The 97,941-nt window shown below is 72.7% G+C and carries 80 protein-coding genes; 41 read left to right on the top strand and 39 right to left on the bottom strand.

Features of this window, described 5'->3' with window-relative positions; genetic code table 11:
* The first annotated feature begins 149 nt into the window (after positions 1 to 149).
* Genes ACFWPI_RS21865 through ACFWPI_RS21850 form a run of 4 tightly spaced genes read left to right on the top strand, consistent with a single transcriptional unit; the run spans position 150 to position 4,977 of the window.
* On the top strand, positions 150 to 1,379 hold the full coding sequence (locus ACFWPI_RS21865; protein WP_380380641.1) for a phenylacetate--CoA ligase family protein: 1,230 nt from the start codon (positions 150 to 152) through the stop codon (positions 1,377 to 1,379).
* Complete coding sequence (locus tag ACFWPI_RS21860) at positions 1,376 to 2,710, top strand: MFS transporter (protein WP_380380643.1); 1,335 nt, start codon at positions 1,376 to 1,378, stop codon at positions 2,708 to 2,710. The genes ACFWPI_RS21865 and ACFWPI_RS21860 overlap by 4 nt, the downstream gene beginning before the upstream one ends.
* Positions 2,707 to 3,699, top strand: a complete 993-nt coding sequence (locus tag ACFWPI_RS21855; protein WP_380380645.1) for an SDR family NAD(P)-dependent oxidoreductase — start codon at positions 2,707 to 2,709, stop codon at positions 3,697 to 3,699. Before ACFWPI_RS21860 ends, ACFWPI_RS21855 begins: the two co-directional genes overlap by 4 nt.
* Before the next feature lie 18 nt (positions 3,700 to 3,717).
* Positions 3,718 to 4,977: a phenylacetate--CoA ligase family protein gene (locus ACFWPI_RS21850; protein ID WP_380380647.1), complete on the top strand. Its 1,260-nt coding sequence runs from the start codon at positions 3,718 to 3,720 to the stop codon at positions 4,975 to 4,977.
* A gap of 66 nt (positions 4,978 to 5,043) precedes the next feature.
* Here ACFWPI_RS21850 and paaI read toward each other — a convergent pair whose 3' ends face one another.
* Positions 5,044 to 5,454, bottom strand: a complete 411-nt coding sequence (gene paaI / locus ACFWPI_RS21845; RefSeq protein WP_380380649.1) for a hydroxyphenylacetyl-CoA thioesterase PaaI — start codon at positions 5,452 to 5,454, stop codon at positions 5,044 to 5,046.
* Positions 5,455 to 5,611: 157 nt separating this feature from the next.
* On the opposite strand from paaI, the gene ACFWPI_RS21840 reads away from it, so the two are divergent.
* Together ACFWPI_RS21840 and ACFWPI_RS21835 are read left to right on the top strand one after the other, a co-directional pair.
* Positions 5,612 to 6,883, top strand: a complete 1,272-nt coding sequence (locus ACFWPI_RS21840) for a hypothetical protein (RefSeq protein WP_380380651.1) — start codon at positions 5,612 to 5,614, stop codon at positions 6,881 to 6,883.
* A 93-nt stretch (positions 6,884 to 6,976) separates the two neighbouring features.
* Positions 6,977 to 7,423, top strand: a complete 447-nt coding sequence (locus tag ACFWPI_RS21835; protein WP_380380653.1) for a transposase — start codon at positions 6,977 to 6,979, stop codon at positions 7,421 to 7,423.
* Between the two features lie 4 nt (positions 7,424 to 7,427).
* On the opposite strand, the gene ACFWPI_RS21830 is transcribed toward ACFWPI_RS21835, so the two are convergent.
* The 5 genes from ACFWPI_RS21830 to ctaD all read right to left on the bottom strand — a co-directional run bounded on the left by ACFWPI_RS21830 (position 7,428) and on the right by ctaD (position 11,771).
* Positions 7,428 to 7,880: a GNAT family N-acetyltransferase gene (locus tag ACFWPI_RS21830; RefSeq protein ID WP_208869037.1), complete on the bottom strand. Its 453-nt coding sequence runs from the start codon at positions 7,878 to 7,880 to the stop codon at positions 7,428 to 7,430.
* Between the two features lie 224 nt (positions 7,881 to 8,104).
* The gene (locus ACFWPI_RS21825; RefSeq protein WP_363373388.1) at positions 8,105 to 8,485 is read right to left on the bottom strand and encodes a pyridoxamine 5'-phosphate oxidase family protein; all 381 of its coding nucleotides are present in this window, start codon (positions 8,483 to 8,485) and stop codon (positions 8,105 to 8,107) included.
* 79 nt (positions 8,486 to 8,564) lie between these two features.
* Positions 8,565 to 9,284, bottom strand: a complete 720-nt coding sequence (locus tag ACFWPI_RS21820) for a response regulator transcription factor (protein WP_063346183.1) — start codon at positions 9,282 to 9,284, stop codon at positions 8,565 to 8,567.
* Positions 9,285 to 9,480: 196 nt separating this feature from the next.
* Positions 9,481 to 10,008 (bottom strand): hypothetical protein, encoded by a 528-nt coding sequence (locus ACFWPI_RS21815; protein WP_063346184.1) that lies wholly within the window; start codon positions 10,006 to 10,008, stop codon positions 9,481 to 9,483.
* A 116-nt stretch (positions 10,009 to 10,124) separates the two neighbouring features.
* A complete protein-coding gene (gene ctaD, locus ACFWPI_RS21810; protein ID WP_380345321.1) occupies positions 10,125 to 11,771 on the bottom strand; it encodes a cytochrome c oxidase subunit I in 1,647 nt (548 codons plus the stop codon).
* Positions 11,772 to 12,464: 693 nt separating this feature from the next.
* On the opposite strand from ctaD, the gene ACFWPI_RS21805 reads away from it, so the two are divergent.
* Entirely contained in the window at positions 12,465 to 14,291 is a 1,827-nt protein-coding gene (locus tag ACFWPI_RS21805; RefSeq protein WP_380372095.1) for a BTAD domain-containing putative transcriptional regulator, read from the top strand.
* Here ACFWPI_RS21805 and lanKC read toward each other — a convergent pair.
* The 3 genes from lanKC to ACFWPI_RS21790 form a co-directional block, all read right to left on the bottom strand.
* Positions 14,284 to 16,899 carry a class III lanthionine synthetase LanKC gene (gene lanKC / locus ACFWPI_RS21800; protein WP_380372092.1) on the bottom strand — a complete coding sequence of 872 codons (2,616 nt, stop codon included), beginning with the start codon at positions 16,897 to 16,899 and terminating at the stop codon, positions 14,284 to 14,286. The genes ACFWPI_RS21805 and lanKC overlap by 8 nt on opposite strands.
* 70 nt (positions 16,900 to 16,969) lie before the next feature.
* Entirely contained in the window at positions 16,970 to 18,232 is a 1,263-nt protein-coding gene (locus ACFWPI_RS21795) for an MFS transporter (protein ID WP_380372089.1), read from the bottom strand.
* 141 nt (positions 18,233 to 18,373) lie between these two features.
* Positions 18,374 to 18,547, bottom strand: coding sequence for a hypothetical protein (locus ACFWPI_RS21790; RefSeq protein WP_159398320.1), 174 nt, complete (start codon positions 18,545 to 18,547; stop codon positions 18,374 to 18,376).
* Between the two features lie 430 nt (positions 18,548 to 18,977).
* Here ACFWPI_RS21790 and ACFWPI_RS21785 point away from each other — a divergent pair, with 430 nt between their 5' ends.
* Genes ACFWPI_RS21785 through ACFWPI_RS21775 form a run of 3 tightly spaced genes read left to right on the top strand, consistent with a single transcriptional unit; the run spans position 18,978 to position 23,555 of the window.
* Positions 18,978 to 22,088: an adenylate/guanylate cyclase domain-containing protein gene (locus ACFWPI_RS21785; protein ID WP_380372085.1), complete on the top strand. Its 3,111-nt coding sequence runs from the start codon at positions 18,978 to 18,980 to the stop codon at positions 22,086 to 22,088.
* Positions 22,085 to 23,014, top strand: a complete 930-nt coding sequence (locus ACFWPI_RS21780) for a S8 family serine peptidase (protein ID WP_380372082.1) — start codon at positions 22,085 to 22,087, stop codon at positions 23,012 to 23,014. Before ACFWPI_RS21785 ends, ACFWPI_RS21780 begins: the two co-directional genes overlap by 4 nt.
* On the top strand, positions 22,998 to 23,555 hold the full coding sequence (locus ACFWPI_RS21775; protein WP_063346190.1) for a GAF domain-containing protein: 558 nt from the start codon (positions 22,998 to 23,000) through the stop codon (positions 23,553 to 23,555). Before ACFWPI_RS21780 ends, ACFWPI_RS21775 begins: the two co-directional genes overlap by 17 nt.
* On the opposite strand, the gene ACFWPI_RS21770 is transcribed toward ACFWPI_RS21775, so the two are convergent.
* From ACFWPI_RS21770 to ACFWPI_RS21750, 5 genes are all read right to left on the bottom strand, one after another.
* A complete protein-coding gene (locus ACFWPI_RS21770) occupies positions 23,546 to 24,439 on the bottom strand; it encodes a virginiamycin B lyase (protein ID WP_380372079.1) in 894 nt (297 codons plus the stop codon). The two genes, ACFWPI_RS21775 and ACFWPI_RS21770, sit on opposite strands and share 10 nt — an antisense overlap.
* Positions 24,440 to 24,517: 78 nt before the next feature.
* A complete protein-coding gene (locus ACFWPI_RS21765; RefSeq protein ID WP_380372077.1) occupies positions 24,518 to 25,624 on the bottom strand; it encodes an AI-2E family transporter in 1,107 nt (368 codons plus the stop codon).
* A gap of 328 nt (positions 25,625 to 25,952) precedes the next feature.
* Positions 25,953 to 26,714, bottom strand: a complete 762-nt coding sequence (locus ACFWPI_RS21760; RefSeq protein ID WP_380372074.1) for a glycerophosphodiester phosphodiesterase — start codon at positions 26,712 to 26,714, stop codon at positions 25,953 to 25,955.
* A 69-nt stretch (positions 26,715 to 26,783) separates the two neighbouring features.
* Positions 26,784 to 27,200 (bottom strand): molybdopterin-binding protein, encoded by a 417-nt coding sequence (locus ACFWPI_RS21755; protein WP_208869038.1) that lies wholly within the window; start codon positions 27,198 to 27,200, stop codon positions 26,784 to 26,786.
* Between the two features lie 140 nt (positions 27,201 to 27,340).
* Entirely contained in the window at positions 27,341 to 28,534 is a 1,194-nt protein-coding gene (locus ACFWPI_RS21750; protein WP_380372071.1) for an ROK family transcriptional regulator, read from the bottom strand.
* Between the two features lie 230 nt (positions 28,535 to 28,764).
* Here ACFWPI_RS21750 and ACFWPI_RS21745 point away from each other — a divergent pair, with 230 nt between their 5' ends.
* The 11 genes from ACFWPI_RS21745 (at position 28,765) to ACFWPI_RS21695 (ending at position 44,020) form a co-directional block, all read left to right on the top strand.
* Positions 28,765 to 30,012, top strand: a complete 1,248-nt coding sequence (locus tag ACFWPI_RS21745) for an MFS transporter (protein WP_063346193.1) — start codon at positions 28,765 to 28,767, stop codon at positions 30,010 to 30,012.
* Between the two features lie 91 nt (positions 30,013 to 30,103).
* Positions 30,104 to 30,901: a dienelactone hydrolase family protein gene (locus ACFWPI_RS21740; protein WP_380372067.1), complete on the top strand. Its 798-nt coding sequence runs from the start codon at positions 30,104 to 30,106 to the stop codon at positions 30,899 to 30,901.
* Positions 30,901 to 31,497, top strand: a complete 597-nt coding sequence (locus ACFWPI_RS21735; protein WP_380372064.1) for an RICIN domain-containing protein — start codon at positions 30,901 to 30,903, stop codon at positions 31,495 to 31,497. Before ACFWPI_RS21740 ends, ACFWPI_RS21735 begins: the two co-directional genes overlap by 1 nt.
* A 213-nt stretch (positions 31,498 to 31,710) precedes the next feature.
* Positions 31,711 to 32,439: a TVP38/TMEM64 family protein gene (locus ACFWPI_RS21730; RefSeq protein ID WP_380372061.1), complete on the top strand. Its 729-nt coding sequence runs from the start codon at positions 31,711 to 31,713 to the stop codon at positions 32,437 to 32,439.
* Between the two features lie 113 nt (positions 32,440 to 32,552).
* Complete coding sequence (locus ACFWPI_RS21725; RefSeq protein ID WP_363373428.1) at positions 32,553 to 33,068, top strand: DinB family protein; 516 nt, start codon at positions 32,553 to 32,555, stop codon at positions 33,066 to 33,068.
* A 270-nt stretch (positions 33,069 to 33,338) separates the two neighbouring features.
* The gene (locus ACFWPI_RS21720; protein ID WP_063346197.1) at positions 33,339 to 33,731 is read left to right on the top strand and encodes a cell division protein SepF; all 393 of its coding nucleotides are present in this window, start codon (positions 33,339 to 33,341) and stop codon (positions 33,729 to 33,731) included.
* Between the two features lie 206 nt (positions 33,732 to 33,937).
* Entirely contained in the window at positions 33,938 to 34,543 is a 606-nt protein-coding gene (locus ACFWPI_RS21715) for a TetR/AcrR family transcriptional regulator (RefSeq protein ID WP_380372057.1), read from the top strand.
* Positions 34,540 to 36,138, top strand: a complete 1,599-nt coding sequence (locus ACFWPI_RS21710; RefSeq protein WP_380372055.1) for an MFS transporter — start codon at positions 34,540 to 34,542, stop codon at positions 36,136 to 36,138. Before ACFWPI_RS21715 ends, ACFWPI_RS21710 begins: the two co-directional genes overlap by 4 nt.
* Before the next feature lie 146 nt (positions 36,139 to 36,284).
* Positions 36,285 to 37,010 (top strand): FadR/GntR family transcriptional regulator, encoded by a 726-nt coding sequence (locus ACFWPI_RS21705; protein ID WP_063346199.1) that lies wholly within the window; start codon positions 36,285 to 36,287, stop codon positions 37,008 to 37,010.
* A gap of 50 nt (positions 37,011 to 37,060) precedes the next feature.
* The gene (gene car / locus ACFWPI_RS21700) at positions 37,061 to 40,600 is read left to right on the top strand and encodes a carboxylic acid reductase (RefSeq protein ID WP_380372052.1); all 3,540 of its coding nucleotides are present in this window, start codon (positions 37,061 to 37,063) and stop codon (positions 40,598 to 40,600) included.
* Positions 40,601 to 42,775: 2,175 nt separating this feature from the next.
* Entirely contained in the window at positions 42,776 to 44,020 is a 1,245-nt protein-coding gene (locus tag ACFWPI_RS21695) for a CynX/NimT family MFS transporter (protein ID WP_380372049.1), read from the top strand.
* 80 nt (positions 44,021 to 44,100) lie between these two features.
* Here ACFWPI_RS21695 and ACFWPI_RS21690 read toward each other — a convergent pair whose 3' ends face one another.
* Positions 44,101 to 44,661 (bottom strand): TetR/AcrR family transcriptional regulator, encoded by a 561-nt coding sequence (locus ACFWPI_RS21690; protein WP_063346201.1) that lies wholly within the window; start codon positions 44,659 to 44,661, stop codon positions 44,101 to 44,103.
* Positions 44,662 to 44,745: 84 nt separating this feature from the next.
* Here ACFWPI_RS21690 and ACFWPI_RS21685 point away from each other — a divergent pair, with 84 nt between their 5' ends.
* Positions 44,746 to 45,594: a patatin-like phospholipase family protein gene (locus ACFWPI_RS21685; RefSeq protein WP_380372046.1), complete on the top strand. Its 849-nt coding sequence runs from the start codon at positions 44,746 to 44,748 to the stop codon at positions 45,592 to 45,594.
* Between the two features lie 90 nt (positions 45,595 to 45,684).
* Complete coding sequence (locus tag ACFWPI_RS21680) at positions 45,685 to 45,897, top strand: DUF397 domain-containing protein (protein WP_380372043.1); 213 nt, start codon at positions 45,685 to 45,687, stop codon at positions 45,895 to 45,897.
* 574 nt (positions 45,898 to 46,471) lie between these two features.
* Here ACFWPI_RS21680 and ACFWPI_RS21675 read toward each other — a convergent pair.
* Together ACFWPI_RS21675 and ACFWPI_RS21670 are read right to left on the bottom strand one after the other, a co-directional pair.
* The gene (locus ACFWPI_RS21675) at positions 46,472 to 46,699 is read right to left on the bottom strand and encodes a hypothetical protein (protein ID WP_380372041.1); all 228 of its coding nucleotides are present in this window, start codon (positions 46,697 to 46,699) and stop codon (positions 46,472 to 46,474) included.
* 94 nt (positions 46,700 to 46,793) lie between these two features.
* A complete protein-coding gene (locus ACFWPI_RS21670; protein ID WP_380372038.1) occupies positions 46,794 to 47,822 on the bottom strand; it encodes a hypothetical protein in 1,029 nt (342 codons plus the stop codon).
* A 306-nt stretch (positions 47,823 to 48,128) separates the two neighbouring features.
* Between ACFWPI_RS21670 and ACFWPI_RS21665 the strand changes: the two genes are divergently transcribed.
* Complete coding sequence (locus ACFWPI_RS21665; protein ID WP_380372036.1) at positions 48,129 to 48,590, top strand: hypothetical protein; 462 nt, start codon at positions 48,129 to 48,131, stop codon at positions 48,588 to 48,590.
* A 266-nt stretch (positions 48,591 to 48,856) separates the two neighbouring features.
* Positions 48,857 to 49,072 (top strand): DUF397 domain-containing protein, encoded by a 216-nt coding sequence (locus tag ACFWPI_RS21660; protein ID WP_380372034.1) that lies wholly within the window; start codon positions 48,857 to 48,859, stop codon positions 49,070 to 49,072.
* Positions 49,073 to 49,197: 125 nt separating this feature from the next.
* Here ACFWPI_RS21660 and ACFWPI_RS21655 read toward each other — a convergent pair whose 3' ends face one another.
* On the bottom strand, positions 49,198 to 50,019 hold the full coding sequence (locus tag ACFWPI_RS21655; RefSeq protein WP_380372031.1) for a methyltransferase domain-containing protein: 822 nt from the start codon (positions 50,017 to 50,019) through the stop codon (positions 49,198 to 49,200).
* A gap of 453 nt (positions 50,020 to 50,472) precedes the next feature.
* Here ACFWPI_RS21655 and ACFWPI_RS21650 point away from each other — a divergent pair, with 453 nt between their 5' ends.
* Complete coding sequence (locus tag ACFWPI_RS21650; RefSeq protein ID WP_380372028.1) at positions 50,473 to 50,688, top strand: DUF397 domain-containing protein; 216 nt, start codon at positions 50,473 to 50,475, stop codon at positions 50,686 to 50,688.
* 149 nt (positions 50,689 to 50,837) lie between these two features.
* On the opposite strand, the gene ACFWPI_RS21645 is transcribed toward ACFWPI_RS21650, so the two are convergent.
* Both ACFWPI_RS21645 and ACFWPI_RS21640 read right to left on the bottom strand, forming a co-directional pair.
* Entirely contained in the window at positions 50,838 to 51,197 is a 360-nt protein-coding gene (locus ACFWPI_RS21645) for a hypothetical protein (RefSeq protein WP_380372026.1), read from the bottom strand.
* A gap of 36 nt (positions 51,198 to 51,233) precedes the next feature.
* Positions 51,234 to 51,539 (bottom strand): SPASM domain-containing protein, encoded by a 306-nt coding sequence (locus ACFWPI_RS21640; RefSeq protein ID WP_380372023.1) that lies wholly within the window; start codon positions 51,537 to 51,539, stop codon positions 51,234 to 51,236.
* A 189-nt stretch (positions 51,540 to 51,728) separates the two neighbouring features.
* On the opposite strand from ACFWPI_RS21640, the gene ACFWPI_RS21635 reads away from it, so the two are divergent.
* From ACFWPI_RS21635 to ACFWPI_RS21625, 3 genes are all read left to right on the top strand, one after another.
* Positions 51,729 to 54,566, top strand: a complete 2,838-nt coding sequence (locus ACFWPI_RS21635; protein WP_380372021.1) for a hypothetical protein — start codon at positions 51,729 to 51,731, stop codon at positions 54,564 to 54,566.
* A 1,368-nt stretch (positions 54,567 to 55,934) separates the two neighbouring features.
* Positions 55,935 to 56,819 carry a hypothetical protein gene (locus ACFWPI_RS21630; protein WP_380372019.1) on the top strand — a complete coding sequence of 295 codons (885 nt, stop codon included), beginning with the start codon at positions 55,935 to 55,937 and terminating at the stop codon, positions 56,817 to 56,819.
* A gap of 133 nt (positions 56,820 to 56,952) precedes the next feature.
* On the top strand, positions 56,953 to 60,150 hold the full coding sequence (locus ACFWPI_RS21625; RefSeq protein ID WP_380372016.1) for a restriction endonuclease: 3,198 nt from the start codon (positions 56,953 to 56,955) through the stop codon (positions 60,148 to 60,150).
* Positions 60,151 to 60,344: 194 nt separating this feature from the next.
* Here ACFWPI_RS21625 and ACFWPI_RS21620 read toward each other — a convergent pair whose 3' ends face one another.
* From ACFWPI_RS21620 to ACFWPI_RS21610, 3 genes are all read right to left on the bottom strand, one after another.
* Positions 60,345 to 60,488 carry a hypothetical protein gene (locus ACFWPI_RS21620; protein WP_380372013.1) on the bottom strand — a complete coding sequence of 48 codons (144 nt, stop codon included), beginning with the start codon at positions 60,486 to 60,488 and terminating at the stop codon, positions 60,345 to 60,347.
* A 259-nt stretch (positions 60,489 to 60,747) separates the two neighbouring features.
* Positions 60,748 to 60,921 (bottom strand): hypothetical protein, encoded by a 174-nt coding sequence (locus tag ACFWPI_RS21615; RefSeq protein ID WP_380372011.1) that lies wholly within the window; start codon positions 60,919 to 60,921, stop codon positions 60,748 to 60,750.
* Positions 60,918 to 61,181 carry a hypothetical protein gene (locus ACFWPI_RS21610; protein ID WP_063346205.1) on the bottom strand — a complete coding sequence of 88 codons (264 nt, stop codon included), beginning with the start codon at positions 61,179 to 61,181 and terminating at the stop codon, positions 60,918 to 60,920. The genes ACFWPI_RS21615 and ACFWPI_RS21610 overlap by 4 nt, the downstream gene beginning before the upstream one ends.
* A gap of 124 nt (positions 61,182 to 61,305) precedes the next feature.
* Between ACFWPI_RS21610 and ACFWPI_RS21605 the strand changes: the two genes are divergently transcribed.
* The 3 genes from ACFWPI_RS21605 (at position 61,306) to sph (ending at position 63,529) form a co-directional block, all read left to right on the top strand.
* Positions 61,306 to 62,133 carry a helix-turn-helix domain-containing protein gene (locus tag ACFWPI_RS21605; protein ID WP_380372008.1) on the top strand — a complete coding sequence of 276 codons (828 nt, stop codon included), beginning with the start codon at positions 61,306 to 61,308 and terminating at the stop codon, positions 62,131 to 62,133.
* Positions 62,130 to 62,345, top strand: a complete 216-nt coding sequence (locus ACFWPI_RS21600) for a DUF397 domain-containing protein (protein ID WP_380372005.1) — start codon at positions 62,130 to 62,132, stop codon at positions 62,343 to 62,345. Before ACFWPI_RS21605 ends, ACFWPI_RS21600 begins: the two co-directional genes overlap by 4 nt.
* A gap of 188 nt (positions 62,346 to 62,533) precedes the next feature.
* Entirely contained in the window at positions 62,534 to 63,529 is a 996-nt protein-coding gene (sph, locus tag ACFWPI_RS21595) for a sphingomyelin phosphodiesterase (RefSeq protein WP_380372003.1), read from the top strand.
* 62 nt (positions 63,530 to 63,591) lie between these two features.
* Here the strand turns inward: sph and ACFWPI_RS21590 are convergent, their stop codons facing one another.
* From ACFWPI_RS21590 to ACFWPI_RS21560, 7 genes are all read right to left on the bottom strand, one after another.
* Positions 63,592 to 66,060, bottom strand: a complete 2,469-nt coding sequence (locus ACFWPI_RS21590; RefSeq protein ID WP_380372000.1) for a SpoIIE family protein phosphatase — start codon at positions 66,058 to 66,060, stop codon at positions 63,592 to 63,594.
* Positions 66,061 to 66,206: 146 nt separating this feature from the next.
* The gene (locus ACFWPI_RS21585; protein WP_363373469.1) at positions 66,207 to 66,827 is read right to left on the bottom strand and encodes a TetR/AcrR family transcriptional regulator; all 621 of its coding nucleotides are present in this window, start codon (positions 66,825 to 66,827) and stop codon (positions 66,207 to 66,209) included.
* Between the two features lie 143 nt (positions 66,828 to 66,970).
* Positions 66,971 to 68,608, bottom strand: a complete 1,638-nt coding sequence (locus ACFWPI_RS21580; protein WP_380371997.1) for an AMP-binding protein — start codon at positions 68,606 to 68,608, stop codon at positions 66,971 to 66,973.
* Between the two features lie 200 nt (positions 68,609 to 68,808).
* Positions 68,809 to 69,981: an acyl-CoA dehydrogenase family protein gene (locus ACFWPI_RS21575; protein WP_380371994.1), complete on the bottom strand. Its 1,173-nt coding sequence runs from the start codon at positions 69,979 to 69,981 to the stop codon at positions 68,809 to 68,811.
* Between the two features lie 13 nt (positions 69,982 to 69,994).
* The gene (locus ACFWPI_RS21570) at positions 69,995 to 72,079 is read right to left on the bottom strand and encodes an acetyl/propionyl/methylcrotonyl-CoA carboxylase subunit alpha (protein ID WP_380371991.1); all 2,085 of its coding nucleotides are present in this window, start codon (positions 72,077 to 72,079) and stop codon (positions 69,995 to 69,997) included.
* A 92-nt stretch (positions 72,080 to 72,171) separates the two neighbouring features.
* A complete protein-coding gene (locus ACFWPI_RS21565; RefSeq protein ID WP_380371988.1) occupies positions 72,172 to 73,770 on the bottom strand; it encodes an acyl-CoA carboxylase subunit beta in 1,599 nt (532 codons plus the stop codon).
* The gene (locus ACFWPI_RS21560) at positions 73,767 to 75,503 is read right to left on the bottom strand and encodes an acyclic terpene utilization AtuA family protein (protein WP_380371986.1); all 1,737 of its coding nucleotides are present in this window, start codon (positions 75,501 to 75,503) and stop codon (positions 73,767 to 73,769) included. The genes ACFWPI_RS21565 and ACFWPI_RS21560 overlap by 4 nt, the downstream gene beginning before the upstream one ends.
* A gap of 267 nt (positions 75,504 to 75,770) precedes the next feature.
* Here ACFWPI_RS21560 and ACFWPI_RS21555 point away from each other — a divergent pair, with 267 nt between their 5' ends.
* Entirely contained in the window at positions 75,771 to 77,753 is a 1,983-nt protein-coding gene (locus tag ACFWPI_RS21555; protein WP_380371983.1) for a S9 family peptidase, read from the top strand.
* Positions 77,754 to 77,953: 200 nt separating this feature from the next.
* Here the strand turns inward: ACFWPI_RS21555 and ACFWPI_RS21550 are convergent, their stop codons facing one another.
* The 7 genes from ACFWPI_RS21550 to ACFWPI_RS21520 form a co-directional block, all read right to left on the bottom strand.
* A complete protein-coding gene (locus ACFWPI_RS21550; protein ID WP_380371980.1) occupies positions 77,954 to 80,200 on the bottom strand; it encodes a WD40 repeat domain-containing protein in 2,247 nt (748 codons plus the stop codon).
* A 121-nt stretch (positions 80,201 to 80,321) separates the two neighbouring features.
* Positions 80,322 to 81,281 (bottom strand): prolyl aminopeptidase, encoded by a 960-nt coding sequence (pip, locus tag ACFWPI_RS21545; protein WP_380371977.1) that lies wholly within the window; start codon positions 81,279 to 81,281, stop codon positions 80,322 to 80,324.
* A gap of 95 nt (positions 81,282 to 81,376) precedes the next feature.
* Positions 81,377 to 81,889 (bottom strand): GNAT family N-acetyltransferase, encoded by a 513-nt coding sequence (locus ACFWPI_RS21540; protein ID WP_380344031.1) that lies wholly within the window; start codon positions 81,887 to 81,889, stop codon positions 81,377 to 81,379.
* 116 nt (positions 81,890 to 82,005) lie between these two features.
* Positions 82,006 to 83,910: an endonuclease/exonuclease/phosphatase family protein gene (locus ACFWPI_RS21535; protein WP_380371973.1), complete on the bottom strand. Its 1,905-nt coding sequence runs from the start codon at positions 83,908 to 83,910 to the stop codon at positions 82,006 to 82,008.
* A 340-nt stretch (positions 83,911 to 84,250) separates the two neighbouring features.
* A complete protein-coding gene (locus ACFWPI_RS21530; protein WP_380371970.1) occupies positions 84,251 to 85,207 on the bottom strand; it encodes a Gfo/Idh/MocA family protein in 957 nt (318 codons plus the stop codon).
* Between the two features lie 85 nt (positions 85,208 to 85,292).
* Positions 85,293 to 85,895, bottom strand: coding sequence for a response regulator (locus ACFWPI_RS21525; protein ID WP_380344036.1), 603 nt, complete (start codon positions 85,893 to 85,895; stop codon positions 85,293 to 85,295).
* A complete protein-coding gene (locus tag ACFWPI_RS21520; protein ID WP_063346224.1) occupies positions 85,870 to 87,090 on the bottom strand; it encodes a sensor histidine kinase in 1,221 nt (406 codons plus the stop codon). Before ACFWPI_RS21520 ends, ACFWPI_RS21525 begins: the two co-directional genes overlap by 26 nt.
* Positions 87,091 to 87,459: 369 nt before the next feature.
* Between ACFWPI_RS21520 and ACFWPI_RS21515 the strand changes: the two genes are divergently transcribed.
* Positions 87,460 to 88,098, top strand: coding sequence for a hypothetical protein (locus tag ACFWPI_RS21515; protein WP_380371967.1), 639 nt, complete (start codon positions 87,460 to 87,462; stop codon positions 88,096 to 88,098).
* A 32-nt stretch (positions 88,099 to 88,130) separates the two neighbouring features.
* A complete protein-coding gene (locus tag ACFWPI_RS21510; protein WP_380371965.1) occupies positions 88,131 to 88,748 on the top strand; it encodes a hypothetical protein in 618 nt (205 codons plus the stop codon).
* On the opposite strand, the gene ACFWPI_RS21505 is transcribed toward ACFWPI_RS21510, so the two are convergent.
* Positions 88,706 to 89,206: a hypothetical protein gene (locus ACFWPI_RS21505; protein WP_380371962.1), complete on the bottom strand. Its 501-nt coding sequence runs from the start codon at positions 89,204 to 89,206 to the stop codon at positions 88,706 to 88,708. The genes ACFWPI_RS21510 and ACFWPI_RS21505 overlap by 43 nt on opposite strands.
* A 328-nt stretch (positions 89,207 to 89,534) precedes the next feature.
* On the opposite strand from ACFWPI_RS21505, the gene ACFWPI_RS21500 reads away from it, so the two are divergent.
* From ACFWPI_RS21500 to ACFWPI_RS21485, 4 genes are all read left to right on the top strand, one after another.
* Positions 89,535 to 90,692, top strand: coding sequence for a hypothetical protein (locus ACFWPI_RS21500; protein ID WP_380371959.1), 1,158 nt, complete (start codon positions 89,535 to 89,537; stop codon positions 90,690 to 90,692).
* Between the two features lie 138 nt (positions 90,693 to 90,830).
* On the top strand, positions 90,831 to 91,334 hold the full coding sequence (locus tag ACFWPI_RS21495) for a hypothetical protein (RefSeq protein WP_380371956.1): 504 nt from the start codon (positions 90,831 to 90,833) through the stop codon (positions 91,332 to 91,334).
* A 154-nt stretch (positions 91,335 to 91,488) separates the two neighbouring features.
* Positions 91,489 to 92,658 carry an FAD-dependent oxidoreductase gene (locus ACFWPI_RS21490; protein ID WP_380371953.1) on the top strand — a complete coding sequence of 390 codons (1,170 nt, stop codon included), beginning with the start codon at positions 91,489 to 91,491 and terminating at the stop codon, positions 92,656 to 92,658.
* Between the two features lie 33 nt (positions 92,659 to 92,691).
* Entirely contained in the window at positions 92,692 to 93,378 is a 687-nt protein-coding gene (locus ACFWPI_RS21485; protein WP_380371951.1) for a TetR/AcrR family transcriptional regulator, read from the top strand.
* A gap of 31 nt (positions 93,379 to 93,409) precedes the next feature.
* Here ACFWPI_RS21485 and ACFWPI_RS21480 read toward each other — a convergent pair whose 3' ends face one another.
* Entirely contained in the window at positions 93,410 to 94,321 is a 912-nt protein-coding gene (locus ACFWPI_RS21480) for a LysR family transcriptional regulator (RefSeq protein WP_063346233.1), read from the bottom strand.
* A 242-nt stretch (positions 94,322 to 94,563) separates the two neighbouring features.
* Here ACFWPI_RS21480 and ACFWPI_RS21475 point away from each other — a divergent pair, with 242 nt between their 5' ends.
* On the top strand, positions 94,564 to 95,970 hold the full coding sequence (locus ACFWPI_RS21475; RefSeq protein ID WP_380371948.1) for a TolB family protein: 1,407 nt from the start codon (positions 94,564 to 94,566) through the stop codon (positions 95,968 to 95,970).
* Between the two features lie 153 nt (positions 95,971 to 96,123).
* A complete protein-coding gene (locus ACFWPI_RS21470; RefSeq protein WP_380371945.1) occupies positions 96,124 to 97,701 on the top strand; it encodes a TolB family protein in 1,578 nt (525 codons plus the stop codon).
* The last annotated feature ends 240 nt before the right edge of the window (positions 97,702 to 97,941 follow it).

Here is a 97,941-nt window from a genome sequence, read left to right as displayed (position 1 = left end):
AGCTTCCGCGGCCCCTGAGCCGTCCGGTCCTTGCGGATCTTGAAGTCCATCGCATCCCCTGAACTGGGGTGTTGCGACAACCACTAGAACCTAAGCCCCACCCGAAGCCCCGCCCACACCCAAGCCCTCGACCCCCGGACGGACTCCCGATGACCGCCTCCTTCTCCCTGCCCCCCGAGACCGCCGTGCCCCGCCTGCACGTGGCCCGGCGCACCCTGGAGCGGCTGCGCAGCGTCCCCGCCCTGGCCCCGCGCTACGCCAGCCACGTCAACGTCCACACCCTCGACCGGCTCGCCACGCTCCCGCCCCTGGCCAAGGACGACCTCAACACCGCCCTCGCCCACCTGGAGCCCGCCGCCGACCAGGCCGCCACCTGGCTGTTCCAGAGCGGCGGCAGCACCGGCGCCCCCCAGGTCGGCTACGCCCCCACCGGCTTCTACATGGCCGGCGTGCACGCCCACTGGCAGCCGCTCGACCGGACGGACGTCTTCGTCAACGCCTGGGGCGCCGGCCGGATGTGGGGCGCGCACTTCCTCGCCGCCGCGCTCGCCGACCTCTCCGGCTGCCGGATCATCGCGCTCGGCTCGGTCGCCGCCGAGGAGTACGGCGACTGGCTGGCCTTCCTGGCCGCGCGCCGGGTGACGGCCATCGGCGGGACGCCCAGCGTGCTGCGGCTCTGGTTCGCGCACGCCCGCGCCGCCGGCATCCGACTCCCCTCCCTGCGCAAGGTGTTGTGGCTCGGCGAGGCCTGGCAGCCCCAACTCGCCGAGGACCTCGCCGTGGTGGCGCCCGAGGCGCAGCGCTGGGGCATGTTCGGCAGCACCGAGACCTGGGTGGTGGCCACCAACACCCCCGACTGCCCGGCCGACACCTTCCACCCGCTGCCCGACCAGCTGGTCCACTCCGACGCCGACGGCCTGCTCGACTTCACCACCCTCAACCCCGAGATGCTCAATCCTGTGCTGCGCTACCGCACCGGCGACGCGGGCGAGTTGACCGACTGCCCGTGCGGGAGGCCGGGTCCGGCGATGCGGGTGCTGGGCCGGCGCGACAGCGTCGTCCAGGTCCGCGGCCTCGGGCTGGACGTGGCCGAGCTGATCGCCCGGGCCGAGCGCGAACCGGGCGTGGCCCGGGCCCAGGTGGTGCTGACCGAACAGCGCGGCCGGGCCACCGGGGTGGAGGTGCTGCTGCTCACCGGCGGGACGGGCGCCGCGCCCGACGCCGAGCGGCTGCGCAAGGAGCTGTTCGCCGCCACCTTCACGCTCAGCACCGCCTTCCAGCACGACCCGGAGTCCTTCCGGGTGCGGCCGGTCGAGGAGCTGATCAGCAACGGCCGCACCGGCAAGACCGCCGGGCTGGTCCTGCGGGAGGGCGCGTGAAGTCCGACCCGGCGGGAGGCGGGGTGACGTCCGACCCGGCAGGAGGCAGGACGGCGCCCGAGCGGCCGGCGCCGCTGGGCCGGGGCTTCGACCTGTTCTGGGCCGGGCAGACCGTCAGCCTGGTCGGCGACAAGGTCACCGTGTTCGTCGTCCCGACCCTGATGATCTTCGTCCTGCACGCCTCCGCCCTCCAGGTCGGCGTGGTGGCGATGGCCCAGTACCTCGGCATCCCGCTGCTCGGGCCGGTCGCCGGAGTGCTGGTCGACCGCTGGGACAAGCGCCGCACCATGCTCGGCTGCGACCTCGTCCGGCTGGCGGCGGTGGCGGCGATCCCGCTCGCGTACTGGCTCGACGTGCTGTCCACCCCGCTGCTGTTCGGCTGCGTGGCGGTGATCAGCGGCGCGACGATCTTCTTCAACGTCGGCTACCTGGTCGCCGTCCCCGCCGTGGTGCCCGAGGACGGCATGGTCCGCGCATACTCCCGGCTGGAGGGCAGCGGCTCGGTCGCCGAGGTCGCCGGCCCCTCCATCGCCGCCGCCCTGTACAGCGCGCTCGGGGTGGCCGCCCTGCTGGTCGACGCGGCCAGCTACCTGGTCTCGGCCGTCTGCTTCCGGTACATGAGCCCGTGGGGCGAGCGGACGGTCGAGGACGGCTCGATCCGGGAGCGGCTGACCCTCGGCTTCCGGCTCAACTGGGCGGACCCGGTGCTGCGCCGGGTGGTGCTGGCGGCCGTCACGCTCAACTGCGGCGGGCCGGTCTTCGTCACCGTCCTGCCCGTCCTCGCCTACCGGGGCCTGGGCGTGACGGTCGGCGCCTTCGGCGCGGCCATGTCGGTGGCCGCGCTCGGCGCGCTGGTCGGCGCCCTCGTCGCCCCGCGGCTCAGCCGGCGGTTCGGCCTGGGGCGGACGATGGCCTGGTCGCTGCTGCTGCACTGCCTGGCCGGCCTCGGCCTGCTCGCCGCGCCCGCACTGCCGCCCGGGCCGGTGATCGCGGTGACCATGGGCTGCTACGGATTCTTCATGTCCTGCATCAACGTGTGCAGCGCGCCCACCCGGCAGGCCCGGATGACCGCCCGCAACCAGGGCGTCATGCACGCCGCCTTCCGGACCGTCACCTGGGGCGTGATCCCGCTCGCTGCGCTGGTCGGCGGCCTGGCCGTCACCCTGCTCACCGGCCCGCTGGGCATCCTGGACGCGGCCCGGGCGGTGATGGCGGGCGGCACCCTGCTGGCCGCCTGCTCCTTCCTCCCCGCCCTCGGCCTCCAGCCGCTGCTGGACGCCGCCGGGCGCGAGGCCGCCGCCCCCGGGGAACTCGCGGAGAGCGCGTCGTGAGCGACGCGAACGCCGGGAACGCCGGGAACGCCGTGCGCAATGTGAACGCCGACGGCAAGGTCCTGCTGATCACCGGGACGTCCTCCGGCATCGGCCTGGCCACCGCCGTCGCAGCCGCCCGGGCCGGGTACCGCACGGTGGCCACCCTGCGCGAACCCGGCCGCGCCGGGGAGCTCCGGTGGGCCGCCGAGGCCGCCGGCGTCACCGTGGACGTCCGCCGCCTCGACGTCACCGACCCCGGCTCGATCGCCGCCTGCCTGGACGGCGTGGCCCGGACGTACGGGCGGCTGGACGCCGTGGTCAACAACGCGGGCGTCTCCAACTCCGACCCGACCCTGGAGATGTCCACCGACGCGGCGCTGCGGGCCAACCTGGAGGTCAACTTCTTCGGGGTGGCCGCCGTCAGCCGGGCCGCGCTGCCGCTGCTGCGGGCCTCCGCAGGCCGCCTGGTCGCCGTCGGCAGCGTGCACGGCGTGGTCGGCCAGCCGTTCAACGAGGCGTACTGCGCCGCCAAGTTCGCCGTCGAGGGGTTCCTGGAGGCGCTCGCCCCGGTCGCGGCGGCGCACGGCGTCCAGGTCTCGGTGGTCGTGCCCGGCTACGTCCCGGACACCCGGTTCGGGGTCTTCCCGGACATCGACCGCGGCACCATCCAGGCCGCCTCCGGCCCGTACGCGCCCACCTTCGCCGGCTACCTGGACTGGGTCGGCGGCCAGGGCTGGGAGTCGGCCGGCCAGCCTGCCAGGGAGGTCGCCGAGGTCGTCGTACGGACCCTGCTCGCCGACCGGCCGCCCTTCCGGGTGCCCGCCAACCAGTGGGCCGCCGACTACCTGGCCGCCAAACTCGCCGACCCGGACGGCTCCACCGTCCAGTCCCTCGCCCGGACCTGGCTCGGGCAGCCCGACGCACGCCGCGAAGCACGCCTCGAAACACGAGCCGAAGCACGAGTCGAAGCACCCGCCGAAGCACCCCCCGCAGCACCCTCCTCCTGAGCAAGGGACCCGACCACCATGCCCGCCAAGCCCCTGGCCGAGCTGATCGCCTTCGCCCGCGCCAACTCGCCGTTCTACGCCGAGCTGTACCGCGACCTGCCCCCCGCCGCCGAGCGCCTCGACCAGCTCCCCGTCATCGACCAGGCCGCCTTCTGGGCCGCCAACACCTGGCCCGACAACCGCGTCCTGACCGGCCCGCTCAGCGACGCCGGCATCTACAAGACCGGCGGCACCACCGGCGTCCCCAAGTTCTCGCCCTGGACCCGCACCGAGCACGCCGACTCGGTCACCGCCTTCGGCGCCGGACTCGTCCGGGCCGGCCTGCGGCCCGGACACCGGGTCGCCAACCTGTTCACGGCCGGCGAACTCTACGGCGGCTTCCTCTACATCGAGGGCGCCCTGCACCACGCACCCGTGGACAACGTCCGCCTGGGCGTCGGCGGCGCCGCCCCCGACCCGTACATCGCCGACCTCATCACCGGCTTCGGCGTCCACGTGCTGGCCGGCGAGCCGATGAAGCTCAGCGCCGTCGCCGAGTGCCTGGTCCAGCGCGGGGAGACGGCCGACGGGGTCGAACTGCTGCTGTTCGGCGGCGATCTGCTCTTCGCCGACCTGCGGCCGATCCTCGCCCGGGCCTTCCCCCACGCCGCCGTCGCCTCCGTCGGCTACGCCTCCAACGACGCCGGGCTGGTCGGCTCGCCCGTCCCCGGCGACGACGTCCGGGTGCACGAGGCCTTCGCGCACCGCACGGTGGTGGAGCTCGTCGACGACGTCACCGGCAAGACGATCACCACGCCCGGCACTCCCGGCCGGGTCGTCGTCACCAACCTGTTCCGCACCCTGATGCCGATCCTGCGCTACCCGACCGGCGACCGCGCCGAGTGGACCGACGCCCGCTGCCGCCGCTTCCGCCTGCTCGGCCGCTCCACCGAGGGCGCCCGGGTCGGCACCGTCGCCATGCCCACCGAGGAGATCCGGGCCGTCCTGCTCGCCGCCGACCCGGAGCGGCACATCACCGGCATGCAGCTCGTGCAGCGCCGCTGGGCCGGGCGCGACGGCCTGATCCTGCGCCTCGGCTACACCGGGCAGCGGCCGGGCCCCGAACTCGCCGACCGGCTCGTCGAGGCCGTGTACACGGCCCGGCCGCTCTACCCCGACGAGGTCGCGCTGGGCAGCATCCACGACCTCGCGGTCGAGTGGGTGCCGCGCTCCGAACTGGTCACCAACCCGCGTACCGGCAAGCTCCAGCAGGTACTGGACGAGCGTCCGCAGTCCTGACCGGGCGGTGATGGCAGGGGCCGGGTGGCGGGGGCGGGGGCCGGGCAGCGGTAGGGGACTGGGCGCTCAGCCGGTCTGCGGCCGGCCCCCGATCACCACGCTCTGCCCGCGGAACTCGGCGATGACCTTCCCGTCCGCCCGCCGGACCGTCACGTCGTAGACCCCGCTGCGCCCGGCCCGCGACCGCTCCACCGCCTCCGCCACCAGTTCGTCCCCGACCGCCGCCGGGGCCAGGAAGACGACCTGCGCCGCCTGCGCGACCGTCACCGGGCCGTGGCTGTTGCACGCGAACGCGAACGCGGCGTCGGCGAGCAGGAACAGGAAGCCGCCGTGCGCCGTCCCGTGGCCGTTCACCATCGTCGCGGCCACCGTCATCCGCGTCACCGCGCGGCCGGCGGACACCTCGTCCAGCGCGATGCCCAGCATCCGGCAGGTCTCGTCCCGCGCGTAGAGGGCGGCGGTCCCGGGGTCGAGCATGGCGTCCTGTTCCCTCCGTCGACGGCGTCCGGGTCAGCGTAGAGCACGGCGCCCGGCCGCCGTCCGGGGGAACTCGGCCGCGCCGCCCCGCCGTTCAGCCCACCCTGCCGCGCGCCGACCCTAGCCTGCTCAGGTTCCCCGAGCGCAAGGACGGCTGATGGCCCAGAAGTCACCCGCGACCACCACCCCACCGGGCCCCGCCGAGATCCCGTCGGCGCAGCCGCCCAGCGGATCCGTGACGGCCCTGCGGATCGGGGCCGCCGTGGCCGGCGCGCTGCCCTCCGTGGTGCTGCGGCTGGCCGGGGTGCACCTGGCGCCCGTGCCGGGCATGGTGGTCTTCGGCCTCGGCGTGCTGGCGGCGGCGCTCCTGCTGATGTGGGCTGCGGAGACCGCCCGGGCCGACATCTCCGGCCCGCTCGCCCTGGCCCTGCTGGCGTTCATCGCCGTCCTGCCCGAGTACGCCGTCGACCTCTACTTCGCGTACGCGGCCGGCACCCGCCCCGAGTACGCCGCCTACGCGGCCGCCAACATGACCGGCGCCAACCGGCTGCTGGTCGGCGTCGGCTGGCCGCTGGTCGCCCTCGCCTCCTACTTCGCCGCCCGGCGCCGCGGCGCCGCCCCCGGGATCACCCTGCGGGAGCACCGCCGGATCGACACCGGCTTCCTCGGCGCCGCCGCCCTGGTGGCCTTCGTGATGCCGCTGACCCGGCAGATCTCCTGGGTGCTCGCGATCGTCCTGATCGCCTGGTACGGCTACTACCTCTTCCGGGTCAGCCGCTGCGGCGAGGACGACGAGGAGGAACTCATCGGCGTCCCGGCCCGGTTGGCCGCCCTCCCGCGGCAGCGCCGCCGGGCGACCACCGTCCTGGTCTTCGCGGTCGCGGCCGGGGTGATCTTCGCCTGCGCCGAGCCGTTCGCCACCTCGCTGGTCGACGCCGGCGCCTCGCTCGGCATCGACCGCTTCCTGCTGGTGCAATGGCTGGCCCCGCTCGCCTCGGAGGCGCCCGAGCTGATCGTCGCGGTCGTCTTCGCCTGGCGGCTGCGCGGGGACGACGGCCTCGGTGCGCTGCTCTCCAGCAAGGTCAACCAGTGGACCCTGCTGATCGGCTGTCTCCCGTTCGCCTACCTGGCCGGCGGCGGCGCGGCCTCCCTCCCGCTGGTCGAGCGCCAGGTGGACGAGGTGCTGCTGACCGCCGCGCAGACCGTCCTGGCCGTGGTGCTCCTGCTCGACCTGCGGTTCCTGCCCTGGAAGGCCGGGCTGCTGTTCGCCTTGTTCGCCGTCCAGTTCGCCCTCCCCGGCGAGTCCGCCCGGGTCGCGCTGAGCTGGGTCTACCTCGCCCTGGCCGTCCCGCTCCTCGCCGTGCGCCTGCGCCAACTCCCGCCGACCGTCCGCGCCTTGGCGGGCCGCATCGAGGGCGATCCGCACTAGCACCAGTGGCTCGGCTCGATTGGTCGACCGGGAAATTGATCGGCTGCTGGTAGTCCGTCAGGCTGTCTCCGAGTTCTGATCTTGGAGGTGGTCGTGGGGCGTCGTCCGGGAGTGTTCGTCCGGCCGGTGAGCATGGAGGAGGGCCGGCGGCTGCAGCGGATCGGCCGGACGTCGCGATGGCGTGAGTTCCTCGGCCTGCTCAAGGCCCTGCGCTCCCGCTGGCCCGGGGAGAAGCCTTACGTCGTGCTGGACAACTTCTCCCCGCACAAGCACCCGAACGTGCGGGCCTGGGCAGCGGACAACGAGGTCGAGCTGGTCTTCCTGCCCACCTACGGCTCGTGGCTGAACTGGATCGAGTCCGAGTTCGCGGCACTTCGTTACTTCGCGCTCAACGGCACCGACCACCGCAGCCACGCCGAGCAGAACGCCGCCATCAACGTCTACATCCGCTGGCACAACGCATGCTCCGAGCCCAAGTCCAACTTCGCCCTGGGCTCGCCGATCCGCAGTTGGACCGAGTATCCAGCCAGGGCCGCGTAGCGCGTCACGTCTCGGTTTGGCCTCGGGGCGCCCGGATCCTCGGCAGGCCGAAGCCCGTCATCTGCTTCTCCTCGTAGGAGAGGAAGCCCATCTGCCGATAGAAAGCGTGGTTCCTCTTCCCCTCCGGTGTCGACTCATGGTCGGTGGACAACAGGAAGAAGCGACAGTGCGCGTACCGCTCCATCAGGTGTTCAAGCAACGCCCGGCCGATCCCCTGCCGGTGGAACCTCGGGTTGACCAGCAGGTCCTGGACGTAGCAGATGCTTTCATCGTCGGAGACCGTCCTGGCTAGGCCAAGGAGCACGCCTGACTCATCGCGGGCAGTGATGACCAGGTGCGAGTTGGCCAGACCGCGACAGAGCTTGTCGACGTCGCAGGTGTACCCCTCCCACCCGACCGAGACGTAGAGCCCGAACATCTCCTCCGGGTCGAACTCTGTTTCCTCCGCAATCACCACGCCGGACTCTCCAACTCAAGTCAGCCGCCTCGCGCCGGCACGGCCAGGGACTCAGGACTGCGCTGCCTGCGACTTCCCCACCCGGGCGGCAAGCAAGGCGGTTCCCTCCATCTGCCGTCCAGCATGCATCCTCTATTGATCTTGCCGGATGCACAACGCATGCCGGTCTCCAGGTTGGCGCCCCGCAGAGATCAATTACCCGGTCGACCAATCGAGACGCGCCACTAGTTTGTGCGCGGGGGCAGCCGCCGGCCGACGACGAGTTCCGGGCGGATGCGGATCCGGACGGCCCCGGGGGTGCGGCCTACGGCGGGGCCCACTTGGGCGCGGCCGAGGACGGTGACGTACCAGCCGGAGCCGTCCACGCCGTCCACCTCGTCGGCCTCGAAGGCGATCACGGCGTCGTCCACGGCCCGGGCGAGTTCGGAGCCGGCCGGGGCCGAGAGCAGCACTCCGCCGCCGTCCGACAGGTCGAGCCGGAAGGACACCGGCAGCACCGCCGGGAGGGCGCGGATGGTGTAGACCACCCGGCCGACCGCGGCCCTGGCCAGCAGTTCCAGCGCCCGCTCCCGGTCCAGTTCGAGCAGGTCGTGATCACCGTTCATGCCCTCGATGCTCGCCCCGGCGGTGGCGGCGCCGCGAGGGCCGATGGTCCCGCCGGGGGTCCCGGGCCCGGACGTCGCGTCAGCCCCGGAGGGAGCGCAGGTGCCCCGGCTGCGCGGCGGCGGCCGCCTGGCGCAGCTCGGTGGAGATCAGCGCGGCCTGCACCCGCCGCTCCACGCCCAGCTTGGCGAGCAGCCGCGAGACGTGGTTCTTCACCGTCTTCTCGGCGAGGTAGAGCCGTTCGCCGATCTGCCGGTTGGTCAGGCCCTCCCCGATCAGCGCCAGCACCTCCTGCTCGCGCACGGTCAGCGCGGGCCCGGTGGTGACGGGCTGCGCGGGCTCGGCGTCACTGCGCAGGCGGTTGAGCAGCCGGGTGGCGGCGCCCGGGTCCAGCATCGAGCGGCCGGAGGCGACGGTCCGCACGGCGGCCACCAGGTCGGTGCCGCTGATCTGCTTGAGCACGTACCCGGCGGCGCCCGCCATGACGGCGTCCAGCAGCGCCTCCTCGTCGTCGAAGGAGGTCAGCATCAGGCAGGCCAGGCCGGGCATCCGGGAGCGCAGTTCGCGGCAGACCGACACCCCGTCGCCGTCGCCCAGCCGGACGTCCAGCACCGCCACGTCGGGCCGCAGCGCGGGCACCCGGACGAGCGCCTGCTCGGCGGTGGCGGCCTCGCCGACCACCTCCAGATCGGGCTCGCCGTCCAGCAGGTCGTGCACCCCGCGGCGCACCACCTCGTGGTCGTCCAGCAGGAACACCCGCACCGGCGCCGGTGCCCCGGCGCCCGCCGTCTTGGTCGCCATCACGCGGCTCCACCTTCGTCACCCCCGCACACTCCCGGCAGGGCCCAGGGCATCATCGCCCACCGGCCGCCGCAGGGCCCAGGGCCCAACGACCCCATTCGGGCGAGCGCGCGGGCGGCGCGGCCCCCGCAGGAGCCGCGCCGCCCGTAGGCCCTGTCCGGCCGATCTTGCCGGACAGGGCCGAGGGGAGGGGCCGTCAGCGCCGCCGCGCGCTGCCGAGGCCCGCCAGCAGGAAGGCCAGCGCCACCCCGGCCCCGCTGACCGCCGCGAGCGCCACCCGGGAGCCGACGGCGCCCTCGTCCGACAGCAGGATCGCCACCGCCCCCAGCGAGGCGACGGCGGCGCCGACGACCAGCCACCCCGCGAGGGTGACGGCGGCGGGGCGGCCGGAGCGCGGCGCCGGCCGGGCGCCCAGGGCCGCCCAGCGGGCGGCGGCCTCGTGCTGCTCCCCGCGCCGGTCCCACCGGGCGCGGACCCGCAGCGCCGCGCCGCCGACCAGCCCGGCGAGGGCGATCTGCGCGGCGGGCCGCCAGTCGGGCAGGGCGAGCAGCAGCCCGCCGGCCATGGCGAGGGCGGCCCACCACAGGACGCAGGCCGCCGCGGCCGTGCGGGTGGAGCGGGGCCGGTCGGCGCCGGCCTGGAGGTCGGCGATGGCGGGCAGGTACCAGACGCAGCCGCTCGCGGTGAGCGCGGCGGTGCCGATGGCGAGGACGGTGTGGGTCATGGGGCCGGCCTTCCAGGTCGCGAGGGGGAGCCGTCCCCGCCCGTGACGGGGGCGTGGGCGGGGACGGCGGTCGGTGGGTGTTCGGAGCGGGTGGCCGGGGCGCGCCCGGCCTCGGGTCAGCTGTCCACGGCGGACCGCTCGCGCTCCGCCCTGGTCTGCGGCAGGTCGTACTTGGCCGGGGTCACGTCGCCCAGGTGGGTGGCGGGCTTGCCGGTGTTCTCCAGGACGTCCAGGGCGGCGATGTCGGGGTGGTGCAGGTCGAAGGCCGGGGATTCGGAGCGGATCCTCGGCAGCCGGACGAAGTTGTGCCGGGGCGGCGGGCAGGAGGTGGCCCACTCCAGCGAGCGGCCGTAGCCCCACGGGTCGTCGGCCTCGACCTTCTCGCCGTACTTGGCCGTCTTCCAGATGTTGTAGAGGAACGGCAGGATCGACAGCCCGAGCAGGAAGGAGAAGATGGTGGACAGGGTGTTGAGCGTGGTGAAGCCGTCCGAGGCCAGGTAGTCGGCGTAGCGGCGCGGCATGCCCTCGGCGCCGAGCCAGTGCTGGACCAGGAAGGTGCCGTGGAAGCCGACGGTGAGCGTCCAGAAGGTGATCCGGCCGAGCCGTTCGTCGAGCTTCTTGCCGGTCATCTTGGGCCACCAGAAGTGGAAGCCGGCGAACATCGCGTAGACCACGGTGCCGAACAGCGTGTAGTGGAAGTGGGCGACGACGAAGTACGAGTCGGAGACGTGGAAGTCGATCGGCGGGGCGGCGAGCAGCACGCCGGTGAGGCCGCCGAACAGGAAGGTGACCAGGAAGCCGACCGTCCACAGCATCGGTGTCTCGAAGCTGAGCGAGCCCTTCCACATGGTGCCGACCCAGTTGAAGAACTTGACCCCGGTCGGGACGGCGATGAGGAAGGTCATGAAGGAGAAGAACGGCAGCAGCACCTGCCCGGTGACGTACATGTGGTGCGCCCACACCGTCACCGACAGGCCGGCGATGGCGACGGTGGCGGCGATCAGCCCCGCGTAGCCGAACATCGGCTTGCGGCTGAAGACCGGGATGATCTCGGAGATGATCCCGAAGAACGGCAGCGCCAGGATGTACACCTCGGGATGGCCGAAGAACCAGAACAGGTGCTGCCAGAGCATCGCCCCGCCGTTGGCCGGGTCGAAGACGTGCGAGCCGAACTTGCGGTCGCATTCGAGGGCGAGCAGGGCGGCGGCGAGGACGGGGAAGACCAGCAGCACCAGCACCGAGGTGAGCAGCACGTTCCAGCAGAAGATGGACATCCGGAACATGGTCAGCCCGGGTGCGCGCATGCAGATGATCGTGGTGATGAAGTTGACGGCGCCGAGGATGCTGCCGAAGCCGGAGAGCGTCACGCCCATGATCCACATGTCGGCGCCGACGCTGGGCGAGTGCACGGCGTCGGACAGCGGCGCGTAGAGGAACCAGCCGAAGTCGGCGGCGCCCTGCGGGGTCGCGAAGCCGGCGGCGGCGATCAGCGAGCCGAACATGAACAGCCAGAAGGACAGCATGTTCAGGCGCGGGAAGGCGACGTCCGGGGCGCCGATCTGCAGCGGCATGATCCAGTTGGCGAAGCCGGTGAACAGCGGCATCGCGAAGAGCAGCAGCATCACCGAGCCGTGCATGGTGAAGGCCTGGTTGAACTGCTCGTTGGAGAGGATCTGCGTTCCGGGCCGGGCGAGTTCGGCGCGCATGACCAGCGCCAGGACACCGCCGATCAGGAAGAACCCGAACGCCGACACCAGGTACATGGAGCCGATCGTCTTGTGGTCGGTGGTGGTCAGCAGTCTGACCACGGCCGAACCGGGCCGTTTCGGCCGGACCGACGGCTGCGGTACGGAGGTTGGCGGTGGCGTGGGGTCGCCCTGTGCCGGGGTGGCGCTCAAGGACGCACTCCTTAGGAACGTCGTGCGAATGGCTGGCGATCCATGATCCGAACGCACCGCCCCCGCCCCCTAGGGCCGTTCGACCCGCGCCCCCGGGGCCGCACGGCCCGCGTTCCGGCGCCCGGACCGGGACCTCCGGTGGCCGTCGGTCCCGCCCCGGCCCCTCGGGCGGCGCTCACCGCGCCGACGAGCACCGCTGGAGGAACGCCGGAACCGCCCCGGCGCCCGCGCCCCGGAGCGCCCCCGCCCGGCCCCGTCCGCCCCGGGGCCCGCACCCCCGGCCCCGGCCCTCCGCCGCGCCCCGCCGGCCCCTCCCACCCCGCCCCACCGGCCACGACACCGCGCCCGCCGGCCGCCACCGCAGCCGGCCGCCGCCTCCCCCGGGTGTCCCCTCCCCCAGGTGCCCGAAGTGTGAGGGTCGCGTGAGCGAAACAGGACGATTCCGTGCCCTACAGATCGGATCGGCCGTCAAGTAGCCTGCGGCCACGCCCGCACCGCACCGGTCACGCCCCCGCTCGGACACGCCCTGGCCCCCACCCACGCCCCGGAGGTACGCCGATGCCCCTGGCCCAGCCCGCCGCCCCCACCCGGCCGCGCTTCTCCGTCCTCGGCCCGCTGACCGGCGAAGCGGACGGCCGCCCGCTCGCCCTCGGCCCGCTGAAGCAGCGGCTGGTGCTGGCCGTCCTGCTGAGCCGCGCCAACACGGCCGTCCCGGTCGACCTGCTCACCGACGCGGTCTGGCCCGAGGAGCCGCCGCGCACCGCCCGCAAGAACCTCCAGGTCTACATCTGCACGCTGCGCACCCTGCTCGGCCGCGACCCCGGGCCCGAACGGCTGGTCCACACCGCCGGCGGCTACCTGCTGCGGGTCGCCGAACCCGAGCTCGACGTCCTCCAGTTCCGCGCCCTCGCCCGGGCCGGCCGGGCCGCCGCCGACAGCGGCGCGCTCGCCCCCGCCGCCCGGCTGCTGCGCCAGGCCCTCGACCTGTGGCAGGGCCCGCCGCTCGCCGACCTGCGCTGCTCGCCCGCCGTCCAGGCCGAGGCCGACCGGCTGGAGGCCCGCTGCCTCGGCGTCCACGAGGACTGGGCGGAGACCGAGTTGGAGCTCGGCAACGCCACCGCCGTCGCCGAGGAACTCGCCGACCTGGCCGAGCGCCACCCGCTGCGCGAACGCCTCCAGGCCGCCCGGATGAACGCCCTGCACCTGTCCGGCCGCCAGCCCGAGGCGCTCGCCGTCTACGACACCCACCGCCAGCTGCTCGCCCGCGAGTTGGGCCTCGAACCCAGCCCCACCCTGACCGCCCGCTACCGGCAGCTGCTCGCCCACGGCCCGGCCCGCCCCGCCACCGCCCGGCCGGCGCAGCACCCCGGCCCGAGCGGCGCACTGCTGCCCGCCGACGCCACCGACTTCACCGGCCGGAGCCACGAACTGCGCGACCTGATCGATGCGTTGGCGGAGGGCGGCGAGCGCGTCGCGGTCCTCTCCGGCCCGGCCGGCATCGGCAAGACCGCCCTCGCCGTGCACGCCGGACACCTGCTCGCCGACCGCTTCCCCGACGGCCGGCTGCTGCTCCGGCTGCGCGCCGAGGACGGCACCCCGCGCCCGCTCGCCGACATCCTCGCCGAACTCGCCGCCCTCACCGGCCGATCCGGCCCCAGACCGGCCGACCCGGCCCAGGCCGCCGCGCTCTGGCGCGCCTCCCTGGCCGGACGCCGGATGCTGCTGATCCTCGACGACGCCCCCGGCGAGGCCGTGGTCCGCGAACTGCTGCCGGGCTTCGGCCCGAGCGCCACCCTCGTCACCTCGCGCAGCCAACTCGCCGGACTGGCCTCGGTGCACCGGGTCACCGTGCCGCCCTTCGCCCCCGCCGAGGCGCTCGACCTGCTCGGCCGGATCGTCGGCACCGGCCGGACCGGCACCGACCGCGCGGCCGCCGCCCGGATCGTCGAGGCCTGCGGGCTGCTGCCGCTCGCCGTCCGGGTCGCCGGCACCCGGCTCGCCGTCCTGCGCCACCTGCCGCTCGCCGAGTACGCGGCCCGCCTCGCCGACCCGGCCGGCGCCCTGGACGAACTCGTCGCCGGGGACGTCACCGTCCGCGCCCGCCTCGACTCCGGCTGGCGCGACCTCACCGACCAGGGCCGCCTCGCCCTCGGCCGGCTCGCCGCCCTCCCGCTCTCCCTGCTGTTCACCCTCCCCGAGGCCGCCGCCGCCCTCGGCCGCCCCGAACGCCTCGCCCTGCGCACCCTGGAGGCCCTCACCGACACCGGCGCCGTCACCTCCCCCACCGGCGAGGTCACCGCCCACGCCGCCCTCTACGCCCTCCCCCGCCTCACCCACCTGCACGCCCGCGAGCACAGCACCGTACTGGCCGACAACCTCAACTGAGCCCGCCGCGCCGGCCGGCGCCCCTCGGGCCGAGCGTCAGCATGTCCAGCAACTCCCCGCCCTCCAGGCCCTGTTCGGCAGCGTGCAGGGCCAGCAGGACGCCCGCCGCCCCGGTGTGCAGGTCCGCCGAGAACCGCCGCAGCCGCATCCCGGGGACGAGCAGCCCCTCCGGCCGCGCGACCAGGTGCCACTGGAGCTTGCGGACCTGCTCGCGGACGGCGTCCCGGGCCGCCGGCCCGCCCAGCCGGTCCAGCGCCAGCAGCAGCCCGGCGCGGCCCCGGAACAGCCCGGGCTCGCGGACGAATCCGGGTGCGCAGACCCGCCGCACGTCGGCGAGGAACTCCTCGGACCCGCCGAACTCCCGGAACCCGTCGAACTTCCCGAACTCCTCGGACCCGATGCCGCCGAGCGCCTGGTACTCCTGGGCGACGAGCGCGATCCCGCTGCTGCCGCGGTCGAGGTAGGCGAGCCTCCGCCCCCGGTCGAGGACCTGCACCGACCCGTCGGGCACCCGTACGCACTGCGCCACGGCGCGCTCCAGCGCCTCGCGCCCGGAGGCCAGCAGCCAGTCCTCGCCGGTCCGCTGGTACAGCCGCAGCTGGACGAGGGCGATCCCGGCGAGGCCGTACAGCAGTCCGGCCGCCGTCGGCGCGCCGAGCCCCGGGACGGTCTGCCCGCGCAGCACCGCGTCGAGCGCCCGCGCGTCGGCGAGGGCGTCCGCGAGTTCGCGCCGGCTGCCGAGGGCGTCTGCGAGCCGCAGCCGGGCGAGCGCGGCGCCGGCCCGGCCGCCGTGGAGGGCGACGGTGGGCGCGGGCCGGGCCTGCCGGGCCTGTGCGGCCAGTTCGGCGGCCTCGTCGCCGCGGCCGACCCGGGCGAGCACGGCCGCCACGCCGAGCGGCCCGTCGAAGAGCCCGCCTGCGCCCGGTCTCGGGCCGCGCCGCCGCATCGCCGCGATCAGCCAGTCCGCGTACTCGTCGGGGCAGGGCGCCCCGGCCCGGTGCAGCGCGTACAGGACGCCGGCGGCGCCGTGGGCGACACCGGTGCCGCCGTCGGCGAATCCGGCCGGGTCGCCGGGGAAGAGCCGGTCCGGCCGGTCGGGGGTGGCCCCGGCGTGGATGCCGGCGACGAGTTCGTTCCTGGCGGCGTCGAGGGTGGGCCCGGCGAGGAGTTCGCGGACCCGCCGTTCGCCGACCGGTTCCACCGGCGCCACGGCGCCCGGCCGCACCGGTCCCTCCTCCGGCCCGAGGCCGAACCAGCGCCGTGCCCGCCGTTCCAGCGCGGGCAGCTTGCCGGGATCGCGTTCGGCCAGCTCCATCACGGGCATCAGCAGCATCAGCCAGGTGGCCCAGAGCATGTGGCGGTCGGCGTCGGCCCCGTCGAGCCCGGGCGGGGGCTGCAACCCGCCCGCGCCGGCGAGCGGGACACGGCGGCCGGTGAGCTCCTCCGCGTACTCGAAGTCGACGAGCACCACCGAACCGTCCGGACGGACGATCACATTGGCCGGGTGCAGGTCGCCGAACCGGACGCCCCGCTCGTGCAGGGCGCCGAGCGCCTTCTCCAGCCCGGCCACGACCCCGGCCACCCAGTGCGCGTACTCGGCGCGCTGTCCGGCGGTGCAGTCCTGGTGCACCAGCGGGTAACGGCGGATCGCCTCGGCGAACAGCTGGACGCCCTCGATGTGCTCCTGGACCAGGAAGGTGTGCTCCCAGACCGTCCGGACCTCGTGCAGCCGGGGCACGCAGTCCAGACCGGCGAGCCGTTCCAGCGCCCACTGCTCGCGCCGCAGCCGGGTGACGGCGTCGTCCCCGGCGGCGTCCAGCCCGGCGTGCGGGCGGGCCTCGCGCAGCACCACCCGCTCCCCGGTGGTCCGGTGCTCGGCGAGGTAGATCCCGCCGGCGTTGGAGAACTGCAGCACCTCGACGATCCGGTACGGCAGGTCGCCGCCGGCCGCCTCCCGGGCGGCCAGGTGCGGGCGCAGCTCCTCGGGCGGTTCGACCCAGGCGGGCAGTTGGAACACCGGGTCGCGCCGGTCGGGGACCAGCTCGCCGGACGGGTCGCGCAGCGCGGGCACGGGCCGCCCGTCCTCGTCCTGGCACCACAGCTCGACGAACGCGCCGTAGCGCACGTACACGGGGGCCGTGCCGATCCGCAGGTCGGTGAGCACGTACGGCCCCAGGCGGCCCGCCAGCACCTCGGCCAACTCCGCCGCCACGGCCAGGAACTCCTCCTCCGACCCCGGGTAGACGGTGACGAACTTGCCGCTGCTGCCGCGCCCCATGTACTTGCCGTTCGCGACCCGCAGCGCCTCGTCGCTGCGCAGGAACTTGAACGTCGTGCGGCGCGCCGTGCAGACCCGCGCGACGGCCCGCAGAGTCGCCTCGGCCTCCTCCGGCACGGTCGAGACGTGGATCTTCCAGCCCTGCTCCGGCAGCCGGGCGCCGTCCGGCCGCAACGCCGTCCACAGCCCGCGCCGCTCGCGCCGCCACCCGGCGGGCGGTGCGCCGAGCCCCAGCGGGTACCGGCCGGCCCGGTCGCGGAGCCGCCCCGGGGTGTCGTAGTACATCGGATCGGCGAGGCAGTACAGCTGGGTCTCCTGGGCGCCGGCCATGGCGCGCCTCCTCTTCCGGGTCGTCTTCCAAGCTCTTCCGGGTCATTCGTCTCCCGGGCCGCCGGGCCGTTCAGCCTGCGGGCGCCGGTAGCGGTGCCGGGACCGGCGCCGGGCCGCGCCGGACCGGCGGCGCCCAGGTGACCACGGCCGCGCAGAGCGAGATGGCGAGGGCCAGCAGGGCGAAGGTCCGGGTGCCGCCCAGGGCGCCGAGCAGCGCGCCGCCCACCAGCGGGCCGAACGGCTGGACCAGGGTGGACAGGAAACCGGCGGCGCTCTGCACCCGGCCGATCCGGTCGGGCGGCGCGGCGAGCAGCATGCCGGAGACGAAGCCGATGCTGGCGACCGTGGACAGGCACATGCACACCGCGCAGAGCAGCCCGATCAGCAGCGGGATCCGGGTGAGCACCAACACCCCGGCGGTGGCGGCGGCCGCCCAGCAGCTGAGCGCCACCAGCCTGCCGTCACTCGCCCCGGGGCGCGCTCTGGGCCCAGTCCGGGCCTCCAGCCTCGGGGCGAGCAGCGCGCCGGCCAGGGCGCCGGCCGCGGTACAGGAGACCACGGTGCCGCCGCCGATCCCGGAACGGCCGCCGTCGGAGGCCACGGCCAGGGTGGTGAACATCAGCGCGCTGAACGCGAAGTTCATCCCGAGCCCGAAGATCAGCAGCAGGGTGCGCAGGTAGGGCTGGCGCCAGATGAAGCTGAGTCCGGCGGTCAGTTCGCCGCGGCTGAACGCCGCGCCGCTCCTGGCGGCGGGCACCGAGCGGGTCCGCATCAGCGCGACGCAGACGGTGGAGAGCAGCAGCCCGACGCCCTCCGCGAGGAACGGCAGCACCGGGTGCCAGGCGAACAGCGCGCCGCCGGCGATCGGCCCGACCAGCCGGGCGGCGGCGCCGCGCGCCTGCATCCGGGACGACGCCGCGCGGACCTGCTCGCGCGGCACCACCGCGCGCAGCAGGCCGCCGGCGGCGGGCCCGTAGGCGCTGGTGATGAGCGCCCCGGCGGCGGCCACCAGCAGCACCAGCGGCAGCGGGGTGTGGCCGCGCAGGACGGCGATCACCAGCGCGGTGACGGCGAGCAGGCTGCCGACGTCGCACACCCGCATCAGCCGGCGCCGCTCGATCCGGTCGGCGATGACGCCGCCGGGCAGCATGGTGAGCAGCAGCGCGCCGATCGAGACGGTGCCGATGGCGCCCGCCTGGGCGGCCGATCCGGTCTCCCGCAGGACGAGCAACGGCAGGGCGATAGAGGCGAGTTGGGAGCCGAGCGAGGCCATCAGGCCGCCGACCCAGAGCAGCCGGAAGTCCCGGTTGCGGGAGAGCGAGGTGGGCTCCATGGCCGTCCTCCGGGGTGGGGGGTGGAATCGGGCCGGGGCGGTCCCGCACCGGCGGGACCGCCCCGGAAGCCAATCACTGCCCGGCGGCCGGGGGCGGTGGTGCGCCCGCCCCCGCGCCGGACACCGCTGACCTGCCGCTGGTCAGGCGGAGGTCTCGGCGGAGCTGACGTAGCTGATCAGGCTGAAGCAGCTGCCGTCGGAGGCCTCCTGGAGGACCTTCATCGCCTGGAGGTCCAGGACGTTGGCGGCGTGCGCCTCGACCTCCGGGGTCTCCTCGCTGTCCTCGCCGACGATCGGGTCGATGTTCTCGGCCATGGCTGAACTCCCTTCACTGGGTTGATCGGTGGGGGTTCGACGGGTGGTGGCCCGCCGTGGTGAAGACGGTAGGCAGGCGGGGCTGCGCACGGCCTGGGAACCGGTACGGCACCGGTATGGCCGCAGGTCGGGGAGCCGACGGCGGCGCCGTCCGGCCTGCCGCACCCGTCCGCCGGGCCCGCGCACCCGCTCCGGGCTGCGGCCATACCGCCGGCAAGGCGGCCGCGAACCGGGCCCGAAGCCGGGCCGGGGAGCCTGGCCCGGCACGCCCGCACGCCCGGCTCCGACCACGCCCACCCCGGCTCCGTGCGCACCCCGGCTCCGCGCACACCCCGACTCCATGCGCACCCCGACCCCGCGCACTCCCCCAACCCCACGTACTCCCCGATGCACTCCCCGCACCGCGAAGGACTAGCGAAGGACTGCCACCATGCCCTGCCCGCTCTGCGCCCAACTCGCCAGCACGAACGACCAGTTCTGCCCCGCCTGCGGCACCCCCCGGGCCGCCGCCCTCGACCTGGCCGCCGAGGAGCGCAAGCTGGTGACGGTGGTCTTCTGCGACCTGGTCGACTCCACCGCCCTGTCCGGCGCGCTCGACCCGGAGACGCTGCGCGAGGTGATCCTGCGCTACTTCGAACGGATGCACCGTCAGATCGAGGCGCACGGCGGCACCTTGGAGAAGTTCATCGGGGACGCGGTGATGGCGGTGTTCGGCGTCCCGGTGATCCGCGAGGACGACGCCCACCGGGCGCTGGCCGCCGCGCTCGCCATGCTGGAGGACCTGGAGGACCTCAACACCGAGCTGGACGCCACCCTCGGGGTGCGCCTGGACGTCCGGATCGGTGTCAACACCGGCCAGGTGGTGGCGGGTTCGGACGCCTCGGCGCGCCAGGCCCTGATCTCCGGCGAGACCGTGAACATCGCCGCCCGGCTGCAGACCCAGGCCGCCCCCGGCCAGGTGCTGATCGGCCCGCAGACCCTGCGCGCGGCGGGGCCGGCCGCCCAGGTGCACGAGGTCGGCCCGCTGCGGCTCAAGGGCAAGACCGAGCCGGTCACCGCGTACCGCCTGGTCGGGCTGGACGAGGACGACCCCGAGCTGCTGCGCCGCTTCGACGTCCCGCTGGTCGGGCGGGAGCGTGAACTCGCCCAACTGGACGCCGCGCTGGCCCGGGTGTCCGGCGGCCAGGGCGCCGAACTGCTGCTGGTCGTCGGCGAGGCCGGGATCGGCAAGACCCGGCTGGTGCGCGAGTGGCAGGAGCGGACGGGCCGGCACACCGCGCGCTGCGGCACCGGCCGCTGCCGCAGCTACGGCGAGCAGGGCGTCCTGACCCCGCTCGCGGAGGCCGTCGGGGCCCTGCTCGGCGGCCCGGGGACGCCTGCGCCCGCCGAGGCGCTGGACCGGCTGGCGCAGGCCACCGCGCCCGGGGTGAGCGCCGAACAGTCCCTGGACCGGCTGGCCGCGGTCCTGCGCGGGCGGACCGTCGAGCGCCCGGCCGTGCTGGTCCTGGACGACTGCCAGTGGGCCGGCCCGGTGCTGCTGGACGCCGCCGAGCGGCTGGTCGCCGCCCTCGGCCAGGCCCCGGTGCTGCTGCTGTGCCTGGCCCGGCCGGAGCTGCCGGCCTCCCGCCCGGAGCTGCCGGCGCTGCCGGTCGGCGGCCTGTCCTGGGACGAATCGGCGCTGCTGGCCGCCCAGTTGACGGAGCTGAGCGCCCACCAGGACGCGGTGCCGACCCGGCTGCTGGAGCGGGCCGAGGGCAACCCGCTGCACCTGGAGGAGCTGCTGGCCGCCCTCACCGAGGCGGACGGCCCCGCCCTCGCCGACGAACTCCCGCCCACCGGCCGGGCGCTGCTCAGCGCGCGGATCGACGACCTGGAGCGCGACGAGCGCACCACCCTGGACCTGGCCGCCGTGCTCGGTCGCGCCTTCACCGCCGCCGAACTCGCCCAGCTCGCCCGCGGCGGCGCCGACCAGGACGCCTTCGCCGACCCGGAGGACGACGTCTTCACCGGTCCGTTCGACGGCCTCCCCGGCCTGCCCGCGGGCGACGACACCCCGCCGCGGCTGCACGCCGCGCTGGCCCGGCTGGCCGAGCGCCGCCTGGTCGAACCGGCCGGCACCAGCTTCCGGTTCAGCAGCGGCCTGGTCCAGGAGTCGGTCTACCAGTCGATGTCCAAGCGGGCCCGCGCCGAGCGCCACGAACGCGCCGCCGACCTGCCGGCCGTCCGCGCCGCCGGGGACGCCGCCGTCGGCGGCCACCTGGAGCGCGCCCACCGCTACCGGCTCGAACTCGGCCTGCTGGACGCCCGGACGGACGCCCTGCGCACCCGCGCGGCGGCCGCCCTCGGCGTGGCCGGCGCCCACGCCCTCGCCCACGCCGACCTGCCCGCCGCCACCGACCTGCTGGAGCGCGCCGTCCGGCTGCACTACCCGAACGAGCGCACCGCCGGCCCGACGCTGCGCCGCCTCGGCGAGGCCCGGCTGGCGCTCGGCCGAGCCGACGAGGCCCTGCCCGTCCTGGCGCAGGTCCGCGACTCGGCCGCCGACCCGCTGGACGCCGCGCACGCCCGGCTCGCGCTGGCCGCGCGCGGCCTGCCGCCCGGCCCGGAGCAGCCCGCCGCCACCGCCCGCGCCGTCCTCCCGCTCTTCATCGACCTGCGGGACGACCTGGGCCAGGCCCGGGCCGGGCTGCGCCTGGCCGAGGAACACCTGCTGGCGGGCCGGCACACCGAGGCGGAGCGGCTGCTGGACGACGCCCTCGACCACGCCGCCCGCACCGACGCCGAGCTGGACCGGGCCGCCGTACTGGCCGCGCTGGCCGCCTCCCTGCTGGCGGGCCCCGAGCCCGTCCCGAACGCCGTCTTCCGGCTGCGGGCCCTGCTGGCCGGGCACGGCGCCGGCCACCGGACGGTGCGGGTCGCGCTCAACGGCCCGCTGGCCGTCCTGCTCGCCCTGCGCGACCGGCCCGGCGAGGCCGAACTGCTGCTGGCCGAGGCCAACGGCCTGGCGGGCGAGCTGTCGCTGGCCGACGCGATGGTCTCGCTGCCGGCCCTGACCGCCCAGGCCGCGGCGGCCACCGGCCAGACCGGGCAGGCGCTGGACCTGCTCGCCGACGCCGCCGAGGTCGCCCGCCGGCTGGGCAACGCCGCCCCGCTGCCCCGGCTCGCCCTCACCACCGCCCGCGCCCTGCTGGACACCGACCGCCCGGGCCCGGCCGCCCGCCACCTGGACGGCGTCGACGCCACGTCCGCGCTGCCGCCGGTGCTGGCGATCGAGCTGGACGCGCTGCGCGGCCGGCTCGCCGCCTCCCGGGGCGAGGCCGACCCGGCGCTGGAGCTGACCGCGGCCGCCGCCCAGGCCGCCGAGGCCACCGAGTCGCTGCTGCTCCAGGCGCTCACCGCGCTGGACCGCGCCCACGCGCTGCTGCTGCTCGACCGGCGCGCCGAGGCCGCCGTGGCGGCCGCCACCGCCCGGGACCGGTTCGCCGCCAAGGGCCACCTGCCGGGCGTGCGCCGGGCCGAGCGGCTCGGCGGCGCCCGGTGAGCGGCCCGGCCGGCCTCACCTGGAGCCTGCGCGGCCGGGCCGCCGCGGACCTGCCGGTGCTCGCCGACACCACCGCCCACGACACCACCGGCCCCGACACCACCGGTCCCGGCGGCGGGGGCACCGGCAAGGGTGTGCGGGTGTGCGTCGTGGACTCCGGCATCGAGCCGGACCACCCGTTGGTCGGCCCGCTGAACGGCTCCTGGGTGGTGGTCAAGGACCCGACGACCCGGGAGCTGGTGGTCCGCCCCGACCGCACCGGCGACACCTGCGGCCACGGCACCGCCTGCGCGGGCATCATCCGCCGCACCGCCCCGGACTGCGAGCTGTACAGCGTCCGGGTGCTCGGCGAACGCTTCACCGGCACCGGCGACATGCTGATCACCGGGCTGCGCTGGGCCGTCGAGCAGGGCTTCGACGTCGTCAACCTCAGCCTCTCCACCACCCGGACCCGCTTCCTGGAGGAGCTGCACGCGATCGCCGACGACGCCTTCTTCGCCCGCACCGCGATCGTCGCCTCCGCCCACAACACCCCGGTGGAGAGCTACCCCTGGCGGTTCTCCTCGGTCATCTCGGTCGGCAGCCACCAGGAGGACGACCCGGCCCTGCACCTGTACAACCCGGCGCCGCCGGTCGAGTTCTTCGCCCCCGGCCAGAACGTCCGGGTCCCCTGGCTCGGCGGCTCCACCATCCGCACCACCGGCAACAGCTTCGCCACCCCGTACGTCGCCGGGCTGTGCGCCCGCATCCTGTCCGGCCACCCGAGGCTGACGACCTTCCAGCTGAAGAGCGCGCTCTACCTCACCGCAGCCAACGTCCAGGTCGGCCCCGGTGCCGGTCCTCACCGTCCCCCAGGCGGGAGTTCGACGACCGGGCCCACCCCGTCCACCCCCATCACGGAGGCGCCCGATGACCCTCAGCACTGATCCCGCCGTCGACCCGCTGGCCCGCGAGCTGCTGCAGTCCGTGGTGGACGTGGCCCGAGCGATCTTCGGCGCCGAGGCCGGTTCGGTCTGCCTGCTCGACGAGGCGGCCGGGGAGCTGGTGTTCCAGGCCGTCTCGGGGCGCGGCGAGGAGTCCCTGGTGGGCCGCCGCTTCCCGGCGGGGAGCGGCATCGCGGGCTGGGTCGCCGCCTCGGGCGAGCCGATGGTGGTCGACGACCTGGGCGCGAGCCGCACCTTCGACCGGGCCTTCGCCGAGTCCACCGCGTACGTTCCGAACGCGCTGATGGCGGCGCCGCTGACGCACGGCAGCAGGGTGCTGGGCGTCCTGGAGGTGCTGGACCCGGCCCCGCAGGCCCGGTCCAGCCTGCCCGAGCTGGACCTGCTCGCCCTGTTCGCCCGCCAGGCCGCCGCCGCCCTGCGGGTCATCGCCGAGCGCTCCCCGGCCCCGGCGGCGGTGCCCGACCGCGCCGCCGCCCTCGACCTGCTGGCCGACCTGGAGGAGCTGCTGCGCCGTCAGCCCTGACGCGGTGCCAACCGCGCGATCGATCCGCGCTCCAGCGCCGCGTACACCGCGCCGTCCGGGCCGACGGCGATGCCGTGCGGCTCGGCGGCCGGGCCGGGCAGCCGGTGGCCGTCGAGCTGCCCGTCCGGGCCGAGCACCCCGATCCGGCCGGCGCCCCACTCGGTGAACCAGAGCCGACCGTCCGGGCCGCAGGTGATCGCGTGCGGCCGGGCCGCCCGGTCGGCCAGCGGGTACTCGGTGACCTCGCCGTCCACCGTGATCCGGCCGACCAGCCCGCCGCCGATGCCGACGTACCAGAGCGCGCCGTCCGTCCCGGCGGTGATCCCGACGGGGGCGGTGCCCCCGGTGGGCAGCGGGTGGACGGTCACCTCGCCCCCGACGGTGATCCGGGCGACGGCGTCCGCCTGGTTGAGCGTGCACCAGAGCGCGCCGTCCGGGCCGGCCGTGATGAACGACGGGAAGGCCCCGGCCCGCGGCAGCGGGTACTCCGTCACCTCGCCCTCGACGGTGATCCGCCCGATCCGGTCGGCGTTCAGCTCGGTGAACCAGAGCGCCCCGTCGGGCCCCGCCGCGATCCCGTAGGGCCCGGCGCCCGCCGTCGGCACGGCGAAGGAGCGCGTCTTCCCGTCGGTGTCGATCCGTCCGATCCGGTGGTCGCGCATCCGGGTGAACCAGAGCGCGCCGTCCGGGCCGACGGCGAGCACCGCGGGCCCGCACTCCGGCGCCCCGAGGCCGTAGCGCTCGACCGTGCCGTCCGCCGCCAGCCGTCCGATCTCCCCGGCGTGCACCAGCGTGAACCACACGCCCCCGTCCGGCCCCACGGCGACCCCGTACGGTCCGGCCCCCTCCTCGGCGACCTCGATCAGCTCCGCGATCCGTGTCATGCGAACCCCCACCCTCACTATCGCGACTTTTATCGCATTAGTGATGCTCGCACGCCCGCCCCGCCCCCGGCAACCGGGTTACTCCCCGTTCCCCGCGCGGCGGGCCGCCCGCGGAGCGGGGACACCGCGCAGGACGGAGACGATGCCCACGCCGGCGGCGCACACCGGGACGGCGAGCAGGGCCCCGAGGATGCCGGCGATCCCGGAGCCGGCCACCACGGCGACCATGATGGTGGCCGGGTGCAGCTCCACCGTCCGGCTCTGGATGAGGGGTTGGAGCACGTTGCCCTCGAACAGCTGGACCGCCATCACCACGCCGAGCGCCCACAGCGCCGTCCCGATCCCGCCGTCGGCGAGCGCGACCAGCACGGACACCGCCCCGGACAGGAAGGCCCCGACGAACGGGATGTAGGCGCCCATGAACACCAGCGCGCCCAGCCCCGGCGCGCCGGGCACGCCGAGCGCCACCAGGCCGATGGTGATGAAGGTGGCGTCGATCAGCGCGATCAGCGAGGTGCCGCGCATGAAGCCGGCCATCGCGTCGAAGGCCCGCTCGGCACAGGCGATCACGGTCTCGGCGCTGCGCTCGGGCAGGTAGGAGCGGATCGTGTCGCCGGTGCGGTGGCCGTCCCGGAGGAAGAAGAACACCAGGGCGAGCGCCAGCACGCCGCCGGCGATCAGCTGGGTGGCCAGGCCCAGCCCGGACAGCACGCCGTTGGTGACGGTCGAGACCAGCGAGTTGGTCTCCCCCTTGGCGTTGTCCAGCGCGTGCCGGATCTTCTCCCCGGTCGGGCCGAGCCACGCGGCGAGCTGGTTGCCCGCCTGCTGGAGGGACTCGGCGATCTGCGGGGCGCTGTGCACCAGCGCGTTGACCAGCAGCGCGATCACCCCGCTGACAGCGGCGACCAGCAGCACGCAGGTGAGCCCGGCGGCCAGCCCCCGGTTCACGCCCCGCCGGACCATCCACGGCACCGCCGGGTAGAGCAGCGAGGCCCCCAGCAGCGCCAGCACCACCGGCACGGTCGCGGCCCGCAGCTCGACCAGCGCGAGGACCAGCAGCGAGGCGAGCGCGAGCAGCAGGATCACCGCCGCGGCCCAGGCGGCCGCCTGCCGGACCACCGGCGGCAGCATCAGGTACGGCCTGCGGGGGTCCGGCGCGGCCCCGCCCACGAACCGGGGCTCCACCGCCGGACCCTCCCCAGCCGGATGCTCCTCGGGCACGGCCACCTCCGCCTGGCTCGTCGACGAGTCCGAATCGCCCCGTCTCGGCGGACGATCCGTCAGCGTGCCCGCTTCCGGCCGTCTCCCCGGCGACAACGGCACGCCGCCGTCCGGCCGATCAAGGGTGGAGCCGATTCAATCCGCCCCCCGTCCGTCGCGTACAGAGCAGCCGGTGGAGCTCACCTCATCGGACGAAGCGCCCTGGCGGACACGTTCGAGCGCCGGACCTCAGTTCGCCCCGGAACGCCCCCGTCCACCCGGAGCGGCCGACCCCGTCCAGCAGGCGGCAGGCTCACCGGTGGCCGTCCAGGACGGCGCGCAGCACGCCGATCCGGTTGCTGGTGATGGAGGCGACCCCGGTGTCGCGCAGCCGGCGCATGGTGCGGCGCAGGTCGGCGGTCCAGGTGGAGACGGCGAGCCCGGCGTCCGCGGCGGCGGCGGTGAACTCGGGGGTGACCAGGCCGAACGGCGGGTTGAGGTAGCGCGGGCGCAGGTCGTCGAGCAGGGCGCGGACGGGCAGCCGGGGCTCCTTCCAGGTGAGGGCGATCTCGGCGCCGGGCGCCAGCGCGCGGACGGCGAGCATGGCGGTGGCGGGGCCGCAGAAGGAGACCAGCCCTTCGGCGCCGAGGCCGGTGACGACGGACCAGGTGGCGGCGACGGGGCCGGGATCGTCGAGGTCGATGAGCAGCCGGGGGCCTCCGGCGGCCGCGACGACCTTGACCGTCTCGGCGAGGGTCGGGACGGCGAGCGGCCCCCGGCGCAGTTCGTCGAGCTGCGCGGTGGTGACCCGGCCGATCGACCGCGGGTCGCCCCAGAGGCGTTCCAGGGTGCGGTCGTGCAGCAGGACGGGCACCCGGTCGCGGGTGAGCTGGACGTCCACCTCGACGGCGTCGGCGCCGGCGGCGAGCGCGGACTCGACGGAGGGCAGGGTGTTCTCGCGGTGGCGGTACGGGTCGCCGCGGTGCGCGACGGCGAGCACCCGGCGGCGGTCGGCGGCCGGTTCCCCGACCGCGCGGACGGCGCTCTGGGTGGTCGGCAGATGCGGGTGGGACATCCCGGGCGGGCCTCTCGTTCGGAACCGGTACGGACGGGGCTCGACGCGCCGTCGGCGCGCGGCACGCGGCTAACGACGCTCGATCATCACATTGGTGGACTTGATGACCGCGGTGGCGGGGGCGCCGGGGACGAGGTTCAGCTCCTCCGCCGACTCCCGGCTGATCAGCGACACCACCCGGAAGGGCCCCGCCTGGACCTCCACCTGGGCCGCGACGTCGCCGAGCACCACGTGGGTGACGATCCCGGGGAAGCGGTTGCGGGCCGAGGACGGACGACCCTCGGCCTCGGCGTTCTCCGGGCGGGCCAGCTCACGGGCGAAGGCGGCGAGGTCGACGCCGGGGATGATCCGGTGGCCGTGCTCGTCCCGCTCGGCCGCGACCCGCCCCGCGTCCACCCAGCGCCGCATGGTGTCGGCACTGACCCCGAGCAGCGCCGCGGCTTCACCGATGCGGTACGGGTTGACCGGCGCCTCGGACTGGCCCATGTACGACTCCTGACACTGACTCGGGAACTGCCCCGGGGCTGGCCCGGGGAACGTGGGACGGGAACGGGGACGCCGCACGCGCGGCGGGCCGTCGCCGTCATCCTGCCGTACCGGCGGCCGGGGCCGCCAAGCGAGGCGGGTCAGGGCTCGCCGAAGAGGTCGCGGCGCACCGCGTCCCCGGCGGTGAGGACGGCCCCGGCCAGCACCGCGCCGCCGCCCGCCGTACCGGGCCGGACCTCGGTGCGCAGCGGCGACAGCTCGGCCAGCCGCCGTTCGACCCGGCCGGCCAGTTCGGCGCCGCCGGCCCGGCCGAGCTCGCCGCCGAGCACCACGCAGCCCGGGTCGAGGACGACGCAGATGCTGGCGGCGCCGACCGCGATCCGCGCGGCCAGTTCGTCCAGGAACGGCCCGCCGGGCCCGTCCGGGCCGAGGGCGTCCAGCGCGGCGCGGACGGCCGCCTCGGCGGCGGGGGCGTCCCCGGCGGTGCCGGCGGGCAGTCCGTGGGCGCGGGCGAGCTCGCAGACGGCGGCGCTGCCGGCCAGGCTGTGGAAGCCGCCGTCGCAGCCGGTGGCGCTGGGCAGGCCGCCGGTGCCGGGGACGGGCAGGAAGCCGATCTCGCCGGTGCCGCCGGAGAAGCCCCGGCGCAGCCGGCCGTCCAGGACGACGGCGGCGCCGACGCCGTGGCCGAGCCAGAGCAGCACGAAGGTGTCGCGGTCGCGGGCGGCGCCGATCCGGTACTCGGCCCGGCCGGCCAGGTTGACCTCGTTCTCCAGGATCACCTCGGTGCCGGGCAGCCCACGCAGTTCGGCGAGCAGTTCGGCGTGCCAGGCGGGGAGTTTCCCGGTGCTGTTGAGGCGCCCGGTGGCGGGGTCGACCAGTCCGGGGGCGCCGACGGCGACGGTGTGCAGCCGTTCGACGCCGACGCCGCGCGCGGTGTCCAGCAGGGTGCGCACCAGGTGCTGGGCGGTGTCGGGCGTCCCGTCGCCGTGCACCGGGACCTCGGCGCTGGCGAGGGTGCGCCCGGCGAGGTCGGCGACGACCAGGCTGACGCCGCCGGAGCGCACGTCGAAGGCGGCGAGGTGGGCGCGGGAGGCGACCAGCGCGTAGAGCCGGGCGTTGGGGCCGCGCCGCTGCTCGCCCCGCTCGCCGACGACGGCGACCAGGCCGGTGCGCTGGAGGCGGTCGAGCAGGTCGGCGACGGTCGGCCGGGAGAGGCCGGTGAGGTCGCGCAGCTCCGTCGCGGTCAGGGGGCCCTGTTCGAGGAGCAGGTTGAGGGCCAGCCGGTCGTTGATCGCCCGGGCGGTGCTCGGCGTGGCCGTGCGCGCGGTGGTCATGGCGGCTCATCCTTCCAGAGTGTTTCTATCAGGGTCCCTTCCTGATAATTTTATCGAACCATCCGCCGGACGGCCGTCGCCGCCGCGCGGACCGAACGGCCTGCACGTAGACCACCCTCAGGCACGTCAGAACCACCGCCGGGCACGTCAGACCACCCACCAGCACGTCAACCACCCACACAGGGCACCGTCGCGCCGCCCCGCCTGCGCGACCCGGGAGGGAACGCCGGATGAGCACCACCGCACACTCACTGGAGCCACTGGCCTCCCCACGCCGGGCCAGGGCGGGCATCGCCCTGGTCTTCGGCGTGCACGGCGCCGTCAGCGGCAGCTTCGTCACCCGCATCCCGTGGATCCAGGACCGCCTCGACCTCTCCCCCGGCCAGCTCGGCCTGGCCCTGGTGATGCCCGCCATCGGCTCCTCCCTCGCGATGCCGCTGGCCGGCCGGTTCGTCCACCGCTACGGCGGGCGGGCGGCCGTCCGCGGACTGATCTCGCTCTGGTGCCTGGCCCTCGCCCTGCCCGCGCTCGCCCCCTCACTGCCGGTGCTGTGCGTGGCGCTGCTCGCGTACGGCGCCTCGGCCGGGATGGCGGACGTCGCGATGAACGCGCAGGGCGTGGAGATCGAACAGCGGCTCGGCCGCTCGATCATGTCCGGACTGCACGGGATGTGGAGCGCCGGCGGGCTGCTGGCCTCCGGCTTCGGCATCCTGGCCGCCCACCTCGACCTCGACGCCCGGCTCCAGCTGGCCGTCACCGCGCTCGTGCTGCTCGCCCTCGCGCAGCCCGTCTGCCGCAACCTGCCCGACCTGCGGGCGCCGGAGGGCGCGGAGGAGCCGCCGCGGTTCGCACTGCCGCCGCGCAGCTCGCTGGTGATCGGACTCGTCGGCTTCTGCGCCGTCTTCGCCGAAGGCGCCTCGATGGACTGGAGCGGCGTCTACCTGCGGGACGTCACCGGCGCCTCGGCCACCGTCGCGGCCGCCTCCTACACCGCCTTCTCCCTCACCATGGCCGTCAGCCGCCTCTGCGGCGACGCGGTGGTCCGCCGGCTCGGCGCCGTGCGCACCACCCGTCTCGGCGGCGCCGTCGCCACCGTCGGCGGCCTGCTGGTGGTGGCCGCCGACAGCCCGGCGCTCGCCATCCCGGGCTTCGCCCTGATCGGCATCGGCATCGCGGTCACCGTCCCGCTGGCCTTCGCGGCGGCCGGGCGGATCGGCAGCAACCCCAGCCAGGCCATCGCGGGCGTCGCCACCGTCACCTACACCTCCGGCCTGGTCGCGCCCGCGATCATCGGCGCCCTCGCCCAGGCGACCTCGCTCACCGTCTCCTTCGGCCTGGTCACCGCGCTCGCCTTCGCGCTGCTGCTGAGCGCCGGGGCGCTGCGCCGGGCCGAACGGAATTCCCCCGGATCCGGCGCCGAGAATGTGACCGCAACGTCACCGGAAAGCACTTCGAAAAAAGATCTCTCTGCGATATGATCTAGGAAATTCCGGGGAATTCCTCGCTAATATCGCCGACCGCCGGGCGCATTCCGCGCCCGGCGGTTTCGCGATCCGTGAGGTGGACCCCGTGTGCTACGACCCCGACGCCGCCCCGCCCGCCGTCACCCCCGCGCTCTGGCCCCTGGCCGAGGCGGCGGCGCTCACCCTGACCTCGGCGGACGGCACCGAGTTCGCCGCCTTCCTGGCCCGCCCCGAGGTGGTTACCGGGGTCGGCGTCCTCGTCCTGCCGGACAACAAGGGCCTTTCCGGCTTCTACCGGCAGACCGCCGCCCGGCTCGCCGAACAGGGCCACCCCGCGCTCGTCGTCGACTATTACGGCCGCACCGCCGGAGCCGATCCGGAAAGCCGCCCGGAGGAATTCGGCGACCTGCCCGGCCTGCTCCGCCACCTGCTCGCCCTCACCCCCGAAGGCCTGGACGCCGACCTGGCCGCCGGCCTCGCCCGGCTGCGCGCAAGCGGGCCGGCCGAGGTGGTCGCGCTCGGCTTCTGCTTCGGCGGCCGGCAGGCCTTCCGCGCCGCCGCGCCCCGGTTCGGGCTGGCCGGCGCGGTCGGCTTCTACGGATACCCCGACGCGATCAACGGCTCCCCGGGGCCCACTCAGCTCGCGGCCGGCCTCAGCGCGCCGATCCTCGCCTTCTGGGGCGGCGCGGACGAGCACATCCCGCCCACCGCCGTCGACGCCTTCGACGCGGCCCTGACCGCCGCCGGCAACCCGCACGAGTTCGTCACCTACCCGGGCGCGCCGCACAACTTCTTCGAGCTCTCCGCCGTCGAATATTCGGACGCGGCCCGGGACTCCTGGCGACGTCTGCTGGGATTCCTCGCCGACCGCTCCGCATCCGCGACCCCCCGGAGGACGCCCTGATGTCCCGCCTGTCCCGCTTGTCTCGTCTGCCCCGCCCGTCCCGTCGTGCGCGGCTCGCCGCCGCCACGGCCGCCCTCGCCACCGCCGCGGTGGCGCTCACCGCCCCGCCGGCCCCCGCGGCCACCCCCACGATCACCCCCGCGGTCGCCGCCGACTTCGGGCCCGCCGAGATCCGCACCGGCATGTACGCGGGCCCGGACGACCTGTGCCTGGAGGTCGCCGACTGGCGCACCGACGACGGCGCCCCGGTCCGGATCTGGACCTGTACCGGCGGCGCCAACCAGCAGTGGACCCAGAGCGCCCGCGGCTGGGTGAACCTGAACAGCGGCAAGTGCCTGGACATCCCGGCCTTCAGCACCACCTGGGGCACCCAGGCCGACCAGTGGACCTGCGACGGCGGCGCCAACCAGAGCTGGAGCGACCCCCCGGCCAGCCACCCCGGCACGCCCCGCCGGATCGTGAACGGCTACAGCGGCCTCGTCCTGGACGTCTCGGGCGGCGCCCTGACCGACGGCACCCCGGTGATCCAGTGGGAGTTCCACAGCGGCGACAACCAGTTCTGGCACTACAACCCGGAAAAGCCCCCGTACAGCTGACCGCGACCGCCCTCGACGCCAGGTCCTGTCTGGCCAATCTTGCCGGGCCCGCGACGCCGGGCATCCCGCCTGGACGCACACCCGAATCGCCCAAGTACGTCCAGTACGAGGACGATCCGGGCGCACGCCCAGCCGGGCGCCCACCGCCGCGGGCTGATCCGCCAAGATCGGCCAGACAGGACCTACCGCCCGGGCACCGGTTAGGCTCGGCCGGTGCCCGCACCCGCGCCGCCTGCGCCCGCAACAACCCCGCCCGCCGTCGAGCAGCCGCCGTCCGGCCCCGCGCCGCGTTCGCCGTGGTGGCGGTTCGCGCTGCTGGTGGTGCTGCTCGGCACCGCGGCCGGATCGCTGCTGCTGTGGAGCCCGACGGCGCTGCTGAACGGCGGCCTCGCCGACCGGATGCCCGGGTACTGGTTCGCGCCGCTGTTCGCCACCGTGTACGCGGTCGGCACGCTCGCCTTCGTCCCCCGGCCAGCACTGAACGCCGCCGCCGGGCTGCTGCTGGGCATCCAGCAGGGCGTGCTGCTGTCGGTGCTCGGCACCACGCTGGGCGCGGCCATGGCCTTCGGGCTCGGCCGGGGCCTCGGGCGCGAGGCGCTGCGGCCGTACCTGCGCGGGCGGGTGCTCGGCACGCTGGACCGGCGCTTCACCGAGCAGGGCTTCCGCAGCGTGCTGGTGCTACGGCTGCTGCCGGGCATGCCGTTCCAGGCGGCCAACTACGGCGCGGCCTTCTCCGGGGTCCGCTTCGCGCCCTTCCTGTTCGCCACCGCGATCGGCGTGGTGCCGACCACGGCGGTGTACGTGACGGCGGCGGCCAGCGCGGGCGAGCCGGGCTCGGCGGCCTTCCTGGTGTCGGCCGGGGTGATCGCGCTGCTCGTGCTGGGCAGCGTGGTCGGACTGTGGCGGGCCGTGGCCGCCCGCCGCCGCGCACCGGCCGCCTGAGCATCTGAGCGCCTGACCGCCACACCCCCTGACCGGCCGAGATTCCGAGGCACTCGGGGGGCGCTCGACAATTCGCTCGCGCCCGCCGGTCGGTGGGCACCAGGATGGCCCGCATGACCGAACTCTCCCCGCGGGTCGACCCGCCGATGGCGGCCGACGAGACTGCCATGCTCACCGCCTGGCTCGACTACCACCGCAGCACCCTCGCGCTCAAATGCGAGGGCCTGACCGACGACCAGCTGCGGCTGCGCTCCGCCCCGCCGTCCGCCCTCTCGCTGCTCGGCCTCGTCCGGCACATGGCCGAGGTGGAGCAGTACTGGTTCCAGGCCGTCCTTCGCGGCGACGAGTACACCGAGAACCACTACTGGACCGCGGCCGACGAGGACGGCGACTTCAACAACGTCGACACCGCCGACGTCGCGGCCGACTTCGCCACCTGGCGCGCCGAGGTCGAGGCCGCCCGCCGCGCGAGCGCCGGCCTGTCGCTGGACACCGTCGGCAAGCGGCTGCGCCGCGGCGAGGAGGTGACGCTGCGCTGGATCCTGGTCCACATGGTCGAGGAGTACGCGCGGCACAACGGCCACGCCGATCTTCTGCGCGAACTGGTGGACGGCACCACCGGCGAGTGAAATCGTTTCCTCATTGTTGACAGATGGTCAATTGCGCGGTGACCGCGACCGATATGGTCTACGCGCGCAACCGTACGGCTCACCGCCGCGTCGCTGATGTTGCCCGGGTTCGCCCGGGTTTCCGTCGCGGCGCGACTCGTACGGGGGCCGCGAGCGGGCACGGGACCGGTGAACAGTGCGATACTCGGACAGTTCCGACGAGTGGATGACGTGTCAAAAAGGACACGCGACCCCGGGGGACCAGGACGGGACGAGGCAGGGAGGCGCGGCATGGGAGCACTTCGCGACGAGCACCACAACGGGTGGCTGATGCCCTCCGGGAACTACCCGGCCGCGGTGTACGAGGACGAGTGGGTCGATCAGGAGACGATGCCGGCCGTCCCCGCGCCCGCGAAGATCGTCTCCCTGCGGCCGACCGGTTTCGAGGCGGCCCGCACGGTGGGCGAGCACATCCGGGCGAGCATCCCGGTGGTCATGGACCTCACCGAGATGAACGAAGCCGAGGCCAAGCGGATGGTGGACTTCGCCTCCGGGCTGATCTTCGGCACCCAGGGCGGCATCGAGCGGATCGCCCGCCGGGTGTTCCTGCTCACCCCGGCCGACGTCGAGGTCATGGTGATCGACCGCCCGCTCGACGAGACCGGGTTCTACAACCAGAGCTGATCCGGGCGGCGCACGGCCCGACCGGGCCGAACCGACCGAACTGAACCGACCGAGCTGAACCGGCCGCACGACAGCGGCACCCCGACCGGGGACGGCACCCGCCGTCCCCGGTTTTTTGCCGCCCCGACCGTGGCGGTCAACGCCTCATCCGAGACGACAGCCATAATTTTGAGACATCCATGTCTCATGTGGCCTACACTCGATTCATGGCCACCGATCGCGACACCGTCCTGGAAGCCGCTGTCGGCGTGCTCTCCCGCCGCCCGACCGCCCACCTGGACGAGATCGCGCGCGCCGCCGGGATCAGCCGCGCCACCCTGCACCGGCTCTTCCCCGGGCGCGAGGCCCTGATCCGCGAGGTCGGCCTGCTCGGCCTGCGCCGGTTCGCCGCCGCCCTGGACACCGCCGCCGTCGAGGACGGCGACGCCGAGGCCGCGCTGCGCCGCCTGGTCGACGCCGCCGTCCCGGACGCCACGCTCTGCGCCTTCCTGGCCGGCGAGAACCAGCTCTACGACGACGACAGCATCAACGACCTCTGGGAGCTCCAGATCGTTCGACTGCACGCGCTCTTCCTGCGCGGCCAACAGCAGGGCACGTTCCGCATCGAGCTGAGCGCCGCCTGGCTGAGCGAGGCCTTCTTCGACCTGGTGGCCGGCGTCGGCTGGGCCATCCAGGACGGCCGCCTCGCCCCGCGCGACGCCGCCTTCTCGCTCGCCGAGCTGTTCCTCGGCGGCGCGCTGCGCCGGCCCGACGCCGCCACTCCCCCGCCCACAGCACCTTCGGCCCGCACACCGGAAACCGATACCCCATGAGCAGTACCGTCCTTGCCAGCCCCCGCCAGCGCTGGACCGGCCTCGCCGTCCTCGTCCTGGCCGTCACCGTGGTCGCCCTCGACGCGACCGTCCTCTCCCTCGCCATCCCCTCCATCAGCGAGACGCTGGAGCCCAGCGGCACCCAGCTGCTCTGGATCGGCGACTCCTACTCCTTCGTCCTGGCCGGCCTGCTGGTCAGCATGGGCTCGCTCAGCGACCGGATCGGCCGCAAGAAGCTGCTGCTGATCGGCTCGGCCGCCTTCGGCGCGGCCTCGCTGCTCGCCGCCTACGCGCCCAGCGCCGGCTGGCTGATCCTGGCCCGCGCGCTGCTCGGCGTCGCCGGCGCGACGATCATGCCCTCGACCCTGTCGCTGATCCGCGGCCTCTTCCCGGACGACCGGGAGCGGGCCACCGCGATCGGCATCTGGGGCGCGGCCGCCACCGCCGGCGCCGCGCTCGGGCCGGTGGTCGGCGGGGTGCTGCTGGAGCACTTCTGGTGGGGTTCGGTGTTCCTCATGAACATCCCGATCCTGCTCCTGCTGCTGGTGCTCGGCGCCTGGCTGCTGCCGGAGTCCAAGGACCCGAAGCCGGGCCGCTGGGACGTGCTGAGCGTCGCCCTGTCGATGGCCGGGGTGATCGGCACGGTCTACGCGATCAAGGAGGCCGCCGCGCACGGCGTGGCGCGCTGGGACGTCCCGGTCGCCTTCGTGCTGGGCGTCACCGCGCTGACCGTCTTCGTCCGCCGCCAGCTGCGGCTGGAGACCCCGCTGCTGGACGTGCGGCTGTTCCGCGACCGGCGGTTCACCGCCGCCGTGCTGGCCTCGCTGATCGCCCTGATCGGCCTGTCCGGGGTGGTCTTCGTGACCTCGCAGTACCTCCAGCTGGTCCGCGGCTACGAACCGCTGCGGGCCGGCCTGGCCGAGCTGCCGGCCTTCGTCGGCGCCGTCGTCGGCGGTCTGCTGACGGCCCGGCTGGTGCGCCGCACCGGCGCCCGGGCGGCGCTGACCGGCTGCCTGCTGGCCATGGGCCTCGGCGTGGGCGTGCTCGGCTGGCTCCAGCAGGACACCACCTACCTGCTGCTGGCCACCTCCTTCCTGCTGGTCGGAACGGCCGAGGGCGTGGTCTACACGCTCGGCGCCGACCTGGTGCTGAGCGCCTCGCCCGCCGACAAGGCCGGCGCCGCCTCGGCGGTCTCGGAGACCGCGTACGAGCTGGGCACCGCGCTCGGCATCGCGCTGGTCGGCTCGGTGGTCGGTTCGATCTACGCCGGCGGGCTCGTCGTCCCGGCCGGGACGGACCCGGCGGCCGCGGCGCGGGCCGGCGAGTCGCTGGGCGCGGCGGTCGAGACGGCGCACGCACTGCCGCAGGGCGTCGCGGAGCCGCTGCTGGCGAGCGCCCGGGAGTCCTTCACGCACGGCATGAACAGCGCCGGCCTGCTGGCCGCCGTCCTGCTGATCGGCGCGGCCGCGATGGCCTGGCGGCTGCTGCGGGGCCTGGACAGCACGACCAGCGCGACCACCCCGGCCACTGCGGTCGAGGTACCCGCTCCGGAGCAGCCGGAGAAGCCGGAGCAGCCGGAGAAGGTCGACGCGTAAGCACGCCCGACACCCCTGCCACCGGCGGGAACGGCCACGGCCGTTCCCGCCGGTGGCGTATCGCGGGCCGGGCGGCCGGAACCGGGGCGACCCAGGCCCAGGAGCATGCGATGTTCAAATGTCTGATGTTTGTATAGGCTGCCTCCATGACACGCATCAGCACACCGCGCAGAACGGCGAGCCTGTCCGCGCAGCTCGTGGACAGCCTCCGCTCGCACATCGAGGCGGGCGGCTGGCCGGTGGGGACGCGGATCCCGCCGGAGCAGGTCCTCGTCGAGGAGCTCGGGGTCGGACGCAGCACGCTGCGGGAGGCGATCGGCGCGCTCGTGCACCTCGGCCTGCTGGAACCCCGGGCCGGGGACGGCACCTACGTCCGCGCGTCGAGCGAGCTCCAGTCGGTCATGGTGCGGCGGGCGAGTTCCGCCCGGCGGGACAACGTCCTCGAACTGCGCACCGTCCTCGAGGAGTACGCCTCGGGGGCCGCCGCCCTGCGGCGCAGCGAGGACCAGCTGCACCAGCTGAGGGAGCTGCTGGCCGACGCCGACGCGGCCTGCGTCGGCGAGGACAGGTCCGCGGCCATGAGTGTCGACGCGCTGTTCCACCGGGCCGTCGTCCGGGCGAGCGGGAACGACCTCCTGATCGAGGTCTACGACTACCTCGGCACGGCCCTCGCCTCCGCCCTGGGAGGCCTGCCCTGGGACGCCACCGCCGCCGAGGAGCACGCCGACCTGCACCGGCGGCTCGTCGACGCGATCGAGGCCCAGGACGAGAGCGGCGCCCGCACCGCGGCGGCAGCGATCGTCCGGCTCACCCACGACCACGGGGTCCAGGCACCACTCACTTCCACCGAACCGGCCTCCACCGAAGAATGAAGACCGCCCGCCCCTTGCCCAGGCCTTCGAGGCCGCAGAGGAGAACACCCATGCCCGTCTTACCGCCCCCGGCCGACGACCTCGACGCACGCACCGCCCGACGCACCGCCCACCTGTACGCGACGGATCCGCAGTTCCGTGCCGCCGCACCCCTGGAGGCCGTCAGCGAGGCGATCCGGCGGCCGGGCCTACCGCTCGCCGACCTCGTGGCCACGGTGATGGAGGGGTACGCGGACCGCCCCGCCCTGGGCGAGCGCGCCACCGAGCCGGTGACCGACCCGGACACCGGCCGCACCACCCTGCGCCTCCTGGACCGGTTCGACACCGCCACCTACGGCGAACTGTGGGAACGCGTCGGCGCGGTGGCCTCGGAGTGGCGCCACCACCCCGACCACGCCGTGGGCCCGGGCGACTTCGTCGCCGTCCTCGGCTCCACCAGCCCCGAGTACGCCGTGCTGGACCTGGCCTGCGTCCGCTCCGGCGCGGTGAGCGTCCCCCTCCAGGCCGGCGCCTCGGCGGAACACCTGGCCCCCGTCGTCGCTCAGACCGGACCACGCCTGCTGGCGGTGGACGTGGCACACCTGGACGTCGCGCTCCGGATCGCGGCGGACACCCCGTCACTGGGCAGGATCGTCGTGCTCGGCCACCGCCCGGAGGTCACCGACCACCAGGAGGCGCTGGACTCCGCCCGCGGACGGCTCGCGGCGCAGGGCCGCGGTGTCACCCTGGACGCGCTGGCATCGATCGTCGAGCGGGGCAGGAGCCTGCCACCGCTCCCCCGGGTCCCCGAGGGCTCGACGGCCGACACGCTCAGCGCGCTGATCTACACCTCGGGGAGCACCGGCACCCCCAAGGGCGCCGTGTACACCGAGCGTCTCGTCAAGCACTTCTGGATCGACTTCGTGCCCGGCCAGGGGCCGCAGCCGTCCATCGTGCTCAACTACCTGCCCCTGAGCCACATGATGGGACGGGGCGTGCTGTTCGGCACGCTCGCCAAGGGGGGCACCGCCCACTTCGTGGCGTCGAGCGACCTGTCGACCCTCTTCGTGGACCTCTCCCTGGTCCGGCCCACCGAGTTCATCCTGGTGCCCCGCATCTGCGACATGCTCTTCGAGCGCTACCGGAGCGAGTCGGCCCGCCGCAACGAGCGGAGCGAGGCGGGGGGCGACACCGCCGGGCAGGCGGACCGCGCGAAGGAGGAGCTGCGGGAGAAGACCCTCGGCGGCCGCCTCCTGTGGGCCACCTACGGCTCGGCCCCGATGAGCGCGGAGCTGGCGGCGTTCCTGGAGAGCTGCCTGCGGATCAGGGTGTTCAACGGCTACGGGTCGACGGAAGCCGGACTGGTCTCGCTCGACGGCCGGGTGCTGCGCCCGCCGGTGACCGACCACCGGCTGGCGGACGTGCCCGAGCTGGGGTACTTCCGCACCGATTCCCCGCACCCCAGGGGTGAACTGCTGGTCAAGTCGGATCGCCTCGTTCCCGGCTACTTCCAGCGGCCGGACGCCACCGCCCAGGTCTTCGACGAGGACGGCTTCTACCGCACGGGCGACATCGTGGCCCTCACCGGCCCCGACGAGTTCGTGTACGTCGACCGCCGTTCCAACGTCCTCAAACTGTCGCAGGGCGAGTTCGTGGCCACCTCCCGGCTGGAAGCCCTCTTCACCGGCAGTCCGCTCGTCCGGCAGGTCTTCGTGTACGGCAACAGCGCCCGCGCCTACCTGCTCGCGGTCATCGTGCCCACCCAGGAGGCGCTCGACCTCGCCGCCGGGGACGGCCCGCGCCTCAGGTCGCTCCTGCGCGAGTCCCTGCACCGCCTCGCCACCGGAGCGGGCCTCAACTCGTACGAGATCCCGCGGGACTTCCTCATCGAGACCGAGCCGTTCAGCCAGCAGAACGGGTTGCTCTCCGGCGTGCGCAAGCTGCTGCGCCCCGCGCTGGCGAAGCGCTACGGCGAGCGCCTCGAAGCCCTGTACGCCGAGCTGACCGAGCGCGAGAGCGACGAACTCCGGGCCCTGCGCCAGGTCGGCCCGTCCCGGCCCGTACCGGAGACCGTGTGCCTGGCCGCCCGCGCGCTGCTCGGAAACCGGCAGGACGACGTCCACCCCGGGACGCGCTTCCTCGAACTCGGCGGTGACAGCCTCTCCGCACTGTCGTTCTCCCAACTGCTCAAGGAGGTCTACCGCGTCGACGTCCCCGTCGACGTCGTCATCAACCCGGTCAACACGCTCCAGCGGGTGGCCGACCACATCGAGAACGCCCTCGCGTCGGGCGACCGGCGCCCGACCGCCGACCAGGTCCACGGACCGGGCGCGACGCGGCTCGCGGCGGGCGACCTGACGCTGGACGCGTTCCTCGACCCGGGGACCCCGACGCGGACCGGCCGGCCGACGGGCCCGCTGCCCGAGGCCCGGACCGTCCTGCTGACCGGCGCCAACGGCTACCTGGGCCGCTTCCTGTGCCTCGAATGGCTGGAGCGCGTCGCGCAGCGCGGCGGCACACTGGTCTGCGTGGTCCGCGGCGCCACCGACGAGGCGGCCCGGGCCCGGCTCGACGCGGCCTTCGACAGCGGCGACCCGGAGCTCCTCCGGCGCTACCACGGCCTTGCCGCCGCGCACCTGGAGGTGGTCGCCGGCGACGTCGGGGAGCGCGACCTCGGGCTCGACCGGGAGACCTGGCAGCGGCTGGCCGACACCGTGGACCTGATCGTCCACCCGGCGGCACTCGTCAACCATGTCCTGCCCTACGACCAGCTGTTCGGCCCCAACGTGCTGGGCACGGCCGAACTGATCAGGCTCGCGGTCACCTCCAGGGCCAAACAGTTCACCTACCTGTCGACGGTCGCCGTCGTCTTCGACTCCGCGGCCGCGGCCGACGAGGACGCGGACATCCGCACGGCCTGCGGGACGCGCGACCTCGGCAGCGGCTACGCGAACGGCTACGCGGCCAGCAAGTGGGCGGGCGAGGTGCTGCTGCGCGAGGCGCACGACACGTTCGGCCTCCCGGTCGCCGTGTTCCGCTCGAACCTGATCCTCGCCCACCCGCGTTACCGGGGGCAGCTGAACGTCCCGGACGTGTTCACCCGCCTCCTGCTGAGCCTGCTGGCGACCGGCATCGCCCCCGGCAGCTTCTACGCCCGGGGCCCCGGCGACGTCGGCGGGCACTACGACGCGCTGCCCGTGGACTTCACCGCGCAGGCCGTCGCCGCGCTGGGCGACGACACCCGGGAGGGGTACCGGACCTTCAACATCGTGAACCCGCACGAGGACGGAATCTCCCTCGACACCTTCGTCGACTGGCTGGTGGCGGCCGGACACCCCCTGACGCGCATCCACGACTACGACGAGTGGCTCGACCGCTTCGAGAGCGCCATACGCGCTCTGCCCGACCGCCAGCGGCAGCACTCGCTGCTCCCCCTGCTGCACGCCTTCGCGACGCCGTCGGAGCCGCTGCCCGGATCCGCCCTGCCGGCGGACCGGTTCCGCGCGGCGGTCCGGGCCGCCGCCCTCAACGAGGAGAACGACATCCCGCACCTGTCGCAGGACCTGATCACCAAGTACGTGGCGGACCTCCGGGCGCAGCACCTGCTGTAGCCGGTCCGCCCCGCCATCCCTGCGCTCGCCATCCCTGCGCTCGCCATCCCTGCGCTCGCCTTCCCCGCTGCCGCCTGGTCGTCGTACGTCGCCGCCGTCCGGGTCGGCAAGTTCGGCGAGGTCTGACGCACACGCCTTGTCCGAGCCCCGCTACCCACGACGGGCAGCGGGGCTCGCGCGTCAGGTCGACGCATAGGCACATCCGGCTGTCACGCCATCTCGGCACCCCCGGTGGGGTGTTCCCGCAGTTGGTCGACCTCCCGGCGGCAGAGAGACCGGGCCGCCCACGCCCGGTGAACCGAAGGAGTGGGGGCGCAGCGCTCGGCACCCTGTGGTGCTGAGGGGTGCCGCGCTCAAAGCTCGGGCACATCACGTGGTCGAGCCGAATTCGGGAGCCAGGGTCACTCAGCCAGCTGACCCTGGATGGACCTGTCGGCGTGGCGGCGGAGGCGGAAGTGTGAAACATGGGACGTATGCGTACTTTTCGTAGTTGCAGGACTCCTCTGAGTCGCAGGATCGCTGCTGTCGCGGCTGCCACGGCGGTGCTGCCGTGCAGCCTGGCCATGGCGGCGCCCGGCGCTCCTGCCGCGGCACCTCACGGCGAGCAGGGTTTTCCAGCGGTGATCGGCAGCGCCACGTTCGTGGTTCCGGCCGGGGTGACCCAGATGACCATTCACGCCTGGGGCCGCGGTGGCGCCGGGGCGGGTGGCGGCGGGGGCGGCGGCGGAGGGGGAGGGGGTGGCGGCGGAAGCTACGCGCCCTTGATCTCCAACCCCGTGGGTGGCGGTGGCGGAGGAGGAGGCGCGGGCGGCAGCGGCGGTGGCGCGGGCGGTGGCGGCGGCAGCGGCGCCTACACGGAGTGCGCACTCACCGTCACGGCAGGCGACACGTTCACAATCTTCGTAGCCGGTGGCGGCGACCGGAGCGCCGGCGGTGGCGGTGGGGCGGGCGGTCGCGGCGGCGCGGCCGGCAGCACCTTCACCAGCGGCAAAGCAGGCACCACCGGCGCGGGCGGCGGAGGCGGAGGCGCCGACACAGCCATTACGACCACCCAGGTCGTGGGGCCTGAAGACCTCATCGAGGCGCCTTCCGGCCGTAACGGGGCCGCCGGGGGCTCGGGCCCCGGCGGCCGTGCGGGGCAGGGCGGGGAGAACGGCAAGATCGGCGGTTCGGGCGGTGCCGGCGGTGCCGGCGGCGTTTCCGGCGGCACCGGCGCAGGGGGCGGAGGCGGCGCCGGGGCCCCCGCCGACCGCTTGGAGCTGTGCTCCGGAACGGGCACAGGACTGGCCGGCAACCCCGGAACCTCGGGTCAGTCCGGTGCTGCGGGTGGCGACGGTGTCACCGGCGGCCAGGGAAGGCCGGGCAGCCCCGGTTACGGCCAACCCGGCGGTTCGGGCGGTGCCGGCGGGACGGGTGGTGCCGGGGCCGCGCCTCCGGCGGCCACTGTCACCCCGCCCGCCGGTACCGGCGTCGGCGGCAGCGGTGGAAACGGCGGCCCCGGCGACGCGGGAGGCGGGGGAGGAAACGGCGGTGCCACGGGGCCCTCCAGCCCGAGTTCATAGGCAGGAAGCGCCGGCACCGGCGGCCAAACCGGCCAGCGGAGCAACCCGAGCGGCCCCGGCTACGTTCTGATCACCTGGTAGGAGACACCCGTGGCGAGGCCTTCGCCGGGCATCAACCGGCGAAGGCCCCGCCGCTGGAACGGCTCCGGTGAGCAACCGCTGCCCGAGCCGACGCCCCTGGCGTCGCCTTCACGCCTGCCGCCTGGCCCCGGATCACCGCCCACCCCGCCTCGTGTCAGTCCTGCCGACACCGGCCAGCTGCTGCCGCTTGTCCGGCTGATCTTCGATTTCTCTGTTCAGGCTCTCACTTCGGGGTGGGGAGCGGGGATTCCTGGGTGCGTAGGCACGCCCGACTCCCCTGCCCACCGGCGGAAACCGGGGCCGCCTGGGCCCAGAGACGTGCGATGTTCAAATGTCTGATGTTTGTATAGGCTGCCTTCATGAAACGCATCAGTACACCGCGCAGAACGGCAAGCCTGTCCGCACCGCTCGTGGACAGCCTCCGCTCGCACATCGAGGCTGGCGGCCGGCCGGCGGGAACGCGGCCTGCGCCGGCGATCGTCCGGCTCACCCACGACCACGGGGTCCAGGCACCACCCACAACGGAGGAGCTATGAGTCCGCAACTGTCCTCGACGCCCCTTCAGCACTCCGTCTCCGGGACGGCGACCACCGACAGCACGCGGCCCGCCGTGTCGATCGGGCTCGTCCTCGCGATCTGCCTCGTGGCGGCCAACCTGCGGACCAGCCTCACCGGCGTCGGCACGCTGCTGCCGGCGATCGAGCAGGGCAGCGGCCTGACGGCGAGCTGGGGCGGGCTGCTGAGCACCCTCCCCCTGCTGACGTTCGCCGCGACGTCGCCCCTGGTGGCCCGGGCCTCCCACCGGTTCGGCAGCGCGCGTCTGCTGGTGGCGGCCCTCGGCGCGCTGGCCGTCGGAACGGTGGTCCGGTCGCTGCCCTCCGTGAGCTGCCTGTTCGCCGGGACGGTGATCCTCTCCGCCGCCATCGCGTTCGGCAATGTGCTGCTGCCCGCCATGATCAGGCGCAGCGTGCCCGCACACCGCATCCAGGGCATCAGCGCGCTCTACGTCACCGTCATGGGCGTCACGGCCGCCGTCTCCTCCGGGATCTCCGCCCCGCTCTCCCACTCCCTGCCGGGCTCCTGGCACACCGCGCTGGCCTGGGACATCGCCTTCACCATCGCGGCGCTCCTCGTCTGGCTGCCCCGGATGCGGGGCGACGGGGCCCGGGCCTCCACCGGCGCGACCCGCAGTCCGGCACCCTGGCGGTCAGGACTGGCCTGGCAGGTCAGCATGTTCATGGGCCTGCAGTCCCTGGCCTTCTACACCGCCGTCGCGTGGCTGCCCAGCATCCTGATCCACCAGGGCACGAGCAGCACCACCGCCGGATGGATGCTCTTCTACTACCAGCTGATCTCCCTGGCGACCAGCGGCCTGCTGCCCCTGCTCACCCGGGGCCGCCACGACCAGCGGTGGACTGCGGCCGTCGCCTCGGTCATCGTGGCCGGCGGCTTCACCGTGCTGGTGTCCGCCCCCGCACTGTCCGTCGTGGCGTGCACCCTGCTCGGACTGGGCGGCGGCGCGTGCCTCGTCCTCGCGCTGACCTTCCAGAGCGAACGTGCCGGCAGCTCCGGCGAAGCCGCCGCGCTGGCCGGCATGGCGCAGTCCATCGGCTACCTCGTGGCGGCGGCCGGCCCGCTCCTCCTCGGCATCCTGCACGACGCCACCGGCAGCTGGACGCTTCCGCTCACGGTCCTGGCCGTCCTCGGTATCGCCATGGCGGCGGCCGGATACGGCGCGGGGCAGGACCGCCACGTGCGCCTTCCTCGGCCTCGCTGACGTCACCGTCACCGCACGCAGCCCCGCCCGTCACGCCTCTCGCCCGTCACGCCTCTCGCGCGTTCACCGCTGTCGCGCGTTCACCGCCCCAGGAGTTCGGCGAAGCGGTCCAGCGCGAGATCGGTGCGCCGGCGGTCGCCGGTGGTCGTGAGATCGAACAGCAGACCTCGGACAACGGCCATCACCAACGTGGGCGTGACGGTGTCGTCAGGGCCGGTGGAGACGTCCCGGAAGGTGGCACCGAGAGTGTCGAACCAGTCCGTGATCGCCTCGGCCTGGTCGGGGTAGTTCTCGGGGTGGACCAGGCCGTCGGCGTGCACCTCGAAGAACAGTCGGACGAACGGCGCACGTTCGTCCGCGCTCATCCACCCCCAGATGCCACGCAGCCGCTCCTGCACGGAGCCCTTCATCGGCGCGGGGTGCCCGGCCAGACGCACCGCGCCTCGGCGACGGGCCTCGGCGAGGACCGCCGCGACCAACTCCTGCTTGCTGCCGAAGTCGTAGAGCAGCATCCGTGGACTGGTGTCGAGGGCTGCGGCCAGTGGCCGCAGGCTCAGCCCGGCCAGGCCGTGCGCCAGCACGTAGTCGGTCGCCCGAGCCAGCGTGCGTTCGCGACGGGCGGGGTCAGGGGGTCGCCCCACGGTGGATCTCCCTTCGGCGCATCGGAGTTGAGACGACATTAGCGAGTATATGGTACGACTGTTTCAATAACGAGGGGAGACCACATGCACACCTTCGACCGAGCACTCGTCCTGGGCCCCGGAAGTCACGTCGGCACGGCCTGGACAGCCGGACTCGCCTACGGGTTGCGCCGCAACGGCGTGGACCTGGGCGAGGCCGACCTGATCGTCGGCACGTCAGCCGGCTCGATCGTCGGAGCGCTGCTCGCCACCGGCCAGGACCCGGGGCGGCTCGCTTCCTCGGCTCGCCAGGCCGCCCACCGGGTCAAGCCCGACCCTGAGCGGATGGGCGCGGTGTTCGCCGTACTCGGCGACCGCAGCCTGGAACCCGGCGAGGCGAGGCGCCGCGTCGGCCGCCTCGCGCTCGACGGCGGCGACCCCCAAGCCGAGGAAGCGCTGATCGCGGGGCGCGCCGCCCTGATCGGTGCGGACACGTGGCCGGAGCGACGACTGCTGATCACCGCCGTCTGCGCCACCACCGGTGAGCCCGTGGTGTGGGACCGCGACAGCGGCGTACCGCTGGTCCACGCGGTGGCGGCGAGCAGCGCCTTCCCCGGAGCCGCACCGCCCGTCGCCATCGACGGCCGGCGGTACATGGACGGTGCGCTGCGCGCGGGCCCCAACGCCGATCTCGCCACCGGAGCCCGCACGTTGGTCGTGGTCGAGCCGATGGCCCACCTGTTCCCCCGGGAACCACTCAACCAGCAGCTGGCGGCAGTGGGGGCGGACACCGTGGTGACCATCGGCCCCGACCCGGCCTCGGTGCGCGCCTTCGGCTCGGACGCGGGCGACCTGGCGGCCTGGGAACCGGCCTACCAGGCGGGTGTTCGCCAGGCCGGCGACGTCGACGCGCAACTCCGCACCATGTGGAGGGCGGAAGCCGACGCGGGCTGACCGCTGATCACCAACGCCTGTCCGTCTTACCGCCGGGGTAGCCCTACTACACCTGACAGTTCACAATCGGGCCCGAAAGGAACTCCAGTCATGAGTGACCGCGCAGACCTGTCCGGCGCTTCCTGGATCAAGTCCTCGCATTCCAACAATGGTGGTGACTGCGTGGAGGTCGCCACCGACTTCCCCAACCTCGCTCCCGTCCGCGACTCCAAGAACCCCGAGGGCCCGGCCCTCGTCTTCCCCGCCGACGCCTGGTCGTCGTTCATCGCCGCCGTCCAGGCCGGCGAGTTCGGCGAGGCCTGACGCACACCTTGTCCGAGCCCCACTGCCCACGACGGGCAGTGGGGCTCGCGCATCGCTGCCGATGACACCGTTCCAGACAGGGCCCCGCCCCGGAGAAGCCGGACAGGGCCGTCCGGTCTCGGTCAGCCGATGGTGACCGACCACCGGCCCCGGGACAGGTGGATCACGCCGTCCGGGGTGCCGACGGCACGGGCCGCGTCCGCCCCGCGCTGACCCCCCTGTTCAACCGGCTGGTAGCGATGGACAAGCCTGGAAGCGGCCTGTCATGTCTCTTGCGCGAGATCGGTATCCCCGTCGCCGCCGCCCGCGGCGCCGCCATTCGACAGCAACTCCTTGAGCCGCCTGCCCCCGTCGTCGCGGCCACTCTGGGCTACCACGACAAGACCACCAGCCGCCACCTCAGGGAGACCGGCGGAACAGGAGCCGATACGCCGCAGAGGATCACACACGGGCATCAGAAGGCTGGGAACCTCGGAGAACTATCGGCAATTGATTACGAGAGCCCGCTGGCGAATTGCGACACTCTCCCATGGGCCAGGTTATCGTTGTGACGTCAGAGGCCCGAAGCACCTCGTCAGTCCAGCAGAGAGAAGTCAAGGTTGACGAGGATATCGTTCAGGTCGATCCCTTCATCTTCGGTAAACTCGCGCAGTTGCCCCCACATCTCGGCAACATTGCTGACGGCGCCGCTCCGTAGAAGAACTCGGGGAAGACTGTCTCCATATTCATCGACATACAGCTCTGCGGCTTCGACTCCTGCGAGTTCCTCGCAGATGCTGATGAGAGTCGTGGGGTCGGTCATCAGACGCCGCTCGATAAGCTGACAGTTGGGCTCATTTTCCTTTGTGGCGGGACATTGGCGACAGTTGAATACGCGAGCTCACCAGTAGACCGGATCAGATGTCGATCGGGGTCAGGCCGGGGTAGATGTCGTGCCAGAGGTAGCGACGGCAGCGGAAGTGCCAGTAGGCGAAGGCGGTCATGTAACGGTCGAGGTGCGGGCGTTGCTCGTCAGTGGCGAGGTCCAGGACGCGGCGGTAGGCAGCCAGGCCACTGTCGAGGCTCCGGCGGTATTCGGCGAGGTAGGGGATGTTCTCGCTCACCGAGCGGCGGTAGATCCGGCTGGCGAGGAAGTCCTCGCCGTGCACCGCCTCCTTGTAGAAGGACAGGACGTCGTTGATGTCGTTGAGAAACGCGACACAGGAGCTCAGCGCCGCCGACCAGAATGCCCGATTGTGGTGGGCGCTCAAGCAGGGGTCGGTGAACTGAAGTGAGGTGAACCAGAACTGGGAGAAGCCGTTGAAGACACGGACGAAGTCACTGTCGACCCCGTCGGACGCCTCCGGCGTGAACTCCGCCTCCATGAGGACGCCGGTGATCGCGTTGTAGAAGAAGGTCTTGAAGACGGCGAGGAATGTCGGATCGCAGAACTGTGTGAGCTCTTTGAACATGTGCCGGATGTACCGGGCGTTCGGCGAGGATGCGCGTTGCTCGGGCAGCATGCCGGCCCGCAGGATGGCTTCGGCCTCTGCGGGGTCGTGGCAGCACACGTCATCGGTGTTGGTGACGAACACCCAGATGCGATCGAGGGCGAGGGCGAGCGCGTCGTCGGCGATGGGCACCATGAGGGCGCGCATCAACGTGATGTTGGTGGTGGTGGCGGTGGGGATGGTGACGCCGAACGCCGCGAACTCGGTGGTGAGCACATCGGCGTCGGCGCGGGCCTGCGCGAGGTTGACGGGCGGATCGAAGGTTTGGGTGAAGGCGATCATCTCGTCAACCAGGCCGGAGGCCAGGACACTGGCGATCATGGTGCGGTGCCGAGGATCGGGGACGGCGTCGAGGCCGCTCCGCGTGGTGTAGTGGAGGGTGTCCACGCCAGGCGGTCGGGGGTGCCTGATCGTGCGGCGGTCTGTCGAGTCCACACTGCGTCCTTCCGTACGTCGTTTCCGGTCAGAGGCGCGTACCTTTACGGCCGCGCTGGATACTCACACAGTTGATCCCCTCACTGACTGCCAATGAGGCGTCGTGAACCCGACTGGGTGTACGCCGCGCAAACGGGTTGACGGCAGCGGGAGTGCCGAAATCGCCGGAAGCCGAAGGCAGACACACTCGGCAGCACCGCCCCAGCCCGAGGGCGACACCTACACGGGGTCCATCACGCCCCGTTCCTGCTCACCCACGCCCTCCTGGCCGAAGGAGTGCTCACGCGCGAAGCGCGGATCATCAACATGTCCTCGTTCGTGGAAAAGCGTGGCAGGCTCGATGCCACCGATCCAGATGTCGCGGGAACGTCGTGGAGCAAGCGCTTCTACCACCAGATCAACGTCTACGCGACGAGCAAACTCGTCAGCCTCCTGGCCGCGCGAGAACTCGCACATCGCCTACCTGACGGCATGAGCGTCTACAACGCCAATCCAGGGATGGCCAAGGGCACCGCGATGAACAGCAACACCGGTGGTCTGATGCGGCTGACCGCCCCGCTGTTCCGTCCGTTCGCCATCACCCCGGACGAAGGTGTGCAGACCCCGGTCTGGCTTGCCAGCGCCTCGCCCGCACCGCGCCCCAGCGGCGGCTTCTTCAGCGAGTCCCAGCCGGACACCCCTTCGCGCCTGGCCCTGAACGACGCTCTCGCCCGGACCGTCTACACCAAAACCGCAGCCCTCCTCGGGGTGGAGCCCCTCACGAGGTAGGGCCAGCCCGGAACCGGTTGTCACGCCGCGGTTGCGGCTGCCTCCCCCTGCAGGGTCCGCGGGCCGGGCACCGTGCAGCCCTCTCGGCAGCTGTTGACCGCGACGCTCCGGCTCGGCCCGCAACTTCCGGTGGCGGGTTCGGACTTCCTGGAACGGGCATGCAGGAAGGTCGAGGCATGGAGCCGTGATTACGATCGGTTTCAGGTGGAGTCGCTTCCCAAGGTGGCTTCACTTGCCGTGATCCGCGCTGCTCGGAAGGAGCATGAATGACCGGCCCCACCCTTGACCTGGCCAGCGCCGAGTGGCGCAAGTCCGGCTACAGCAACAACGGGGGCAGTTGCATCGAGGTGGCCCCCGGCTTCCCGGGTGTACTGCCCGTCCGTGACTCCAAGGACCCCGAGGGCCCTGCCCTCGTCTTCCCCGCCGACGCCTGGTCATCGTTCGTCGCCGCCGTCCAGGCCGGCGAGTTCGGCGAGGTCTGACGCACGCACGTCGCGCGAGCCCCACCACCCGCAGATGGGTAGTGGGGCTCGCACATAGCTGCCGATGGCACCGTTCCAGACAGGGCCCCGCCCTGGAGAAGCCGGACGGCGCCGTCCGGTCACGGTCAGCCGATGGTGGCCGACCACCGGCCCCGGGACAGGTGGATCACGCCGTCCGGGGTGACGACGGCGCGGCAGCCGTAGAACGGGAGGCCGCCTTCCACCTCGCGCCAGTTCCGGATGGATTCGAGTTCCGACCACAGGCGGCGGGGGCCGCTCTGGTGGACGGTCGGCGGCTCGAACTTCGTTGCCTCTGCGCGCGCCCATGACCCGTCCGGATGGGCGAGACAGGCCGTACGACCCTCGGGCGTCTCTTCGAAGTCGACTTCGATGCCCGGGATGCTGATCGTGAGCATCGACCAGACTTCCCAGTTGTTGCGGATGTCGGTGACCGGGTAGCGGAAGAGCTTGACGTTCTCCCCGTCGGCTTCGCGGGCGGTCTTGCCGTCCGGGGTCTTCCAGGCCGTCAGGATCAGCGCCGTGTCCGCGATGGTGGTGACGAGCCGTCCACCGCGCCGAAGCGCCTGGAGCCACGGGACCGGGACAGGGCGGGCGGACACGGTGGCTACGATCCGGTCGTAGTCGCCGGGGAGAGCGTCGGTGGCGTCCTGAGTGACGAAGTGAGGGCTCAGCCCCATGCCTGCGAGGCGGTCCCGCGCGGCGTCGACCAGGTACCCGTCGATGTCCACGCTCGTCACGCGATCCGAACCGAGCCGCGTGGCGGCAATGGCGGTCAACCCGCCTGCGCCGGTGCCGATGTCCAGCAGGTCGTGCTCGGCGGCGATCCGGCCGTGCCGCAGCATCTTGACCACGAGCGGCGTGAGCGTGGCCGACGACGTGGGCAGCCCGGTCGGGCGGTCATCCGGCTTCGCGTGGTCCGCGTGCAACCCGCCCACGCTGGTGACCAGGGACTCGTTCCCGTAGGCCCGTTGGAGCCAGAAGTCCGGGTTCGCTTCCCCTACCTGAAGCTGCCAAGTGCCGCCCTCGGCAGGCTCCCACCACCTGGGGACCAGTTCGTGCCGGGGAACGCCGGCCACCGGGTTCCGCCATCGGGAGTCCGGATCGGTCGCCCGATCGGCCAGATCGGCGGCCTGTCCTTCCCATGGGATGCGTGTCATGCCTCGGGATCCTTTCAATGAATTCGTGCGGAGCCCCGGCCGTTCACGGCCGGGAGGAATCGCGTCCAGCCCGCAACTTCCGGTGACTGGTTCGGACTTCCTGGAACGGGAATGCAGGAAGGTCGAGGCATGGAGCCGTGACCACGATCGGCTTCAGGTGGAGTCGTCGCTCTCCAAGGTGGCTTCGCTTGCCGTGATCCGCACTGCTCGGAAGGAGCATGAATGACCGGCCCCACCCTTGACCTGGCCAGCGCCAAGTGGCGCAAGTCCACCTACAGCAACAACGGGGGCACTTGCGTTGAGGTAGCTCCGAACTTCCCTGGCCTGACGCCCGTCCGTGACTCCAAGGACCCCGAGGGTCCTGCCCTCGTCTTCCCCGCCGACGCCTGGTCCTCGTTCGTCGCCGCCGTCCAGGCCGGCGAGTTCGGCGAGGTCTGACACACCCACGCCGCCCGAACCCCACTACCCACAGCGGGTAGTGGGGCTCGCGCGTCAAGTTGACGCGCAGGCACGTCCGGCTGAGTGGGGCCTCGGTTGGCACGGGATAGGCCAGCGGTCGTAGTCGATGAGTATCCCGCGCCCGGCTTTCACTCCATCTCGGCGCCCCCGATGGGCTGTTCCCGAAGTTGGTCGACCTCCCGGCGGTAGAGAGACCGGGCCGCCCACGTTCCGTACTCCTGGGTGGGCGACGCCTGCTCAACCACGTGATGCGCCCGAGCCTTGAGCACGGCACCCCACAGCACCACATGGTGCCGAGCGCTGCGCCCACACTCCTTCGGTTCACCGGGCAGGCAGAGCGGAAGGGGATCGCCGACCTTGTTCGCGGCGTGTCGGACGTACCGGGCGATGTCGAGCCATTCGGTCTCGGTGCGGGCTGGCCAGCCGTTTGGGGCGTCGCCGGGCCACGGCGTCCAGTCGTCGCCGTAGTGGTCGCCGTGGTTGTCCAACGTCCGCTCCCTGGTTGCAGTACGGGGGTACTGATGCTAATCGGCGATGGGGGACCCGGGCGGGTCACAGTGCCGCACCGAGGGCACACAGGGCGAGCACGGGCCGCACATGGGAAGGAACTGTGGCGGGGTGCAGCTCTGCGCCACGTCGCATTCTCGCTTGATCTCGGATAGGGCGGCGGCGAGGCGTTCGCCCGACCAGATGTCGGCGAGCGGCTGTTGCAGGACGTTGCCCACCGGCATGAACCGGCCGAGCACGCACGGTGCGACGTCGCCGCTGGGCAGGATCGCGCACTTCTCGTGCGCGCAGTGACCACACAGGTCGGCGGAACACCCTGGCACGTTTACCTGACCAGCGACGAAGGTGGTCCGGCACGTCCCTGGTTGCGCACCGTGGCCAGAGCTGCGCTGTCCATAAAGACCCGTAGGACAACCCGTGCCCGCCGCAAAACTCCGGCCCCATCCTCGCTGTCAGGCCTTGAACCCGTTTCGGCCGGTCTGTCGGTACCCCCAGATAGGCTGCTCAAGAGCATGAGTGAAACGAGCCTGAAGGTGCCGCCGATGCCCTATCGCACCCCCACCTCCCAGCCCCCGGTGGCCGACCCGAAGATCCCGGTCCTCCCCTTCGACACCCAGAACTGGACAGAGTTCGAGCGGCTGATCTGTGAGCTCGTCGAGGCCGCAGAGGGACTCACCCAGGTCGCCCGATACGGAACCGCCGGCCAGTCGCAGGGCGGCATCGACGTGGTGGGCCGTACATCTGACGGTCGCTGGTCGGCCTTCCAGGTCAAGCACGTCGCCGGGTTCTCCGCCGCCTCGGCTCGTAAAGCCTTCGACCACTTCGTTCACGGTAGCCACCCCCACCGCGCGACCAGATTCGTCATCGCCACCTCGTGTCGAGGCATTTCCACCCAAGTGCGAGAAATCGCGCTCGGATATCAGGCCGAATTTCCCGATCTTCAGCTCGGCGAGGTGTGGGACGCGGAGCACCTGGGCCGCCTGTTGCGCCCTCTGCCATGGATCGTCGCTCGGTACTTCGGCGACCATGTCGCCCACCGCTTCTGCGACGCGGACGCGGTGGCCGCCCACTACGCTGCTCCCTACGAGCGAACAAGCACGCCCGACAACACCGTGGGCATCGCCGTCACGGACGCCGACCCGTTCGGCCTCGAAGTGCACCAAGCGATCCAGGCCGAGGACAACGCCCCGGGCAACGACTCTCTCCCCCCTTACCTACGTAGGCCCTTCGACGACGAACTCCACGCTGTCCTGGACCGCGCAGCGCATGGAACGAGCGGCACGGCCATCCTGCTCGGCGACTCCTCCACCGGCAAGACCCGGGCACTCTGGGAGTCGGTCCGACAGCTACCTGACGGCTGGCGCCTGTGGCAGCCACCATCGCCCGACGCCTTGCTCGGCTCCCTCCGCTCGGTCGGGCCGCAGACAGTCCTGTGGCTGAACGAAATCCACCGGTACCTACTCACCACTGACAGCGACCGGGACGAGAAAGTCGCCGCCGGGCTGTCCGCACTCGTCCGCGACCCCGACCGGGCACCAGCGCTCGTGCTGGGTACGTGCTGGCACGAGTATCAGCAGCCGATGACCACGCCGCCGGGCACCACCGACGAGACCAAGGAACGTCGTGCGCTTCTCGCGAACCGGTGGATCCCCGTGCCCTCTCGTTTCACCGAAGACCAGGTGACCGCGCTCCTCACGATGCCCGGCCTGAGTGACAGCCGGCTGCGCCAGGCCGCTCGGTCGGCCGAGGCCCGCCACATCACCCAGTACCTGGCAGGCGGCCCCGCACTCCAGGAGCGGTATGCCAACGCCTCCCCCACTGCCCGCGCGGTCCTCGAGGCCGCAATGGACGCCCGCCGCTTTGGCCACGGTCTCGAACTGGTCGCAGGATTCCTGGAGGACGCGGCCACGGATTACCTCACCGAACTCGAACTCGACCTCGCGCCGGAGGATTGGTTCGCGAAAGCTCTCCACTATCTCTCCGAGCCGTGCCGAGGTGTGTGCGGACCCCTGTCACCCGCCCGCAGGACGAGAGGCGACGGGCTGCGGGTCCGGCTCGCTGACTTCCTCGAACACGATGCACGTCGCACCCGAAACCTCCACTGCCCCGGTGACGCCTTCTGGCGCGCCGCAGAACGGCATGCAGCCACCTCCGACCGATCGACGCTAGCCCTCGCCGCCGCAGCCCGCGACCGGATCTCTGATGCCGAGTCCCTCGCCCGCTCAACGGCCGACACCGACGGCGGTAACGCACTGAACGCCCTAGCCTGGCACCTCGAACAGCGCCACAACGAGCTCGACGCGGCCCCCTACTACGCCCTCGCAGCCGAGGCGGGGCACGCTGGAGCACAGGTCCGACTGGCCTGGCGCCTCGAACAGGACGGGGCCCTAGACGAGGCCGGGGCATGGTACCAACGGGCCGTCAGCTCCGACGTGAACACGGACGCCACCGTGGGTCTCGCATCCATCGCCTGGGAGCGCGGCGATCGGCAGACCGCACTAAATCTCTACAACGAGGCCCTCGCCTCAGGCGGTGCCCGCAGCATCGAGTACCAGGCCCGCTGGCTGGCCGAGAAGGGCCGACATCGGCTGGCCCTCGCCCTAACGAGCTGCGCCTTCCGAGCCGGCAACACTGAGGCATTCACCGGACTCGCCTGGACGTACATGACCCCGGAGGAGAAGCCGAGGGCTATCGCCGTCCTCAAGCACGCGCTCCACGTTGAAGGCGACGTGAACGCTCCTCGGGAACTGGCCTGGATTCTGGCCGATGACGGTGACCGAGCGGGAAGCGAGGAGTACACCAAGATCGCGCTTGAGCTCGGCGAGGCAAAGGTGTTGCGCGGACTGGGGATGAAGCACGCTTCGGAGGGCAACCATCGCGCCGCCGCGGGGCTATACTGGCACGCCTACAACCTGAACATGACCTGGATCCTGCTCGACCTTGCCGACCTCCGGGAGAAGCAGGGTGACCTCCGCCGCGCCGGTCGCCTCTACCAACGAGCACTCCACGAGGGCCAGTCGTATGCCGCCCACGGCCTGGTCCGGGTTCTCGAACTCGCCGGACAGAGACGGGCTGCCGAGGAGCTGGCGAACCGCTCTTACGACACCGTAGAAACGCTCGCCCGCGTCCGTGCGGCACGTGGGCAACGGGAGGGCGCCGAACTGCTGCTCCGCGCCCTGGTCACCAAGGGCCACACCGAAGCTCTCCTCGCCCTGGGGCAGATCCGCCGAGCGGCCGGAGACCATGCCGGGGCCGAGTTGGCCTTCCGTCAGGCGATCGCTGCTGGCGTCGACCGGGCCACGCAGGCGCTCTCCGATCTCCACGCCGGGTCGCAGGACACGGCACACTGAACCCAGCCGTCCTTGCCCGGTATTATCCGGATCCACCACGCCCGGGAACAGTAAGGCCCACAGTGCCGTGTCCAGCCCGATGCCGTTAGTAAGACAGGCCATGTGGTCCAGCTTCGCCAGGACGGTCCGTATCTTCAGAGGGCCGCATCCACATGACCTTGTGCTGGGAACCTTCCGAACCCATGTAGCTCAAAACACACCCCCCACATGAGATATTCGGACTCCCTCACTCCGGGCCGACTGGAATCACTACTCACGAATTAGGAACCACGATCGGTCAGTCCTGGTTCGTACTCTTCTCTCGATCGGGGTGGTGGTGATATCGCTTGGCCCCAAGTGATCAGATGATCACGGAGGTTCGAGACTCGGGGGCTGGGGCAAATGTCTGACGGCGTGGACACCGGGGCGGACAATAGCGATCCACCACCTCCGACCCTCATCGGTCCGTGACTGACTGCGACTGACCGACCTCACCTACGCGGGCTCCCGAAAGCCCACCACCCGCGTGGCCTTCGGCCCCTAGCTGACGGTCATCTACAGTGCTTCGGAAACCAGCCAATCCTTCATCGTCGAGTCCATCGAGTACATGCTCGGCGACGCCCGTCTCCCGCTCATCCCCGAAGCCGAGAGCTACAGCCAGATGTTGCCGGCTGCAACTGCCCGAAGGACCGCCACTCACCCTGGTCCGACGACCGGGCGCCGGCACTGTCCACGTCCACTACGCGGATCTGTGCGACCCGGTCACTCGACGGGCCGAACTGGAGCTGACCGCGGTCCACCGCTCGGGCAGCTCGCGCAGCCTCTCCGCCATGCTCTTTAGGGAACTCGGCTACGCCGACACTCAGGTCCGCAAGAACGACGCCGGCGGCACCTGCAGACTGTCCCTTGTCGACCTCGCGCACCTGTCCCTGGTGACCGAGACCCGCATGGGCGGCCCCTTCTCCCCCGTCCTGCGATCGAATGCGGCTTCCGGCAAGACCGCTGCCGCCTCGGTGATGAAGTACCTCCTGACCGGCAAAGGCGGCCCGATGGCCGCCACCGAGCCGAACTCCGACCAACGCCAGGTCCACAAGGGCCAGATCGGGCTCCTCGACCAAATCGTCCTGGAGCTCTCCGCCAAGCTGACGGCCCAAGAAGACTCCTCCCACCTACGCGAACGGCTGATGCGGATCCAGGCCACCATCGACGCCCAGTCCCGATCCCTGCGAGTAAGCACCGACCGCCACGTCGGCGCGGTCGCAGCCAGCGTGAACGCCACACAAGAGCTCGCCGTCGTCGAGTCCCGCCTGACCGAGATCCACGACCTGCGCACCAGGTTGGTTCGGACTGCTGGGACAGCAGTACCGCTCCGACCTCGACCGACTCGCGATGGTCAGCGAAGCCGACAGCATCCTCGGCTACTTCCGCGTCGGCACCTGCGTCTTCTGCGGCGCCGAACCCGAACGCCACCACCACGGCCACGGAGAGCAGGAGACGACCCAACTGCACGCGGCAGTCCACGCCGACGCCGCCAAGACCAGCTCGCTCCTCACCGACCCTCTCTCGACCATCACCGACCTGCGAACCCAACTGAGCGAGCTCATCGGGCGAAGGGGCGACCTACTCCTGCGTGCCAGAGAACTCGACAACGAGATCTCCAAGGCCGAGGAACGCCTCGCACCCCTGCGGATGCACATGGACGACCTCCTGGCAGCCCGCTCAGCCGCCGAACGAGAACTCGAACTCGACGCCTGCATCGAGGAGCTGGACGATCGACGGTCCAAGCTCCATGGGGCGGGCGCGGTCCGCTCACACGGGCCCGCCAGCCACATCCCCGCCGGGGCACTCTCCAACCTCGATGACGTCCTACGGCGAACGCTGGACGCGTGGTCCGTTCCCTCGGTCGAGTTCGCCGAGTACAACCAGTACGACATGAAAGTGCGGGCCGACAGCCGGCCCCGCTCCGAACGTGGCCAGGGTATGCGCTCGGTCCTACACTCGGCATTCACCACCGCCCTCGCCCGGTACTTGCCTCAGCGGGCGCCTACTCCACCCGGCTTCGTAGTCCTGGATTCCCTCGTGGCCATCTACCGCGAACCGATCGGGGAGGACGTCGACTATCCGCCTGGCTATCTCAAATCCGCCCACTTCAAAGACCAGACGCCCACAACGGACACCGCAGGAGCGGTGGCGTGGAAGGCAGTTCATTCCGCGCCAACCTGGGTTAACGCTGTCGAGCAGCGACCGACGTGCATCATTGCGCCACTCAGGTAGTTGGTGGGTCAATCAGCCAGCAGGCAATCTGCCGAGCGGCCGACCCGCGACAAATAGGACGCTGGTAATGAATAACGTCTAGGTACCGAGCGAGGTAGACATGAGAGAAACCGAACATGGGACCGAACCAGTCATGGAGCAGTGGGCCCGGATCTCCGCTGACCCCAGCCTCCAGACGCCACCGTCCCCCGGGACTCCGGGCAACACGCCACCAGGCGAGGACCTCAACCTGAGAATCGGGTGGGACCGCTTCGAGAAGCTTCTGCTGGCGGTCGTGCAGGGTGCCCGCGGTCTGCGTGAGGTCAGGTTCCGTCGTTACGGCGTACAGGGGCAGGCGCAGCACGGCATCGATCTGGCGGGCCGCGAGCCCGACGGCGAGTACACAGTCGTCCAGTGCAAGGACTATCAGCGATTCACCGCAGCCGATCTTCGTGCGGCAGTCGAGCTGTTCGCCAACGGGGTGCGCCCATTCGGCGCCAATCGCATCATCGTTGCAACCTCCGCCTCGACTCTGACCACACAGGTCGCGGAAGAACTGGCGGCACTTCAGACGGAGCATCCAGATCTCGATCTGGATCTCTGGGGGGCCGAACAGATCAATGAGCACCTTCGCTATCAGGGTGATGTCGTTGCTCGGTTCTGGACCCGTGAAACGGCGGCGGCGTTCTCTACGGGGGCACCTCTTCCTGGTGTTCCAGCGCCTCATCCTGACCGACAGGAGCAGGCCGACCGCATCCTCCTCGGCCCGTTGAACACCGACGACGTGAAGCCGCTTCTTCGGGAAGCCCAGACGAACCAGACAGTTGAGCCGGCTGAGGCCGCCCGGCTGTACGGGCGCTTGGCCTCTCGATTCACCGAGGCCGGTTTCCGGGGTCACGCCACGGTGCTGAGCAGGAGACAGCTCGACGCACTCAGAGCAGCGGGGAGGTGGGAAGAGGCGGCCGGGCTTGCCGCTCGTTTGGCCGCGGCCGCACTCCACCACGCAGACCGGTATGAGGCGAGGCGGCTCGGCCACTTGCTGCAGGAGTTGACCGGTGCGGCGGCCGAGGCGGACCCGGCACAGGCCTCCTCGGTGCGGCGCCACATGCGGCTGGTCGACGCGGCGATCCAGCAGGACGGGCATCCCTTCGGAGAGTTCTCGAGGTTGCGCGCTGTTCTCAACGAGGAGCATCCGGAGGAGGACTACCGGCCGCTCCTCGTCCTGAACCTCGCGGAGGCCGTGCTGGCCGTCGAACCCGACCAGGTCGAGAGTCTGGACGAACTGCTCGGTCGTGTTGTGGACCAGATCCGGGAAGGAGCCGCCACGGAGGCCGGGGACGGCATTGCGATTCGCCTGCGCCTCGTGCGAGCCGAGTACGACGCCGATGAGCGGCGTGCGCTCCTGCGATCGGCCCGGCTCCGTAGGGTCTCAGGCCGTTACCGGGCATTGATCAATGCGCGTGAGGCCCGGCGTCTGGCCCTCGGAGCACGGGCTGAGGAGGCGCTGGAATGCTGGCGCGAGGCGGTTTCCGACGCCATTCTGGCCGGAATGGCGGAGGAAGCCGCCGACTGGCTCTACGCCATTCGTGCTCTCAATGTTCAGTACGGCCCTCTGACCACGGAGATCGACGAGGAGCATCGACTCGCGCAGGCTCTTCGTGGGACCGGGACGGCTCGTCTGCTCGACCGCGTGCGTGACCCTCGGGAACAGGCGATGTCCGCTCTGGTGGCCAACCAACCCGTCGGAGCCGTGCACGCGGGTCGGAGGTGGCTTATCGAGAGTGTGGTGACCGGGAGTTGGGCGGACGAATGCGAGGCCCTCTCGTTCCTCGGTGATCGTTACGCGGAGAACTCCGAGCCGGCTCTCGCCGCGGCGTACTACCAGCGGGCAGGTGACACGGCGAAGGTGAAGGAACTGGCCGTTACAGTCGGGGACCGACTCCTCGCCGTACAGACCCTCGGCCAAGGGCCATGGTGGGAGCTACGCGCCCGTGCTGTCCTCGTCTCGGCCCAAGTGGACCTGGTCGACGACGATTCGGCCGCGGTGCTCCTGGAGGAACTCACCGAAATCGCCTCCTGCGGCCGGCGCGGGGAGCTAACGGAGTCACCGACCTTCGCACTCACGACGCAGGCTACGAAGACCGCCTGTGCCCTCGCCGGACGGGGCACACCAAGACAAGCCCACGCCCTGCTCAACCTGCTGTCTCCAGACGTACCTCGCGAGCCGAACCACTACCGATACACGGATGCCGAGCACGCCACCGCTTGTCTTGAGATCGCGTTGGCTCACCCGGGCGTAGCGATGAGAGCGCTGTCACGGCTTATCGACCTTGCGGATCTCGGGGTGGAGAAAGCTGTGGAGATCATGCTGGACGACCGCGTCCTGCGTTCGCTGGGAGCAGGACGAACTGACGCCGCCACCCATTGGCCGCCGAGCGAATGCATTGCACTGACGGACGAGCAACGAATCGAGCTCCGCGTCCGGGCATGTGGACTGGACGCGCGCGGTCACTACCTCGCAAGCGTCATTCGCCACGAGCTCGATCCGGCGCATCTGTCGGCGCGAGCGCGGGCAGAGCAGGCACGTGATCGAATTTTGAGTCGACCCGCGCCCGATCCGCACCGAACCGAATTCGGTACGGCCATGGTCACCGACTCCTATCTGGTCTGCAGCCTCGCTATCGAGGACCAGCAGGCCTGCCTCACCAAACTGGAGACGATCGCCAAGGACAACCGGGAGACCGCTTCGACGAGGCAGGACGCTCTGACGGCGCTGCGAAATCTGGTGATGGAGCAGAGCGGTCCAGCCAAGCGTGCCGTGTTCCTGGCCAGCAAGAGCTTCGTCGCAGGCGACCGCGATGGAAGCGCTCACGACGAACTCACCGGCGAAGCACACCCTCTCAGCTTCTTCAAGATCAGCCTGGGGTCGGCCTCCCTGCGCGGGCACGGACTCCAACTCGCTGGAGCGGCCGCGGCAACCGACGAAGACCACGGCTGGGTCGCGGAGCAAGCCGTAGGTCTGCTCCGCAGCGACGACCCGGCCGAGGTGCGGGCGGCAGCGTTGGTGTTCGGGCGACTTCCGGGGGAGACCACCCTGCACGTGGACGTCGACCTACTGTCCACACACAGTGACTCCACCGTCCGCGAGGCCAGCGCGGTCCTGTGCATGCGCAGACCGAGGCACCATCGGAATACGGCCGTACGTCTTGCTCACGACAACGATTTCCGGGTACGTCGAACCCTGGCAGCAGCAGCCCGTGCGTCCGCGAGCTCGCCAGACGACGTGCGGTCCGTGCTGGAGCTGCTGGCCACCGATCCGCGTCACAGCGTGCGACGAGCCGCTCGCATTTGACCTCCAGCCGGGGCCAGCGGCCAGCACCGACTCAGCTTGGTCAACCCGGGGTCTGTGCAGTTGCGGCGGCTGGTGTGGGTACGGCGACGCGCGACGGGTAGCTCCGCAGAGTCAGAAATCGATACGCGCGTACGGGCTGCATAGGACGGCTACAAGCCATCCGACTCGCCAACGTTCGCCCTACCTCTGCAAACTCACTTGCGGCCGAAAACCCTGGGTACCGCCGAATGCACGTCGATGGTGGAGCGCCAGTCGAGTTCGGTCATGCGTCCGTGGGTGCCGTCGGGGCCGCTGTCGGCGTAGCAGTGGTCACACCGTTCGTTGCAGAACGCGGTCACCTCCAGAGAACAGGGGAAGAGAGGGCAGGGGAAGTAAGGAATCGACGGTGATCGAGGGGCGGCCGCTCCCCGCCGGAGCGGCGATTTCGGCGGGGAGCGGTGTGGCTCGGCGAGGGTCTGGCGCCAACGTGCCCTCGGAGCCGGCCGGCAGGGGAGGTAGGCCTGCCGGCGCCCGTCCGTGACTGTCCTTCACGGACGGGCGTTGAACCCCGCCGCCGCGCGGGATGAGTAATCGCGGCGCGGTGGCGGGAGCGTGTTGTCAGTCCGGCACGAACGTGCCGCATCTGCACGGGCGTTGAAGCGGCGGCTCGGTGGTCGGCTCGTCACCCGCCTCGACCGCGTTTCGTTGCGTCGTCCCCGCCACAGCGGTGAAGCCGCCGGCCGCCAACGAGCTGAGGTGCAGCCCGGCGAGCAGCATCTCCCCCGAGGTCACGCCGGCTCCGGAAACATCGGCCGACGCTGGGAGTTGCTCCCCGTGCCCGGCGCGATCTCCCTGGGGTCGCACCGTCGCAGCTGATCGGGCCTGGTCGTCCACTCGCACCCCCCGCCGAGCGGCCTCAGAAAGGCCGCCCCGCAGAGGATCTCCATGAAGACCCCCTCCTTCGGCTTGCCGTCGTCGTCTCGGTGCTTCAGGTCCCGCACCACCTCGTTGCGGACGAAGTCGGGCAGCGCGGATTTCGGGTTTTCGGGCATGGGAGTCTCCGTAGCGCTTCGCTCTCGGCGTGTCACTTGGTGTAGCCATGGTGGCGCGACAGCCTCTACGATCGGAAGGGCTTAACCCTTGACCGTTTCGTCGAGTTACAAGGCACGGTGAATCATGGAGTTCGAGGAGACTGATCAACCGTCATCTCCGGCCATCCGCTTCGGAAACGAGCTTCGCAGGTCACGGCGTGCGAGGAACCTCTCCCAGACCAAGCTCGCCAAGATCATGGGCTTCAGTCACGCCCTGGTGTCGTACGTCGAAGGAGCTAAGAAGCCCGTAACCATTAACTTCGCCACGGCAGCCGATCAAGCGCTCGATACAGGGGACAAGTTCCGGGAACTGTTCCGCCAGATCGAGCACGCCAGCCTGCTGGAGGGGTTCGAAGAGTTCGCCAGGGAGGAGGCCCGCTGCCGGAAGATACGGACGTTCGAGCTGAACGTGGTCCCGGGACTCTTCCAGACCGAGGAGTATGCAAGCGCCCTGGCGAACGCCGCAGTTCTCCGAGGCAGCATCACCAAGGAGCAGGCCGCACAACGAGTCGCCTTCCTCATGGATCGGCAGCAAATCATCCGAGCCGAACGCATCCCCGTGCTTCACGCGGTCATGGACGAGAGCTGCCTGCGCCGACCCGTCGGAGGCCCGGCCGTCATGCAGGCACAGCTTCGGCACCTTGAGAGCCTGGCCGAACTCCCGTTTCTCACACTCCAGGTAGCCCCGGTGACGCTTGGCGAGCACATCCCGTTCACGATGCCCATCGTTCTGTTGACCCTGCCGGATCGCTCCACCATCGGCTATGCGGAGTCACAGGCACGTGGCATCCTGGAACGGGACCGCAAGACGGTCGAGGCGTGGAGCCGTGACTACGATCAGCTCCAGGTGGAGTCACTTTCCAAGGTGGCTTCGCTTGCCAAGATCCGCGCTGTTCGGAAGGACTATGAATGACCGGCCCCATCCCCAACCTGGCCAGTGCCGAGTGGCGTAAGTCCGGCTACAGCAACAACGGGGGCAACTGCATCGAGGTGGCTCCTGGCTTCCCGGGTGTACTGCCCGTCCGTGACTCCAAGGACCCCGAGGGTCCTGCCCTCGTCTTCCCCGCCGACGCCTGGTCGTCGTTCGTCGCCGCCGTCCAGGCCGGCGAGTTCGGCGAGGTCTGACGCACGCACGTTGTCCGAGCCCCACCACCCACGGCGGGTGGTGGGGTTCGCGCGTTCTGGGTGGTGACAGTGTTTCAACTGCGTTCACCGGATGCTCGTGCGCGGTCTTGTGCACCGTGCGGGCGGCGACGTTGGATGTACACCATCCGCTGACCGTCGCGTTCACGTCATACCCTCACGGAGCCCCAATGCCGCTGTCGTCCCTCCGCAAGGCCGCCGCCGCCTGCGCTGCCGCCGCCGTGCTCGGCGCGCTCGCCACTGCCCCCGCCACGGCTGCCACCGGCGCCACGACCGAGTCCGCCCCGGTCACCGCGCCCGCGCTGGACGTCCTCACGTACAACACGTTCCTGATGAGCACGACCCTCTACCCCAACTGGGGCCAGCAGTACCGGGCGCAGGCGATCGCCTCGGCGGACTTCTTCCAGGGCCACGACGTGGTCGTCCTGGAGGAGGCCTTCGACAACGCGGCCTCCGACGCCCTGACCGCCAAGGCCTCGGCCGCCTACCCGTACCACACCCCGGTCGTCGGCCGCTCCACCAGCGGCTGGGACGCGACCTCCGGCAGCTACAGCGCCGCCACCCCCGAGGACGGCGGCGTGACGCTGCTCAGCAAGTGGCCGATCCTGCGCAAGGAGCAGTACGTCTACAAGGACGCCTGCGGCTCGGACTACTTCTCGAACAAGGGCTTCGTCTACGCCGTCCTGAACGTGAACGGCCAGCGCACCCACGTGGTCGGCACCCACCTGCAGTCCACCGACTCGGGCTGCTCCAGCGGCCAGCCGGCCGCCATCCGGGCCAAGCAGCTCACGGCCATGCGCGGCTTCCTGGACGCCAAGCAGATCCCGGCGAACGAGCCGATCCTGCTCGCCGGCGACCTCAACATCGACTCGCACGGCTCCGAGTACCAGGCCCTGCTGGACAACGCCAACCTGGCGCCGGCCTCCGCCCGCACGGGCTGGCCGTACTCCTTCGACACCGCCGACAACTCCGTCGCCGCCTACCGCTACCCGGGCGAGCCCAAGGAGGACCTGGACTACGTGCTCTACCGGGCCGACCACGCCCGCCCGCAGCAGTACACCAACCAGGTCCTGCGCACGCACAGCGCGCCGTGGACGGTGAGCAGTTGGGGCAAGAGCTACACCTACACCGACCTCTCCGACCACTACCCGCTCGCCGCGCACTGACCGGAGAAGCGCACTGACCGGGGAAGCACACTGACAGGAGACCAACCCGCACCGACGGGGAACTAAGCAGCCCCGAAGGGCAGTTCCAGCTCCGCCCAGACCACCTTGCCGTCCCTGGTCAGCCGGCTGCCCCAGCGCTGGGCCAGCTCGCTGACCAGGAACATGCCGCGCCCGCCCTCGTCCTGCTCGGCGAAGGGGCGCAGCTGCGGGGTCGCCCCGCCGGCGTCGGAGACCTCCAGGGTGAGCACCCGGTCGCGGAACAGCCGCAGCCGCCGCGGGGCGTCGGCGTGCAGCAAGGCGTTCGTGACCAGTTCGCTGACCAGCAGCTCGGCGTAGTCGGAGAGGGCGGTCAGGCCCCAGGCGTCCAGGGTGGCGCGGGTGAAGCGGCGGGCCTTGCCGGGCAGCCGGCCGCCGCCGGTGAGCGGGAGGGTGGCGATCCGGTCGGCGGGCAGCGGCAGGACCCGTGCCATGATCATCGCGATGTCGTCCTCGGTGCCGTCGGTGACGAGTGCGCCGAGGACGGCGTCGCAGTTCTCCTCCAGGGTGCGGCCGGGCCCGGCGAGGGTGTCGGCCAGCAGGTCGATGCCGTCGTCGAGGTCCTGGCCGCGACGCTCGACCAGGCCGTCGGTGTAGAGGGTGACCATGCCGCCCTCGGGCAGGGTGAACTCGATCGACTCGAAGGCCACCCCGCCGACGCCCAGCGGCACGCCGGGTGGCACCTCGACCCGGCGGGCGGTGCCGTCGGGGGCGACCCAGATCGGCGGCAGGTGGCCGGCCGAGGCGATCTGGACGGTGCGCTCCAGCGGGTCGTAGACGGCGCAGATGCAGGTGGCGAACTGGCCCTCGCCGATGCCCGAGGCGGTCTCGTCCAGGCGTGTGAGGACCTGCTCGGGCGGCATGTCGAGGGTGGCGAGCGTCCGGGCGACGGTGCGCAGCTGGCCCATGGTGGCGGCGGCCCGGATGCCGTGGCCCATCACGTCGCCGACCACCAGGGCGACCCGGCCGCAGGACAGCGGCACGACGTCGAACCAGTCGCCGCCGACCTCGCTGACCACGCTGCTGGGCAGGTAGCGGTAGGCGATCTCCAGGCCCAGGGTGCGGTGGATCTCCTGTGGCAGCAGGCTGCGCTGGAGGGTGAGCGCCGTCTCCCGCTCGCGCCGGTAGAGCCGGGCGTTGTCGATGGCCAGCGCGGTGCGGGCGACCAGTTCCTCGGCGAGCGCCACGTCGGCGTCGCTGAACGGCTCGGAGTTGCGCATCCGGATGAACTCGGAGCCGCCGAGCACCATGCCCCGGGCGGTGAGCGGCACCATCAGGTACGAGTGGATGCCCGCCGCGATGCCGGGCTCGACCCGGTCCTCGCTGGAGACCAGGCCGCGCAGCACCTCGGCGTCCACGTGGGCGCGCAGCAGGGGGCGTCCGCTGCGCAGGCACTGGGTGTAGCTGCGGTCGGGGGCGTACTCGGAGGTCTCGCCGACGGTGTCCACGGCGTGCGCGAGGCCCGACTCGTAGGACTCGCCGACCGCGACGGCACGCAGGGTGACCGTCCGGTCGGAGGGGATGGGGGTGGGTTCGGCGCCGCGCAGCACCGGTTCCAGCAGGTCGACGGTGGCGAAGTCGGCGAACCGGGGGACGACGGCCTCGATCAGCTCCTCGGCGGTGCGCTGGAGGTCGAGGGTGGTGCCGATCCGGGCCGTTGCCTCGGCGATGGTGGCGAGCCGTTCCTGGGCGCGGGCGGCGCGGGCCTCGGCCTGGAATCGCTCGGTGACGTCGATGATCGAGGAGCAGACGCCGAAGACCCGGCCGGTGGAGTCCTCCAGCCGGAAGTAGGAGGCTGACCAGGCGCGGTCGCGCTTGGGGTCCCCTGGCACCCGGCCGTGGGAGCGGGCGTCCACCACGGGCTTGCCGCTCCTGAGCACCTGCCGCATGGTCTGCTCGATCTCGACGCTGTTGATGCCGGGCAGCACCGCGGGTATCCGGCGGCCGAGGTGGGCCGCGACGGGGACGCCGTTCATCCGGGCGAGCGCCTCGTTGAGCCGGACGTAGCGCAGCTCGGTGTCGTAGACGGCCATGCCGATCGGCGAGCGGTCGAAGACGCCGTCCAGGACGGCGAGGTCGGCCTCGACCGCCTGGAGGGCGCGGATGTCGGAGGCGGTGGCGAGCAGCAGCAGGGTGCCGGCCGGGCCGGCGATCGGGTAGGTGCGGAACTCCAGGTCGACCTTGTGGCCGTCGCGGTGGCGGACCGGGAAGACGCCGGACCAGCCGGTGGAGCCGCCCATGATGTGGGCGAACAGGGACAGCACCTCGGGGCGGTCGGTGCCGTCGGTGAGCAGCTGGGCGGCGTAGCTGCCGACGGCCTCCTCGGCGGAGTAGCCGAGCAGCGCCTCGGCGTCCTCGCTCCAGTGCAGGATCAGGCCGTCGCCCTGGAGCAGGGCCGTCGCGAGCGGGACGAGTCGGTGGCCTTCGGGGCGTACGGGGGTGGCGCCCGGTGCGGGGCCGGCGGCGGAGGTCACGTCCCACTCGTTTCCGTGCATGATCAGGCAGCACCCCGGTTCGGCTCGTGCCCGGCCGGGGGCCTCACGGTCCGTGCCGGCCGGGATTCTTCTCCAGACTGCACGGACATCGGCCGCCCGGCGACCCCTTGGTCAGGGGTCGTCCGGCCGTTCCGGTAGTACGGGAGTCATGGGCGTACCGGCCGCAGCGTACTCTCCAGAACGCCGGTCCACTGCCGGATCACCCCGGATCGTCGGACGCTGTCGTCGGTGAGCAGGTTGGCCAGGCCCAGCCCGCGGGCGAGGTCGAGGGTGGCCTGCACGGACTCGCGCACGCCGGGGCGGGTCTCGTCGGCGTCCAGGAACTCGACGGCGGCCCGGTGGGCCTCCCGGCCGACGTGCCCCTCCAGGGCGATGATCCGCTCGCGCAGCGGCTCCTCGGTGGCGGCAGCCGTCCACAGGTGCAGGGCGGCGCGGAACAGCGGGCCGGTGTAGAGGCGCACGATCATGTCGACGACCGCCCGGGTGCGGTCGGGGCCGGCGGCCGGCAGCTCGCCCGTGTGGGCGCGGACGGCGGCCAGCCGCTCGGCGGTGACGTGCTCGACGGCCGCGGTGAACAGGTCCTCGCGGGTCGGGAAGTGGTGCTGGGCTGCGCCCCGGGACACTCCGGCGCGCTCGGCGACCACGGTGACGGTGGAGCCGTGCCAGCCGAGCTCGGCCAGGCAGTCCACGGCCGCCGCGAGCAGCCGGGCCCGGGTGGCGCGGCTGCGGTCCTGCTGGGGGGCGCGGGCGGCGGGATGGCTGGTCATGGCTGGCGGCGGTTCCTGTTCCGGTGGGGGCTCGGCGGGCCGGTCGTGCCCGACGGGCCCGTCGCTCTCGGCGGGCCCGCCGTGCTCGGCGGGTCGATCCTCACAGACGGGCGCCGGTCTTCGGCCGCCGGGGGCCCGGCCGCTCAGCGGGAGGCCTCGGGGGCGGTGGCGGAAGTAGAGACGGAGGCCGACGCACGGCGCTCGGCCTCGCGGGCCCGTAGCTCGCGCCGGAGGATCTTGCCGGCCGCGGACTTGGGGACGGCCTCGACGAACTCCACCGCGCGGACCTTCTTGTACGGGGCCACCAGCCCGGCCACGAAGCCGGTGACCTCCTCCGCGCTCAGGCCGCTGCCCGGAGCACGGACCACGAAGGCCTTGGGGCACTCGGTGCCGTCGGCGTCCGGGACGCCGATCACGGCGGCGTCGACGATCTGCGGGTGGCCGAGCAGCACGGCCTCCAGCTCGGCCGGGGCCACCTGGTAGCCCTTGTACTTGATCAGCTCCTTCACCCGGTCGACGATGTACAGGTACCCCCGGTCGTCGACGAAGCCGACGTCGCCGGTGTGCAGCCAGCCCTCGGCGTCGACCACCGCGGCGGTGTCGGAGGGGCGGCCGAAGTACCCCTTCATCACCTGCGGGCCCCGGATCAGCAGCTCGCCCGGCTCGCCGGGCCCGAGGTCCTCGCCGGCGCCGTCCAGGGCGGCGACCCGCAGCTCGGTGGACGGGATCAGCCGCCCCACCGAGCCGGGCGAGGGGTCGCGCTCCAGCGGGGAGACCACGTGGGTGACCGGGGACAGCTCGGTCATGCCGTAGCCCTGGAGCAGGTGCGGCAGGCCCAGGCGGCGGGCGCAGGCGGCGGCGAGCTCCGGATCCAGCGGGGCGGCCGCGCACAGCAGGTACTCGACGGAGGAGAGGTCGAAGCGGTCCACGACCGGGTGCCTGGCCAGGGCGAGCGCGATCGGCGGGGCCACCACCAGCGCCTGCACCCGCTGCTCCTCGATGGTGCGGCAGAACTGCTCCAGGTCGAAGCGGGGCAGCACCACCACGGTGGCGCCGCAGCGCAGCGGCTGGTTGAGCAGCGCGGTCAGGCCGTAGATGTGGAAGAAGGGCAGCACGGCGAGCACCCGTTCGCCCACGGCGGGCCGGTAGAGGGCGTCGCACTGGGCGAGGTTGGTGGCGATCGAGCGGTGGGTGAGCATCACCCCCTTGGGCAGTCCGGTGGTGCCGCTGGAGTAGGGCAGCACCGCGACGTCCCGGCCGGGGTCGATGGCGATCCCGGGGGCGGGGCCGGTGGTGGCCAGCAGGTCGGCGAGCGAGCGGTGGCCCTCGGCGCCGTCCAGGACGAGGATCTCGGCCAGTGGGCCGCCCTGCTCGGCGAGCAGGGCGGCGGCCTTGCGGGCGGTCGGCAGGAGTGGGGAGACGGTCACCAGCCAGCGGGCGCCGCTGTCGCCGAGCTGCCCGGCCAGGTCGGCGGGCGTGGCCATCGAGGACACCGTGGTCACGGTGGCGCCGGCCCGGGTGGCGCCGTAGAAGGCCGTCGGGTAGCCGAGCGTGTTGGGGCTGAACAGGGCCACCACGTCGCCCTGGCGCACCCCGGCCGCGGCCAGCCCGGCGGCCACCCGCTCGACGCCGGCGGCGAGCCGCGCGTAGCTGACGCGCTCCCCGGTGACGCCGTCGATCAGGGCCGGCCCGTCGCCGTACGCCGCCGCGCCGCCGAGTACCGCGTCATGGATCGGCAGGTCCACCGTCGGCACGTCCGGGAATTCGCTGCGGAACACCAAAGTAAGCCTCCAGGAAGGTAGTTGACGCATCGACTGGCGCGGCAAAAGGTCGACCGAGGGTACGAACAGGAGCATACGGACCATGACGTCCGCCACTGCAAAGTTCGCCGAGATGTCCCTCTGGTGACCCACCGGGGGCACGCCCGGCGGGTGCGTCCGGTGGGTGCGTCCGCTGGGTGCGGTGCGTCCGGCGCTGCGGACTAATAGGACTTCGGGAGGCCGAGGGTGTGCTGGGCGACGTAGTTGAGCACCATCTCGCGGCTGACCGGGGCGACCCGGCCGACCCGGGTGGCGGCCAGCAGCGCGCCCAGCCCGTACTCCTGGGTGAGGCCGTTGCCGCCCAGCGTCTGCACCGCCTGGTCGACGGTACGGGCGGCGGCCTCGCCGGCCGCGTACTTGGCCATGTTGGCGGCCTCCCCGGCGGCCAGGTCCTCCCCCGCGTCGTAGAGCAGCCCGGCCTTCTGGGTCATCAGCCGGGCCAGCTCGATCTCCACCGCGCACTGGGCCAGCGGGTGGGCCAGGCCCTGGTGGGCGCCGATCGGGGTGGACCAGACGGTGCGGGTCTTCGCGTACTCGACGGCCTTGCCGAGGGCCTGGCGGGCCAGGCCGAGGGAGAACGCGGCGGTCAGCACGCGCTCGGGGTTGAGGCCGGCGAACAGTTGCAGCAGGCCGGCGTCCTCGTCGCCGACCAGGGCGTCGGCGGGCAGCCGGACGTCGTCCAGGAAGACCTGGAACTGCTTCTCGGGGGCGACGAGTTCCATCGGTATCGCCCGGTACTCGAAGCCGGCGGCGTCGCGCGGGACGATGAACAGGCAGGGCTTGAGCCTGCCGGTGCGGGCGTCTTCGGTGCGGGCGACGAACAGCACGGCGTCGCAGTGGTCGATGCCGGAGACGAACACCTTGCGGCCGGTCAGCAGCCAGTCCCCGCCGTCCCGGCGGGCGACGGTGGAGATCCGGTGCGCGTTGGAACCGGCGTCCGGCTCGGTGATGCCGAAGGCCATCTTGCGGCTGCCGTCGGCGAGTCCGGGCAGCCAGCGCTGCTTCTGCTCCTCGGTGCCGAAGCGGGCGATCACGGTGCCGCAGATCGCCGGGGAGACGATGAGCAGCAGCAGGGGGCAGCCGGCCGTGCCCAACTCCTCCAGCACGATGGCCAGATCGGTGACGCCGCCGCCCCCGCCGCCGTACTCGGCGGGCAGGTTCACGCCGAGGTAGCCGGCCTTGCCGGCGTCCGCCCACAGCTCGTCGGCAGGCTCGCCGGCCCGGGCCTTGGCCATGTAGTAGGCGGAGCCGTAGCGGCGGCCGAGGTCGCCGACGGCCTGGCGCAGGGCCCGGCGTTCGGGGGTCTCGATGAGCTGACTGCCGATGGTGGACATGCGGGGTCCTTCCTCAGGCTTCTGCGGCGGGCTGGACGGCGGCTGTTGCGGCGGGCTCGGCGGCAGGTTCTGCGGCGGACCCGGCGGCGGGATCTGTGGCGGGCCCGGCCTCGGGTACTGCGGCGGGCCTGGCCTCGGGCGGTGCGGCGGGCCCGGCCTCGGGCGGTGCGGCGGGCTGCACGACGGCGAGCAGGGCGCCGAGCTCGACCTGCCGGCCGGGGACGGCGCGGAGTTCGACCAGGACGCCGTCGGCCGGGGCGGTGACGCGATGTTCCATCTTCATCGCCTCCAGGACGAGCAGCGGCTGACCGGCCGTGACGGTGTCGCCGACGGCGGCGGTGGTGCGCACGACGGTGCCGGGCATCGGGGCGAGCAGCGCGCCCGGGTCCGTCCGGGCGGCCGGGGCGGGGAAGCGCGGCAGGGCGGTGAGCGCGATGCCCCCGTTCGGGGTGTCGACGTACACCCGGTCGCCGTAGCGCGCGACGCGGTGGCCGCGCCGGACGCCGCCCTCGCGCAGCGTGACCTGCTCGGGCGAGGCGTCCAGGAGCTCCGCCTGCGGGTGGTCGTCGGCCCGCAGGCCGTCCCGGGTGAGGCGGTAGCGGACCTCCAACTCGGCTCCGTCGTCGGCGCGGTAGCGCTTGGACTGCGGCTGCGAGGGCAGGTTGCGCCAGCCCGACGGCAGTGCGCCGTGCGGGCCGGTCCGCCGGGCGGCGGCGTCGGCGAGGGCGGCGGCCAGGGCGGCGCGCGCAGTCTCCTTGCCGTCCGGGGCGGTGAGCTCGGCCGCGTGCTCGGCCAGGAAGCCGGTGTGCAGGCGTTCGGCCAGGAAGGCCGGGTGCCGCAGCGCCCGGACCAGCAACTCCCGGTTGGTGGCAGGCCCGTGGACCCTGGCGCGGGCGAGCGCGTCGGCCAGGCGGCGGGCGGCGGCGGCGCGGGTCGGCGCCCAGGCGATCACCTTGGCGAGCATCGCGTCGTAGTGCGGGGTGATCTCGTCGCCGGCCGCCACGCCGGAGTCCAGCCGGACGCCCTGCCCGCCGAACTCCTGGTACGGCACGGTGAGTTCGAGGCGGTGCAGGGTGCCGGTGGCGGGCTGCCAGTCCTTCGCCGGGTCCTCCGCGTACAGCCGGGCCTCGATCGCGCAGCCGGTGGCGGGCGGCGGGACCGGCCCGGGCAGCCGCTCCCCCTCGGCGACGGCGAGTTGGAGCGCCACCAGGTCCAGTCCGGTGACCGCCTCGGTGACCGGGTGCTCGACCTGGAGGCGGGTGTTCATCTCCAGGAAGTGGAACCGGCCGTCCTCGCCGAGCATGAACTCCGCCGTACCGGCGCCGGTGTAGCCGATCGCCCGGGCGGCGCTGACGGCCGCCGCGTGCAGCCCGGCGCGCACCGCCTCGGGCAGGCCGGGGGCCGGGGCCTCCTCGATCACCTTCTGGTGCCGCCGCTGCAGCGAGCAGTCGCGGTCGCCGACCGCCCAGACCGTGCCGTGCGCGTCGGCCAGCAGCTGGACCTCGACGTGCCGCCCGGCGGGCAGGTAGCGCTCGCAGAACACCTCGTCCGAGCCGAAGGCCTTCGCCGCCTCGGCGCGGGCGGCGGCCAGTTCGCCGGGGAGCTCCGCGAGCGTGCGCACCACCCGCATGCCGCGTCCGCCGCCGCCCGCCGCCGCCTTGACCAGGAGCGGCAGGTCGGCCTCGGTGGGGTCGGTCAGGGCGTCCAGCACGGGCACCCCGGCCGCGGCCATCAGCCGCTTGGCCGCCGTCTTGGAGCCCATCGCGGCGATCGCGGCCGGCGGCGGGCCGACCCAGACCAGCCCGGCGTCCAGCACGGCCTGCGCGAACTCGGCGCTCTCCGACAGGAATCCGTACCCGGGGTGGACGGCATCCGCGCCCGCCGCCAGCGCGGCGCGGATGATCAGGTCGGCGCGCAGGTAGGTGTCGGCGGGCGCGGCGCCGGGCAGCCGCACGGCCGCGTCGGCCTCACGGACGTGCGCGGCCCCGGCGTCCGGGTCGGAGTGGACGGCGGTGGTCGCGACGCCCAGGGCCCGGCAGGTGCGGAAGACCCGGCGGGCGATCTCGCCACGGTTGGCGACCAGCAGGTTGGTGATCATGTCTCGGGTGCCCCTCACAACTCGGCCTCACAGCTCCGTCGAACAGCTCGGTCTCGCAGCTCCGTCTCGCAGCTCGATCTCGCGGCTCGGCCTCACATCCGGAAGACGCCGTAGCCACGCGCGCCCTCGACCGGCGCGTTGTGGATCGCGGACAGGCACAGGCCGAGCACCGTACGGGTGTCGCGCGGGTCGATCACGCCGTCGTCGTACAGCCGCCCGGACAGGAAGACCGGCAGCGACTCGGCCTCGATCTGCTGCTCGACCATGGCGCGGATCGCCGCGTCCGCGTCCTCGTCGTACGGCTGCCCCTTCGCGGCGGCCGACTGCCGGGCGACGATCGACAGCACCCCGGCGAGCTGCTGCGGGCCCATCACCGCGGACTTGGCGCTCGGCCAGGCGAACAGGAAGCGCGGCTCGAACGCCCGCCCGCACATGCCGTAGTGGCCGGCGCCGTAGGACGCGCCGATCAGCACCGACAGGTGCGGCACCCGGGAGTTGGCGACGGCGTTGATCATCATCGCGCCGTGCTTGATGATGCCGCCCTGCTCGTACGCCCGGCCGACCATGTAGCCGGTGGTGTTGTGCAGGAACAGCAGCGGAATGTCCCGCTGGTTCGCCAACTGGATGAACTGGGCGGCCTTCTGGGACTCCGCACTGAACAGCACGCCCTGCGCGTTGGCCAGCACGCCGACCGGGTAGCCGTGCAGCCGGGCCCAGCCGGTGGCCAGGCTGGTGCCGTAGAGCGGCTTGAACTCGTCGAAGTCGGAGCCGTCGACGATCCGGGCGATCACCTCGCGCGGGTCGAAGGGCACCTTGAGGTCGCCCGGGACGATGCCCAGCAGCTCCTCCTCGTCGTACTTCGGCGGCTCGGCCAGCCGGTCCGGCGACGGGCCCGGCTTGCGGTGGTCCAGCCGGGCGACGATCCGGCGGGCCAGCCGCAGCGCGTCCGCCTCGTCCGCCGCGAAGTGGTCGGCCAGGCCGGAGGTGCGGGCGTGCATCTCGGCGCCGCCGAGCGACTCGTCGTCGGCCTCCTCACCGGTGGCCATCCTGACCAGCGGCGGGCCGCCGAGGAACACCTTGGCGCGCTCCCTGACCAGCACGGTGTGGTCCGACATGCCGGGCACGTAGGCGCCGCCGGCCGTCGAATTGCCGAACACCACGGCCACGGTGGGGATTCCGGCCGCGGAGAGCCGGGTGAGGTCGCGGAACAGCGCGCCGCCGGGGATGAAGATCTCCTTCTGGCTGGGCAGGTCGGCGCCGCCGGACTCGACCAGGTTCACCACCGGGAGGCGGTTGTCGAACGCGATCTCGTTGGCGCGCAAGGCCTTGCGCAGCGTCCACGGGTTGCTGGCGCCGCCGCGCACCGTCGGGTCGTTGGCGGTGATCAGGCACTCCACGCCCTCGATCACGCCGATGCCGGTGACCAGCGCCGCGCCCACCGGGTAGTCGCTGCCCCAGGCGGCCAGCGGCGACAGCTCCAGGAACGGCGAGTCCGGGTCGACCAGCAGCTCGATCCGCTCGCGCGGCAGCAGCTTGCCGCGGGCGCGGTGCCGGTCCACGTACTTGGGGCCGCCACCGGCCAGCGCCTTGGCGTGCTCGGCGTCCAGCCCGGCCAGCTTGGCGAGCATCGCGGCCCGGTACTCGGCGTGCTCGGGCCCGGCCGGGTCGACGCGGGTGGGCAGCACGGTCACAGCAGGGCCTCCGGGATGTCGAGGTGGCGGGAGCGCAGCCACTCCCCGAGCGCCTTGGCCTGCGGGTCGAAGCGGTGCTGGGCGGCGACGCCCTCGCCGAGCAGGCCGGTGAGGGTGAAGTTGACCGCGCGCAGGTTCGGGAGCAGGTGCCGGGTGACGGGCAAGTCGGCGGTCTCGGGCAGGAGTTCGCGCAGCTTGTCGACGGTGAGGGTGTGGGCGAGCCAGCGCCAGCCCGCCTCGGAGCGGGCCCAGACGCCGAGGTTGGCGTCGCCGCCCTTGTCGCCGCTGCGGGCGCCGGCCACCAGGCCGAGCGGGGCGCGGCGGGTCGGGCCGGTGGGGAGAGCGTCGGGGAGTGCGTCGGGGGGCGCGTCGGGGAGCTTCGGCTCTTCGGAGGTCTCGGCCGGCCGGCTCGTCACCGGGGCCGGCGGGACGGCGAGCCGGCGGCCGTCCGGCAGTACGGCGGTGTGCTCGACAACCTTGGCGTCGACGTACGCGGCGGCGAACACCCCGTACGGCGCGCCGGGGCCGGGCGGGGCGGTGAGGTGGAAGCCCGGGTAGCCGGCCAACCCCAACTCCACGGCAGCCTTGCCCAGTTCGCGCCCGACTTTGGCCTGGTCCGGGTCGCGGGCGGTGAGCCGAAGCAGGGCGGAGGCGGCCTCCTCGGTACCGGCGTCCGGGTGGTCGGTCCGGGCGAGCGTCCAGCGCAGCTCGGCGGGCCGGGCGGCGGGCGGCAGGGCGTCCAGGAACTGCCGCCGCACCAGGTCGGCCTTGGCCTCGATGTCGAGGCCGGTGAGGACGAACACCACCTCGTTGCGGTGGCCGCCGAGCCGGTTCAGGCCCACCTTCAGCGTGGGCGGCGGCGCCTCGCCGCGCACCCCGTCGATCCGGACCCGGTCCGGCCCCTCCTCGGCGAGCCGCACGGTGTCCAGCCGGGCGGTGACGTCCGGGCCCAGGTAGCGCGCTCCGCCCGTCTCGTACAGGAGTTGGGCGGTGACGGTGCCCGCGGTGACGGCGCCGCCGGTGCCCGGGTGCTTGGTGATCACGCTGGAGCCGTCGGCGTGCAGTTCGGCGATCGGGAAGCCCGGGCGGGTCACGTCGTGCTCGCGGAAGAACGCGTAGTTCCCGCCCGTCGCCTGGGCGCCGCACTCCAGCACGTGCCCGGCGACCACCGCCCCGGCGAGGGCGTCGAGGTCCGCCGCCGTCCAGCCGAAGTGGGCGATCGCGGGCCCGGCGACCAGCGCCGCATCCGTGACCCGCCCGGTGACCACCACCTCGGCGCCCGCGGCCAGACAGGCCGCCACCCCGAAGCCGCCGAGGTAGGCGTTCGCGGCCAACAGCCCTTCAGGCAAGCCGAGTTCGCTCCTGCGCGGCAACAGGTCGTCCCCCTCGACGTGGGCGACGGCCACCGCAAGACCCTGGCGCTGCGCCAGGTTCCGCAGTTCGGCGGCGAGCCGGGCCGGGTTCAACCCGCCCGCGTTCACCACGATCCTCACCCCGCGCTCCTGCGCCAGGCCGAGGCACTCCTCCATCTGCCGCAGGAACGTCCGGGCGTAGCCGAGGGACGGGTCCTTCAGGCGGTCCCGGGCCAGGATGAGCATGGTCAGCTCCGCCAGGTAGTCCCCGGTGAGCACGTCCAGCGGCCCGCCGGTGAGCATCTCCCGCACCGCCGCGAAGCGGTCCCCGTAGAACCCCGAGGCGTTGCCGACCCGCAGTACCGAGCGTTCGCGTGCCAAAGCGCCTCCCCTGCCGACGGGTTGGCGACGCTCCCACACGAGCGCCGCCGGGCAGCAGCGTGGCACCGGGCGCAGAAAAAAGCAATCACGCCTGCTTGTTTCAGAATGGCTCCGCCGTTCGCGTTGAACCACGCACCCCTGAGCCTCACTGATTCGGCGACAGTTGCCCTGCCTTGCCTGGCCTGATTCTCCGAAACCCGACTGACACCGGCCCGTCCGTGCGACAGGATGTCCGTCCGTCGTACTGGCGAGTGAAAGGCAGTCCGCATGCCGCAGCCTGCACCGCGACCGACTCCCGAATCGACCGACCTGCTCACCGCGGAACTGGTGGTGGACATGGCCTCCCCCGTGGCCCCGGCCATCTCGTCCGACGGCCGCCTGGTCGCCTACGGCGTGGTCGCGAACAGTGGCAGGGACGGACGGCCGCACAGCTCGGTCTGGGTCGCCGCCGCCGATGGCAGCGCGGCCCCGCGCAGGCTGACCGACGGCACGGCCCGCGACGCCGCCCCGAAGTGGGCGCCGGACTCGGCTTTCCTGTTCTTCACCTCCGACCGCGAGGAACGGGGCACCGCTCAACTCCAGCGGATCCTTCTGGACGGCAGCGAGGACAGCGCCGAGGCGGAGCCCCTGACCAGGTGGCGCGGGGGCATCGGCGACCACTACCCGCTCGCCGACGGCCGCATCGTCGCGCTGCTCGCCGAGGACGAGCCCACTCCGGAGGACGAACACCGGGAGGCCGAGGGTGACGACGCGAAGGTCTGGGGCCGGCACCTCCCCGCCACCCGGCTGCGCCTGCTCGACCTGGCGACCGGCGCGGTCCGCACCGTGGACGGCCTCGGAGACCGCCATGTCGTGGAGGTGGCCCAGCGTCCGGACGGCGGCCCGCTGGCCGTGCTGAGCTGGGCCACCCCCGAGCTCGACCCCGGCGTCACGACGGCAGGACTGCACTTGGTCGCCCCGGAGACGGGAGCCGTCCAGGACCTGGGCCCGGTCGGATTCGAGGCACAGTCCCCGGTCTGGTGGCATCACGACGGTGAATGGCATCTGGCCCACCTGGCGGTGACGCCCGGGCACTTGGTCGGCGCGCTCGCCGTGATCGACACCGTGCCGCCGGCGACCGGCCCGACCGTCGAACAGCGCAATCTCACGGCCGGCATGTCCGTCTGCCCCACCGAGCTGGTGCAGGTCGCCGACGGGCCGCCGCTGGCGCTGTTCGCCGACGGGCTGGACACCGCGCTGTACCGGCTCGATCCGCAGTCGCTGCGGTTCCGCCGACTGTCCTGCGCGCCCGGCATGCTCGCCGGGCTCGCCGGGCTCGCCGGGCTCACTGCGAGCCACTCCGGACAGACCCTCGCCGTGCTGATGAGCACCGCGCACGAGCCCAGGAACGTCCACGCGGGACCCACGGGCGGGCCACTGCTCCGGCTCAGCGACACCAGTCCCGAACTGCGCGGGATCCGCTGGGGTATCCAGGAACGGCTCGGCTACCAGGCTTCCGACGGACTCCAGTTGGACGGCCTGATGATCCTGCCGGCCGGCCGGACTCGGGACCAGGGTCCGTTCCCGCTCGTCACCATGGTCCACGGCGGCCCTTACTTCCGCCATGCCGACGAGTTCACGCTCAGTGCGGTCGACTGCGGCCAGTGGCTGGCGACCGCCGGATACGCGGTCTTCCTGCCCAATCCCCGGGGCGGGTCGGGCCACGGCCAGGAATTCGCCGCCGTGGTGGCGGGCGCGGTGGGCGGCGACGAGTGGACCGACGTCCTCGCCGGGATCGACCTGCTGGTCGCCGAGGGAGTCGCCGATCCCGAACGCCTGGGCATCTCCGGCTGGAGCCACGGCGGTTTCATGGCGGCCTGGGCCATCGGCCGGACCGAGCGCTTCAAGGCCGCCATGGTGGGCGCCGGCATCGCCGACTGGGGCATGCAGGCCGGAACCGGCGAGTGGGGAGTCATGGACGCGGCGCTCGGCGGCAGCACCGGCTGGAACGGGCCGGGACCGCACCTCCACGACCGGAACAGCCCGATCTCCTACGCGTCCCGGATCCGCACCCCGGTCCTGATCCTGCACGGCGAGCAGGACACCAACGTCCCACTCGGCCAGGCCGTCCACTTCCATCGCGCACTGCGCCACTTCGGCGTCGAGCACGAGTTCGTCGTCTACCCCCGAGAGGGCCACGGGCTGCACGAGCGCGCCCATCAACTCGACGCCCTCCGGCGCATCCGCACCTGGTACGACCGCTGGCTGTAGGCCCGTCAGCACGGGGACGAACGCCAGCGGTCGGCACCTGCGGTCGGCGACGAGACGGACTTCGCTCTGGCTGCCGGAAGCGGTTGTGCACGGTCGACCAGGCACCGAACTCACACGGCATCTCCCGCCACTGCCCCCACGCCCCTCGGGGGACCGTCTCCCAGGTGGCTCGTACTGCGAGCCGCTTGTGCGGGGCCCGGTCAGCGGCGGGCCAACACCGCGACCTCCCAGCCGAAGCCCACCACCAACCGGCCATCCGGCACCACGGCCACCGCCCAGACCCGCAGTGGGAACACCAACTCCGGCCCGACCTGGTCGCCGGTGGTCAGGTCCCAGACCCGCACCGTACAGTCGTCGCCGCCGGTGACCGCCAGGGGGCGGCCCTCGACCACCGCCGTCGCCACCGCGTTCACCTCACCGGTGTGGCCGGTGAAGGGTTGGCCGATCCGCTGGACGGTGGTCAGGTCCCAGACCCGCACCGTACAGTCGTCGCCGCCGGTGACCGCCACGGGGCGGCCGTCGACCACCGTCGTCGCCACCGCCAGCACGCAGTCGGTGTGGCCGGTCAGGGGCTCGCCGATCTGCTCGCGCGTGGTCAGGTCCCAGACCAGTACCGTGCCGTCGTCGCCGCCGGTGATCGCCAGGGGGCGGCCCTCGACCACCGCCGTCGCCACCGCGTTCACCTCGCCGGTGTGGCCCGTCAGGGGCTCACCGACCTGCTGACCCGAAGGCAGGTCCCAGACCCGTACGTCATCGAAGCCGCCGGTGATCGCTACAGGGCGGCCGTCGACCACCCCCGTCGCCACCGCGTTCACCCCCTCCTCGTGGCCGGTGGGCGGCTCGCTGATCTGCTCGCGCGTGGTCAGGTCCCATACCCGCAGGGTTTCATCGTGGCTGCCGGTGACCGCCACGGGGCGGCCGTCGACCACCGCCGTCGCCACCGCCCACACCCAGCCGTCCCGGTCGGTGAGGTGACGGCCGATATGGCGACCAGCGGTCAGCTCCCAGACCCGCACGGTCTGGTCAGAACTGCCGGTGACCGCGACGGGGCGGCCCTCGACCACCGCCGTCGCCACCGTGCCCACCTCGCCGGTGTGGCCGGTGAGCGGCTCACCCACCTGGCCGCCCGAGGTCAGGTCCCACACCCGCACCATCCCGTCCTGACTGCCGGCGATCACGTGGGGACGGCCGTCCAGCACCGCCGTCGCCATCGCCCGTACCTTGTCGGTATGGCCGCGCACCGGCTCGCCGAGCGGCTTGCCCGTGGCCAGATCCCACACCTGGAGCGTCCAGTCCTCGCCTCCGCTGACGATGCAGGGACGGCCTTCGATCGTGGTCGTGACCACCGACAACACCCATCCGTCGTGACCGGTGAGAGGTCGGCCGAGCTGCCGGCCGGTGGCCAGGTCCCACACCCGCACGGTCTCGTCGTGGCCACCGGTGACCGCCACGGGACGGCCGTCGAGCACCCCCGTCGCCACCGCTCGTACCGCCTCCTCGTGGCCGGTGAGCGGCTCGCCGATCTGCTCGCGGGTGGTCAGGTCCCACACTCGCGCGGTCCCGTCGTGGCTGCCGGTGACCGCGACGGGACGGCCGTCGAGCACCGCCGTCGCCACCGAGTACACAGCAGAGGTGTGGCCGGTGAGCGGCTCGCCGATCTGCTCGCGCGTGGTCAGGTCCCACACCCGCACGTCGCCGCTGCCGGTGACCGCGACGGGACGGCCGTCGAGCACCGCCGTCGCCACAGCCAACACCCCGGCTGTGTGGCCGGTGAGGGGTTGGCCGATCTGCTCGCGCGTGGTCAGGTCCCACACCCGCACGGTCCGGTCACCACTGCCGGTGAGCGCCACGGGGCGGCCGTCGAGCACCGCCGTCGCCACCGCGCACACCTCGCCGGTGTGGGCGGTGAGGGGTTTGCCGATCTGCTGGCCGGTGGTCAGGTCCCATACCCGCACGGTCCGCTCGGAACTGCCGGTGACCGCCGAGGAACTCCCAGTGACCGCCAAGGAACTGCCGGTGACCGCCACGGGGCGGCCGTCGACCACGGCCGTCGCGACCGCCAGCAACGCATCGGTAGTGTGGACGGTCGGAATACGACGCCGGGACCGGTCGAGCTGGCCGCCGGTGGCCCACTCGACGCCCCACGGTGCGGCGGGTTCGCCCTCCACCGGTACCGCGGTGATCCGTGCCGACAGCTCCCGGTCCCCGTAACGGGCCGCGTCCAGCGCCAGCAGCTGTCGGCGTACCCCCGCAGTGACGTCACGATGCAGGTCTGTCGAGGCCCGGTACACCGACGCGGCCAACCGCGCCGCCGGACCCGACGCCGCGTCCAGCAACGCCAGTACCGATCCCGGGTCCGCGTTCACCAGGAACCCCGGATCGACCAACCGCTCAACGGCCACGGCGGATTCAGCACGCGGGCAGATGCCCCGCAGATCATCGGACATGACCGGCACACTAGCCGTACCCAGCAACACGGCACCGCAGAAGGTGCGACCGCCAGACCCCGCCTACAGATGGGCAGGGCGACGCCCCCGGCGGGCGTCGCCCTGCCGGGCACCTCGGGGATCAGCGGTGCTTGAACTCCTCGATGGCCTCCCGGACGGTCTCCTTCATCTCCTCGCTGCCGATGTGCCCCGAGTCCTCGGAGATGTGCAGCCGCGCGCCCGGCCACGCCTTCGCCAGCTCCCACGCCGTCTGCACCGGGCCGCCCATGTCGTGCCGGCCGTGCACCAGCACCGCCGGGATCCCGGCCAGTTTGTGGGCGTTGCGCAGCAGTTGGTCCTCCTCCAGCCATGCGCCGTTGCTGAAGAAGTGGGCGCAGATCCGGACGAACGCGATCTGCGCGTCGACCTCCCGGGCGCTGTACATGCCGGGCGAGCCGTTGGGCTCGTTCGAGATGACCGCGTCCTCCCAGGCGAGCCAGTCGGCGGCGGCCTTCTCCCGGACCGCCCGGTCGGGGTTCTCCATCAGCCGCGCGTAGGCGGCGAGCAGGTCGCCGTCCCGCTCGTCCTCGGGCACGCCCTCGCGGAACCGGTCCCACGCCTCGGGGTAGAAGGACCCGGCACCCCGGTAGAGCCAGTCGGTCTCGGCCCGGCGGGTCGTCGTCACCGCCTGGATGATGATCTCGCTGACCCGCTCGGGGTGCTGCTGCGCGTAGGCCAGCAGGAGGGTCGAACCCCAGGAGGCGCCGTTCAGCAACCACCGCTCGATGCCGAGGTGTTCGCGCAGCCGCTCCATGTCGTCGATCAGGTGCTGCGTGGTGTTCAGGCTCATGTCCGCCGCCGGGTCGCTGGCGTGCGGAGTGCTGCGTCCGCAGTTGCGCTGGTCGTAGCGGATCACGCGGTAGCAGTCCGGGTCCCACGCCCGGGTGGGCCGGTCCGGCGTCCCCGCCCCGGGGCCGCCGTGGACGTACAGGACGGGCTTGCCCTCGGGGTTGCCGAGCTGCTCGTAGTAGACCCGGTTGCCGTCTCCGGTGTCGAGGAAACCGTGGCCGTAGGGACTCGTCGGAGGATAGAGATCAACCATGACCGTCGATCCTAGGGCGCGGGCGCGCTCGGGGCCCGCGCTTTTCCGCCCAACCTGCTTCGTGGGAACGGACGTTCGGCTGACCTCGGGGCGTTTCAGTCCAGTGGGAGGGCCATCTCCAGGATGCGGGCCTGCGGGTCGAGCCCGTACGGGGTCTCTCCGCCGGTGTAGGTGAAGCCCCGGCGCAGGTAGAAGGCGGCGGCGCGGGCGTTCGCCTCGTGCACGCCGAGCAGCATCCGCTTGGCGCCGCCCTCGGTGCGGGCCCAGTCGGTGGCGGCGTCCAACAGGGCGTCCGTCACGCCGCGTTCGCGGCCGCGGTGTTGCGGGGCCACCCAGACGCCGATCAGGACGGCGGTCGCGGCCTGGTCCCGGTCGGGGACGGACAGCATCGTGCCGACCCATTCGCCGTCCGGGTCGACGGCCGCCAGGCCGACACTGCCCGGCTCGTTCACCCGGGCCGCCCGGGCCCGCCAGTCGGCCTCGCCCAGGGCCTGCGCGGCCTCGTGGGTCTCGCCGAACGCCATCGGGAAGTCGAGGAGTTGGGCCAGCCGCACCTTCCGCAGGCGCTGCCAGTCCTCGGCTCCCATCCGCTCGATCCGGTACCGCATGTTCTCCGACCCCCACTGCCGCAGCTGCCTTCGCCGGCGGTGGTCACCTCCGGCGAAGGCAGCATAGCTGCAGGTCAGGGTCCGATGCGGACCGGTCAGGACCTGATGCGGAGCGGTCAGGGCTTGATCCGGACCACCTGCGGGTCGTGGTCGCTGGCCTGCTGGGCGAACTCGGCGTTGATGTGCACCACGTCGTACTTGGCATAGCCGACCTCGGGGCTGACCAGGATGTGGTCCAGCACCTGCGAGTTGCCCTGGTAGACGTACGAGTACTGCTCGGTCTCCGGCAGTTCGTTCACCAGGTCGCGCAGCACGCCGTCCTTGGTGAGCGCGGCCAGCGCGGGCGAGAACTGGTAGTCGTTGAAGTCACCGAGCGAGACGACGCGCGCCTCCTTGTCGGCGGCCAGCAGCTTGGCGACGAAGGCCTGCTCGATGGTCGCCTGCTTGACCCGCTGCACCTCGGAGCTGCGGGTGGGGGCCTGGAAGCGGCTGTCGATGCCCTGGTCGCCGCCCTTGCTGTTGAAGTGGTTGGCGATGACGAAGACCTTCTTGCCGCGGAAGGAGAACTGCCCGACCAGCGGCTTGCGGCTGTTGGTCCACGCGTCGTCGGCCGGGGCGATCCGGCCGGGCGAGGCGGTCAGCGCGGTGGTGGCGCCGCTGCCGGCGACGTCCACGGCGCTGGTGGCGGCGCCGCCGGGGATGTCGGTGAAGGAGACCCGCTGCGGGTTGAACAGGAACACCTGCCGGATGTTGCCGCCCGGCTCGCCGCCGTCCTTGCCGTCCTGCGGGTCGATCGAGCGCCAGTCGTACGCCGGGCCGCCGGCCGCCTTGATCGCGGCGATGAACTTGGCGACGGTCTGGCTCGCGTCGACCGTGCCGTCGTTCTTGGCGCCGTTGTTGTCCTGGATCTCCTCCAGGGCGACGATGTCGGGCGAGCGCAGGTTGGTGACGATGCCCTGGGCCAGCTCGGCGAACTTGGCGTCCGGGTTGCCGGGGGCGAGGTTCTCCACGTTGTAGGTGGCGATGGCGAGTTCGCGGTCGGCCGCCTTGGCGGTGACCTCGCGCTGGAGGTGGTTGTCCTGGAGCGTGCCCAGGGTGCCGGCGACGAGGGTGTAGCCGCCGAACTGGTTGTAGTCCAGCGGGCCGGTGGTGGTGCCGGTCAGCACGTCGCCCACGTTGGCCACCGGGAACGGCTGCTGCGGGGTGACCGCCGCCTGCTGCTGCACCATCAGGCGGCCCACGTTGGGCTCCGCGTACGACTCGTACAGCACGCCGCCGCGCTTGCTGCGCTGGTCCTGCCGGTCGGCGGCGACCCACAGCTCGTTGTACTTGTCCGTCGCCTGTATCACCCGGACGTCCTTGACCTGGACGAGCATGCCCTCCAGCGACTCGTAGAAGTCCAGGGCGTACTTCTCCGGGTTGAGCGGCAGCGCGTCGATGCTGCCGCCCGCGGGCGCCGGCGGGGCGTAGGTGCCGGGGATGTTGCGGGTGTCCACGACCACCGGGGCCGGCAGCGGGTTGCCGGAGGACAGCACGGTGACGGCGGGGCCGGTGAGCTCGGTGACGGACTGCGAGCCGCCCGCGAAGGCCGGGTAGTACTCGGTGACCTTGCCGCTGACCAGGACCGAGTCGCCGGCCTTCACGGTCGGGTTGCCGCCGGTGTAGACGAAGACGCCCTCGCTGGTGGCCGGGTCGGCGTCGGGGTTCGGGTCCTGCATCCAGAAGCCCTTGGCGCTGCCGTAGGCGCGCACGCCGGTGACGACGCCGGGCACGCCGGTGACGGGCTTCCCGGCCTGCGGGGAGATCCGGGTGGTGCCCTGGATGTCGTGGATGCGCAGCGGTCCGGCCTCGGTCGGCCCGGCCGGGGCGGCGGTGGGCGCGGCGTTCGTGGCAGCGGGCGCGGCGGGCGCGGCGTTCGCGGCCGGCAGCGGGACGAGCACCAGCGAGGCGGCCAGTCCGGCCGGGAGGATCGCGGCGCGCAGCAGGGCCCGGCGGGGGCGGGGAGCGGGGGCAGTGGTCACCGGGGCATGACTCCTAGCTCCGTCGTGCGGCACGGTCGTGGCACGGCGGTCGAGGGTTGAGCGGGGCACAGGGCGTCGTCCACCCGGCGGGTCTGCGGCCGCCGGGCCGTGACGCATGGTCAGGCGGCGTGCCCATGGCACGCGCTACCCGCGTAGATGAAGCGGAAGCCGGTCACCCGCCCCCCGCAGCGACCCCAAGATACGCGCGTAGAAAATGACGCGACAAGACCCCGTCAGTGAACTTCTGGTTCCGCTCCGACGCCCGCCCCGGCCCCTGCTCCTACCTCCGCTCCTATCCCCGTCCCTTCAGCCCGCTCCTTCAGCCCGCCTCGACGCCCCCTCAGCCCGCCTCGATCCGCTCCACGATCAGCTCGCACAGCTCGTGGGTGCGCAGGGCGTCGTGCGCGTCCACGGTCTTGCCGGCCCGGACGGCGTCCAGGAAGGACTGGACGCACTGCTCGATGCCGCGCTGGCGGGCGACGGACACCCAGTCGCCGCGCCGGCGGACGGTGGGCTGGCCGCGGTGGTCGATCACCTCGGCGAGGTTGTGCACCGCCCGCTTGGAGTCGGCGCCGGAGACCTCCAGGATCTCCTCCGTCGAGCCGGAGAGCCGGTTCATGATGCCGAGCGCCGTGAAGCCGTCCCCGCCGAGGGTCAGGACGACGTGCTCGACCAGCCCGTCCCGGACGCGGGCCCGGACGTCCACCTGCTCGATCTCGCCGGGGGCCAGGAAGCGCAGGGTGTCGACGACGTGGATGAAGTCGTCGAACACCAGGGAGCGGGTGGCCTCGGCGAGGCCCTCGCGGTTCTTCTGCAGGACGATCAGGTCGCGGGGGCGCTCCTTGGCCTGGGCGTAGCCGGGCGCGTACCGGCGGTTGAAGCCGACCATCAGCGAGCGGCCCGTCCGGTCGGCGAGGTCGACGAGCCGGCGGGCGCCGTCCACGGTGTAGTCGAGCGGCTTGTCCACGTAGACGTCGACACCGGCCGTCAGCAGCTGCTCCACGATCGGGACGTGCTGGCTGGTCGCGGCGTGCACGAACGCCGCCCGGATCCCGCTCCCGATCAACTCCCCGAGATCGGTGAAGCGGTGCTCGGGCGCGATCCGGTGGACGTCGCCGAGGCGATCGAGCTTGGCCCGGTCCCGGGTCATCAACCGCAGGTCGAGGCCCGGCATCGCTCCGAGGACGGGCAGGTACGCCTTCTGGGCGATGTCACCGAGGCCGATGACCCCGACCGGGAGCAGGGTGTCGGGAACAGCGGTCGAACTCATGAGGTCTCCAGTGGTGCGCTCGGTCATCGGCCGTACCCACCCTATTCACCAGCTCCCGTACGCCACCAACCCGTCGCCAGTGGGGCGGGACGCGAGTACACCTCGTTCAGGATCAGATCCACCCTTCTTCCCAGGCACGGCGAGCCGCTTCGTGGCGGGTGCGGACAGCGAGTTTGGTGATGGCACCGGAGAGGTAGTTGCGGACGGTGCCGGGAGCGAGATGGTGCTGTTCGGCGAGGGCGCTGACGGCGTGGCCGTGGTGGACGGCACGCAGGACATCGAGTTCGCGGGGGGTTAGAGGACAGGGGGTTTCGGTGAGGGCGTGGGTGGCGAGCTGGTGGTCGATGTAGCGGCCGCCGGTGTGGATGTCGCGCAGGATGTCGGCCAGTTGGGTGGCGGGAGTGGTTTTGGGGACAAAGCCCTGGATGCCTGCGGCCAGAGCGCGACGCAGGACGCCGGGCCGGGCGTGACGCGTGACGAGGACAGTGGGGATGGGGCGGTGGCGGCGGATCTCCTGGGCGGCGGAGATGCCGTCGAGGTGGGGCATCTCCAGGTCCAACAGGGCGATGTCGATCGGGTGACGGGCGGCGGCCTGGACTGCCGTGAGGCCGTCAGGAGCCTGGGCGGTGACGGTCAGGTCCGGTTCGAGGTCGAGGAGTGCGGCGAGGGCGCCGCGGGTGAGGTCTTCGTCATCGGCGAGCAGGATGCGAATCACGCGGGGTCTCCCGGTGGGTGTGGCCGACCAGTTCGAAGTGGCCGCCGGGGTGGGTGGCGATGCGAATGTAACCGCCGATGGCGTGGAAGCGTTCCTGCAGTCCGGCCAGGCCGCTGCCGGGGTCCGCAGGGTGCGACGGGGCACCGTCGTTGCGCAGCAGGACGCGGGCCTGACCCGCGGCAGCGGTGATGGTGATCTGGCAGTGGCGGGCACGGCTGTGGCGGAGGATGTTGGTGATGCCTTCGCGGACCAAGGCGGCGAAGGCCGGCTGGAGCTGGTGAGGGATGCGTGCGGCGTCTCCGTCGATCGCGGTGCGGATTCCGGCGGCTTCCAGGATTCCCGCGGCGTTGGCCAGTTCGCTACTCAGGCTGGCGCGCCGGTAGCCGTGGACCACGGCCCGGGACTCCTCGAGTGCGGAGCGAGCCAGTTCGGTGATCTCCCGGACGTGCGCGCGCGCCTCGTGGTCACTGCGGCCGATCAGTCGCTCGGCCAGCTCGCCCTTGAGTGTGATGGCCTGGAGCCGGTGGCCCTGGAGATCGTGCAGATCTGCGGCGAACCGCAGCCTCTCCTCCGCCACGGCCAGGGTGGCCGTGGTCTCGCGGACGTGTTCGGCCTCCAGGACCGCCCGCCACAGCCGGGCCACCATCAACTCCACCCCGGCGATGAACAGCACCATCCCCGCACCGGTCGCCGCCGGCACCCCGGGCAGGTAGGGGTTGTCCTGGCGCCACTGCGCCACTGCCTCACCCAGCACCGCACAGCCCAGCGCGACTGTCGTGAGCAGCCGGCGGCGCGCCCGGGCGGGCAGGGTCAGGGCCATCGCCGCTGCCATGGCCCCCGGCAGCATGGCCCAGTCGAGTGCGGTGTACGGACGGACCGCCATGTCGCCCCACGTCGCGATCGCTGCGGCCAGCAGCAGGAGGCTCCACCGCCCCTCGGCGGTGGCGGAGCCATGGCGGGGGACCTGGCCGGCGAGGCCACCCGGCACCGCCCGGCGGATGAGCCGAGTGTGCTGGACCGCGACGGCGACGAGCACCGGAGCGACCAGTGCCTGGTGTCCGGGGCCGAGGTTGAAGACGAGGTCGTTCGCGGCCAGCAACAACCATAGGGGCCCCAGAGCGAGCAACGTCCAGTGGGTGAGACGGCCCAGCCGCCCCGGATCGACCGTACCGGACCCCATAGGTGAGGTGATCATGTCCGGCCACCCTAGAGTCAGCCTCGGCTCGCTGTCTGCAACCGAACCAACCAAAAGATGACAGTTGTCATAGGCGAACCATGACACGGCCCGCCCGACTCATGTCATCAGCCACTACTGGCGACCGGTGCTTCACGACAAGACTCTTCATCACCGGACCACGGAGGTATCACGGTCCGGGCGCCTACCGGCCCCGGCCAGTGCGAACCCACACCACACGATCTCCGAGGAGCCTCCGGACAAGGGTCCTGCCGCAAGGCCCGAAGCATCCACCAGGACGCATGCGCACCAGCAGTCCGCACGTACCCCTGCACGAGGCGCGCGCACGCACGCCTCGTCCTTGTTTCCGCGCCCGCTGGAGGAGCACAGATGACCACCACCCGCAAGCCGCGCCGGCGCACCCTCGCGGCCTCGGCCACCACCGCCATCGCGGTGGGGCTGTTAAGCCTTGGCGCCGCCCCCGCCGCCCACGCCGACACCCTCCCGACCCTCTGCAACCCCGCTGTGGACCGCGCCACCACGGAGCCCTTCAACGTGCAGATCACCCCCACCGTCACCGACTTCCTCATCTACAACGTCGCCCCGGGCACCACCGGACAGCACACCGACACCCTGACCAGGGTCAGCTCGGTGACCACCACCGTCGACAACAAGACCGAGATCACCGCCACCGCGAGCGCGCTGTTCGCCAAGGTCGAGGTCAAGGTCGGCTTCTCGGTCCAGAAGACCACCTCCAGCACCACCAGCCAGACCGTGAGCGACGTCTGGAACCTCAAGGACCCCGGGCGCTACGGCCTCTACCGCGGCACCAGGGTCGTCACCGGCCAGTACGTCAACCGCATCTGCGCCCAGACCGGCCCCACCACCGGCATCTGGGTCACCACCCAGCCCACCCCCGGGACGTTCACCACCTACGAGTCCCCGGAGATCGGCTCGGTCGGCTGCGCCCCCGCCGAACCGGCCGCCACCGTGCGCCGGGCCGCCCAACTCCTCATCAGCAACTGCTGACCGTGCCCACCGACCTGACGACGGAGGAACCCGTGACAAACCCGCTGCGCCACGCCACCACCCGCCGGGGCACGGCGCTGCGCGCCCTCGGCGCCGGCGCCCTCGCCTCGCTGGCCGGCCTCACCCTGCTCGCCGGCCCCGCGTCGGCCGCGACCCAAGCACTGGCGTCGAGCGAGTGGCACGGCTACGTCTGCGACGACGGCTACTACCGGATCAAGACGCCGTTCGGACAACTCGTGGAGAAGAACATGGCCAGCTCCTGGGGGCAGGTCATCCAGAACCCCGACACCGGTGGCTACAACCAGCAGTGGAAGCTGTGCCACTACAACTCCGACAACCAGTCCTTCATCTTCCGCAGCCGGCTGAACGAGGACGACTGCCTGGGCCACTGGAAACGGAACCCGAACGACCCGAACGAGGGGAACAGCGACGGCGCCCCCTTCAACGTGTTCGACTGCTCGGGGTGGATCTACGGCAACCAGATCTTCTCGCTGATCCACCCCTCACCCGGCTCCAGCGAGGTGCTGCTCCGGATCGGGCACAGCGGGAGCTTTGGCACCGTCGCCGACCCGGCCGGCTCCGCAGGTTCGGGCGTGAACCAGTACTCCTACCGGGCGACCCTGTTCACGCTGGAGCACCTCGCCGCGTGACGGCCCCCGCCCCGCCCCGGGGCCAAGCTGTGCCTGCGGTCGAGAACCGAGGCGGCGCTCGTCTCCGCCCTGCACGCCGAGGAGTTGGCGGGCGGGACGGCCTGGATGCTGGGCGCCGCCGACTGAGCCCGCACTCGCACAACGGCGCCGGGCCCGTACGGGATCTCCTCCCCTACGGGCCCGGCGCCGTGCCGTCCGCGGGCCGGCTGGCGGCCGGGGCGGCGGCTCAGGGGATGAGGGCGCCGACCCCTTCGACCAGCAGCATCCAGGTGGGCGGTGTCGCGGGTGCCGATGGCGATCTGCGGGTCCGGCTCGCTGCCCGGGTCGCGCTCCAGGACGGCAGTGGGGATCCGCTCCCCGGAGACGGTCACCCGGTCCTGGCCGTCGACGCGGACGGTGATCTCGCCGAACAGGGTGTCCTCGGTGGTGAAGGGGGCGGGCGTCGGCAGGTCGGTCATCTGCGGTTCCTTTGGCGGGTCGTAACTCCGGTCTTCCGGAAGAGAATTAGCGGGCCGGGGTGATTCTCTCATTCGGCGGAGAGGGATTCACCCTATGGTGGGCGCCAGTTGACTTCCCGCCGGCTCGCGGTGGAAAGCACGGCGGTCGAGCAGTTCCCGGTGGGCACGACGATCCCGACAGGCCGGCTCCGCACGCCCCACCAGTCACTGCCGGATCTTCCAACTCTCCTTTAACACTTAATAGTTGTTCCATCCAATGGCAATGGAATCCCCTAGGCTTCGATCCACCCGGTGCCCGGCGCGGCGCACCGGACGACAAGGGGAGGACATGATGAGGACCCCGGCAAGCGCGTTACGGCGCGGATCCCGCTGGACCGTCTCGGCGGCGACGGCGGTGGCCCTGCTGCTCGGTGGGGCGGGTGTCTCGGGGGCCTCGGGGGCGGCCCCCTCCGGCGTTCCCGACGGCCCCGTCTCCGGCGTTCCGGGGGCCGTCCGGCTCGCGGAGTTCACCTGGGAGAAGGTCACCGAGGCGGTCAGTGCGGACGGCCGCACGGTCTACCTCGTGCTGACGGACGTGGTCGGCGGGCGCCAGGGCGTGTACCTGTCCACCGTCGACACGCAGACCGGCACGGTGAGGGCCCGCCTCCCGCTCGGCGACCCGGCACCCTACGGGCGGCCGGCCCTCAGCCCGGACGGCGACCGGCTGTACGTCGGAGTCGGCTCCGCCGTCTACGTCATCGACACCGCGACCAACACGGTCAAGGCCCGCATCGCCGCGCCGGCGCAGCAGCTCCCGGCGGGCTGGACCCCGGGCGCGGCGACCAGTCTGGCCACCGACCCGGACGGCGAGACCCTCTACGTCGGCCAGTCCGGGCCCTCGGGCCCCGCCGGGCAGGAGGAGCCGGGCCGGATCCTGGAATTCTCCACCGGCGACCAGGAGTTCATCGACCAGACGGCGGTCACCGCCCACACGGTCAACGATCTCGCCGTCCTGCCCGACGGGAGCTCCCTCTACGCGGGCACGAACCTCGACCTGCTGCGCCTCGACATCAGGACCGGGCTCGGCACCGCCAAGGTCGTCGACCTCGGTGCCAAGGACGAGCTGGCGCTCTCCCCCGACGGCTCCTTCCTGCTGGCGCTCGGGTCGGTCCGCACCTACTCCGTGGGCATCGGGCTCGACACGGGCACGGACAAGGTGCGCTACCTCATGAAGTACGGCTCCGGCTACTTCGAGTACCACCACCCGGCGATGAACACCGACGGCAGCCGCGTCTACCTGCTCGGCGGCCCCTCCTACACCATCCCCGTCCCGCTGTACACGCTCGTGCCGGGCGAGAACCGGTTCGACCAGAGCGTGCGCCTCTCCGTCCCCGAGACGTACATCCACGCCCTCGCCACCGGGCCGGACGGCCACTCGCTGTACGTCACCGGCTGCGTGTACTCCGACTCGGCGAAGGGCTGCTTCCTGCGAACCCTGCAGATCTGACGCCGCGCCGGTCCGAGCACGCGGGCGGCCCGTACGAGCACCTGCTCGCACGGGCCGCCGCCGTTTCGCGCGGCGGTTGACCTCAAACGGCCCACCACCACCGCCGGTACGACCCAGTCCACCACGGCGATCAACGGGGTGCTGAGCCGGCTCAACGCCGTCGCCCCCGGCTCGTCGACCAGCTTCACCAGTCCCGGCCAGACCTCGCACTCGCTCGGCGGCGTGCCGCTCGGCGTCGCGACGGACTCCGGCGGACAGCTGAAGAACCACCCGAACCTGTTCGTGGTGGACGGCTCGCCGTTCCCCGGCGGCGGGCTCCAGGCGACCCCGCCGGCGCTCACCATCACCGCGCCGGCCGACCGCCTGATATCCGGCATCGCCGCCGCACCCCCTCTTCCTCGGCGGCCGCGACGGACCACCACCCACTCGGGAGACGGACCACCACCACCCACTCGTGAGGGAGCAACAGCCGTGACCAGTGGGCAGGACGCCGAGAACGGGCCGACCGCGAAGGGGGGCCGGGCCCGTCCGGCGCAACCGGTAATCCCACGTCCACGGCCTCCCGTCAGCTGGTTCTCCGGCACCGAGTCTGCCCGCCTCGTCTCGCGGCGCGCCAGTGATCCCGCCATGTCCGGATCGTGAAGTTCTCACACTCCCGCCCGGTGGGATCCCGGGTTGCCCGGTTGGCCACTCCGGGGGACGAACTTGTTCGTTACGAACATGTTCGTTACCGTGGAGGAGCGGGCGGCGAACCCACGCCGACCGACACGGACCGACACCGACCCAAGGAGTGGCCATGACCGTCCAGCACGTTCCCGTCGCCGTCATCGGAGCCGGGCTCGGGGGCCTCGTACTCGCCCGGGTCCTGAACGTCCACGGCATCCGGGCCGCCGTCTTCGACCTGGAGCCCTCGCCCGAGGCCCGCACTCAGGGCGGCCTGCTCGACATCCACGACGACTCCGGCCAGCAGGCCCTGCGCGACGCCGGGCTGCACGACCGGTTCCTGACCCTGGTCCACGCGGGCGGCGAGGCCCTGCGGGTGGTGGGGCCGGACGGCGCCGTCCGGCTGGAGCAGGAGGACGACGGCACCGGCGGCCGCCCCGAGGTCGACCGGGGCCGCCTGCGCGACCTGCTGCTGGACTCCCTGCCCGCCGGCACCGTGCGCTGGGGTCGGAAGGTGGTCCGCGCCCACGCGCTGGGCGACGGCCGCCACCAGGTCGCCTTCGCCGACGGCACGGCCGTCACCACGGACCTGCTGGTCGGGGCGGACGGCGCGTGGTCCCGGATCCGGCCGCTGCTGTCCGACGCCCGGCCCGCCTACACCGGGGTCTCCTTCGTCGAGGCCGACCTGCACGACGCGGACACCCGGCACCCCGAGGCGGCCGCCCTGGTCGGCGGCGGGTTCTTCCTCTCCGTGGCCGAGGGTCGCGGCTTCCTCGCCCACCGCGAGGGCGACGGCAGCATCCACGTCTACACCGCCGTCCGGGCCGGCGAGGACTGGCTGGACGGCATCGACACCACCGCCCCCGACACCGCCAAGGCGACCGTGCTGGCCGGCTTCGACGGCTGGGCCGACGGCCTGCGGGCCCTGCTCGCCGACGCCGACGGCGGCCTCGTCCCGCGCCGGATCCACGCCCTGCCCGTCGGCCACCGCTGGGACCGCACCCCCGGCGTCACCCTGCTCGGCGACGCCGCCCACCTGATGTCCCCGTTCGCCGGCGAGGGCGCCAACCTCGCCATGCTCGACGGCGCCGAACTCGGCAAGGCCCTCGCCCACCACCCCGGCGACCCCGAGGCCGCCCTGACCGCCTACGAGCGCGCCCTCTTCCCGCGCAGCGAGGCCTCGGCCGCCGCCTCCGCCGCCAGCCTGGAGCTGATGTTCGGCCCCGACGGCCTCCAGGGCCTGCTCGACCAGTTCACCGCCCCGGACCAGCCCGCCCCGGCGGGCACACCCTCGGCGAACTAGTTCGTCACGAACACGGTCGCTAGGCTGGCCGGTATGACGAGCTCCCCCTCCCGACCCCGCAGCCGCCGCGAGCGGCCGGCGAAGCCCGCGCTGAGCCACGAGGCGATCGTCGCCGCCGCCGTACGGGTGCTGGAGGCGGAGGGCCTGCCACGGGTGACCATGCGGCGGCTGGCCCAGGAGCTGGACACCGGGCCGGCCTCGCTGTACGTGTACGTGGCCAACGCCGCGGAACTGCACGCCGCGATCCTGGAGGAGTTCCTCGGGGAGGTGGACCTGAGCCCGGTGACGGCGGCCGGGGACTGGCGCGAGCGGTTGGCCGCCGTCCTCAACTCCTGCACCGGGGTGCTGTTCCGGCACCCTGCGCTCGCCCACGCCGCACTGGTGGCGAGGCCGTCCGGGCCGCACTACCTGGCCCTGGTGGAGGCGGTCCTGGCACTGCTGCACGAGGGCGGGGTGCCGGACGGGCAGGCGGCCTGGGGCGTGGACGTGCTGCTCCAGGTGGCCACCGCCACCGCCGCCGAGCAGTCCGCCCGGCAGGGCGAGCAGGCGGAGCTGGAACACGGCGCGCTCACCGACGCGCTCCGCGCGGCGCCCGCCGCCGCCTACCCGAGGATCGCCGCACTCGGGGACGACCTGGTGTCCGGGGCGCCGGAGGACCGGCTGTCCTGGATGTTCCGGGTGGTCGTCAACGGCACGCGCACGACGCCCCGACCCGCCTGAGCCCAGGCGCCGGGCTCAAACCGGTCCGGGGTCAGGCGCCCGCCGCGGCCGCCTCGGCGAGGGCGTCCAGGACCGGGCGGATCAGCGGGTGCCCGTCGGCGCCCGCCCGGACGGCGGCGAAGACCCGGCGGGTGGCGAGTTCGCTGTCCACCGGCCGGACGGCGATCCGGCCGAGGTCGACGCCGCGCAGCGCCGAGCGCGGCACGAGGGCGACGCCGGCGCCCGCCGAGGCGAGGGCGACGACGGCCCGGAAGTCGTCGGAGGAGTGCACCAGGCGCGGCTGGAAGCCGGCGTGCTCGCAGGCCAGCAGGACGACGTCGTGGCAGGGGTTGCCCGGGTAGGGGCCGATCCACCGCTCGTCGGCGAGGGCCGCGACGGCGAGCGGACCGCCGTCGGCGGCCAGCGGGTGGCCGAGCGGCAGCACCGCCTCGAACGGCTCGGCGTACAGCGGGACGCGGGTGAGCCGGGCGTCGTCGGCGCGCGGGGCGCCGCGGTACTCGACGGCCACCGCGAGGTCGGCCCGGCCGTCGAGGACCATCGGCAGGCTGGCGTCGCCCTCCGCGTCCAGCACCTTGAGCCGCACCCCGGGCGCCTGCGCGGCCAGCAGCCCGATCGCCGGGGCGAGGACGAGCGCGATGCCGGTGGCGAAGGAGGCGACGGTGACCTCGCCGGAGACGCCCGCGCTGTAGGCGGCGAGGTCGGCCTCGGCGCGCTCCAGCTGGGCGAGCACGGCGTCGGCGTGGCCGAGCAGGATCTCCCCGGCGGCGGTCAGCCGCACCCCGCGGCCCTCGCGGGCGAGCAGGTGGTGGCCGGTCTCCTGTTCCAGGGCGGCCAGCTGCTGGGAGACGGCGGAAGGGGTCAGGTAGAGGGCGGCCGCCGCGGCGGTCACGGTGCGGTGGTCCGCCACGGCCCGCAGGGTCCGCAGCCGTCGGGCGTCGATCACGGACCAATTCTGCCAGCGTGCCGGGGCGGTCCGGACCGGGCCCGGAGTCGGGGCGGGGTCCGGGCCCGGGTCCGGGCCAGGAATCGGGCCGGGGCCGCGTAAGGGGCGATACGACCGGTGGCGTATTTCCGGACGAGATCGCTTCGCCCGGTTGACCACCCGGCCCGGGCGACGATTGGCTCTTCCCGAGCCGGGCCGCGGGGGTGACGAGGGCCCGGCGCCGTCATCAGGGGAGGATGTCCATGACCACCGCACGAACCCGCCGTTGGCTGGCCCGTACCGCCGGCGTCCTGGTGGCCGCCGCCGTGGCCGGGGCCGCGATGCCCGCCGCCGAGGCCCGGCCGCTCAAGGGCGACACCTCCCGGGTGAGCGAGGGGCCCAAGGGCGAGCAGCTCGACGGCACCTCGTCCGCGCTCGGGCTGAGCGCCGACGGCCGCTCCGCGCTGTTCAGCTCGACCGCGACCAACCTGCTGCCCGGGGCCGGCACCCCGAACTCGGACGAGGTCTACGTGCGGGACCTGCGCAACGGACACGTCGAGCGGGTCAGCGTCGCCGCCGACGGCTCCAAGCTGGACGCCGCCACCAACCAGGCCGCGATCAGCGGCGACGGCCGGTACGTGGCGTTCAGCACCGCCGCCACCAACGTGCTGCCCGGCCAGCCGAAGCACGGCAGCGACGTCTTCGTCCACGACCGCTGGACCGGCCGCACCGAGCTGATCACCGCCCCCGGTTCGGCGAGCACCGACGACCAGAGCATCCGCACCGCCGACAGCCCCACCCTCAGCTGGGACGGCCGCTTCGTCGCCTACGCCTCCAGCCGCACCGACCTCGCCCCGGGCGTGAAACGCGGTAAGAACAACATCTACGTCACCGACCGCTGGACGCACACCACCCGGCTGGTCACCTCCGGCGCGGAGGGCGAGGGCGCCGACAACAACTCCTTCAGTCCGACGATCAGTGCGGACGGCTCGACGGTCGGCTTCGGCTCCCGGGCCGGGAACCTGCTCCCGGGCACTCCGGCCCCGACCCCGACCCCGACCCCGACCACCGACCCGACGCCGGGCGCCGGGGCACCCCAGCTGGCCGGGCCCAAGTTCTACCCGTACTACGTCTGGAAGGCCGGCACCGGCAAGATCGCCGGCGCCAGCCTGGACGACACCGGGGCCCTGAGCGACGGCGGCCGCGACGGCCGGCTCAGCCCGGACGGCCGCTACGCGATCTACAGCCTCCCGGTCTTCATCGGCGGGGCACCCGCCCCGGCCCACGGCATCCGGATGGACGTGTACGTCCACGAGCTGGCCACCGGCAAGATCACCAAGGTCAACACCGACCTGCCGGGCACCACCGCCAAGTGGTCCTCGTCCGGTGGCGTCATGACGCTCGACGACCGCTGGGTCTACTTCGACTCCGCCGCCGAGAACCTCGTCCCCGACGACACCAACTCGGCCAGCGACGTGTTCCGCCGCGACCTGTGGACCGGGCGGATCGAGCGGATCAGCCTCACCCGGAGCGGCGGGCAGAGCACCGCCTCCTCCTACGGCCCGTACGTGGACGCCACCGGCGACACGGTGATCTTCGACGCCTCGGACGGCGACCTGGTGCCGGGTGACACCAACACCTTCCTGGACGTCTTCCTGCGCCGCCTGTGACGCCCTGACTCCCCTGCCGCATACGTCCGTTGACGTATTTTCGGCCGAGATCACCCGTGGGCGTTGACCACCGGCCCCCCCGACGATTGGCTCTCCCGAAAGCCCGTCGCCGGGAGGGAGCCCGGCCGGGCGACCCCCGGGGAGGCAGACGTCATGACACGCAGCACCCGTACCACCCGCAACCGGTGGCTGGCCGGCGGCGGCAGCATTCTCGCGGCCACCGCCGTACTCGCCGTGACCGCCGCACCCGTCCAGGCCGCCCAGGCCGACCGGGCGCCGCGCGGCACCGTCCAGGTCAGCGTCGGGGTGAACGGCGCCGCGCCGGACAACCAGTCGTGGAGCCAGGCGATCAGCGCCAACGGCCGCTACGCCCTGTTCACCTCCTGGGCCACGAACCTGGTGTCCCAGCCCGCGAAGAGCGCCCGCGACGCCTACGTCCGCGACCTGAGGACCGGCCGCACCGAGCGGATCAACCTGGCCGCCGACGGCAGCGCGCTGAACGGCTTCACCGACAACGTCGCGATCAACGCCGACGGCCGCTACGTCGCCTTCGACAGCGACGCCGAGAACGTGGTGCCCGGCATGCAGGTCCAGGGGCGCGACGAGGTGTACGTCCGCGACCGGAAGACCGGCCGCACCGAGCTGATCAGCGGCGGACTCACCGGCACCGACACCGACAAGTTCCACGCCTCCTACGCGCCCTCGATCAGCGCGAACGGCCGCTACGTGGTCTTCGGCTCCAGCCGCAAGGACCTCGTCCCCGACCTCCAGGGCGGCGACCCCTCGCTGGCCAGGCCCTACACCTGGGACTACAACATCTACGTCACCGACCGCTGGACGGGGAAGACCAGGCTGGTGACCCGCGGCGTGGACGGCAAGCCGGGCGACGGCATGTCCCTCAACCCGACGATCAGCGCGGACGGCCGCACCATCGGCTTCACCTCCATGGCCGACAACCTGCTGCCCGCCGACCAGACCCCCGCCCCGGCCGGCGGGGGCGCAGCCGCCCCCGCCGACGTGGAGCTGGCCCCGGGCGTCGCCCCGGCCCTGCCCCGCAGCGCCCAGAAGGGCCTGGCCCCGAACCTGGCCCGGCCGGTGACCGCCCCCTACTACACCTACGACGTGCAGTCCGGCCGGATCTCCGCCGCCAGCCTCGACCTCGACGGCAAGCTCGGCGCCCCGAGCTTCGGCGCGACGATCAGCCCCGACGGGCGGCGCGCGATCTACGCCCTGCCCGAGCCCGGCGGGTCGACCGGCGGCCACCGGTTCCACACCGTGCTGTACGTCCGGGATCTCGGGAAGGGCACCGTGACGAAGATCAGCGGCGGCCTGCCCGGCACCACCTCGGTCGGCTCCTCCGACCACGCCCGGATCACCGCCGACAACCGCTGGGTCTACTTCGCCTCCGCCGCCGACAACCTGGTGGCGGGCCCCCAGCACCCGGGCTGGGACGTCTACCGGCACGACCTGCGCACCGGCCGCACCGAGCGGGTCGCCACCGCTGCGGACGGCTCGCTCGGCAACGGCACCTCGGCCGATCCGGTCGTGGACGCCCGCGGCCGCACGGTGGTGTTCAGCTCGACCAGCGGAAACCTGCTCGCCGGCACCGGCGGCCCGGCGAGCACCGACTCCCAGGTCTTCGCCCGCGCCACCGCGCACCACGGCCACGGCGACGTCCAGGGCGACGACCAGGACCAGGACCAAAGCCAGGACCAGGACAGCGACGACTGACCGTCAACCACCGCTCGCACCGTGAACCGCGTACGGGGGCGGGACGTCGGCCGGGCCGGCGTCCCGCCCCCGAAGCGGGAGGGTGGGGCAGATGGTTGGTGGGCCGTGCGGTGGGGGGGGGCTCGTTGGTCCCCACCGCTCGCAGCGGGTGTGCACGCCGGGCCGGGCCGTGAGCAGCCGTACAGGCCGCGGGGGGCCGATTGGGGTTGCGGGTATAAAATTGCCGGCGAGGGGCGTAAA

Origin of the sequence: Kitasatospora sp. NPDC058492, assembly GCF_042720685.1 — a bacterium.
In the GTDB taxonomy this organism is placed as follows: domain Bacteria; phylum Actinomycetota; class Actinomycetes; order Streptomycetales; family Streptomycetaceae; genus Kitasatospora.
The sequence above is the reverse complement of the archived record's forward strand: the minus strand, read 5'-3'. Positions and strand labels throughout refer to the sequence as shown.

Excerpts from the sequence above, each read along its gene's own strand:
- ACFWPI_RS21665 (WP_380372036.1), top strand. The coding sequence starts at position 48,129 with ATGTCCTCGTTCGTGGAAAAGCGTGGCAGGCTCGATGCCACCGATCCA.
- ACFWPI_RS21500 (WP_380371959.1), top strand. The coding sequence starts at position 89,535 with ATGATGAGGACCCCGGCAAGCGCGTTACGGCGCGGATCCCGCTGGACC.
- ACFWPI_RS21575 (WP_380371994.1), bottom strand. The coding sequence starts at position 69,981 with ATGTCCACCATCGGCAGTCAGCTCATCGAGACCCCCGAACGCCGGGCC.
- ACFWPI_RS21660 (WP_380372034.1), top strand. The coding sequence starts at position 48,857 with ATGACCGGCCCCACCCTTGACCTGGCCAGCGCCGAGTGGCGCAAGTCC.
- ACFWPI_RS21795 (WP_380372089.1), bottom strand. The coding sequence starts at position 18,232 with ATGGAGCCCACCTCGCTCTCCCGCAACCGGGACTTCCGGCTGCTCTGG.
- ACFWPI_RS21685 (WP_380372046.1), top strand. The coding sequence starts at position 44,746 with ATGCACACCTTCGACCGAGCACTCGTCCTGGGCCCCGGAAGTCACGTC.
- ACFWPI_RS21850 (WP_380380647.1), top strand. The coding sequence starts at position 3,718 with ATGCCCGCCAAGCCCCTGGCCGAGCTGATCGCCTTCGCCCGCGCCAAC.
- ACFWPI_RS21610 (WP_063346205.1), bottom strand. The coding sequence starts at position 61,181 with ATGCCCGAAAACCCGAAATCCGCGCTGCCCGACTTCGTCCGCAACGAG.
- ACFWPI_RS21760 (WP_380372074.1), bottom strand. The coding sequence starts at position 26,714 with ATGTCCCACCCGCATCTGCCGACCACCCAGAGCGCCGTCCGCGCGGTC.
- ACFWPI_RS21705 (WP_063346199.1), top strand. The coding sequence starts at position 36,285 with ATGACACGCATCAGCACACCGCGCAGAACGGCGAGCCTGTCCGCGCAG.
- pip (WP_380371977.1), bottom strand. The coding sequence starts at position 81,281 with ATGGTTGATCTCTATCCTCCGACGAGTCCCTACGGCCACGGTTTCCTC.
- ACFWPI_RS21675 (WP_380372041.1), bottom strand. The coding sequence starts at position 46,699 with ATGACCGACCCCACGACTCTCATCAGCATCTGCGAGGAACTCGCAGGA.
- ACFWPI_RS21745 (WP_063346193.1), top strand. The coding sequence starts at position 28,765 with ATGAGCACCACCGCACACTCACTGGAGCCACTGGCCTCCCCACGCCGG.
- ACFWPI_RS21785 (WP_380372085.1), top strand. The coding sequence starts at position 18,978 with ATGCCCTGCCCGCTCTGCGCCCAACTCGCCAGCACGAACGACCAGTTC.
- ACFWPI_RS21550 (WP_380371980.1), bottom strand. The coding sequence starts at position 80,200 with ATGTCCGATGATCTGCGGGGCATCTGCCCGCGTGCTGAATCCGCCGTG.
- ACFWPI_RS21530 (WP_380371970.1), bottom strand. The coding sequence starts at position 85,207 with ATGACCGAGCGCACCACTGGAGACCTCATGAGTTCGACCGCTGTTCCC.
- ACFWPI_RS21635 (WP_380372021.1), top strand. The coding sequence starts at position 51,729 with ATGAGTGAAACGAGCCTGAAGGTGCCGCCGATGCCCTATCGCACCCCC.
- ACFWPI_RS21775 (WP_063346190.1), top strand. The coding sequence starts at position 22,998 with ATGACCCTCAGCACTGATCCCGCCGTCGACCCGCTGGCCCGCGAGCTG.
- paaI (WP_380380649.1), bottom strand. The coding sequence starts at position 5,454 with ATGCTCGACCCCGGGACCGCCGCCCTCTACGCGCGGGACGAGACCTGC.
- ACFWPI_RS21755 (WP_208869038.1), bottom strand. The coding sequence starts at position 27,200 with ATGGGCCAGTCCGAGGCGCCGGTCAACCCGTACCGCATCGGTGAAGCC.
- sph (WP_380372003.1), top strand. The coding sequence starts at position 62,534 with ATGCCGCTGTCGTCCCTCCGCAAGGCCGCCGCCGCCTGCGCTGCCGCC.
- ACFWPI_RS21470 (WP_380371945.1), top strand. The coding sequence starts at position 96,124 with ATGACACGCAGCACCCGTACCACCCGCAACCGGTGGCTGGCCGGCGGC.
- ACFWPI_RS21735 (WP_380372064.1), top strand. The coding sequence starts at position 30,901 with ATGTCCCGCCTGTCCCGCTTGTCTCGTCTGCCCCGCCCGTCCCGTCGT.
- ACFWPI_RS21505 (WP_380371962.1), bottom strand. The coding sequence starts at position 89,206 with ATGACCGACCTGCCGACGCCCGCCCCCTTCACCACCGAGGACACCCTG.
- ACFWPI_RS21770 (WP_380372079.1), bottom strand. The coding sequence starts at position 24,439 with ATGACACGGATCGCGGAGCTGATCGAGGTCGCCGAGGAGGGGGCCGGA.
- ACFWPI_RS21815 (WP_063346184.1), bottom strand. The coding sequence starts at position 10,008 with ATGACCCACACCGTCCTCGCCATCGGCACCGCCGCGCTCACCGCGAGC.
- ACFWPI_RS21720 (WP_063346197.1), top strand. The coding sequence starts at position 33,339 with ATGGGAGCACTTCGCGACGAGCACCACAACGGGTGGCTGATGCCCTCC.
- ACFWPI_RS21820 (WP_063346183.1), bottom strand. The coding sequence starts at position 9,284 with ATGGCGACCAAGACGGCGGGCGCCGGGGCACCGGCGCCGGTGCGGGTG.
- ACFWPI_RS21570 (WP_380371991.1), bottom strand. The coding sequence starts at position 72,079 with ATGATCACCAACCTGCTGGTCGCCAACCGTGGCGAGATCGCCCGCCGG.
- ACFWPI_RS21725 (WP_363373428.1), top strand. The coding sequence starts at position 32,553 with ATGACCGAACTCTCCCCGCGGGTCGACCCGCCGATGGCGGCCGACGAG.
- ACFWPI_RS21625 (WP_380372016.1), top strand. The coding sequence starts at position 56,953 with ATGGAGCAGTGGGCCCGGATCTCCGCTGACCCCAGCCTCCAGACGCCA.
- ACFWPI_RS21630 (WP_380372019.1), top strand. The coding sequence starts at position 55,935 with ATGGTCAGCGAAGCCGACAGCATCCTCGGCTACTTCCGCGTCGGCACC.
- ACFWPI_RS21805 (WP_380372095.1), top strand. The coding sequence starts at position 12,465 with ATGCCCCTGGCCCAGCCCGCCGCCCCCACCCGGCCGCGCTTCTCCGTC.
- ctaD (WP_380345321.1), bottom strand. The coding sequence starts at position 11,771 with ATGTACCTGGTGTCGGCGTTCGGGTTCTTCCTGATCGGCGGTGTCCTG.
- ACFWPI_RS21475 (WP_380371948.1), top strand. The coding sequence starts at position 94,564 with ATGACCACCGCACGAACCCGCCGTTGGCTGGCCCGTACCGCCGGCGTC.
- lanKC (WP_380372092.1), bottom strand. The coding sequence starts at position 16,899 with ATGGCCGGCGCCCAGGAGACCCAGCTGTACTGCCTCGCCGATCCGATG.
- ACFWPI_RS21650 (WP_380372028.1), top strand. The coding sequence starts at position 50,473 with ATGACCGGCCCCACCCTTGACCTGGCCAGCGCCAAGTGGCGCAAGTCC.
- ACFWPI_RS21715 (WP_380372057.1), top strand. The coding sequence starts at position 33,938 with ATGGCCACCGATCGCGACACCGTCCTGGAAGCCGCTGTCGGCGTGCTC.
- car (WP_380372052.1), top strand. The coding sequence starts at position 37,061 with ATGCCCGTCTTACCGCCCCCGGCCGACGACCTCGACGCACGCACCGCC.
- ACFWPI_RS21520 (WP_063346224.1), bottom strand. The coding sequence starts at position 87,090 with ATGATCACCTCACCTATGGGGTCCGGTACGGTCGATCCGGGGCGGCTG.
- ACFWPI_RS21695 (WP_380372049.1), top strand. The coding sequence starts at position 42,776 with ATGAGTCCGCAACTGTCCTCGACGCCCCTTCAGCACTCCGTCTCCGGG.
- ACFWPI_RS21865 (WP_380380641.1), top strand. The coding sequence starts at position 150 with ATGACCGCCTCCTTCTCCCTGCCCCCCGAGACCGCCGTGCCCCGCCTG.
- ACFWPI_RS21555 (WP_380371983.1), top strand. The coding sequence starts at position 75,771 with ATGCCGCAGCCTGCACCGCGACCGACTCCCGAATCGACCGACCTGCTC.
- ACFWPI_RS21515 (WP_380371967.1), top strand. The coding sequence starts at position 87,460 with ATGACCACCACCCGCAAGCCGCGCCGGCGCACCCTCGCGGCCTCGGCC.
- ACFWPI_RS21600 (WP_380372005.1), top strand. The coding sequence starts at position 62,130 with ATGACCGGCCCCATCCCCAACCTGGCCAGTGCCGAGTGGCGTAAGTCC.
- ACFWPI_RS21710 (WP_380372055.1), top strand. The coding sequence starts at position 34,540 with ATGAGCAGTACCGTCCTTGCCAGCCCCCGCCAGCGCTGGACCGGCCTC.
- ACFWPI_RS21585 (WP_363373469.1), bottom strand. The coding sequence starts at position 66,827 with ATGACCAGCCATCCCGCCGCCCGCGCCCCCCAGCAGGACCGCAGCCGC.
- ACFWPI_RS21605 (WP_380372008.1), top strand. The coding sequence starts at position 61,306 with ATGGAGTTCGAGGAGACTGATCAACCGTCATCTCCGGCCATCCGCTTC.
- ACFWPI_RS21680 (WP_380372043.1), top strand. The coding sequence starts at position 45,685 with ATGAGTGACCGCGCAGACCTGTCCGGCGCTTCCTGGATCAAGTCCTCG.
- ACFWPI_RS21485 (WP_380371951.1), top strand. The coding sequence starts at position 92,692 with ATGACGAGCTCCCCCTCCCGACCCCGCAGCCGCCGCGAGCGGCCGGCG.
- ACFWPI_RS21590 (WP_380372000.1), bottom strand. The coding sequence starts at position 66,060 with ATGCACGGAAACGAGTGGGACGTGACCTCCGCCGCCGGCCCCGCACCG.
- ACFWPI_RS21540 (WP_380344031.1), bottom strand. The coding sequence starts at position 81,889 with ATGCGGTACCGGATCGAGCGGATGGGAGCCGAGGACTGGCAGCGCCTG.
- ACFWPI_RS21750 (WP_380372071.1), bottom strand. The coding sequence starts at position 28,534 with ATGACCACCGCGCGCACGGCCACGCCGAGCACCGCCCGGGCGATCAAC.
- ACFWPI_RS21825 (WP_363373388.1), bottom strand. The coding sequence starts at position 8,485 with ATGAACGGTGATCACGACCTGCTCGAACTGGACCGGGAGCGGGCGCTG.
- ACFWPI_RS21790 (WP_159398320.1), bottom strand. The coding sequence starts at position 18,547 with ATGGCCGAGAACATCGACCCGATCGTCGGCGAGGACAGCGAGGAGACC.
- ACFWPI_RS21490 (WP_380371953.1), top strand. The coding sequence starts at position 91,489 with ATGACCGTCCAGCACGTTCCCGTCGCCGTCATCGGAGCCGGGCTCGGG.
- ACFWPI_RS21840 (WP_380380651.1), top strand. The coding sequence starts at position 5,612 with ATGGCCCAGAAGTCACCCGCGACCACCACCCCACCGGGCCCCGCCGAG.